Origin of the sequence: Snodgrassella sp. ESL0324 (assembly GCF_013344955.1) — a bacterium.
GTDB classification, from domain to species: domain Bacteria; phylum Pseudomonadota; class Gammaproteobacteria; order Burkholderiales; family Neisseriaceae; genus Snodgrassella; species Snodgrassella alvi.
Genome location: NZ_JAAEDS010000014.1, coordinates 173,015 through 288,357, shown reverse-complemented (window position 1 = coordinate 288,357; position 115,343 = coordinate 173,015). Strand labels below are relative to the sequence as shown.

The 115,343-nt window shown below is 40.7% G+C and carries 84 protein-coding genes (1 of these 84 cut by a window edge); 42 read left to right on the top strand and 42 right to left on the bottom strand.

Translation table 11 applies throughout. The features are described from left to right. The first annotated feature begins 10 nt into the window (after positions 1–10). Complete coding sequence (gene groL / locus GYY70_RS08280; RefSeq protein ID WP_078475142.1) at positions 11–1,657, top strand: chaperonin GroEL; 1,647 nt, start codon at positions 11–13, stop codon at positions 1,655–1,657. Between the two features lie 629 nt (positions 1,658–2,286). On the opposite strand, the gene GYY70_RS08275 is transcribed toward groL, so the two are convergent. Further along, positions 2,287–3,561, bottom strand: coding sequence for an MFS transporter (locus tag GYY70_RS08275; RefSeq protein WP_174832038.1), 1,275 nt, complete (start codon positions 3,559–3,561; stop codon positions 2,287–2,289). A gap of 138 nt (positions 3,562–3,699) precedes the next feature. Here GYY70_RS08275 and GYY70_RS08270 point away from each other — a divergent pair, with 138 nt between their 5' ends. Further along, a complete protein-coding gene (locus GYY70_RS08270) occupies positions 3,700–4,581 on the top strand; it encodes a LysR family transcriptional regulator (RefSeq protein WP_174832037.1) in 882 nt (293 codons plus the stop codon). Between the two features lie 50 nt (positions 4,582–4,631). On the opposite strand, the gene GYY70_RS08265 is transcribed toward GYY70_RS08270, so the two are convergent. The 6 genes from GYY70_RS08265 to GYY70_RS08240 form a co-directional block, all read right to left on the bottom strand. Further along, complete coding sequence (locus GYY70_RS08265) at positions 4,632–6,164, bottom strand: class I adenylate-forming enzyme family protein (protein WP_174832036.1); 1,533 nt, start codon at positions 6,162–6,164, stop codon at positions 4,632–4,634. Beyond that, a complete protein-coding gene (locus tag GYY70_RS08260; protein ID WP_202984461.1) occupies positions 6,161–6,988 on the bottom strand; it encodes an SDR family NAD(P)-dependent oxidoreductase in 828 nt (275 codons plus the stop codon). The genes GYY70_RS08265 and GYY70_RS08260 overlap by 4 nt, the downstream gene beginning before the upstream one ends. Before the next feature lie 310 nt (positions 6,989–7,298). Next, positions 7,299–7,772 (bottom strand): hypothetical protein, encoded by a 474-nt coding sequence (locus GYY70_RS08255; protein ID WP_174832035.1) that lies wholly within the window; start codon positions 7,770–7,772, stop codon positions 7,299–7,301. Between the two features lie 726 nt (positions 7,773–8,498). Further along, positions 8,499–9,161, bottom strand: coding sequence for an EcsC family protein (locus GYY70_RS08250; protein WP_174832034.1), 663 nt, complete (start codon positions 9,159–9,161; stop codon positions 8,499–8,501). A gap of 69 nt (positions 9,162–9,230) precedes the next feature. Continuing rightward, complete coding sequence (rnhA, locus tag GYY70_RS08245; RefSeq protein ID WP_025331141.1) at positions 9,231–9,668, bottom strand: ribonuclease HI; 438 nt, start codon at positions 9,666–9,668, stop codon at positions 9,231–9,233. Positions 9,669–9,699: 31 nt separating this feature from the next. After that, positions 9,700–11,106, bottom strand: a complete 1,407-nt coding sequence (locus GYY70_RS08240; RefSeq protein WP_174832033.1) for an FAD-binding oxidoreductase — start codon at positions 11,104–11,106, stop codon at positions 9,700–9,702. 129 nt (positions 11,107–11,235) lie between these two features. Between GYY70_RS08240 and GYY70_RS08235 the strand changes: the two genes are divergently transcribed. The 6 genes from GYY70_RS08235 (at position 11,236) to purF (ending at position 16,751) form a co-directional block, all read left to right on the top strand. Then, complete coding sequence (locus GYY70_RS08235; RefSeq protein ID WP_078475149.1) at positions 11,236–11,595, top strand: hypothetical protein; 360 nt, start codon at positions 11,236–11,238, stop codon at positions 11,593–11,595. 6 nt (positions 11,596–11,601) lie between these two features. Beyond that, on the top strand, positions 11,602–12,087 hold the full coding sequence (locus GYY70_RS08230; protein ID WP_174832032.1) for a protein YgfX: 486 nt from the start codon (positions 11,602–11,604) through the stop codon (positions 12,085–12,087). A 4-nt stretch (positions 12,088–12,091) separates the two neighbouring features. After that, complete coding sequence (gene folC, locus GYY70_RS08225) at positions 12,092–13,396, top strand: bifunctional tetrahydrofolate synthase/dihydrofolate synthase (protein ID WP_174832031.1); 1,305 nt, start codon at positions 12,092–12,094, stop codon at positions 13,394–13,396. A gap of 43 nt (positions 13,397–13,439) precedes the next feature. Continuing rightward, positions 13,440–14,618: an SPOR domain-containing protein gene (locus GYY70_RS08220; protein ID WP_174832030.1), complete on the top strand. Its 1,179-nt coding sequence runs from the start codon at positions 13,440–13,442 to the stop codon at positions 14,616–14,618. 14 nt (positions 14,619–14,632) lie between these two features. Next, on the top strand, positions 14,633–15,130 hold the full coding sequence (locus tag GYY70_RS08215; RefSeq protein ID WP_174832029.1) for a CvpA family protein: 498 nt from the start codon (positions 14,633–14,635) through the stop codon (positions 15,128–15,130). Positions 15,131–15,215: 85 nt separating this feature from the next. Continuing rightward, a complete protein-coding gene (gene purF / locus GYY70_RS08210) occupies positions 15,216–16,751 on the top strand; it encodes an amidophosphoribosyltransferase (RefSeq protein ID WP_174832028.1) in 1,536 nt (511 codons plus the stop codon). 180 nt (positions 16,752–16,931) lie between these two features. On the opposite strand, the gene GYY70_RS08205 is transcribed toward purF, so the two are convergent. Both GYY70_RS08205 and GYY70_RS08200 read right to left on the bottom strand, forming a co-directional pair. Then, positions 16,932–18,002, bottom strand: coding sequence for a zinc-dependent alcohol dehydrogenase family protein (locus tag GYY70_RS08205; RefSeq protein WP_084552987.1), 1,071 nt, complete (start codon positions 18,000–18,002; stop codon positions 16,932–16,934). Between the two features lie 305 nt (positions 18,003–18,307). Further along, positions 18,308–18,889 carry a bacterioferritin gene (locus GYY70_RS08200; RefSeq protein WP_174832027.1) on the bottom strand — a complete coding sequence of 194 codons (582 nt, stop codon included), beginning with the start codon at positions 18,887–18,889 and terminating at the stop codon, positions 18,308–18,310. A gap of 620 nt (positions 18,890–19,509) precedes the next feature. Here GYY70_RS08200 and GYY70_RS08195 point away from each other — a divergent pair. The 4 genes from GYY70_RS08195 (at position 19,510) to GYY70_RS08180 (ending at position 25,182) form a co-directional block, all read left to right on the top strand. Continuing rightward, the gene (locus GYY70_RS08195) at positions 19,510–22,617 is read left to right on the top strand and encodes a S8 family serine peptidase (RefSeq protein WP_174832026.1); all 3,108 of its coding nucleotides are present in this window, start codon (positions 19,510–19,512) and stop codon (positions 22,615–22,617) included. A gap of 244 nt (positions 22,618–22,861) precedes the next feature. Continuing rightward, positions 22,862–23,329 carry a YcxB family protein gene (locus tag GYY70_RS08190; protein WP_174832025.1) on the top strand — a complete coding sequence of 156 codons (468 nt, stop codon included), beginning with the start codon at positions 22,862–22,864 and terminating at the stop codon, positions 23,327–23,329. Positions 23,330–24,071: 742 nt separating this feature from the next. Further along, positions 24,072–24,773, top strand: coding sequence for a phosphoadenosine phosphosulfate reductase (locus GYY70_RS08185; protein ID WP_174832024.1), 702 nt, complete (start codon positions 24,072–24,074; stop codon positions 24,771–24,773). Then, positions 24,760–25,182 (top strand): hypothetical protein, encoded by a 423-nt coding sequence (locus GYY70_RS08180; RefSeq protein WP_084547945.1) that lies wholly within the window; start codon positions 24,760–24,762, stop codon positions 25,180–25,182. Before GYY70_RS08185 ends, GYY70_RS08180 begins: the two co-directional genes overlap by 14 nt. Before the next feature lie 80 nt (positions 25,183–25,262). Here the strand turns inward: GYY70_RS08180 and hrpA are convergent, their stop codons facing one another. The 9 genes from hrpA to GYY70_RS08135 form a co-directional block, all read right to left on the bottom strand. After that, the gene (gene hrpA, locus GYY70_RS08175; RefSeq protein WP_174832023.1) at positions 25,263–29,285 is read right to left on the bottom strand and encodes an ATP-dependent RNA helicase HrpA; all 4,023 of its coding nucleotides are present in this window, start codon (positions 29,283–29,285) and stop codon (positions 25,263–25,265) included. Positions 29,286–29,567: 282 nt separating this feature from the next. Beyond that, entirely contained in the window at positions 29,568–29,807 is a 240-nt protein-coding gene (locus GYY70_RS08170) for a hypothetical protein (protein WP_078475161.1), read from the bottom strand. A gap of 11 nt (positions 29,808–29,818) precedes the next feature. Next, complete coding sequence (locus GYY70_RS08165; protein WP_174832022.1) at positions 29,819–30,577, bottom strand: ABC transporter ATP-binding protein; 759 nt, start codon at positions 30,575–30,577, stop codon at positions 29,819–29,821. 60 nt (positions 30,578–30,637) lie between these two features. After that, positions 30,638–31,594, bottom strand: a complete 957-nt coding sequence (locus GYY70_RS08160; RefSeq protein ID WP_174832189.1) for an iron chelate uptake ABC transporter family permease subunit — start codon at positions 31,592–31,594, stop codon at positions 30,638–30,640. Positions 31,595–31,601: 7 nt separating this feature from the next. Continuing rightward, on the bottom strand, positions 31,602–32,570 hold the full coding sequence (locus tag GYY70_RS08155; RefSeq protein WP_174832021.1) for an ABC transporter permease: 969 nt from the start codon (positions 32,568–32,570) through the stop codon (positions 31,602–31,604). A 91-nt stretch (positions 32,571–32,661) separates the two neighbouring features. Further along, a complete protein-coding gene (locus tag GYY70_RS08150) occupies positions 32,662–33,630 on the bottom strand; it encodes a siderophore ABC transporter substrate-binding protein (protein WP_025331122.1) in 969 nt (322 codons plus the stop codon). A gap of 81 nt (positions 33,631–33,711) precedes the next feature. Continuing rightward, on the bottom strand, positions 33,712–34,518 hold the full coding sequence (locus GYY70_RS08145) for a siderophore-interacting protein (protein ID WP_174832020.1): 807 nt from the start codon (positions 34,516–34,518) through the stop codon (positions 33,712–33,714). A gap of 1 nt (position 34,519) precedes the next feature. Continuing rightward, positions 34,520–35,461 (bottom strand): alpha/beta hydrolase, encoded by a 942-nt coding sequence (locus GYY70_RS08140; RefSeq protein ID WP_174832019.1) that lies wholly within the window; start codon positions 35,459–35,461, stop codon positions 34,520–34,522. A gap of 315 nt (positions 35,462–35,776) precedes the next feature. Continuing rightward, on the bottom strand, positions 35,777–38,005 hold the full coding sequence (locus GYY70_RS08135) for a FepA family TonB-dependent siderophore receptor (RefSeq protein WP_174832018.1): 2,229 nt from the start codon (positions 38,003–38,005) through the stop codon (positions 35,777–35,779). A gap of 414 nt (positions 38,006–38,419) precedes the next feature. On the opposite strand from GYY70_RS08135, the gene GYY70_RS08130 reads away from it, so the two are divergent. The 5 genes from GYY70_RS08130 (at position 38,420) to GYY70_RS08110 (ending at position 42,657) form a co-directional block, all read left to right on the top strand. Next, entirely contained in the window at positions 38,420–39,181 is a 762-nt protein-coding gene (locus GYY70_RS08130; RefSeq protein ID WP_174832017.1) for a hypothetical protein, read from the top strand. Between the two features lie 290 nt (positions 39,182–39,471). Next, a complete protein-coding gene (locus GYY70_RS08125; RefSeq protein ID WP_174832016.1) occupies positions 39,472–39,921 on the top strand; it encodes a pilin in 450 nt (149 codons plus the stop codon). 152 nt (positions 39,922–40,073) lie between these two features. After that, complete coding sequence (locus GYY70_RS08120; protein ID WP_037391138.1) at positions 40,074–40,238, top strand: prepilin-type N-terminal cleavage/methylation domain-containing protein; 165 nt, start codon at positions 40,074–40,076, stop codon at positions 40,236–40,238. Between the two features lie 447 nt (positions 40,239–40,685). Beyond that, complete coding sequence (locus tag GYY70_RS08115) at positions 40,686–41,144, top strand: pilin (protein ID WP_174832015.1); 459 nt, start codon at positions 40,686–40,688, stop codon at positions 41,142–41,144. Between the two features lie 238 nt (positions 41,145–41,382). Beyond that, on the top strand, positions 41,383–42,657 hold the full coding sequence (locus GYY70_RS08110) for a sulfatase-like hydrolase/transferase (protein ID WP_174832014.1): 1,275 nt from the start codon (positions 41,383–41,385) through the stop codon (positions 42,655–42,657). A 184-nt stretch (positions 42,658–42,841) separates the two neighbouring features. On the opposite strand, the gene waaA is transcribed toward GYY70_RS08110, so the two are convergent. From waaA to GYY70_RS08095, 3 genes are all read right to left on the bottom strand, one after another. Further along, on the bottom strand, positions 42,842–44,131 hold the full coding sequence (gene waaA, locus GYY70_RS08105; RefSeq protein WP_174832013.1) for a lipid IV(A) 3-deoxy-D-manno-octulosonic acid transferase: 1,290 nt from the start codon (positions 44,129–44,131) through the stop codon (positions 42,842–42,844). A gap of 135 nt (positions 44,132–44,266) precedes the next feature. Further along, positions 44,267–47,746, bottom strand: a complete 3,480-nt coding sequence (gene smc, locus GYY70_RS08100; protein WP_174832012.1) for a chromosome segregation protein SMC — start codon at positions 47,744–47,746, stop codon at positions 44,267–44,269. Between the two features lie 125 nt (positions 47,747–47,871). After that, positions 47,872–48,279: a MerR family DNA-binding protein gene (locus GYY70_RS08095; RefSeq protein WP_025331111.1), complete on the bottom strand. Its 408-nt coding sequence runs from the start codon at positions 48,277–48,279 to the stop codon at positions 47,872–47,874. Positions 48,280–48,389: 110 nt separating this feature from the next. On the opposite strand from GYY70_RS08095, the gene GYY70_RS08090 reads away from it, so the two are divergent. The 4 genes from GYY70_RS08090 (at position 48,390) to GYY70_RS08075 (ending at position 54,487) form a co-directional block, all read left to right on the top strand. Then, complete coding sequence (locus GYY70_RS08090; protein WP_174832011.1) at positions 48,390–48,596, top strand: heavy-metal-associated domain-containing protein; 207 nt, start codon at positions 48,390–48,392, stop codon at positions 48,594–48,596. A 38-nt stretch (positions 48,597–48,634) separates the two neighbouring features. Beyond that, the gene (locus tag GYY70_RS08085; RefSeq protein ID WP_174832010.1) at positions 48,635–50,845 is read left to right on the top strand and encodes a cation-translocating P-type ATPase; all 2,211 of its coding nucleotides are present in this window, start codon (positions 48,635–48,637) and stop codon (positions 50,843–50,845) included. Positions 50,846–51,201: 356 nt separating this feature from the next. Continuing rightward, the gene (locus tag GYY70_RS08080; protein ID WP_174832009.1) at positions 51,202–52,263 is read left to right on the top strand and encodes an ATP-binding protein; all 1,062 of its coding nucleotides are present in this window, start codon (positions 51,202–51,204) and stop codon (positions 52,261–52,263) included. 7 nt (positions 52,264–52,270) lie between these two features. Continuing rightward, positions 52,271–54,487: a S8 family peptidase gene (locus GYY70_RS08075; RefSeq protein ID WP_174832008.1), complete on the top strand. Its 2,217-nt coding sequence runs from the start codon at positions 52,271–52,273 to the stop codon at positions 54,485–54,487. 91 nt (positions 54,488–54,578) lie between these two features. Here GYY70_RS08075 and GYY70_RS08070 read toward each other — a convergent pair whose 3' ends face one another. From GYY70_RS08070 to GYY70_RS08045, 6 genes are all read right to left on the bottom strand, one after another. Continuing rightward, positions 54,579–58,409 carry a DUF3683 domain-containing protein gene (locus GYY70_RS08070; RefSeq protein ID WP_174832007.1) on the bottom strand — a complete coding sequence of 1,277 codons (3,831 nt, stop codon included), beginning with the start codon at positions 58,407–58,409 and terminating at the stop codon, positions 54,579–54,581. Positions 58,410–58,704: 295 nt separating this feature from the next. Continuing rightward, a complete protein-coding gene (locus tag GYY70_RS08065) occupies positions 58,705–59,391 on the bottom strand; it encodes a GNA1162 family protein (protein WP_025331100.1) in 687 nt (228 codons plus the stop codon). Then, positions 59,391–59,747: a DUF4810 domain-containing protein gene (locus tag GYY70_RS08060; RefSeq protein ID WP_037390975.1), complete on the bottom strand. Its 357-nt coding sequence runs from the start codon at positions 59,745–59,747 to the stop codon at positions 59,391–59,393. The genes GYY70_RS08065 and GYY70_RS08060 overlap by 1 nt, the downstream gene beginning before the upstream one ends. 32 nt (positions 59,748–59,779) lie before the next feature. Then, complete coding sequence (locus GYY70_RS08055) at positions 59,780–60,442, bottom strand: CsgG/HfaB family protein (RefSeq protein ID WP_174832006.1); 663 nt, start codon at positions 60,440–60,442, stop codon at positions 59,780–59,782. A 113-nt stretch (positions 60,443–60,555) separates the two neighbouring features. Further along, positions 60,556–61,302 (bottom strand): pseudouridine synthase, encoded by a 747-nt coding sequence (locus tag GYY70_RS08050; RefSeq protein WP_174832005.1) that lies wholly within the window; start codon positions 61,300–61,302, stop codon positions 60,556–60,558. Continuing rightward, the gene (locus GYY70_RS08045; RefSeq protein ID WP_174832004.1) at positions 61,299–62,456 is read right to left on the bottom strand and encodes a class I SAM-dependent RNA methyltransferase; all 1,158 of its coding nucleotides are present in this window, start codon (positions 62,454–62,456) and stop codon (positions 61,299–61,301) included. The genes GYY70_RS08050 and GYY70_RS08045 overlap by 4 nt, the downstream gene beginning before the upstream one ends. Before the next feature lie 202 nt (positions 62,457–62,658). Between GYY70_RS08045 and GYY70_RS08040 the strand changes: the two genes are divergently transcribed. Then, complete coding sequence (locus GYY70_RS08040; RefSeq protein ID WP_037391720.1) at positions 62,659–62,943, top strand: YciI family protein; 285 nt, start codon at positions 62,659–62,661, stop codon at positions 62,941–62,943. A 121-nt stretch (positions 62,944–63,064) separates the two neighbouring features. Here the strand turns inward: GYY70_RS08040 and GYY70_RS08035 are convergent, their stop codons facing one another. Beyond that, a complete protein-coding gene (locus GYY70_RS08035; RefSeq protein WP_084562544.1) occupies positions 63,065–64,123 on the bottom strand; it encodes a bifunctional transcriptional activator/DNA repair enzyme AdaA in 1,059 nt (352 codons plus the stop codon). Between the two features lie 335 nt (positions 64,124–64,458). Between GYY70_RS08035 and GYY70_RS08030 the strand changes: the two genes are divergently transcribed. From GYY70_RS08030 to GYY70_RS08000, 7 genes are all read left to right on the top strand, one after another. Beyond that, entirely contained in the window at positions 64,459–67,524 is a 3,066-nt protein-coding gene (locus GYY70_RS08030) for a tetratricopeptide repeat protein (protein ID WP_174832003.1), read from the top strand. A 375-nt stretch (positions 67,525–67,899) separates the two neighbouring features. Continuing rightward, positions 67,900–69,963, top strand: a complete 2,064-nt coding sequence (locus GYY70_RS08025; protein WP_174832002.1) for a tetratricopeptide repeat protein — start codon at positions 67,900–67,902, stop codon at positions 69,961–69,963. A gap of 167 nt (positions 69,964–70,130) precedes the next feature. Further along, entirely contained in the window at positions 70,131–71,321 is a 1,191-nt protein-coding gene (locus GYY70_RS08020; protein ID WP_174832001.1) for an SEL1-like repeat protein, read from the top strand. 175 nt (positions 71,322–71,496) lie between these two features. Continuing rightward, positions 71,497–72,891, top strand: a complete 1,395-nt coding sequence (locus GYY70_RS08015; protein WP_174832000.1) for a tetratricopeptide repeat protein — start codon at positions 71,497–71,499, stop codon at positions 72,889–72,891. A 269-nt stretch (positions 72,892–73,160) separates the two neighbouring features. Beyond that, on the top strand, positions 73,161–74,234 hold the full coding sequence (mutY, locus tag GYY70_RS08010) for an A/G-specific adenine glycosylase (RefSeq protein ID WP_174831999.1): 1,074 nt from the start codon (positions 73,161–73,163) through the stop codon (positions 74,232–74,234). Positions 74,235–74,673: 439 nt separating this feature from the next. Further along, entirely contained in the window at positions 74,674–77,364 is a 2,691-nt protein-coding gene (gene mgtA / locus GYY70_RS08005) for a magnesium-translocating P-type ATPase (RefSeq protein WP_174831998.1), read from the top strand. A gap of 221 nt (positions 77,365–77,585) precedes the next feature. Next, positions 77,586–77,828, top strand: coding sequence for a helix-hairpin-helix domain-containing protein (locus GYY70_RS08000; RefSeq protein ID WP_025331087.1), 243 nt, complete (start codon positions 77,586–77,588; stop codon positions 77,826–77,828). Between the two features lie 101 nt (positions 77,829–77,929). Here the strand turns inward: GYY70_RS08000 and GYY70_RS07995 are convergent, their stop codons facing one another. From GYY70_RS07995 to GYY70_RS07965, 7 genes are all read right to left on the bottom strand, one after another. Continuing rightward, positions 77,930–79,198: a glycerate kinase gene (locus GYY70_RS07995; protein WP_174831997.1), complete on the bottom strand. Its 1,269-nt coding sequence runs from the start codon at positions 79,196–79,198 to the stop codon at positions 77,930–77,932. Between the two features lie 31 nt (positions 79,199–79,229). After that, on the bottom strand, positions 79,230–80,087 hold the full coding sequence (locus GYY70_RS07990) for a LysR family transcriptional regulator (RefSeq protein ID WP_174831996.1): 858 nt from the start codon (positions 80,085–80,087) through the stop codon (positions 79,230–79,232). A 571-nt stretch (positions 80,088–80,658) separates the two neighbouring features. Next, a complete protein-coding gene (locus tag GYY70_RS07985; RefSeq protein WP_041880304.1) occupies positions 80,659–81,111 on the bottom strand; it encodes a hypothetical protein in 453 nt (150 codons plus the stop codon). Between the two features lie 581 nt (positions 81,112–81,692). After that, the gene (locus GYY70_RS07980) at positions 81,693–82,160 is read right to left on the bottom strand and encodes a DUF3592 domain-containing protein (RefSeq protein WP_342351398.1); all 468 of its coding nucleotides are present in this window, start codon (positions 82,158–82,160) and stop codon (positions 81,693–81,695) included. Between the two features lie 181 nt (positions 82,161–82,341). Continuing rightward, positions 82,342–82,791, bottom strand: coding sequence for a DUF3592 domain-containing protein (locus GYY70_RS07975; protein WP_084551978.1), 450 nt, complete (start codon positions 82,789–82,791; stop codon positions 82,342–82,344). 149 nt (positions 82,792–82,940) lie between these two features. Beyond that, the gene (locus GYY70_RS07970) at positions 82,941–86,834 is read right to left on the bottom strand and encodes a translocation/assembly module TamB domain-containing protein (RefSeq protein ID WP_174831995.1); all 3,894 of its coding nucleotides are present in this window, start codon (positions 86,832–86,834) and stop codon (positions 82,941–82,943) included. Further along, on the bottom strand, positions 86,834–88,717 hold the full coding sequence (locus GYY70_RS07965; RefSeq protein ID WP_174831994.1) for an autotransporter assembly complex family protein: 1,884 nt from the start codon (positions 88,715–88,717) through the stop codon (positions 86,834–86,836). Before GYY70_RS07965 ends, GYY70_RS07970 begins: the two co-directional genes overlap by 1 nt. Before the next feature lie 293 nt (positions 88,718–89,010). Between GYY70_RS07965 and kdsA the strand changes: the two genes are divergently transcribed. Beyond that, positions 89,011–89,850, top strand: coding sequence for a 3-deoxy-8-phosphooctulonate synthase (kdsA, locus tag GYY70_RS07960; RefSeq protein WP_370521196.1), 840 nt, complete (start codon positions 89,011–89,013; stop codon positions 89,848–89,850). 81 nt (positions 89,851–89,931) lie between these two features. On the opposite strand, the gene GYY70_RS07955 is transcribed toward kdsA, so the two are convergent. Further along, positions 89,932–90,498: an adenine phosphoribosyltransferase gene (locus GYY70_RS07955; protein ID WP_025331077.1), complete on the bottom strand. Its 567-nt coding sequence runs from the start codon at positions 90,496–90,498 to the stop codon at positions 89,932–89,934. A 195-nt stretch (positions 90,499–90,693) separates the two neighbouring features. On the opposite strand from GYY70_RS07955, the gene GYY70_RS07950 reads away from it, so the two are divergent. Further along, a complete protein-coding gene (locus GYY70_RS07950; protein ID WP_084565406.1) occupies positions 90,694–92,904 on the top strand; it encodes a bifunctional (p)ppGpp synthetase/guanosine-3',5'-bis(diphosphate) 3'-pyrophosphohydrolase in 2,211 nt (736 codons plus the stop codon). A 126-nt stretch (positions 92,905–93,030) separates the two neighbouring features. Here GYY70_RS07950 and GYY70_RS07945 read toward each other — a convergent pair whose 3' ends face one another. Beyond that, complete coding sequence (locus GYY70_RS07945) at positions 93,031–93,807, bottom strand: N-acetylmuramoyl-L-alanine amidase (protein ID WP_174831993.1); 777 nt, start codon at positions 93,805–93,807, stop codon at positions 93,031–93,033. Between the two features lie 441 nt (positions 93,808–94,248). On the opposite strand from GYY70_RS07945, the gene GYY70_RS07940 reads away from it, so the two are divergent. Continuing rightward, positions 94,249–96,162 (top strand): sulfatase-like hydrolase/transferase, encoded by a 1,914-nt coding sequence (locus GYY70_RS07940; protein WP_174831992.1) that lies wholly within the window; start codon positions 94,249–94,251, stop codon positions 96,160–96,162. A gap of 1,697 nt (positions 96,163–97,859) precedes the next feature. Here GYY70_RS07940 and GYY70_RS12140 read toward each other — a convergent pair. The 3 genes from GYY70_RS12140 to GYY70_RS07930 all read right to left on the bottom strand — a co-directional run bounded on the left by GYY70_RS12140 (position 97,860) and on the right by GYY70_RS07930 (position 101,127). Further along, the gene (locus GYY70_RS12140) at positions 97,860–98,321 is read right to left on the bottom strand and encodes a hypothetical protein (RefSeq protein WP_238791887.1); all 462 of its coding nucleotides are present in this window, start codon (positions 98,319–98,321) and stop codon (positions 97,860–97,862) included. Between the two features lie 392 nt (positions 98,322–98,713). Next, positions 98,714–100,576, bottom strand: coding sequence for an excinuclease ABC subunit UvrC (gene uvrC, locus GYY70_RS07935; RefSeq protein ID WP_174831991.1), 1,863 nt, complete (start codon positions 100,574–100,576; stop codon positions 98,714–98,716). A 104-nt stretch (positions 100,577–100,680) separates the two neighbouring features. Further along, a complete protein-coding gene (locus GYY70_RS07930; RefSeq protein WP_143555238.1) occupies positions 100,681–101,127 on the bottom strand; it encodes a DUF4124 domain-containing protein in 447 nt (148 codons plus the stop codon). A 181-nt stretch (positions 101,128–101,308) separates the two neighbouring features. Here GYY70_RS07930 and guaB point away from each other — a divergent pair, with 181 nt between their 5' ends. The 4 genes from guaB to carB all read left to right on the top strand — a co-directional run bounded on the left by guaB (position 101,309) and on the right by carB (position 108,243). Then, positions 101,309–102,769, top strand: coding sequence for an IMP dehydrogenase (gene guaB / locus GYY70_RS07925; protein ID WP_174831990.1), 1,461 nt, complete (start codon positions 101,309–101,311; stop codon positions 102,767–102,769). A 307-nt stretch (positions 102,770–103,076) separates the two neighbouring features. Further along, a complete protein-coding gene (carA, locus tag GYY70_RS07920) occupies positions 103,077–104,210 on the top strand; it encodes a glutamine-hydrolyzing carbamoyl-phosphate synthase small subunit (RefSeq protein WP_174831989.1) in 1,134 nt (377 codons plus the stop codon). A gap of 57 nt (positions 104,211–104,267) precedes the next feature. Continuing rightward, positions 104,268–104,948 (top strand): leucine efflux protein LeuE, encoded by a 681-nt coding sequence (leuE, locus tag GYY70_RS07915; RefSeq protein ID WP_084586676.1) that lies wholly within the window; start codon positions 104,268–104,270, stop codon positions 104,946–104,948. Positions 104,949–105,021: 73 nt separating this feature from the next. Next, positions 105,022–108,243: a carbamoyl-phosphate synthase large subunit gene (carB, locus tag GYY70_RS07910; protein WP_174831988.1), complete on the top strand. Its 3,222-nt coding sequence runs from the start codon at positions 105,022–105,024 to the stop codon at positions 108,241–108,243. Positions 108,244–108,398: 155 nt separating this feature from the next. Here carB and GYY70_RS07905 read toward each other — a convergent pair whose 3' ends face one another. Then, entirely contained in the window at positions 108,399–109,235 is an 837-nt protein-coding gene (locus GYY70_RS07905; protein WP_174831987.1) for a hypothetical protein, read from the bottom strand. Positions 109,236–109,505: 270 nt separating this feature from the next. Between GYY70_RS07905 and GYY70_RS07900 the strand changes: the two genes are divergently transcribed. From GYY70_RS07900 to GYY70_RS07885, 4 genes are all read left to right on the top strand, one after another. Beyond that, positions 109,506–110,258 (top strand): Nif3-like dinuclear metal center hexameric protein, encoded by a 753-nt coding sequence (locus GYY70_RS07900; protein ID WP_174831986.1) that lies wholly within the window; start codon positions 109,506–109,508, stop codon positions 110,256–110,258. Positions 110,259–110,416: 158 nt separating this feature from the next. Beyond that, positions 110,417–111,022: a glutathione S-transferase N-terminal domain-containing protein gene (locus GYY70_RS07895; RefSeq protein ID WP_025331062.1), complete on the top strand. Its 606-nt coding sequence runs from the start codon at positions 110,417–110,419 to the stop codon at positions 111,020–111,022. 24 nt (positions 111,023–111,046) lie between these two features. Beyond that, positions 111,047–111,496, top strand: coding sequence for a ClpXP protease specificity-enhancing factor (locus GYY70_RS07890; protein ID WP_174831985.1), 450 nt, complete (start codon positions 111,047–111,049; stop codon positions 111,494–111,496). A 510-nt stretch (positions 111,497–112,006) separates the two neighbouring features. Next, complete coding sequence (locus tag GYY70_RS07885; RefSeq protein ID WP_025331060.1) at positions 112,007–112,294, top strand: hypothetical protein; 288 nt, start codon at positions 112,007–112,009, stop codon at positions 112,292–112,294. 122 nt (positions 112,295–112,416) lie between these two features. Here the strand turns inward: GYY70_RS07885 and GYY70_RS07880 are convergent, their stop codons facing one another. Then, positions 112,417–113,016, bottom strand: coding sequence for a DUF2238 domain-containing protein (locus tag GYY70_RS07880; protein ID WP_174831984.1), 600 nt, complete (start codon positions 113,014–113,016; stop codon positions 112,417–112,419). A gap of 431 nt (positions 113,017–113,447) precedes the next feature. Here GYY70_RS07880 and ahpC point away from each other — a divergent pair, with 431 nt between their 5' ends. Together ahpC and ahpF are read left to right on the top strand one after the other, a co-directional pair. Continuing rightward, a complete protein-coding gene (gene ahpC, locus GYY70_RS07875) occupies positions 113,448–114,014 on the top strand; it encodes an alkyl hydroperoxide reductase subunit C (RefSeq protein ID WP_084586686.1) in 567 nt (188 codons plus the stop codon). 158 nt (positions 114,015–114,172) lie between these two features. Then, positions 114,173–115,343, top strand: partial view of an alkyl hydroperoxide reductase subunit F gene (gene ahpF / locus GYY70_RS07870; RefSeq protein WP_174831983.1) — the 5' portion only. Its footprint extends 398 nt past the window's final position; 1,171 of the gene's 1,569 nt are visible here — the first part of the coding sequence; its start codon is at positions 114,173–114,175; its stop codon lies beyond the right edge, outside the window.

Genomic DNA, 115,343 nt, shown 5'->3' with positions numbered 1-115,343 from the left:
GGAGTTGCAAATGGCAGCAAAAGACGTGAAATTCTCTGACGAAGCCCGTCAGAAAATGGTTGCTGGTGTCAATGTATTGGCTGAAGCAGTAAAAGTAACTTTAGGCCCTAAAGGTCGTAACGTGCTGCTGGATCGTGCCTTTGGCGGACCGCACATCACTAAAGACGGTGTGTCTGTTGCTAAAGAAGTAGAATTGAAAGACAAATTCGAAAATATGGGCGCACAGCTGGTTAAAGAAGTTGCTTCTAAAACCAATGACGTGGCTGGTGACGGTACCACTACTGCAACTGTTCTGGCTCAGGCTATTGTTACTGAAGGCATGAAATACGTTACTGCCGGTATGAATCCGATGGATTTGAAACGCGGTATCGATAAAGCTGTTGAAGCTGTTATTGCTGAACTGAAAAATATTTCTAAACCGGTTCCGGAAAAATCTAAAGAAATTTCTCAGGTTGCTTCTATTTCTGCCAATGCAGATGAATCTATCGGTGAAATCATTGCCAAAGCCATGAATGAAGTGGGTAAAGAAGGCGTGATCACTGTTGAAGACGGCAAATCACTGGAAAATGAAGTAGAAGTTGTTAAAGGTATGCAGTTTGACCGCGGCTATCTGTCTCCTTACTTTGTTACTGATGTAGAAAAACAGATTGCCGGTCTGGACAGCCCGTATATTTTGCTGTTTGATAAAAAAATCTCTAACATCCGCGATTTGCTGCCTGTTCTGGAACAAGTGGCAAAAACCAGCCGTCCGTTGCTGATTATTGCTGAAGATGTTGAAGGTGAAGCTCTGGCTACTCTGGTAGTAAACAATATTCGCGGTATCCTGAAAACTGTTGCTGTTAAAGCTCCGGGCTTTGGTGACCGTCGTAAAGCCATGTTGCAGGATATTGCTATCCTGACCGGTGGTACTGTTATTGCTGAAGAAGTTGGTCTGTCTCTGGAAAAAGCCACTCTGGAAGACTTAGGTCAGGCTAAACGTGTAGAAGTTGGTAAAGAAAATACTACTGTGATTGACGGACTGGGTGACAAGGCTGCTGTTGAAGCACGTGTTGCTGAAATCCGCAAACAGATCGAAGTGGCTACCAGCGACTACGATAAAGAAAAATTGCAGGAACGCGTGGCTAAACTGGCCGGCGGTGTGGCAGTAATTAAAGTTGGTGCTGCTACTGAAGTTGAAATGAAAGAGAAAAAAGATCGCGTGGATGACGCCCTGCATGCTACCCGTGCTGCGGTAGAAGAAGGTGTGGTAGCCGGTGGTGGTGTTGCACTGCTGCGTGCCCGTGCTGCGATTAAAGACCTGAAAGGTGCTAATGCCGATCAGGAAGCCGGGGTGAAAATCGTACTGAAAGCAGTTGAAGCACCATTACGCCAGATTGTTGCCAATGCCGGTGATGAACCAAGCGTTGTAGTAAACAATGTGCTGAATGGTTCTGGTAACTACGGCTATAACGCAGGTACCGGTGAGTATGGTGATATGCTGGAAATGGGTGTACTGGATCCGGCTAAAGTTACCCGCACTGCTTTGCAGCATGCTGCTTCTATCGCTGGTCTGATGCTGACTACTGATTGCATGATTACCGAATTACCGGAAGATAAACCTGCTGCTCCTGATATGGGTGGCATGGGCGGTATGGGTGGCATGGGCGGCATGATGTAATAGTCATGTCTGGCTAACTAGTCAACATATAGCTAATAGTGAGCATAACTGGTGTTATGCTCACTATTTTTATATTGAATGATTTAACTATAATAATGGCCTGATGCTTCAGATTTTATCACCCACATATCATCAGACAAAGTAACCATTCTTTTGCTGTTAAACGGGTTCTTGATGATATTGTGTAAAAGTACAGTATTAACCACATTTCTTTTGTTAGTAATTGCTTATTATTAATTTTTCTATGTGTTAACTATGCTTTAGTTTAAAGCAGATTTATAAGCTTTATACCTTTTATTGTAGCTATTGGTTTTTTACGTCTGTGGAAAATATCTTTATTTCGATTTGATTTTTTTCAATAAATCTTAGTCAATAAGAACGTTATATAGCTGAAATATTGTTAAATGGAACTTTTATCAATATTTCAGCACATATCATAAAATTGACTAATTATCTTGATGTGAAAAATGAAATTTCAAATCTAAAAAACTGTTTAGCTATTTTCAAAATAATCTTCATAAATCAATTCAAAATTAGATAAATTAAATTTATCGGTAAAATTACCAACAAAAAATTCAGTCTGTTTTATACAGAGTAAAGCAGGGTGGTACATTTCTATGAATAAAAAATTATTTTTCAGATGATGAATTCTCAAATAAGAAATAGCTTATTGCGCAAATAACAGCCATGACTGCCCAAACGCCAACCCAGGAGAATTGATGTAATAGCCATGGAATTATGGCTGGAGTTGCAAACAGAATGAAATATACTACTGTATTAGCCATTGCTAATACGGTTGCAACACTCTTTTGTCCGGCAACGGTAGCCAGTTCGGTATATCCGATTCCATGCCAGGAAGAAATTGATATACCAGATATAAGAATAATGAAACTAAGAAAGCAGGCAAAATGATGTATATTGAATTTATATGAAAAATAAGTAAATACGGTAAGGGCTGCGAATAAAATGAATGAAAGGGCTGTAATCGCTTTCAGAAAAAATTTTCTATTTCCCTTTTTATCTGTATAAAAGCCACTACCGATACGTGTTGGTATTGAACTGATTTGTATGAAAAATAGCAGGATACTGATATAACCAATACTTAATCCGGCAAAATCGTGCAAGTAAAGCATTGAAAATGTCATCAATGCAAACTGTGGCGCACATAAAATACCCACAGCTAATACAATGCGCCATACTTTCAATGATTTCATTGGCTGAGTTGATTTATTTTTTAGTGATTGTGTTATATCCGGTGTTTTGCGTTCACTCTTACTATCCGGATCAATAATCCATAGATAGCTGAATAATGCAGCCAGAATACAAATAAATGCCGATATAAATAGTGTGGTCGAGAATCCATAATGAATTGATATATAAGGGTAGAATAATGCTCCTAATGCATAACCAAGTGGTACAGCTGCCTGCCTTACACTCATTGCTAAGCCGCGTTGCTGTGGTTTAAACCATTGTATGATCGCTTTGCCACTGGAACCATTTACACTGCTCCCAAAAAGACCGACGACTAGTAAACCGGCACATAAGATGATACTTATTGAATTGTGTGATGATATTCTTGCAAAATAAACAAGGATGAAAAGAGCTATGGCAGTCGTAGACAATCCTGCAATTAATATCGGCCGATCTCCGAAGCGATCGGTGGCAATTCCCCAGGGTAATTCACTTACAGCAATTCCAAAACCTACAATTCCCATTAAAAGCCCTAATACAGATGTTGGGATATGGTAATCATTACGTAGAATAATGGATGCAGCAGGTACGCCGCCGATAACAAAGGTAAAGCATGTATTAGCGAATGCACCTGTAAATAAAACTTTCCATTTATGGTTATCAGAAAAAAAATTTTTATTTTTATCCGGCAATTTGTTTGAATTTAAAGACATTGATGAACTCCTTTTTTCCGGAAAATAATAGCTAGAATTTTTTATATCTGTAAAACAGGTTTTTTTGATTTATTTATAACGGAAAATCCGATATATTAAAAAATCTAATGACACTAACCGATGAAGACTGATTACACTATGGAAAAACTTGATTTAGAAATTCTTCACACATTTGTTGTCATTGTAGAAATGGGCAGCTACACAAAAGCTTCGAATATTTTATTTAAATCTCAATCGGCTATCAGTGAGCAAATCCAAAAGCTTGAGGTATTTTGCGATGCACAACTTTTGCATCGTGGCAGATACGGTGCGAAACCGACAGCTATTGGTGAAAAAATGTATAAGCATGCAAAAAAGATATTATCTTTAAATGATAATATCATAAATGATATTAGAAGCCATGATTCGGTATATGAGCTGACACTTTCAATTACAGATTATTTTATGCCTACCACGATAGCATCTGTATTAAGAGGGCTACGTGACCAATGTCAGAATATTCAATTTAATGTTTCAATTCAGAGCAGTTCAAAAATGCTTCTTGAACATACTCTGGAACAATATGATATCGCTTTATTTATTCATTTAAACGGACAGCGATTACCCGATAATGATAATTTTATGGTTGTGGGGCATGAACCGCTCTGCTGGGCTGGCTCGAAAGATCTTAGTATAACCGGATCTGCTCCGTTGCCAATTATAACTTTGCCAAAAGGCTGCTTATTACAAAAATTAGCTATAGATAAATTAGAAAATAATAAAATATCTTATAATTTATCTCATTATGCTTCCAGTGTTATTGGTATGCAGTCTGCTATTGAGGCTCAATTAGGCATAGGCTGTCTGAACAGATCGTCAATGTCTAAGAAATTTATCGATTACACCGATATCCTGAAACTTCCGGCATTACCAGATATTGATTATATAATGTATTATAAATCGGAGAAAAATCCTTTTATAAATACGATAAAAGGATTAGTTGAGCGGGTAACAAGCAATGATAATGCTTTCGAAAAATAAAATTTTTAAAAAATACTATTATGCTTATCAGTACTGGTGTTTTCGCTAACTCAGATCTTAGATAATTCATAATATCGATTGATAAGTTGTTTTCTGTCAACTTTGCCAATATGAGTCATGGGCAATTCGTCAATGATATATATTTTTTTGGGCATCTGGTAACGTGCAATTTGTGGTTTTAACCAGTCTATTAAAGTATCTTCGGTTTGTTCAGTATGCGCTGCTAATACCACAAATGCCACTAATCTCTGTCCGAATTCCTCATCATTAACACTAATAACGGCTAAGTCGTTAATGTCAGGATGGTTAACTAAGCATTGTTCGAGTTCGAATGGGTAAACATTTTCACCACCTGAAACTATCATGTCATCAGCCCGGCCATTTAGATAATAATTATTTGTACTGTCTTTGTGAACTATATCACCAGTAGCTGTCCAGTTTTTGCCCTGAGTGGACCACGCACATTTGATATAAAGTTCACCTTTTATCGCATCCTCTTTGCCATTGTTCATTAATTTGGCTGATAATCCTTTAACAGGCTTACCTAGAGTTGATGGGTGAGTGATCAAATCATCCGGCGTTGCAATCAGGCATATTCCAGCTTCTGATGTGCCATATAAGTTAAATAACACTTTACCAAGTTGATTAATTGTTCGTTGAACCAGCGTGACAGCAATTGGTGCGCCGCCGGTGATGATGCATCTTAAACTGCGTAACTGCGTTACAGAATAATTCATCATTCGACTGAGCATTAAAGGAACGAGGGTGATAACTTCAATGTTATGTTTGTTAATAAGTTGACAAACTTTGGCGGCATCAAAGCGTTTATTGATAAATATAGTGGCACCTAATAGTACCGACATACACAATGTCGCAATACCAAAACCATGGTAAATCGGTGTTGCTATATAGATTCTGTTATATTTGCTCAGGTTTAATTTCATCAGCAATTGATAAAAAGGACTGATAAAATTTTGTGCTTTACTATTGCGTCCTGCCATTTTAAAACGTCCTGTTGTACCACTGGTTAACACAATAAGTTTATTAAAATTGGTAACTTTAAGATTGCCGGAATAGAGTGGCATTTTATCCTTTAAGAGCGAGTAAATGGAAATTTGCTCCGGATGATCTGTTGGTAATGATTTGACATCAATTAAGATAGGAATTTGAGGATCATGTATGATCCAATCAAATTTTACCGCATCTTGTATATTTTGTAATTGCTTGGCTGATAGTTCTGTATTGAGTAAGTAAATATCTGCACCTAGCCGGGCAATAGCAAAGAGAGTTTGAATCATAATAGTATGATTACTTGCCATTATGGCTATTTTTTGATGCGGTTTTATGTCACAATGCGCCGCTAATTTTTTGGCTAAATGCTGTGACTGCGTATAAAGTGTACGATAATTTATACAATTGTCATTTTCATTAATGGCGATTTGGTCTGGGCTCAGCTTCTGACGTACATAGAGTAACGCCATTAAATTCATTCCAACCGAACGAAAACTCATTAATAAATAAAAAATTCCTTTAAAAGTCAAAAGTTTAATGGTGTATAGCGCTTTGATTGTTTTTATCATCATTTTCTCTTAATGTAATAACAATTTAATTTAAACCAGATGCCATTAAACAGGACGCCGGCCAATTGCACTATCATCGCCCACCATGGTTTATATTGGCGTTTTTGTGTTTGTAATAAATAACTTATAATTGTAGCAGCTTGCTTTGGCTGTAATGCAGGTAAGTTCTGATAAGCTTTGGTCGGCTCGATCATCCTTGTTTTTACTAAAGGTAAATATGCTGTCGATACTTTGATTTGCCGGTTTTGTAATTCAGGCATTGCTGAACGCAGCCATTGATCGAATGCCGTTTTTGAGGCTTGATATGCTGACCAATTTACCGCTGGCGCAAACAACACATTGACAGCCGAAACGTTAATGATATGTCCTTTACTTTGCTGTAATTTGGGGATAAGTGCAAGGCATAATTGTACCGGAGTCAGGTAGTTTAATTTTATAGTTCGTTCAAAATCATGCTGGCGGTCTAACGATTGCATGACCGGGCGACAAATCGATTTACCGGCATTATTAATAAATATATCAACAGGTAAATTTTGTATATATTTTATGAATCCATCAAGTTGTAACTGATCACGCAAATCAGCTGCATAAATGTCAACTTTAGCTTTGCTCATAGTGAGCCGTTGCTTTAATTCGCGCAGTTTATCAATTGTGCGCGCAACCAATATTAAGTTGCAATCAATATCCGCTAAAAGATAACAAAGCGACTCTCCAATGCCATAACTGGCGCCTGTTATAATGATAGTTTTATGTTTTAACCGCTGCGTTAAACGGCGGATATTAGGTTTATGTACATAAAACAGCAAAAAGTTAAGCAGTTTAATCAAAGCAACGGATTTCAATTGTAAATAATATGAACAGCAGCATGAAGGTAGCAATTAATAAATCAATGGGTTATTTATTTTTGTTACTTCATCATTTTAATTTCATATGTTAAGTAATTAGTCTGGTTAAATCCTGTCCTAAGCATAGATCAATAAAGCAGGCAATCATCATGACGGAATAAATAGCGGGAATGTAAATCATCCTGGAATATCATATATTCCAAAAAGATAAGCAAACTTTGCCAAAGATAGGATAAAAAATTAATGCTACAAGTTTAATTGATAAACTTTATAGATTTAGTAAGTGAGAAAGTTATATGCCCATAATATAGAATGAACCACACTTTTGTATATTTACATCAATCCAGACTATAAAATCAATAATCATCTGAGAAAGCAAAGGTTTAGATTTGGAAAACTTGTGAGCCGTTTCTTTTAAATAATCGTCTTCCAGCATACAGACAAAACGAAAATCAAATAAATCACTTTTAAGTTCTTTTAAATTCTGGGCTTGATCAACCCTGGTCTTAAGCCTTAATAGTGCCGGTTTTATAAGTAGCCATTGTTCTGTATTAACTTCGGTAATTCCCCAATGCCCATATTCCCCGTATTTAGGAACATACTCGTATATAATGCCCTCAATAAAGCTGAACGCTCCTTCTGTCAGGTATTTAGATGTAGTACTGCGTGTAGTACTGCGGAGCGCTTTTTTATTAGGAGGTATGGCGAATTCAAAAATACGCCCGCCTATGTCCTTATAATATGATTGTAAATTAAAATTAATCATGCACACACCATTATATTTCTCAAATGAGATTAAAACTGTATTAAATATAGGTACACTGAATATATTTTTTAATTCAATTAATATATTATTTTAAATGGAAATTTGATTTATTTTTAAAAAATTCAACTAGATGCTGAGTTATATTTTAGGTGAAAAATTAGGTATTTTATACATGTATTTATAGCTTAATTATAAATAATCATTGCAGTTGTGTTATTGTCTTTTCAACAATATTAAAATATTTTAGCATGAAATAAAAAAAACGGTTTAATTAAATTAATCTGTTGTTTCATAAAATTTCTTCGAGCCCATATCTGCCGGCTTAGGATGAGTTTTAAATTCTTCTAAGCCGATACCAAAACTTTTCGAACAATATGTTTTCTATGCTCGATAGTACTATTAAGGTAGTTAAGAAGTGGGTGGGTGATAATAATTTATAAAGAAATTAAAGCTTTATTCAGCTGGTTCTACGCCACGCTTAGCCAGTTCATCAGCTTTTCTTTAGTATGCAGCTTTTATTACAGGTCTGATGATGAACTGATTGTTTGATTATCAAATTATCGGAAGATAAACCTGCTGCTCCTGATATGGTTGAAATGAATGGCAAAATGTAATGTTACCTTAAACATTTAAATACAAAAAAATCCAAATAATTATTATTTGGATTTTTTTGTTAATGGAAATAATTTTAACAAATAAGAAAATTGAAAAACTATTTAGTTTCTACTAAAGTGGATTTTTCTCTAAAAACAAATCTCTGGCAGTATTTCCAATAATATTTGTTGTAATGCCATCAAATGTTGCGCCTACTAATCCCCCTACAATAGGAACAGCTTTTGTCAAATTTAATATTCCTGTACTTCCTGCTTTAGTAATGAGTCTAAATCCGACAGCTTTATTTATATAAATAATAATATCTCGGGTTATGTATTTTTGTATCAACCCCGCAGTATATTTTTCCGCAATTTTTATGCCAGCTTGTTTTAGAATTTCTGCGGAATTATTTCCTGTGAGACATAAAATACAGAGTGTTTTTATTTTATCGTCGCCTAATTCTTTTCCGCTTATACTGGCTATAGCTGCAATCATTCTTAATTGAATATATATACTTGTAACTAAATTAGCTGGTATTGAAACAGGCAGTGTTATTAAACCACCTAAATTTGTAATAAATCCTCCTGTTGCTGCCCTAGTATTTTGCCATCTAATAAGACTATTAATAGCTTCTAGTTTATCATAGTTGTTTGAATGTAAGTATTCTTCAGCTAAATCCTCTGCACTTCCTATACCAACAACTCCATTAACTACCTGAGTATATGCCCACGTAAGTATTTCTGGCATATTTTTTTGTAAATCCTCATCCTTATTATTACTGTTAAAAGTATCCATAAAAATCTCCCTTATTGAAGTAGAAAATTTATTTTAAAATAATATTGTTTAAATTTACAAATAAAAAAATTATTTAAAAAAAATTTGTACACCTTTATTAGCCAGTTCATCAGCTTTTTCATTTCCCGGATGTCCGGCATGGCCTTTAACCCAGTGCCAGTGCACCTGATGCTTACTTACTTCGCTGTCCAGTGCCTGCCATAGTTCAGCATTTTTTACCGGCTGTTTTGAGGCAGTTTTCCAGCCGCGTGCTTTCCAGTTATGAATCCATTCCTGCATGCCGTTTTTAACATATTGTGAATCTGTGTAGATGTTAACAATACACGGGCGTTTTAATGCTGCAAGTCCTTGAATTACAGCTGTGAGCTCCATGCGGTTATTGGTAGTATTAGCCTCTCCGCCGAAAAGCTCTTTACTGTGGCTGCCGGATTGTAAAAATGCCCCCCAGCCACCCACGCCGGGATTGCCTTTGCAGGCACCGTCGGTATACAGAGTAACTTCACTCATATTCATAGTTGATTTAAAAATGCTTACTATATCACGTATGTACAGGTAAAACTTTTCCGGGATTCAGGATACCTTCAGGGTCGAGGCTGTGTTTTTGTGCCTGCATCCATTTGATTTCTGCATTACTGCGAACACGTGGCAGCCACTGATTTTTTAACTGACCGATGCCATGTTCGGCAGCTATACTGCCATGGTAGTTTAATACCTGTTCATATACGACTTTATTGATGTTTTCTTCATATTGATAAACATCATTATTCATTATATCAACAATAAAAACGTTGTAATGCAGACTGCCATCACCGAGATGGCCGAATAAAATGGTCTTGGTTTGCGGAAAGGTTTTAATCAGTTGTTGCTGGCAGTTTTCGACAAAGTCGGCAACATGTTGTATCGGAACGACAATATCATGCTTAATACTGGCCCCGAGACTGCGTTGTGCAGCAGATATGTTTTCACGCAAACTCCATAAATGCTGACGTTCGGTTTCAGACTGAGCAATAACTGTATTAAGCCAGTTACCTTGTTCCAGTACGCTGATTAAGGGATCGGTTAAATTTTGTGCCGGCAGGCTATCGCTCAGTTCTACCAGAATATGCCAGCTCGCATGAGTTGGTTCGCGTAACTGACTATAGCTGGCTGACAAACTCAGAGCCGCCTGACTGATCAGTTCAAAGCTGGACAGGCGCTCGGCAAAGTGATTTTTCAGTGCGGCTAACAGACTGGTGGCAGAGTGAATATTGTCTACGCCAATCCATGCTGTTAATACACTTTGCGGCTGAGCAAACAGTTTTAGTGTGGCTGCGGTAATAATCGCCAGTGTGCCTTCACTGCCAATGATTTGCTGACGCATTTCATAGCCACTGGTGTTTTTATGCAGTGGATACAGGTGACTGACCAGTTCGCCATCAGACAGGACATATTCCAGACCCAGTACCAGATCACGCATTGTGCCATAACGCACTACATTCAGACCGCCGGCATTACAGGCAATATTTCCGCCTATCTGACAGGAGCCTTCACTGGCCAGACTCAGGGGAAAATAGCGATTGGCAGTTTGAGCGATTTTCTGTACTTCAGCGAGTATCATGCCGGCTTCTACGGTAATGGTGTTGTCAGCCAGATTGAGTTTGCGCATGCGGTTAAGTTTACTTAAGGACAGAATAATCCCTTTACCGGCAACAGAAGCATGCGGTGTAGCACCGCCGCACAAGCCGGTATTTCCGCCTTGCGGAGTAACAGGAATATGCTGCTGATGGCAATAGCGCATAATCTCCTGTACAGCGCTGACATTATGCGGTTGTAATACTGCAAAAGCCTGTCCATGATAACGGCCGCGCTGGTCGGTACAAAACGGTTCGATAAGCTGATTGTCAGTGAGGATTTCATCAGGCGTAAGGATTTGCTGAAACCAGGCTAGATGAATGGTGTGAGGCATGGCAGTTAACTCTGTAGACACTATAAGCTGATTGTACGGTAATTAAAAATTGCGGGGCGGTAAATATACGCTATCGCTGAACGTTTACAGTACAATATGGTTATTCAGTAATATTAGTAAGGATAGGGCATGTATTTTGTTGATCGCAGTGCTGTTGTGCTGAAACCTGCTCAGGCTTTTCTCGACTGGCTGAAAAGTACCAGTGATGATTTGCCTGAGTTAACTTTGTCACAGCTCCAGAGTAATTGTACTACATTGCTGGTACCGGAATTTGAAACTCCGGAACAGGTCATTGGTTATATTGGTGAACGCTTTAATCTGATTTTTGAGGCAGAGCTGTCTGCATGGGAGGTTGAGCGTAAGCTGTGGCCGGTATTGGATATTGATCAGTTCTGGAATTTTTTTACAGTAGAAGTACATGATATGGTACTGGATCTGGTAGATACAGATATACATATATCTCCGGTATATGGTGAAGAACAGGTTTAGTATCTGATGATGGCGTGTGTTGTGCGGCTGAAGCCATCCCGATGTGCTTTATATCTGGCGGTGATTATGCATGTACTGACACTAGTGGCTATTGTGTTCTACAGCACAGGCTGGTTGTGTCTGGTATGGCTGCTGGCATGGTTATTATCTGCATTATGGGCAGGTTATGGCTTGCAGCAAAACAGAGTCAAAAAAATTGAAATCAGTCCACAGGGGCAGGCTTCACTGCTATTTACACAGGGCAAAGCTGCTGTACCGGCTAAACTGTGTTGCAGTGGTATTGTTATCAGAGCAAATATGATGGCTTTACACTGGCAGACTTCGCGCGGCCGCGTATACCAGCTTTTGCTACCGGATATGACCGATGCGCAGGCATGGCGAAGATTACAAGTATGGGTACGCTGGTGTCAGCCAAACAATACACAATCTGTTTTGAGGCAATCAATCTTGAATAAGGTAATCCGCAGGCTCAGGCTGAAGGATAAGAATTAAAATAATGGCAGAAAAATTTCATGTAACTGGTTTGTCTTCATGGCTGCAACATCTGGAAAATGGTGTGGCTGGCGGCGAAATTGAAATGGGGCTGGCCAGAGTAGATGCTGTTCGTGACCGGATGGGTTTAAAACCGGTATGTCCGCTGATTGTTGTTGGTGGAACCAATGGTAAGGGTTCGGTATGTGCCTATCTTACACAGATTTATCATGAAGCCGGTTATCGGGTTGGTACCTTAACCAGCCCGCATTTGTTACGTTTTAATGAACGTATTGCGATTAATGGTGAAGCTGTTGCTGATGATTTGATTGTCAGTGCGTTTGAGCACATAGAGACAGCACGGGCTGAGATACCGTTAACCTATTTTGAGTTTAATACGCTGGCTGCCGTAGATGTATTTATACGCCAGCAGGTAGACGTAATGATACTGGAAGTAGGGCTGGGCGGGCGGCTGGATGCTGTCAATATATTTGATGCCGATGTGGCGGTGATTACCAGTGTTGATTTAGATCATGAGGCATTTCTTGGTGATACAGTAGAAAAAGTGGCATTTGAAAAAGCAGGCATTATGCGTGCTGGAAAGCCTGTAATTTGTGCCCAGATTCCTGTACCGCACAGTCTGTCATCGCATGCGGCTGAGGTAGGAGCAGATTTACTTTTGTTTGGCCGAGATTTTGATTGCCATAAGATGGAAATGCAGCAGTGGTCGTATCGTTTTCATCCACAAGAAAGTAGTTTATATAAGGATGAACATGCCCGTCATGCTTTACCGATACCTGTATTGCGCGGTAATTTTCAGCTTAGTAACGCGGCTTGTGCATTAACTGTGCTGGAATGTTTGTCTGAACGTTTGCCTCTGGATATTGGTGCAATTAAACGCGGATTGTTGCGCGTACGCCATCCGGGAAGATTTCAGGTGTTACCCGGACGACCGGTTACGGTACTGGATGTGGGGCATAACCCTCATGCAGCAAGGGCATTGCGCAGCAGTTTGATTGCTTTACCCTATGCAGAAAAACGCATGGCTGTATTCAGTATGCTGGCTGATAAAGACATTGATGCGGTTCTGGAAATTATTAAAGATCAGTTTGAGTGCTGGCTGATAGCTCCGCTTGCTTTGCCGCGCGGTATGACTGTACAGGCTTTACAAGAAAAATTTATTCAGCATAATATTGCTGCTGTGACAGCTTATCATGATGTTAAGGAAGCTTATCAGGCTGCTTTATCAGAGGCCGGTGAGAATGATAGAATTGTTGTATTTGGTTCGTTTCATACAGTAGCAGAAATAATAGATTTATCTTCAAGGTAAATTCTGAAAATAGAAACGATAAGGTCAGAGGAGTTAGTGATTAATGAATGCACAGGAAAATTATGAACAGCTGAAACGGCGCAACAGGCGCCGTTTGGTAGGTGCATTAATTATGGTAGTCATTGCTGCTATATTGCTGGTTATTATGCTGAGCCGTCGCACGCCTCAGTCTGTACCGGCACCGCAGCTTGAAGTCAGAACTGCTTCGTCAGAAACAGCTTCCGGCACAGCAGGTATGGTGTCTCAGGCGAGTGTTGCGCAGGTACAGTCTGCTTCAGCTATAGTACTGGAACCGGTAACGGCGGCAAGATCATCTGCGGTAAATACAACTGTCGGTTCGGGTAATGCATCTGCGGCATCTGAACATAAACAGGAAAACAGTATATCCAGACCTGTGATGCGTGAAGAAACAACACAGCCTAAACCTGTCTTGCCGGCTAAAATAAATAATACACCGGTAAAAACTCCGGTACCGCCAGAGCGGCGGCCGAATGATACTGATTCAGCAGGTATCAAACCGTCTTCTGAAAGAAAGATTGTTGAAAAAAATAACAGACAACAAGTACATACTGAAGCGGCACCAGTTGTTAAACCAAAACCGGTTATTAACAGAACTCCGGTAGAAACAACAGAAAAAACTAAACAGGTTCCTGTTAATACGGTAAGCAGTAACCGCCCTAAAACTGAACCTGTAACAGTAAAGCCGGTGAATAAAACACCAGCCAGTACAGTTGATACTACATCTGTAGTAAAAAACAGAAGCGAAGTTGCTAATACAGAAAAAAAACCTGTGTCTGCAACACCTAAACCAATAAATAAAAATCCGGTACCCGTAAAACCGGCATCGACAGCAAAACCGGCAAATAATACGGCAGGCGGTAAGCTGACACCACAGCAGATATTGGAAAATAAAGCAGCCGGTACAGTGTCTAAAAATTCTGCTTCCGGTCAGAATCGAGGCAATGCTACCAGTAGCAATAATAAACCGTCTGTGGAACGGACTGTAATTCAGATTGGTGCCTATACCACTGAGGCGCAGGCCAATCTGGTACAGCAAAGACTGGCTGTTGCCGGTGTCACTACCAGTATCAGTAAAAGTCAGACTAGTAAAGGCACACTGTATCGGGTACGCAGCCAGGTTTATAATAATCGCAGTCAGGCTTTGCAAAATCTGGATAAAGTGCATGCTGCAGGGCTGGACGGACTGGTAATTGGTTTATAGGAAGTTGGTATTGCATGACCCTTTTTGATGTGCTGGCTCTCGGCCTGATATTGTTAACAACTTTGGTTGCTATGATGCGCGGGCTGGTGGGCGAAATAGCTTCACTGTTATGCTGGGTGGTCGCATTTGTCGGAGCCAGGCTGCTGGCCGCACCTGTGGCTGATATGGCTTTTACGACTATGCAGCCACGGGCACTGGCTGTTTCATTATCATATGTGATGGTATTCGGTGTTTTGTGGATTATTCAGCGCCTGATGCGCACAGTGATTACTTCAGCATTGAAATCAATCGGGCTTGGCGGAGTTAACCGTATGCTGGGCGCCTGTTTCGGTGCAATTAAAGGAATTATTATTGTCACTTTGGTGGTGCTGATATGTTCTTTTACTGATTTGCCGAAATCTCCTGTGTGGCGGGATTCATTTACAGCAGGTATGTTTGAAAGGCTGGCGATGGTGGCGGTGCCTTATCTGCCGTCTTTTCTTGCTGATAAGCTGAATTCACCATCGGTATAACAGCATGAACATAAGTAACCGAATACAACGCGCGTTTTTAATAACAAAAAACGCGCGTATTTATTTGTCTTGAATGGAGAAAGTAATGTGTGGTGTATTGGGTATTGTGGCAAATGAACCGGTAAATCAGCTTTTATATGATGGTTTACAGATGCTGCAACATCGCGGACAGGATGCTGCCGGAATTGTTACCGCTGAGGGTAATATGTTTCACATGCATAAAGGTCGCGGTATGGTACGTGATGTATTCCGTACCCGTAATATGCGTGAACTGATTGGTAATGTTGGTATTGCTCATGTCCGTTACCCGACAGCCGGAAATGCCAATTGCAGTGCTGAAGCGCAACCTTTTTATGTAAATTCCCCTTTCGGAATTGTGCTGGCACATAATGGTAATCTGACCAATACCGAGGAGTTATTTAAAAATGTCTGTTTTACTGAATTACGCCATGTAAATACCCGCTCTGATTCTGAAGTGCTACTTAATGTATTGGCACGAGAGCTGGAAAACCAGGTTGGTAATCGTACTGCACTGGCTTTATCGGATATTTTTGCTGCTGTGGCCGCACTGCATAAACGGGTACATGGTGCGTATGGTGTGGTGGCATTAATTGCCGGTTATGGTTTACTGGCTTTTCGTGATCCGCTCGGTATCCGGCCTCTGTGTCTGGGTAAAAGGGAAGAGAACGGTCATACAGATTATGTCGTTGCTTCTGAATCTGTGGTTTTCCCTAGTCTGGATTATGAGCTGGTAAGGGATGTGGCACCCGGTGAAGCTATTTTTATCAGTAATGAAGGCCAGTTATTTTCACAGCAGTGCGCAAGGGAACCTCATCTGATGCCCTGTCTGTTTGAATATGTATACTTTGCCCGCCCGGACTCTGTGATCGACGGAGTATCGGTATATCAGGCTCGCCTGAATATGGGGGTAACACTGGCAGAAAAGGTAAAACGGACACTGGATTTAGCAGATATTGATGTAATTATGCCTGTACCGGACACCAGCCGTCCCAGTGCTATGGAGCTGGCTTTGCATTTGAATAAGCCTTACCGGGAAGGACTATTTAAAAATCGTTATATCGGCCGGACATTTATTATGCCCGGGCAGGCTGTGCGTAAAAAATCTGTGCGGCAAAAGCTTAATCCGATGAATTATGAGTTTAGCGGTAAAAAAGTTCTGCTGGTAGATGATTCTATTGTACGTGGTACAACCAGTCGGGAAATTGTGGATATGGTGCGTGAAGCAGGAGCGATAAAAGTTTACTTTGCTTCTGCTGCGCCGGCTGTATTGTTTCCGAATGTTTATGGTATCGATATGCCAACCCGGGAAGAATTGATTTCATACCGGCGTAATGCAGAGCAGGTGGCTGCGGAAATTGGTGCCGATGGTGTTGTATTTCAGGATCTGGATGATTTAAAAGAGGTAGTTTTAAAGCTGAATCCGCAAATTGAAGGTTTTGACAGTTCCTGCTTTGACGGCCGTTATATTACGGGCGATGTTGATGAAGCTTATCTGCAACATCTTTCTGAGAATAAAAATGCATTAGCCACTTCTTTTGTGGTTCCCAGTTTGATTGAACACAGTGTCAGTGTGCAGGAAGATGAGGATGAAGAAGAATAAACTGATATTTTAAATTCTGCGGCGAATCGGATAAATAACAGAATTACTGAATGTTCGATTTTTCAATGGATTTAAAGAGATAATCATTTTGTAAACAGACAGTAATCAATAAAGCAGCCTTAATGGCTGCTTTATTTAGTAGGGCAGATTTAATTAAAGCTTTTATCTGCTCGGCAGTATTTAATAATCAATAATAACTTTCATAGCTTTTTCATCTGCTGCATGCTTAAAGACATCATAAGCTTTTTCCAGTTCATTAAAGTGGAAGTGGTGAGTAGCCAGCTTTTCCATCGGCAGTTTGCCTGAGCAACAGGTTTTCAGCAACATGCCGGTAGTGTTGGCATTAACCAGACCTGTGGTAATGGTAAGATTTTTAATCCAGAGTTTTTCCAGCTCAAAGTTGACTGATTGCCCATGTACACCTACGTTAGCCAAGTGTCCGCCTTCTTTTACCACGCGCTGACAGATATTCCATGTGGCTTCAAGCCCGACAGCTTCCATAGCGCAGTCTACTCCGCGGCCGCCGGTGTATTCCAGAACACGCGCCACCGCGTCTTCACTGGCAGAATTAATGATTTGCGTGGCACCCAGCTCTTTTGCCATATGCAGGCGGTTATCATCCATATCAATCATGATAATCTGGGAGGGAGAATATAGTTGTGCGGTCAATAAACAACTCATTCCTACCGGGCCGGCACCGACAATGGCTACTGTATCGCCGGGTTTAACATCACCATATTGCACACCGATTTCATGTGCAGTAGGTAAGGCATCTGACAACAAAACGGCCACATCTTCATTTAAATTTGCCGGTAATCGGTAAAGTGAATTATCTGCAAAGGGAGTACGTACGTATTCAGCCTGAGTACCATCAATCATGTAGCCCATAATCCAGCCGCCACCACTCTGGCAATGTGCATAAAGCTGTTTCTGACAGTTTTCACAAGTACCACAGCGGCTGACACAGGAAATAATGACTTTATCGCCTTTTTTAAAATTTTTAACTGCACTGCCTGTTTCTTCAATAATACCAATCCCTTCATGCCCGAGAATGCGACCGTTGAATTGACCGTCTTTTTGAATGGCGGTTTGTTCAATTTCCGGATTTTTTCCTTTCCAGATACCCAGATCGGTACCGCAAATAGTTGTCCGGGTTAAACGAATGATTGCATCAGTTGGTTCGATAATAACTGGTTTAGCACGTTCTTCAAAACGAATATCACCTGCTCCGTAGTACACCATTGCTTTCATGTTGTTTACTCCATAAACTATTGAAAAATAATCCAGATATCTTTCTGGAAACCTCTTAATATGATTGTAGTGCAAAGAGATTCACACCACAATTTACCTGAGTATTTTCTTTAAAAGGTTTGTCGGAATATTAATCTGCCTCAAGTTTGAGCGATTTATCGCTATAAAGATAAATAGAATTATGTCATAATAGATGGTTTGAAATAATAATAAATATAAAATTCAAACATACACTATTAGTCGGAAAAGCAGTTTGAAAAAATCCGCAGACTGACTACGGATTTTTATGTTAAATCACTAAATTATTAAATTATTTTTTTCGATACGTGTTTGCCATCCAAACCTTCCATCATGTCGGATAATTCGTCTGCATGATCTTCTTCTTCAGCAAGAATATGTTCGAGTATGCGTTTAGTAGTAGTGTCATAATCGCTGACATACATAATGGCCTGCCGGTAAAGATCAATCACAATACGTTCTGCAATCAAATCTGACTCTACCATATCCCGTAAAGTTTCTCCCTCAATATATTCTGTCGGTGAACGCTGAATAAACACATCCGGATTCAAATCCGGTTCACCGCCAAGCTGGGTGATACGTTCAGCCAGCATAGCTGCATGTTTTTGTTCCTGCTCTGCATGTTCCATAAATTCTTCTTTAACGGCATCCATAAACAGGCCGGTTGCCATGTAGTAATGTCGCAGATAACGCAGTACACACACCCATTCTGAAGCCAAAGCTATATTAAGAAGTTCAATTACCCGTTTTACATCCAGCTCATACGTAGAAGTAATTGGTCCGTCTTCATAATTTTTGCGTGCATTTTCCCTTAATTCTTCAGTTGTGCTGAATTTAATATCTCTTTTTAGCGGTTTGCGTTTGTTCATGCTTATCTCCTTATTTATCTAAACAAGTTACGGTTTGTTGCCTTGTGTTCCTTTTATAACGGTAACTGATTGTGTAAGTTGTTGTCTATGAAAGTATTTTTAATATAAGTAATAATTAGCTGAATTTAATCGCATATTGTTTATTTAAATGTTTTCTTCTAAATATTTAATATATCAAGTCAAATATAATTAATTTATAAAGCATATATTTATGTTTTATGAGTAAAAAATTTAAAAAAATATTATTCTTTATGCGTAAAAATTTTATTTTTTTTAATGAGATACTGCATTAATGCCTTTTAGAGCCTGTATTTCGCTGGTTTAAATCAATATTGTAAATAAAGCTATAAATTATTTATTTGGTATATTTATTTGTAATTTACCAATCTGAAATTAAATACATAATAGTACGGAATATTAAAATAGATAAAAAAAATCTTATTTGGTTAATAAATATATAGACAAGTAAATCAGTAATTTAGACCATGTATCATGCCTGAATGCTAAACCCGAACTGAATAAGCAAATCAATGTTCATTAAGGTTATCAAGAAATATTAATAAAAATGAAATTTAAATTTTTATATTTATTTTTCAAATTAAGATAAAGGAACAGCCAGTATGAAACATTCAGCTTTAATGCTTAAATCAATAGTGATTGCTGTTTCATTTGCTTTAACGGCATGTGGTGGCGGTGGCAGTGGTGTTCATTCTAATTCTACGGAAACTGGCGGTAAACCGGGCGGAACCGATCCCGGTACCGGAAACCAGACACCGGGAGACGGAGAAAACACACCGAATGTGCCTTCACCAGTTACTCCTCCTCCGGTTACTCCTCCTCCGGTTAATCCTCCTCCGGTTAATCCTCCTCCGGTTAATCCTCCTCCGGTTAATCCTTTACCAGTTAATCCTCTTCCGGTTAATCCAGATCCGGACAAACATGAGCCGGTTGATCCGACTCCGATAGATCCGGCTGATAATATTCCTGTTCCTTCATCCAATCCGTCGAGAATGGATAGTACCGAATCAGCAATAAAAGTTCCGTTGAGTAAAAACCAGTATCCCCGCAGTGTATACGGTGAGGATAATACACAGGCTAACCTACTAAATCTGAAAGATGCACGGGATCAGGGGCTGGATGGTAAGGGGGTGAAGGTCGGTATTGTTGATTTGCCAGTCGATGTTAATCATCCGGCTTTACCTGACAATGTTGTTGATCTGGGACAGTTCGGGACACCTTATAATGGTAAAGCTTACCCGCATGGTGATGCAGTAGCTTTAAATATTGCCGGTAAAGATGTCAGGGGTAAAAAAATTGGAATTGCTCCGGAGGTGCAAATTTATTCAGCCAGTGCAACAGATAGCCGTGGACCGGGATTAATCAATTTACTGGCTACCATAAATGCGTTTAACGCGCTTGATAAGGCTGGCGTGAAAATCGTCAATAACAGTTATGGCGCTAATTATTACAGTAATAAGCAATGGTATACTAATGTAGCTAAAGCTTATTTAAATGCAGATAATTCCGCTGATAAATCTGCATCCTATATCGGTCGTTTTGTTTCTCTGGTTCGGGATGATATGCTGTTTATCTGGGCAGCTGCCAATGACGGGCAAAGTCAGCCCAGTACTGAATCGTTATTTCCTTTAATTGAACCTGAATTGCAGAAAGGCTGGATCGTTGTTGCTGGTGTAAATAGCGATAATACAATTCAACAGTCTTCCAACAGATGCGGCGATACTAAAAATTGGTGTATGGTGGCTTATTATCAGTATGAGATTGCTAATTTATACGCAAAGCCCGGCGATGATATTAATGCATTGCCACTAACCTATATCACGGGCACTTCATTTTCTGCTCCGCAGGTTACTGCCGCTGCGGCACTGGTTAAACAAAAATATCCATGGATGACCAATAATAATTTACGAACCACATTACTGACGACGGCCACTGACCTGGGCGCTAAGGGTGTAGATTCGGTATATGGCTGGGGACTGCTGAATATTGGTAAGGCGGTTAACGGACCGGCACAATTTGCCTTCGGTGATTTCTCAGCAAATGTAACCGACGGCAGCTATGTATTCAGTAATGATATCAGCGGGCAAGGCGGGCTAATCAAAGATGGTACCGGAACACTGATATTGCAGGGTAATCATACTTATCAGGGTAAAACGCAGATTAATTCCGGTACGCTGGCCGTAAATGGCAGTAGCCAGTCTGCAACGCAAATTGGTAAAGATGCTGCTTATCTGGTTAAAGGCTTCACTGGTTCAGTAGATAATTCAGGTACATTTATTAGTCGGGATGCCACAGTTAATGGTAGTTTTAACCAGACGGCAGCGGGTACTTTTCAGACCAGTCTTGGTAGCCGGACTACTGTCAATGGTACTGCCAGTCTGGCCGGCAGATTATATTTCGATGCGCTTAAAGCCGGTTTTGTGCCACAGACAGGGATAAAAGTAGCTGTTATTAATGCACAAAAACGCTTGGGTGAATTTGACACAACTGAATTTTCCGGCGGAATTCTGCTAGATGGTAAAACGGTTTACGATGACAATAATGTAGATTTTGATATTACCCGCATTTCTGCACAAAAAGCTGTTATGAATAATGGTCTGTTAACCCGCAGTATTGCCGATCCGGCAATAGAGTCCGCTGCCAGAGCTGTGGATACGGCTTTCAGCCAGCTGGATGGTATACCCGCGGCGGATCAATATAGTGAACAGGATAAAGAATTATTCGATGGTGCGGCCAGAATTCAGAATGTACAGTCCGCTCAGAGTTTAAGGCGGTCGTTATATTCTTTATCCGGTGCGGTTTACAGTAACGCTAATATGGTCAGCACTCTGACATTAGGAAAGCTGAATAGTGACTTTATGTCTTCAATTCAGAATAACTCTGATGAGGTTAATGTGATTATGGAATTTAATCATTCGCAGAATCGCTGGAATCCCACTGTTGTCAGAGGAAAACAGAATACTAATAGCGGGATATTCGGTATCAGTAAAAAATTTGGTAACGGATTATCTGCAGCGCTGGCCTATACTTTTCAAAATACCGGCTGGAATGAACAATATGGCAATGCTGATATTAAAACCAATGGTTTAATTGCTGGTTCATTTTATGCGCCAAACCGATGGAACGGCGCCTACATATCCGGCAGCTTTGGATACAACCGTTTTTCCAATGATGTCAACCGGCGAATATGGCTGGGTGAGTCGTCAGAAGCCACGGGAGCAAAAGCCAAAGGTAACGTATGGCAACTGGCTTTTAAAGGAGGTAAAGCGTTTTATCTGAATCAATTGATTCTGACACCGCAGCTAGGTCTGAGATATGATTATTTGCAACAGAATCATTTTAGTGAAGACGGGGCAAACGGTTATGGTTTATATGCCCGAAAGCTTAATAAAGGTGTTGTAGCCGGTTCGGCCAGTATTCTTACTCAATATCGTTTTGGTATACGGGATACTGTGTTTGATATTTTCGGACTGCTGGGTATTGAGCATGATTTTCGCGACAGAGAATATGCAATGCGCGGAGGTTTTGCCGGAATACACGGAAATGAACGTTCCGGTAAATGGGCTTCAGCAAAAACACGCTGGAATGCTGCTGTAGGTGGAAATGTACAGATCAGCCATAATCTGAAAGCAGGTATTCAGTATCAGTATGAAAATGGCAGCCACTGGCACAGTAATTCAGGAATGGCAAACTTAAAAATCACTTTCTGATTATGATAAGTAGTAAAACGGATAATTAACCGGATTTCAGGTTAACTAAAATTCTTTTTTTGAGAAATTAAAATTTTAATTTAACAGAATTCTGTCTGAATTGAGGATTTATTGTCGATGTTAAGTTAACAAATAAATGTATAATGCAATGGCTAAAATGAAAAAATCAGACGTTAAAAAAAATTTATATACTGGTATGTAAAAACATCAGTAATTATAAATTTATTTTTACCGGATTAATCCTATGATTATTAAAATAAATACTAAAGCCTTTTATGCTTTTATTATGACACTTCCAATATTGATTATAGTAATTGGTATTGATGCTTATAATATTTATATAAATAGAATAACAATTTCTCTGATAATTCTGAATATTATAACTATTTTCTATCCGATATTTAAAATCAAGGATGAATTTGAAAAAATAGGAGGATTTGGCAATTATATTATTGAAATTACTTCTGAGTGCCTGACAAAAGAAAAAAAAGGAAATAAGACATGCTTTGAATGGCAGGATTTTTATTCAGTAATTAAATTTCACAATAGAATTTATTTGTATTTAAAGAGAAAAAACTCTATCAGATCATACAGACGTTTAATATATTTGGATAGAAAAGACTTTAGCAGTAAAGATGAATTTGATGCCTGTTTCGAAAATTGTAATACCTATATAAAAAAGCAAAAGTATAAAAAATTGATTAATTTGTAAAAAAACCACAAATAATCTGCTTTAAATTAACAGATATTTATGAGGAAATTTTTTTATTCTGTTTTTTAATGAAGTGAGAAGAATAGAATAGATAAAAAAGAATAAAATTTTAGTAATGTAAAATAGATTTCTGAATTTATATAAAAAAAGAACCCGTCATTAAAAATTTATAAGCCGGAGTGTAGGAGAAAAGCTTATAAACAAAATGACCGGGTCAGGGAAATAAATAGCTTAGATATTCAGGTATTAATGATATCAGTCACATTAATCTATGTCTACAAACATTTTCTTATTATTACTGAAATATACAAAATATTTTGAATATAGTTTTGATATTTATATAAATATTTTTAAAACTGAGTTATGAGTGATGTTAAATCAGGAATTAATGTAATGTTTAATATTGTAAATTACTGATTCTTATTTTAATTTTTTTATATAAGCTGACTTATCAATATTTGCCAGGAAATTGCTTTTAGTGTCAAGAAGCAGTTTGAAGCAGGAATCGAAAACTTTACCAGATATATCATTAGGTATTTATTTGCATAATAAGCTGAATGCCAGACATAAATTTATTTAAATAAGGTTGGCTATGCTTTTTTATTGCTGTTTTAATGAATATGTAGCTATTTTTTATATTTTTTAATAGTTTAGGGTAATTGCAGCATATTGAGCATCTAAATTTATTTTAGCTATACTAATTGAGCTATGCAGTGTTGGTTTATAAGGGAATTTTGCGAATATGGCTATTTTATCTGGCGCCAGAACAGTCCGGAAGATGGCCTGTGATTATCGTCAGAGTATTCTGGCATTTAGCACAGGTAAGAATGCTGTTGCTGCGTATATGGCAATCAGGGATAGTTTTACTGAGATTTATCCCTATTATTTGTATCTGGTGCCCGAGCTGGAATTTGTAGAAGAACAGCTTGATTTATATGAACGCCAGTTTAATTTCAAAATTACCCGTTTGCCGCATCCTGCACTGTATCAGATGCTCAGTGCACATGTTTTTCAGCCACCATCTAATATATCTGTGATTGATAAGGCAAATTTGGTGAATTTTGATTTTGCCGATATCCGCCGGATGATGTGCAGAAAATTTAATTTACCGCCCAATACACCGGTAGCAAACGGTACCAGAGTGGAACATAGTTCCAAACAGCGCCTGAGTATGCAGAGACACGGATCGATTGTGAAGAGTCAGTGTCAGTATTATCCAGTATGGGACTGGAAAAAAGGGGATTTGCTCCGCTGTTTTAAGCAGAATAACATCAGGCTGGGAAGTGATTACAGGGTGTTTGGCTGCTCATTTGATAGTCTGGATTTACGTTTTTTGTTACCTGTTAAAGAACTCTATCCGAAGGATTACCGAAAAATTCTGGAGTATTTTCCGCTGTGTGATTTAGAAATTTATCGCTGGGAATGTGCTAATGGAAAAAGATAACACAATGAAAATTAAAGTATCTGCACAATCTGTTTATAACAGAGGAAGGCAGAGAGGTAAATCCGGCCCGGTTTCATGTTCAAAGCATGCTGACAGGAATACAGATGCAGATGCATTAGAGCAGATGAGAGGGCTGAAAGAAGAGTTTCAACAGGTTAAAAAAATGCCTGCGCAGCTCAGACAAAGAGTGACTGACAGTGAATACTGGTGTGCTGTCTGTTTTCAGACCTATGAACAGTTGATGGTTTTTCTCGGTGAATTAACTGTACCGGTTTTTGAAAATAAGTATATTGACGGCCAGATACTGGCACAGAAAATGAGTATTGAGCTGCCCCCGGCCGAAGTGAGATTTCGTTTGCCCGGTTATATAGATAAAGATTTCCAGGAGTTGGCAGATGAAAAGAAATAGAAATCTGTGTCATAACTGCCGGTAAAACGGACGGGATAACAGCTCTGTTTTTCTGAACAGAGCTGTTTTATTGAATACATTTATAAAATAGCTGTGCGTTTATCCCATTCTTTGCTCAGACGTTTTGCTGAAACCGGATAGGGTGTTTTCAGCTCCTGAGCAAACAGGGAGACGCGCAGTTCTTCCAGCATCCACCGGAATTCGGCAATGGCAGCAGGTACCGGCTGATTTTGTTGCCGGTATTGCTGTACTTTTTTTTGCCAGGTATCAGTAAGTTCCTGAATGTCGTTTTCCCGTGCATTATCACGTGCCGGATTACTGCCGTATTTATCCATACGCCTGAGCATGGCTTGCAGATAAACCGGCAGACGCGGCCACTGCTGCCATGGTGTGGCACTGGCAAAACCCGGATAAACCAGACTGTTCAGATGCTCACGCAGAAGCGGGGTTAACGGGTGTTTACCCAGATGGCTGCTGACTTCAGTATAAGCCTGCGCTGTTTGCAGGGCATATTGATTAACAGCTTCTTTAACTGCCGGTAAACGGCTGCGGGCACGTTTTATCTGTTCTTTAAAAGCTTTTTCATCACGCGGCAGTTCATCTTCACCTATCAACGCCCGATCCAGAACGGCATGAGTCAGGTCTTCACGCAAAGTATCAGTACCCAGGTGTTTAAGCAGCATGGCGATTTGAGTGAAGTCGGGCAGACCTTTATTCAGGTCTTTAACCTGTTCTTTCAGTTGCAGACTCATCAGAGCAAGTACGCCGCTGCGGTGTGCCTGTTCGGCAGCCGCCGCTGTATCAAACAGCCTCAGGGAAATACTGCCGTTTTTTTGCAGTTGCAGGCCGAGATAGCCGGTAAGCTGTTGCTGAGCACGGGCAAATTTGATACTTTCCGGTAGTTTACCTATATCCCAGCTGGTAATGTTATCTCGCTCAAACTCATTACTGTTGTCACGGAAAGTAACTGCAGCTGCCTGTCCGAGCTGTTGTTGCAGGCTGATAAGATCACGACCGCTGGCCAGCTCTGTGCCGCTGTCATCAATCACCTGAATATTGAAATAACAATGTGCCGGCAGTTGCTGGGTTTGCCAGTGTTCGACGTCTATCTGGTTAAGCAGACGCATGTCTCCGGCCTGACGGGCAATGGCCTGTGCCAGCTGAGGCAGTAAAGGCGCATTGATATCAGGATGACTGCTGAGAAATGTAGTGATGAAATCAGGTACAGGCACGCAGATACGGCGAATTTGTTTGGGTAAGGCTTTTATCAGTAACTGCAGCTTTTCTCGAATCATGCCGGGAACCAGCCATTCCAGTCTGGATGCATTGATGCGGTTAAGCAGTGGCAGTGGCACAGCTATAGTGACACCGTCAAATGGATGATGGGGTTCGAAACGGTAGCTGAGCGCACAGCGACCATCTGTAGTATCAAGATATTCCGGAAACTGGCTTTCAGTAACATTACTGGCTGCATGTTGCATCAGGTCGTCACGGCTCAGATACAATAGTTTCGGATTTTCTGCCTCAGCTTGTTTACGCCACATTTCAAAGGTACGGATATCGGCCAGCGGTAGAATACGGCCTTTGTTTTCTACATTTGCCGGCAGACGCTGGTCGTAGAAACTGAACAGTGCTTCTTCATCTACCAGTACATCCTGCCGGCGTGATTTATGTTCCAGTTCGGTGATTTCTTCGATCAGTTGATGGTTATGCCGGAAAAAAGCTGCTTTAAGATCGCATTCCTGCGCTACCAGTGCACTGCGAATAAAGATTTCTCGTGCTTCTTTGGCATTGATGCGCCCATAGGCGACCGGGCGGCGGGGCAAAACAGTGAGACCATAAAGAGTAATGCGTTCACTGGCCACCACTTCACCGCGTTTCTGTTCCCAGTGGGGTTCAAAATAATGATAGCGCAGAAGATGAGGTACTTCGCTTTCAATCCATTCCGGTTCAATCTTGCCGACATCACGGGCATATAGTCGTGAGGTTTCGGTTAGCTCAGCAGCAATAATCCATTTAGGCTTACTTTTAAACAGAGCTGATGCCGGAAAAAGGTGAAAATGAATTCCTCGCGCACCGGTATAGTCGTGGCCTTCGGGGCTTTTCAGTCCGACATTGGCTATTAGTCCGGTCAGCAGAGCTCGGTGAATTTGTTCGTAGCTGGCTTCTTTTACCTGTTGCCGTTGATGACGCTGCTGCCGGCGGACGATTTGCTGCTGTTTGAGTTTTGCGGATAAATCCTGATCACTATTGTCAGTTATGGCTGGCTGGGGATGATTGTCCGGTAATTGCCGGTAAGCACCCGCCTTATCGGTAAGTTCCATATCTATGGCAATTTGTGTCAGCTGGTGATGTAGCTCGCGCCATTCGCGCATACGCAGATGAGAAAGGAAATATTGATGACACCACTGCACCATCTGACGATTGGATAACCCTTTGTCACGTTCGCGCTGATAAGAATCCCAGATATTCAGATAGGCGAGAAAATCCGACTGCTTATCGTTAAAACGTTCATGTGCTTTGGCAGCAGCTTCACGAGCTTCCATTGGTCGTTCACGCGGATCCTGAATCGACAGCGCAGCCACAATAACCAGCATTTCGGCAACGCATTGCAAGCGTTTCCCCGCCAGCAGCATGCGGCTGATACGCGGGTCTACTGGCAGACGTGCCATTTGCTCACCAAGTTTGCTTAGCTGATTATGTTCATTTACTGCGCCCAGTTCGAGCAATACCTGATAGCCGTCATTGATATAGCGCTGGTCAGGTGCTTCGAGAAAGGGGAATGCACTAACATCGCCAAGTTTCAGGCTGATCATGCGCAGGATTACAGCCGCCAGATTACTGCGGATAATTTCCGGATCTGTAAAGGCAGGGCGCTGATTAAAATCCTGCTCGCTGTAGAGGCGTATACAGATACCGGCGGCAACGCGACCGCAACGGCCGGCGCGCTGATGAGCCGCAGCCTGACTGATAGGTTCGATATGCAGTTGTTCGACTTTAGCCCGGGCTGAATAGCGCTTTACCCGTGCCAGTCCGGTATCGATAACATAGCGGATACCGGGTACGGTGAGTGAGGTTTCGGCAACATTGGTAGCCAGTACGATACGCCGCTGACGACCATTGGGATGAAAGATTTTATGCTGTTCGGCTGCTGACAGGCGTGCAAATAGAGGCAGAATCTCATCATTGCGACGCAAAGGTGATTGCTGTAATGCATGTGCTGCTTCGCGAATTTCTCTTTCACCCGGCAGAAAAATCAGGATATCACCTTCACCTTCTCGTGCCAGCTCATCTGCGGCATCGACGATGGCATCATTGATTTCTATTTCAGCTTCGTCTGCATCTGTGGTGTGCAGCGGACGGTAACGTACTTCTACCGGATAGGTACGTCCGGATACTTCAATCACCGGTGCTGCTACACCGTTTTGTGTGAAATGTTTACTAAAACGTTCGGCATCAATCGTAGCTGAGGTAATGATGACTTTCAGGTCCGGGCGCCGTGGCAGCAGTTGTTTGAGATAACCAAGCAGGAAATCAATGTTCAGGCTGCGTTCATGCGCTTCATCAATGATGATGGTATCGTAAGCACTGAGAAAGCGGTCGGTCTGGCTTTCTGCCAGCAAAATGCCGTCAGTCATCAGCTTGATGTAGCTTTCCGGCGCGGTTTTATCATTGAAACGCACTTTATAGCCGACATGCTGTCCGATCCGGCTATGCAGTTCTTCAGCAATTCGTTCAGCTACTGAGCGTGCGGCCAGCCGCCTTGGCTGAGTGTGACCGATCAGTCCGGCTACACCACGGCCAAGCTCAAGACAGATTTTCGGTAACTGGGTGGTTTTACCGGAACCGGTTTCACCACAAACGATAACGACCTGATGCTGACTGATTGCCTGCTTGATTTCTTCGCGTCTTTCATGCACGGGCAAAGTGTTATCATATTCGGGTACAGGCAGTCCGGCCAGACGTTGCAGATAAGCCTGATGAGAGCGCTGGTAACGGCTGTTTACTTTTTCCTCGCCACCGAAACGGGCAGGATTTTTACTGGCTCGATACAGGTAATAGCGGTCTTTACTCAGGATTTGGTTTAGTTCGTATACAGACATGGCACAGAGATTGCCGGAAAATTAGTAGTATGTGTATTATACCAAATCTGCCAAAACTGCTTTTTTACAGGCATTCCATGGCAGATTTATTTCTTAGAATCAGATCAAGATATAAATGAACAACAAGATAATAAGAATACAGATTTTTAATTGCTATGCGGAATAATTATTAAGTCTGGGCCGGAAAGCAGCAGAAAAATTATTTTAATAAATACGCTGGTACTAAGTTATGCGGATTAGCGTAACTTTCAGTTTGGCTTTTGGCCTTGAATCTATGCGTTTTTAGTGATGTGTGTGTTGCCGGCGCCAGATTTTCGCGCCAATCATAATAAATACGCCAAACAGAAAAGTACATACCAGCCCCATAAAAATGAGCATAATCCGTGCCATTGACATCCGTACGGCTGCATCATCTCCCAAAAACAGCCAGATAAACCATGCAGCCAGTACGACAAACAAAGCAATCATGGCAGTAATCAGCCCCGTCATTTTGCGTGAACCGGGGGTATTATTGTTTTGCATAATAAAGCCTGCTAGAAGTGATGGATAACAAGAGGTTTCCCTTTATGGCTGACAACTTCTGTATCCAGATTAAATATGGTTTGAATATGATCTGCAGTAATAATATCTTCTGGTGTACCTTGCATAACAATCTGCCCGTCTTTAAGAGCAACAATATGATCAGCATAGGCTGCTGCCATGTTGATGTCGTGAACCACCATAATGGTAGCCAGACCCTGTTCGCTGGTCAGCTGGTGTAATAAACGCATCAGCTCACGTGCATGATACATATCCAGATTGTTAAGCGGTTCATCAAGAATAACATGTTTGGTTTGCTGGCAGAAAGTCATGGCTACCAGTGCGCGCTGGCGCTGTCCGCCGGAAAGTGCACTAAGATAACGCTGTTGCAATGGTTCCAGCTCAAAGCGCTGTAAAGCCTGATCAACAATTTGCTGGTCTTCTGCTGTGACGCGTCCCTGATTATGCGGATAGCGGCCAAACAGTAATAAATCACGTACGGTAATACGGCTCTGTATGTTGTTCTCTTGCGACAATATAGCCAATTTTTTGGCTATGGCAGTTGATTTGCTGTGGCTGACTTCAAGGTCATCAATATGGATATTGCCTTCCTGTAAAGGTTGCAGGCGGGCAATCAGCGAGAATAGTGTAGATTTACCTGCACCATTGGGACCAATCAGCGCAGTAATACTTTTATCCGGAATATCAAGATTAATATCGCGGAGAATGGGTGTACCGTTGATGTGGTGGTTAACATTTTTTATGGTAATCATAATGCTGTCAGGTTAAATCGGTGCAAAAAATGGTGATGATAAAAAAGCTACTGTTGCAGCCTAGCGTTTGCGTTTTAATACCAGCCACAGAAACACAATGCCGCCGCAAAATTCAATAACCGCACTCAGTACGCCCTGCATACCAAGCAGCTGCTCAAATATCAGCTGGCCGCTGACCAATACCAGTGCCGCAACCAGAAATGCTGCCGGCAGCCGCAGTTGATGTTTCATATCGGGGGTGCAGGTATTAACCAGTGCACATATCAGTAAACCGAAAAAACTGACCGGACCGACCAATGCAGTGGAAACTGAAACCAGCAGAGCAATCCATAACAAAATGCTGTGGCTCAGCCGTACATAGTTAATACCCAGTGTTATAGAGGCATTACGTCCGAGCATAAGAACATCGAGCTGATAGCGCATCCGCCAGATCCAGACTGTACTGAACAGCATGATACTCATGCCGATAATCAGCATGGTGACATTCACGGAGGTAAACTGAGCAAAATAGCTGGTTTGAGCAACCGTAAACAGAGTAGGGTCAATCAGGCGTTGCAGCAGACTATTGAAACTACGAAACATGACTCCGAAAATCATACCAGTGAGTATCAGTCGGGCCAAATCACCGTTACTGTTCCGGGTTAAAGTACGAAACAGCAGGAGCGAGGCAACCATCATTATTGGTGCTTCGATAACAAATTTGCTCAGCACACTCATACTGGTGAATCCTACTGCACCGAATACAAACAAAGTAATGGTTTGCAGCAACAGATAAAGCGAATCGTAGCCAAGTAATCCCGGTGTAAGAATAGGGTTATGGGTCAGAGTCTGGAAAAGTAAAGTGGATACACCAACTGCGTAGGCAACAGTAAGCAGCATCAGCAGCTTTTTACCGCGCAGTTGCAACACAAAATCCCAGCTTCCTTTAACGCCATACGTCATAAACAGAATACTGGCAATAATTAACAGAATACCGAGCACACCGAAAAAACGTGCACCGGAGCGATGTGACGGCATGGTGGAATTAAACTGCATGTACAGAAGGCTTTCTAAACAGCAAATACAGGAAAATCACGGTTCCGACGATACCGAAAATCAGAGACACCGGTATTTCATAAGGCGGGTCGATAGTGCGGCCGATAATGTCACAGATCAGCAGAGCGTTGGCACCCAGGAGTGCAACTGCGGGCAGATTCTGACGTAAACGGTCACCTGCCAGCCGGGAAATAATATTAGGCACTACCAGTCCGATAAAAGGAATCTGTCCGACTGTTACCACAACAATAGCAGTAATCATGGCCACGGTAATCAGGGAAATCCACATCATTTGTGTATAGTTGATACCGAGACTGGTACTGATATTCTGTCCCAGTCCGGCAATGGTAAGCCGGTCAGCCAGAAAATAAATAACTAATGTCATCAGGCCGGTAATCCACAGCAATTCGTAGCGTCCGGCGAGTACTGCAGAAAAATCACCGGCAAACCACACCGCCAGCAATTGCAGAGTATTGGTTTCCACGCCGATAAAATTCACCAGTGCTTCAATAATACTGCCATAAATTATGCCGATTAGCGGAATCATCAGTTGCCGGTGTGCAGGTAGACGCCGAAATAAAAATAAAAACAGCGTCATCCCCAGCAAAGCAGCCAGACTGGCGCAGCTCATTTTGGTCAGCTGACTGGCCTGCGGCAACCAGATGGAGACCAGTAATACCCCAAGTGCTGCACTTTGGGTAGCACCAACCATACTCGGTTCCAGAAAACGATTGCGCAATACTATCTGTAACACCATACCCGCTACGGCCAGTGTGGCTCCGGTGAGAATAATCGCCAGAGAGCGGGGTAGACGGCTATACAAAAGCAAAGAACGGGTATCGCTGCTTATAAACAGATCACCCCAATGAAAAGAAGCTGCACCAATACTAATGCTGATAATCAGTAAAATAGGTAACAGCAAAAAATTGATTGCATTAATCTGAGAAGAACGAAGCATATGACAGAAAAATTACAGACAACAGGTTTGCGCTAATGCTGCATATTTATGCAGCATAGCGAAACCTGATTATCGTGAATAAAACTCCGGCTTAGTGTGACATTGCCGCTTTAATATTGGTCAGATCAGTTTTCATTTGCTGTACACCGCCTGCGGCCAGATAGGATGCGCTGCTCAGATAAATAACGTGACCTTCTTTCCATGCTTTAGACTGACGTACCAGATCATTATTCAGTACAGCCTGAGCGGTTTTACCTTCTTCGCCGATGGCAGCAGTACGGTCAATAACGAATAACCAGTCCGGATTGATTTTCTGCACGTATTCGAAAGAGACAGACTGACCATGCGGAGAAGCCGGAATGCTGGTATCTGCAGCCGGTACGCCAACCTGAGTATGAATCCAGCCAAAGCGAGAGGAAGAACCAAATGCTGAAAGTTTGCCGGCATTAACCATCAGAATCAGACCAGTGCCTTTGCCTTTGGCTGCCTGCTGGGTTTCATTAAGCAGATTCTGTATATCATCATGCAATTTTTTTGCTTCTGCTTCTTTCTTAAACAGCTTACCGTAGCTATCAAGCATTTTCATGCCATCGCCAATTAAATCCTGTCCGCTGTCAGACATATCGATAGTGGGAGCAAGGGCAGCGAGTTCATCATATTTCGGAGCAGTACGACCAGCGATAATAATAAGCTGTGGTTTCAGCGCATTAAGTGCTTCCATATCCGGTTCAAATAAAGTACCGGTATTGTTTACCGTTTCCAGAGTTTGCTGCAGATACGGTACCAGCACTTTTTTCGGGGCACCGATAACCGGCACTTTCAATGCCTGTAAATCATCCAGTGTAGCCATATCAAACACCACAACTTTAGACGGATTCTCCGGTACGGTTATTTCTCCGCGGGCAGTATTTATTGTCACTGTTGGTCCGTTAACAGCAGTTGCAGCAGCAGACGAAGCATTACTGGCAGTGTGATTCTCATTGGTTTTTTCGCCACAGGCAGAAAGCAGAGACAAAGTTAAAACAGACAAAGCAAGAGGTTTCCAGCAAGATTTAATCATTTTTTAGTATTTCCTATCATTATCGTTTGCATTAATTATACCGCCTGAACAAGGCTAAAGTTAATTTTCTTGAGCAGGTGTTTATTTATCAATAAATCTGTGCCGTGCTTCATGATAACTTTCTTCATTTTCTCCCTGACGCCAGTAGGGGACGGCATAATGGCGCTGAGGCGGTAATTGCCATTGTGTACGCAGCAATTCACGCAGTGGCTTAACCAGTGCTGCTTCACCGGCAACCCAGGCAAAGTCATCATCATTCAACGGGGCAGAATTACTTATATGCTCTACTACAGCAGGAATCTGGCTCAAATCACCGAAAAAGGTATGCAGATGCATTTTTTCTGGTAACGGGAGCGATGCTGGCAGATCTTCTGCCTGCGGTAATAACAGCACAACGTCACCGCTCGCATCAGCGGCAATATCTGTTAGCAGAGATTCAATTGCCGGAAGAGCTGTGATATCACCGGCAAATAAATAGCGTGACGCTGTTTTCAGCATCGGATTCGGCCCGCCGGGAGAAGAGATTCCAAGAATATCTCCAGCCTGAGCATGCTCGGCAAAAGATGAAGCAGGTCCGGTGTCTCCGTGTTTGACAAAATCGATACTTACCGTACACGACTGTGCATCATAATTGCGAATGGTATAGGTACGCACTATCGGTTTATTATCCGGCTCAGTCCAGTTAAAACCATGACCGGAAAACTGGGGTAATTGCGGTGTTATCTGACCATCCGGTGCCAGAAATATTTTGATATGCGCACCATTGTACTGATGCGGATAATCGGTCAGCTCCGGACTATGCAAAACCAGCCGGCGTAAATTCGGGCTCAGATCGATAATATCCTGAACGCGTGTCAGATAAGCCTGATGTGGAGAACGTTTATTCATTTTATTGCCTGATTACTGGGTAAAATAATGCCTGTTGCAGGCTTTTGCCAAACAGGCTGCCATGATTTTCCTGCGGATAATGCTCATATCTGATAGTTAAATCAGTTTTTTGCTGTAATTCGTTAATGAGTTTGTTAATCAGACCGGCATATCTGGCTGTATGCTCATTGCGTATACGGATACGTGCGGCCGCCTGAGGATTTTTTGGTAATTTACCGGCTTTGAGTTTACTACTGAAAACCCACAGACTGCTGCCGGAAAAAGCCACCTGACGTTTAAGCATGGTTTCAGCTTCCTGCTGTAACAGATCGCCGTGTAACCAGGCGGACGGATCGGCAGCAATATAGTGCTGAAAAAGATTAGGCTGAGTAAACAAAGTATGCATAACCATCAGCCCGCCGTAAGAGTGCCCCCACAGAGTTTGTGCATTGGGATTAATCCGAACCTGTTGATTTACTGCCGGCATAATTTCATTCTGAATTAAATCCAGAAATATATCAGCCCCGCCGTTTATTCTGGTTGAATCAAGAGGATCGGTATTGTCATTGTCCGGCGCAATGGTGTAATCGTAGGCCCGTGCCTGCGCATCAAAGCGTTTATCTGTGGCATAGCCAATCAGTACCAGCACCGGAGGCTGAGGCTGTGCGGACAGTGCCTGCATATTTTCAGGCGTAAGAAAATCCAGTGCAGCATTTCCGTCCAGAATATAGAAAGCAGGAAAACCCCCTGCAGGAACTTTACAGTCGGGAGCTGCTATATAAACCCGGTAATGACGCTGTCCGTCTGCAGAAGTAAACGCAAGCTTATTAAACAGATAGCCGCTGTCTGATTGCTTTAATGCAGAAAAATTAGCTGGTTCATTCAGATTAGGCTGAGCTTTGGCTGTGTTGTGCAAGATTAAGGCCGTAAAAAACAATAAAAGAAAAATAATAATCTGGCGCATATTTAATCTTTCCGTCAGTTGATTGGTGTTACAGAACATATGGAGACAACAGGACGGGTGTGTGGTAAGATTTTGTTTCTGCATGGTAAAATTAATCGAATACCAGTTAAAAATATTGCCGGATCAGGTGGTTTGGTTAAAGTACAGTCAGATTGAATAACCTTTGTTTGTTTACTTAATAAAGTTGCTCATTATGTGTAAACAATAATCATTACTATTTATGATGGTAACTGAAATTGATTGATAAGTCACGGTGAAAAATAATTTGCTTATAAAAAACAGGCTGCCCGAATGGCAGCCTGTTCGCAGAAAGCATCAGAAAGAAACTTTCATACTGCCCCATACTGCTCTGCCGCGTTCATTGTATGTATACGCAGTGCCGCGCAGTGTAGAGGCGTAGATACGTTTATTGAATATATTTGACATTCCGGCTCTGATATTAATATTTTTATTTACAGCGTAGCCGGCGGAAATACCCCAGATACCATAACTGCCGATTTCTTCTCCGCTCAAACCGGTAGTTCCTTTTCCTCCGTTACCGATACCTGCCTCAACAGGATTTACCGGTACTGTGCGCGGTTTCTGGCGACCATAATAAGTATAGGTAAGTAATGTGTCCCATTTTTCAGCAGGATTCCAGGCCAGAGACGAATTAATCGTATATTTAGGGATGATAGATAAAGGATTGCCGGTTTCCTTATTTTTGGAGTTAAACATATAAGTAAAATTGTTTACCCATTTCCATTTACTTGAAAACGGCAGGGTTAAATTGCCTTCCAGCCCTTCTACCAGCGCTTTGCGGGTATTGGTCCATTCAAAATAGTCATATCCGCCTGAGCGTGAATTGGTGCCTGTACTATCTGTGAATATAATCTGCCGGCCGGCTTCAATCTTATTTTTGTAATCATTGCGGAAATAAGCCAGAGAAGCCAGATAACCGTTTTTATTAAATTCAAAACCCAATTCTTTATTAATACTGGTTTCCGGTTTGAGATTACTGTTACCTATCAGATAGCAGCCACGGCCGCTTCCGGAAGAGGTGGCACAACCATTGCCTTTGCTGTACAGCATATAACTGTCTGTACTCTGGTACAGATTCGGAACTTTGTAGGCACGTGCTATTCCGCCTTTAATCAGCCAGTTCGGATGAAGCTGCCATGACAGATTAACTCCGGGGCTGACATTGCCGCCCGTTTTATTATTGTGATCATAGCGCAGCATTGGTACCAGTTTTAAATAGTCGGTCAGGCTGATATTGTCTTCCACATAGCCGGCCCAGCTGCTTAGTGACGGTGTGTGGTTGGCCGGAGCCGGATAAACTGCTCCGAGAAGAGGTATACGGCGCAGACCATCCGGATCATCCAGTTTATCGTGCTGATATTCTGCACCCATAGTCAGCACGTGGGACACACCTAATGTAAACGGAAAGTGTATTTCACCCGTCAGACGTTTTGTTGTCAGTGTACTGTCTTTATAAGTAATATCTTTGCTGCCCAAATCCTGACACAAGCCTTCAGGACCACCTGACAGCGCTTCAGAGCAGTGGCTGTTGGTAGTTTTATCGTATTGTGCTACCAGCTTGCTGTCGCCCCAGTCCCATACACCTTCATGAGTCAGTGCAAAACTCTGGCGGTATACTCGGCGGGTTTCCTTACCATATAAACTTTGGGTGTAATCAGTCTGTACATTATTGGGACCATCACCGTTATAACGATTGCCCTGCCGGCTGTAGGTAGTATCCAGTGTCAGAGTTTGTGCCGGAGACAGGCGCCATGCCAGCCGTCCGCCAATATCTTTATTAATCAGACCTTCCTGTCCGGCAGCCAGCGATTTGCTGCCTTTATCATTCGAACTCTGATTAATGAATGGTGAATCCGCATCAGTACTGTTCAGATTGCCATATATGCGGAAGCCGAGTACATCTTTAATAACCGGACCGGACAAATCAAAGCCGATACGATGTGTATCGCCTTCTTCTTTATCTGCCGGCAAATTCATAAACGCATTAATAGAACCGTGAAACTCATTACTGACTTTTTTTGTCACAATGTTCACTACACCGCCAGCTGCACCAGAACCATAGCGTGCGGCAGCCGGTCCGCGAATAACTTCAATTGATTGAATCTCTGCTGCCGGTACCCAATTGCTGTCGCCAATGGTGTCACGCTCACCGCGCCAGCTCATGCGTGCACTGTTGCGCGAAGTAACCGGCCGGCCGTCAATCAGTATTAAGGTATTTTCCGGACCCATTCCGCGAATATCAATCTGGCGTTTATTGCCATGCTGACCGGAAGCAGTATTACCGGTCAGATTGACACCGGGCATTGTACGCACCAGCTCAGAAATATCATTGATTGGTGTTTTGCGTTCAATATCCTGACTATCAAGTTTAGAAACACCGAGAGACTGTTTAACCTGCTGTTCGGCGGTGACGTAAATATCGTCCAGCTTTGCTGTATTATCCTGAGCATAAACAGTGCTGCCGGTAAAAAGAATGAACGGAATCAATGCCAGTTTAAAAGAAGGAAAAGGGTGATCAGACATACTATTGAGCTACGAAAAGAGAAAAATTGATAAATCTGCGAATAATAATGAATACTATTATTATTTTCAACTAAAACCATACTGATTAAACAAAAATACAAATTCATACTTAATCAGTATAATAACTATCGGTACTTACATAATTCAGTTTAATGTGACAAAATTTGACACATTTGGCAAATAATCTATTCAGTGAGATGATGAGAAATGTATATTGATAAATTAAGAAATTAATTTATTTGAAAGAAATTAACAGAGAATTTTGTTTTCAGGCTGGATATTCAGCAGAAAATGTAATTCTGACAGGCATATCTTTATCAAAATAAAAATACATACAAAGAATTGAGATTAAAACAGAAAATAATCAGCCAAATGAGAAAATCAACTTTTTATATTTTTCAGTATATTTTTTTATTGTTATTGATTACAGGTGTATTACCTGCGCAAGCAGAAGATTCTGTTTCAAATTCCTTTAATACAACCGGACAAGTAAAAATATTGCCGGTGACTCAGACTTGTACGGGTAAACCATGGCAACATATTGTTTGGGTGCATGTACATGATAATGAGGAAACAGCGCGTCAGACCGCATTGATGGTATTAAACCAGATTCAGCAGGGCTGTCTGCTGGATTTTCGCCATGGTGGCAGCCGGGAAATCAGGATACAAACAAATGATGTAAATTATCAATTTGATCCAAATAGAATTTTTACTGAAACCGGTCGGAAGAACGCATTAAAATGTCTGCGCGGTAATTGTGCTCAGGCAAGAGAAGAGTTAACTCAAGAGGTCGACAGTTTTCTGAATCAGTATATGATTCACGCTAAATTGATTGTTGCTTTGCATAACAATCATCCAAGTGGATTATCTATACGAAACTATGTGCCTGGTGGCTCAATGGCGCAAGGGATGAGTCAGGTAGCGGTCAGCCCCGATAAAGATCCTCATGATTTTTTCTATGTTACTAGTCAGCGAGCCTTTGAGTTTTTGTCCGGTCGGAGTTTCAATGTCGTTTTACAGAATAATCAAACTGTTCGTGATGATGGTTCATTATCAGTATGGGCAGCCCGGCAACAGATTGATTATATTAATTCTGAAGCCGGTACCGGAAATCTGGCCAGTCAGATGGTTATGCTTGCAGCAGTATGGGCGTATATGCAGGAATATTATCTGTAATTTTCCAGATTAAGTAAGTCTGGACAAAGTAATCTGATTTACAATTATATACGTCGGATATTTCGGATATTATTGTCTGACTATTAATAATAAAAAACTTAATTTAAAAATTTTGTCAAAAAATTTATTAAAAATATACAAATAAATCAATTTATTATGAAATGAAAGTATATATCTGATTTTTTAATCAAAATAAATAAATTTTTGTATTGAATAATCAAATATAATAATAAATATTACATTTGCAAGTTAGTCGGACAATCAATCAAATTTAAACACACAAAATCATCATGAGCTTAAATCACAAGGGTTTTACATTAATTGAAATAATGATTGCTATAGCAATAATAGGGATACTGACTGCCATTGCCGTGCCTACTTATATGGATTACAGTGCAAAAGCTCAGCTTGCTGAAGCAGCAGATCTGGCAGGAAGCCTGAAAGCGCAGGTTTTAGATAGTTTACAGAACCAAAAATGCCGGGCACAAAATCCATCAGAGTATAGTTATAAAGGAAAATACGGAATTGCAGAGATTACGACAGAATTTCCTGTCGTGAATGCTCAGCATTCGGCTACTGCCAGAACAGGCTGTTCTATTCGATATACGGTATATTCGCAGAATGCTTCATTTGTTCTGGTGAATAAATATCTGGAATTGGATGTACTGAGGAACGGAACATTAAAACTCAATAACGGTACTATAGAACAGAAATACCTGCCTAAAGCTTTGGTTATTTAATCAGCCGCAGCATCATTGTTGAATTTAAATGAGTCTGAATACAAAATTTTGGATAATTCAGATTTAATATTCTTTCAAAAAATACATTTCATTTTCAAAAAAATAGTATGTAAGTTGTTTTCATTTCCTTAAATATCTGATTTGGTCGGACAATGAAAATACTTTTATTGAGAAAAGGCTTTACTTTGATTAAATTTATGATTGTTATTGCTGTAATCGGGGTACTGGCGGCTATAGTGTTTCTTGCTTATAAAAATTATATAGCCAGAACGCAAGCTAGTGAGGCTTCGAGTATGGCTAGAGTTTTGAAATTATAAATTTTTGAGAATCTGCAAAATAATACATGCATTGATTCGGGAACCAATTCTTTTGAAAGTCAGAACGGTAAATATGGTACGGCTACTATTGATAGTAATGCTTCAATATCATCAGTGGCTTCGGCTAATTCAGTTACAGGATACACAATTACTTATAAAATAAAAAACACAGATATCTCTGCTGCTATTGCAAATAAAATACTGGCAGCGGATGTATTGAAAAACGGATCCTTACGTAAAAATAGTGCTTCAACCATAAATGATAAATATATTCCTAGAGCATTTTTGAATATTTAAAATTTAAAAATCAAAATATTATCTTACAAGATGCATTTTTGTGTTTTAAAAAATAATTAAATTTTAAAATCTGGCATGAAATTTGCTCCAGTATTTTATACAAAATGATGTGTTAGTGAATTTTCAACCGTTTTTAAAATGGAGAATAAAATGAAAGCTTTCCAAAAAGGTTTTACTTTAATTGAATTGATGATTGTTATTGCAATTATCGGTATTCTTGCTGCAATTGCTGTACCTGCTTACTCTGATTATATTGCCCGTTCTCAGGCTTCAGAAGCTTCCAGTCTGGCTGCTGGTCTGAAAACTCAGATTATTGATAATCTGCAGAATAGTAATTGTATGTCAGGTACTGGTAATACACTTGATGCTGCCATTGACAGACAAGCTGGTAAATACGGTGTAGCAGAAATCGGTGGTACTGCCAAAACCACCAGTCTTTCTGCTAACCAGGCAACAGGCTGTACAATTACATATACAGTAAACGGTACCAAAGTATCTTCTTCTATTGCTAATAAAACTTTGATATTGGATGTATTAAAAAATGGTTCACTGAAGAAAAATGGTGGTACTATGCCTGATAAATATGTACCTAAAGCATTCACAATCTAAATATTCAGGAAATGTATACATACAAAGCCGCGTAAGCGGCTTTTTCTTCATTAAGCATATATACATATGAAACGAATTAAGTATGAGTTTAGATAAGAATTTTCCAACAATTATTAAAATAGCAAATCTGTTAAGGTGTTATTTTTCATTAAGATTCTGGATTTTTTTATTACTTTATTTATTAATAACCAATGGTTTGTTCTGGCTGGCTCATATTTTTGTTTACTCTGAAAGATATATGATTGTTTTAGAGTATATATGGATTTTGCCATTATTATTCCTGCGCAGGCGCTGGTCACTGATATTGTTTGCTCTGGCATACATAGTAGTATATATATTTGATATTCTGTACTGGATTAAACAATTTTATCATTATGATAATATTGTCGAGTTTATTGAGATTTTACGTTTTATTCCTCATGCTCCGAAATTATACTGGTTATTTATAACGGTATTTGTTCTGTATTTAGCAATAAGTCTGTTTCTCATACTTAAATATATTGTTCGGCTATGTTCAGGCAGAATGATATGGTCATTGGGCTTACTGTATCTGATTTTTTCAGTTTTCTTCTTTGATTACCGCGGGGTCAATCTATCCAATCGTTATCAGACAACCGGCTGGTGGGGAAGTTATTATGAAACAATTAAAAATCTGAAATTCAATCATGAGTTTTTCTGGCGAGGTACGGTGAAACCGGAATTTTATGACTGGCCGCACGGCGGAGTATTGCAAAAGCAGATTGATATGCAGAATCCGCCCAAAAAAATACTGTTCATTCTGAATGAATCGTGGGGAATGTTTATACCTGAACACGGAGCTGTTAATCCGTCTGTTGATGCTCCGTTAATAAATATTCCGAATGTGCAGTTAATTGCACAGGGAGAAAATCCCGCACTGCACAGTACTATTATGGGAGAACTGCGTGAGTTATGTGATTTAAAAGCTAAAAGTTCTAATTTTATTCTGGGTCCGTTTGATAAATTCACACAATGTGTTCCTGTACACCTGCAAAAAGAAGGTTATCTGGTTCAGGCTTTTCATGGTTCATATTCTAAAATGTATGACCGTAAAGACTGGTATCCGCATATGGGTCTGCAAAATGCCCGTTTTTTCCCGCAATTCAGTAATATCAAACAATGCCATTCATTTCCCGGCGCTTGTGACTATAATATTGTGCATGATGTGTCTGCTGCAAATAAAGCTGCGCAGGGCAAATCATTTATCTATTGGCTGACACTCGACACTCATCATCCGTATTCTGAAAAGGATATACTTGGTAATTATACTTATGATTGTAAACAGCCGATATTTGACGGCCGGCAGGAGGCATGCCGGAATCTGAATTTACAGCATCAGTTTTTTACTGTGCTTGCCAATGAAATTAAGGCCGGAGGTTTTAAAGACACAGACATAGTGGTTGTCGGTGATCATAGTCCGCCAATTATGCTGGATAAATATAAGGACAGTTTTAAGGAAGATTCTGTACCATTTATTCATGTACGTGTACATTAATGTAGCTTAGCATTAAAAAAGCCGGACAAATTTCTATTGTCCGGCTTTTTTATCTGCTTAGAAAATTCAGTATGCAGTTTACCGGCCAAATATAAAAGTTGTTAATTAATATTAATAGAAATCAGTATTTATCTAAGATTTTTTATGATCTCAGTTTAATTTTAAATCTCTGATTTTTTAAAATTCAATCAGCTGATTGTTCATTGGTATGACTACTCAGACAATGATAAATGGTTTGTGCCATGCGCTCACTTGCTCCCTGATGCTGCCGGATAAAGGCTTGCGCACTGGCAGACATCTGCTTTCTTTGCTGTGAATCATCCAGCAAAGCCATGGTTGTTGCTGCCCAGTCTTCTGCAGACTGAATTTGCCTGGCTGCGCCGGCGGCAATTGCTTTGGGCGCGGCGTCGGCAAAATTATAGGTAGAAGGACCAAACAGAGTAGGGAGTTTGCACACAATCGGTTCGATAATATTATGGCAGCCGCTGTCGACCAGACTTCCGCCTACAAAGGCAATATCGGCACATTCATAGTAGGCAAACAGTTCGCCGATACTATCTCCTATCCAGACCTGAGTTTGTTCGGCGATATTCTGGTTATCACTGCGTTTTTGGGTAATAAAATTCAGTTTTTCGGCATATTCGTAAGTTGGCTGAAAGCGCTCAGTATGACGCGGAACGATAATCAGCAGGATATTACCGGTTTTTTGTTTTGCCCATGCATCAAGCAGTAACTGTGCTTCGTCTGTGCCATGATAAAAGCGGGTACTGCTGCACACAACTACCGGTCTGTTACCAATACGCTGTCTGAATGTTTGTGCCAGTTCAGCCGTTTCTGCTGGCGGAGTAATATCATATTTGGTATTACCACAGACCTGAATATTGGTAGCACCGATTTGTTTAAGACGCTGAGCATCCGCCTCAGTCTGGGCGTAACAGCCGGTTAACGTGCTCAGAGCCGGTGCAACCAGTGAGCGTACTCTCAGATAACCATGCAGAGACTTTTCGGATAAGCGCGCATTAGCCATAAACAGCGGAATCTGATTATCGGCGCAGACATTAATCAGATTCGGCCAGATTTCTGTTTCCATTAATACGCCGAATACAGGCTGGTGATCCCGGATAAATTGTTTAACCCAGGATTTTTTATCATAGGGCAGATAACGGCATTGTGCTTCAGGAAAAAAATGCTGTACCGTGGCACGACCGGTAGGTGTGGTCTGCGTCATCAATAACGGTTTATGTGGAAAATGCTTTTGCAGCGCACGGATAAATTGTAATGAAGCACGTGTTTCACCAACAGAAACCACATGAACCCAGATGCCGTGTTTTACCGGATCGGGATAAGGTTTGCCGAAACGTTCAGACCAGTTAAGCGCATATGCCGGTGCCAGCGCAGCACGCCGGCGTAAATACCTGCGTAAAAAAGGGGGTGCTATCTGCCATAAGATTTGGTATAAAAAATTCAGTAGCATAGGTATTGCTTGTAATGGTCTGTTGCAGAGAATTATAAATTAAAAAAAGCTGATTATCAGGAATGATTCAGCAAGCATGAGTTGAAAAAGCAGAAGCTGTATTGTGTGGTTAGTGCCATTCTGTTATCTGCGCACTTAAGCTTCAGCCATATCCAGTGCCTGGCGGATATTGACTTCAACAATACGCGAAACACCTTTTTCCTGCATGGTTACCCCTACCAGCTGCTCGGCCATTTCCATCGTCAGCCGGTTATGGGAGATATACACGAACTGAGTCTGTGCCGACATTTGCTGAACCAGATTGCAAAAACGGCTGGTATTGGCATCATCCAGCGGGGCATCTACTTCATCCAGCAGACAGAACGGAGCAGGGTTAAGGCTGAACAGGGCAAAGATCAGACTCATGGCAGTTAAGGCTTTTTCTCCGCCGGAAAGCAGATGAATAGTGCTGTTTTTCTTACCCGGCGGGCGCGCCATAATGGATACACCGGCGCTGAGTAAATCATCACCGACCATATCCAGTCTGGCCTCACCACCACCAAATAAGGTAGGAAAGTAGCTTTGTACTTTTTCGTTTACCGCATCAAAAGTAGTTTTAAAGCGGGTTTTGGTTTCTTCATCAATTGTACTGATGGCTTCTTCCAGTAACGCAATAGCCGCCTGTACATCCGCTGTTTGTGTCTGATAATACTCAGCGCGCTCATGTGCTTCTTCCAGCTCCTGTAATGCCGCCAGATTAACCGCACCCAGTGCATTGATTTTCTGTGCCAGTGCCGCAATTTCCTGATTTAATTCCGGTACAGCCTGCTGTGACTGATTAAACAATTCGGCTAATGCCTCCATATCAGCCTGATTCTGTTGCAGAGTTTCGTGAAAACGTCTGGCATTCAGTAAGGCTTCCTGTTGCTGTAGCAAAGCTGACTGAGTATCGGCCTGTAACTGCGGAAGCTGGCTGTTGAGATTGTGCTGCTGTTGCTGTATGTGCTGTAATTGCTGCTGGAGCTGCTCAAGCACTTGCTGTGCAGTTGTACACTGTTCAGTAGCTGCATCGATTTGGGTATTCAGTTCTTCAGTTTGCAGGGTTTGTTCGTCTTCCATTTCCTGCTCGGCAATCCCGAGTGCAAGCTCGCTCTGACGTTCCTGCCAGCGTTCCGTTTCGCGTGCAATACGCTGCTGTTCCTGTGTGGCAGTCTGAATCCGCTGTTGCAGGCGTACTATAGCCATTTCTACCAAACCCTGCTGCCGTCGCGCTTCCAGCAATGCCAGCTGGCTCTGTTTCAAAGTTTGCTGCTGGTTTTGCTGGCTGGCAGTATGATTTTGTAATTGCGGACGCAATTGTTCTACCGCGAGTGTAAGATTTTCAGTATCAGCCTGCGTTTGCTGCTGCACATGCTGCTGCTGTGCCAGTTCACTGATGATTTGTGCGCTTTCCTGCTGAATATGTTCCTGCCGTAGTTGCCCCTGGCTGGTGCGTGCCAGTAACTCAGTAGCCTGAGCAGAGGCTGTTTGCCAGCGCTGTTGCTGCTGTTTCAGCTGTTGCTGACACTGATTCAACCGTTCTTCCGTATTCTCAAGGTTGCGCTGCGCCAGCTGCATGGTTTCTGCAGCCTGCTGCAAAGGTTGTTCCAGTGCAAGCAGTGCCTGTTGCTGCTCGCGCAATTGCTGCTGCTGTTGCAGCAGACTGGTACCATCATCTTCAGCATACAATGTCACACTGACGGCATCTATGCAGTGCCCTTCAGGAGTAATAATAAGCTGTTGTGTCTGTAAATCAGCCTGTCCGAGCAAAGCCTCTTCCAGTGTTTCTGCACAAAATACCTGTCCGAGCCAGTATTGAATGGCGTCGAAAAATGGAGCCTGAACTTCTATATGCTGTAAAAGGGCATTTGTTGCCCATTTTTGCCGGTTGGTTTCAGCTGTCTGATTGACCCAGACGGTTGTGTGTTCTGGCAGAGTATCTCCAGGTTGCAGCTGTTCGGTATACTGTGCCTGTAGTCTGTGTCCGAGGACAACGGTTGTCGCATGCTGCCATTTTTTGGCAACCTGCAAATGTTGCCATAATAAGGGAATATTACTGTCGGTTTCGTTTTCTGTACTGCTGCGCTCAGCTTGTGGAAGCATGGCTGTTAACGCTTCTACCTGTGCGCTAAGGGTAAGCTGCTGCTTGTCCAGCTGCCGGTATTGTTGCTGAGCCAGAAGCAGTGCTTCCCGGGCGCTTTCACGCTGCTGTTCATATTGCAGCAGGTTCTCTTCCAGCGTAGTTACAATCTGTTCCATCTCTGCCGCTGTCTCACGGGCGGTTTCCAGCTCTCCGTTTTGCGGTAAGGCCAGTTGCGTCAGCTCTTCTTCCAGACGCTGCCGGCGCTGCTGCAATTGAGCAATGGCCGCTGTCGCATGCTGGTGCTGCTGCTGTCTGATGGCCAGTTCACGTTCCAGACGTGCCAGCTCATTTTGCTGGTTCTGACGGGTGCGCTCACCCTGATGAGCCAGTTCTTCCAGTTCCGGCATGCGCGCTTCATGTTCCGCGGCCTGTAAAGCCCATTCTTCACGCTGTAATTGCTGTTCTTCCAGCTCCGAACTGGCCGATTCCAGTTGCTGCTGTTGCTGAATATTTTCATTGTGCAGGCGTTGCAGCTCAGTTTGTGCCTGAGTCTGTTCACGGGCAATACGCTGCTGCCAGTCACGCCGGTGGCGAATCTGTTCTTCCAGCCGTGCCCATTGTTCGCGCAGGCCGGCACGCTGCATCTCAGCTTCGCGTACTCGCTGTTGCTGTTGCTGTTCTTGTTCGCGCAGCTGCTGTAATTGCTGTTCCAGTGTTTCCAGTTGCTGCTTCAGTGATTCCTGTGCATTGCCATGCTGCTGGTAAAGTGCTGTGGCACTGTCTGCCTGATGCAGAGCCTGCTGCCACTGGCTGTAATCAAATAAATTCTGTTTATCGGCTATCTGAGTTTTCAGTTCCTGATAGCGCTGTGCGGTATTTGCCTGTCGCCGGAGTTTTTCTACCTGACGATCCAGCTCGCTTTGTAAATCGGCCAGTCGCTGTAAATGTTCACGGGTATCGGCAAGACGATTTTCAGTTTCACGGCGGCGTTCTTTGTATTTAGACACGCCGGCGGCTTCTTCGATATGGGCACGCAGCTCTTCCGGCCGTGCTTCAATGATGCGGGAAATCATTCCCTGCTCAATAACGGCGTAACCGCGGGCACCGACGCCAGTACCGAGAAATAAATCGGTAATATCACGGCGGCGCACAACCTGATTATTAATGAAATAAGTAGAATCGCCCTGACGGGTCAGCTGGCGTTTTATCGCCACTTCGGCATATTGTCCCCATGCTCCCTGAAGCTGGCCGTCACTATTGTCAAATACCAGCTCCACACTGGCACGCGGTGCCGGCCGGCGGGTATTGGCACCGTTAAAAATCACGTCCTGCATACTTTCGCCGCGCAACTGCCGGGCGGAAGCCTCTCCCAGCACCCAGCGCACAGCATCAATCACATTGCTTTTGCCACAGCCGTTTGGCCCGATTACCGCTACCAGTCTGCCTGGTACTGCAATCGTGGTGGGATCAACAAAGGATTTAAAGCCGGAAAGCTTGATATGGGTTAGACGCATAGCAACAATAAAGCCCGGGAAAAGTGCCGAAAAGCGACTATTTTAGCCTGTTTTAAGTAAAAAGGCAGTTTTAGTTACCATGAATAACAGCCAGTCCTGAACGGATAACACAAACCGGAGCCGGCTTAACTGTGATTACCGGCATAACCATGCTTATCCAGCCCGTCGATAATCGCACAGTGTGGTGAAGCATCACCGCCACAGCGGTTGTACCAGTTTTCCAGTGTCTCTTTCATACTGGATAAATCATTAATTTTCTGGTTAAGACGCTGTATGTGCTCACCTGCCAGTGCTTTCACATCAGCACTGGTGCGCTGCGGATTGTTGCGTAATGCAAGCAGCTGGGCAATCTGCGCCAGCGAAAAATCCACTTCGCGGGCATGTCTGATAAAGCACAGTGTGGCAATATCGGCTTCACTGTAATCGCGGTAGCCGTTACTCTGGCGCACAGGCTGAATCAGTCCGGCAGCCTCATAATCACGGATGGTTTTACTGGATAAACCGGTTAATTTTTCTGCGGCACTGATATTCATAAGATTAAAATCTGAATTTGCATATGTAAAGCTTGACTCTATCACAGTGTTAAGGTTTAAGCTGTACTTTATCTACTTTTTATTAAACCCGAATCCATAAGGAGACAGAAATGCAAATGGTTCAGTTTAAAATTGACGGTATGACCTGCGAAGGTTGTGCCAAAAGTGTGACATCAGCACTACAGGGCAGCCCGGGTGTGGAAACTGTGGCAGTTAATTTTGCAACCGGTATTGCCGATATCGGCTTTGACGACAGCCTTACTAACGCAGATACCCTCAAAGCCGCGGTTGAAGCTGCCGGTTTTGATGTAGTTTAATCCTGAGATATGCGGCTGGAAAACAGAAGGACAGAACCATGGAACAAACTCAGCACACTAACGGCAAAACAGCCGAAACAGCGCGCTTTGCCATTGAGGGCATGGACTGTCAGGCCTGTGCCAACCGCATAGAAAAAGTATTGCGCCGGCAGCAGGGTATTATTGCTGCTGATGTAAACTTTGCCAGTGATGAATTACAAACCTGTTTTGACAGTAAGCTGCTGAGTACAGACGATATAGTTCAGATGGTGGCAAAAACCGGGTTTAAAGCCACAGCCGTAACCAGCGCCAGTATCGAAGCACTGGCTGAAATGCAGAATGAAGAGCATAAAACGACAGCGATACCGTGGCGTCTGGCAATTATCTGGATCATTGCTCTGCCTTTTGTTGTCGGTATGCTGGGCATGCTGCTGGGACAGCACTGGATGCTGCCGCCATGGTGGCAGTTTGTTCTCGCTTCGATTATCCAGCTTGGTCTGGCTTGGCCGTTTTACAATAGTGCGATTAAATCCCTGCAAGGCGGCGTAGCCAATATGGATGTACTCGTGTCTCTGGGTACGGTCGCTATCTGGCTCTATTCCAGTATCATGCTGTTTAATCATCAGCATGATGCGCATCACTATATCTATTTCGAAGCCAGCGTGATGGTAATTGCCTTTGTTTCGCTGGGCAAATATCTGGAACAGCGGACTAAAAAGCAAAGCCTCAACAGCATGAGCATGCTGCTGCAACTAACACCAAAAATGGTGCGCAGACAAACAGACAACGGCTGGCAGGAAGTACCGCTCAGCCAGATACAAAAAGGTGACATCCTGCAAACCAATGCCGGCAATCGCATCGCTGCCGATGGCATTGTGCACAGTGGTGAAGCATGGTGTGATGAAAGCTATCTCACCGGTGAATCTAAACCATTACTGAAACAGGCTGGTGATAAAGTACTTGCCGGTGCATTACTGAGCAACGGCAGTATCACCTATCAGGCACAGACCCTTGGCAGTCAGACTCTGCTGGGTGACATGATGCAGGCACTGGCGCAGGCGCAGGGCAGTAAAGCACCAATTGCACGGCTGGCTGATAAAGTATCTATGGTATTTGTGCCTGCCGTAGTTGCCATAGCCGTATTAACTTTTATTCTGAACTGGTGGTTTGGTGGTGATTTTAACGAAGCAGTGACCCGTGGCGTAGCCGTACTGGTAATTGCCTGTCCGTGTGCGCTGGGGCTGGCCACACCCGCCGCGATGATGGTGGGTATGGGGCGCTCGGCGCGGTACGGAGTATGGTTTAAAGATGCAGCCTCACTTGAGCGTACCAGTCAGGTCAATACGGTTGTACTGGATAAAACCGGTACTCTTACTCAGGGCAAACCCCAGATTGTTGCCCAGTGGCGAAATCCCGCTTGTCAATATGAGGCGCAAACTATTCTGCAACTGGCTGCTGCCGCTGAACAGCTCACCACTCATCCGCTGGCGCAGGCGGTGATTCAGGCTGCTGAACAGCAAAACCTGCCGGTGCTGACCGCCAGCAATAGCCACAGCGAAATCGGGCAGGGTACACAGGCGCAGGTAGACGGGTATGGCGCGGTAAAAGTCGGTAATCCTGCATGGTGCGGTTTCAGCATACCCGGGCAATTACAGCAGCAGGAAATCTGGCAGATTGCCAGTATTGTGGTTGTCGCTATTAATAATGAAATAGCAGGTGCATTTGCTATTGCTGATGCTTTAAAAGAAGACACTGCCAGTGCAATTAAACGCTTACAGCAGCAAAATATTGATATTCATATTATGAGCGGTGACCAGCACAGTGTAGTTGAATACATTGCCAGACAACTGGGTATCAGCTATTATCAGGCAGAAGTGAATCCGCGTGCCAAGGCCGAAGCGGTGAGAGCGCTGATGCAGCAAGGCAAGGTGGTAGCGATGGTCGGCGATGGTATCAATGATGCGCCGGCACTGGCCGCGGCGGATGTCAGCTTTGCCATGTATGGCGGGGCAGATGTGGCCACCAATACTGCTTCAGCTACGCTGATGCGCCATTCGGTGACTCAGGTAGCCGATGCGCTGGCTCTGGCTCACGCTACTGTACGTGTTGTTAAACAAAACCTGTTTTTTGCTTTTTTCTATAATATTCTCGGTATCCCGCTGGCTGCAATTGGCTGGCTCAGCCCGGTAATCGCCGGCGCGGCAATGGCGATGAGTTCGATTTCAGTATTGCTTAATGCTTTGCGACTGCGAAAAAGCAGGCTGGACTGAATAATAAATTTAACTTGTATTTGTATATATCTAATTGTTAATTGCCAAAATTTAAAAATAAAATATATTCTGATTTTAAAAATTAAATTTCTTAATAATATTTATCGTTAACGATAATATTATTTAGTAGGATAAAGAAATATTTATAAATAAAATATTTGAAGATTACAATTTTAATAATTTATATAGATATCAACGTAGAATTTAATATCAAAAATATAGTCATTAGTTGGTGGTTTCATTTTTTTAAAAAATGGTTCCAGAAGTGTGTGATAAATGTGTTTTAATTTTAAAAATTTGATATTTCGGTTATAATAATAAATATATTGGTATTTATATGCGGTGAAGGTGGTTAAGTGAATAATTTGATGAATAAAATGCTTGTAGATATTCTTGATGATGCTTTGTCTGGAAAAAGAGAAAGCCTTCTAATGCGCATACGTATTATGATCAAAAAGCTGCAAAAAGACTTCCCTGCACTAGCTGAAAAATTAGAAATTTTAGTTATAAATAATCAAGGAAAGGGAGGAGAAAGAGCTCAATACTTAAAGCCTAAGGTTGCACCAGTTGATGCAGATAGTCGTTCAAATTTACTTATTGAAACTTATCCAGTTCAAATTGATGTCGAGCCTGTATGGTCTGATGAAACCTTCCAACAATTGAATCGATTTGTTATGGAATGGAAAAAAAAAGAAATTTTATGTAAATTTGGATTAAATCCTTCAAGATCTCTTCTAATGGAAGGACCTCCTGGTGTAGGCAAAACATTAGCAGCTAAATGGCTTGCTTGCAAGCTAGATATGCCACTTTTAACTTTAGATTTAGCAAGTGTAATGAGTAGTTTTTTAGGTAAAACTGGCAACAATATTAAAGCAGTCCTTAATTACGCTTCGACTTTCCCGTGTGTTTTATTACTTGATGAATTTGATGCAATAGCAAAAAAGAGAGATGATGTTACAGATGTAGGAGAGCTTAAAAGATTAGTAACTGTACTTTTACAAGCAATAGATGATTGGCCTTCAACATCTATTTTAATCGCAGCCACTAATCATTCTGAGTTATTAGACCCTGCAGCATGGAGAAGATTTGATAAAGTTATTGAGTTTCAATATCCATCACAAAAGTTAGTTGAAAAATATTTAATTTCTAAAGAAATCGGTGAAAGTTTAGCAAATTATATTTCTGTTAGGCTTGGTAAGTCTTCATTTTCAATTTTGGAAAAGGCTATTATTCAAGCTAAAAGAAATAGCATTTTAGAAAAAATTCCTTTAGGCATGGCATTGACTGGAGAATTATTAAGAAGCGATTCACTTGAGAATGTTGTTAAGAAAATGACTAATGAAAAAATTTCTCAAAGAACAATTTCAAAAGAATTAGGTATTCCAAGGTCACGAATACGTTTAATTTTAAATGATTAGGATTAAGATGACTCAAAATACGAATATGCTTTTAGGCTATGGTGAAACTTTAACTAATCCTGTGGTTTTATCAGGGAGGGGAGGAGAGAAAAAAAAACCATATACATATGAAGAGAATAAATCTGTAATTTTGGAAAAATTACAAAATTTAATTTTAAGTATTGATAAAATTCCTTTGTATGCAAAGCCGGATGGGAAAGCAGTTGCTAAATTTATACTTCATCCGACCTTTTTAGCAAAAAGTTACTTTCCAATTACTCTTTTGAATCATTTTTCTTTAGAAAGTATTGGTAGTAAATCTATTAAAATTAAACCACGTAAAAATCATAAAACGAAAGGAAAACAAGAGAACTACATTACTATATGTATTTTTGTAGCAGGAAAGAGAGAAAATTTTGAGTCATTTATTAATGAATTAAATAATGATACTTTTATTAATAATAAAAATTTAAAAAATGATTTTATTACTCTTGAAGATATATCAATCTTAGAGATATCAGATAAAATTAAAAATATAGATGATAATAATGTCAAAAAGGTAGAAGTTACTCTGCATACACCTAAAAATTCAACTTCAATTGTAAAAGATTTTGAAAAATTTGCTAAAAGCGAAAGTATAAACATTAATAATAATAAATGTATTGGAGTAAAAGGCTTAACTTTTATGTCTTTTGAAGCCAAAAAAGAAGATATAACAAAATTAGCTGAATTTTCATTTTTGAGAACAATTAGAAAACTTCCAGAATTAAGATTTACTGATCCAATTCTTACTAGTTCTGTGGAAGATTCAGAATTATTATCTTTACCAACTGAACAAGCAATTAATCCTGATTTAAAAGTTGCTATTTTTGATAGTGGAGTTGGAATTCCAGAATATAATTTATGGGTCAAGGAAATAGATTTAATTAAGGAAAAAAATTCAATTAATGATGAAAATACTCAAATAAGCCAAGTTGCACATGGTTTGGACGTTACATCAACAGTTTTATTTGGTTTAGTTGATTCTAAAACAGAAAAGCTAAAAATACCTTATTGTAATATAGATCATTATCGTGTTTTGGAGACTAATAATCATACTGATATTGATTTATTTGATGTTTTAGTTCGAATCAAATCTGTTTTAGAAAATAATAAATATGATTATGTCAATATCAGTATAGGGCCGAGATTACCTATAGATGACGATGATGTTCATGTTTGGACTTCGACATTAGAAGCGCTCTTTGCTGAAAACGGAACGTTATGCACAATTGCTGCAGGCAATGATGGTGAGTTACCTGACAGATTGAATAGAATTCAGCCACCTGCTGATTTGATTAATGCATTAACTGTAGGCGCTGCAACATCACTTTCTGATAATTGGCAAAGATGTTCATATAGTTGTATTGGCCCAGGTCGAAGCCCAGGTTATGTTAAACCTGATGGATTGGCTTTTGGAGGAACTGAAGATGAACCATTTCAAATTTATAATCCGGTATCTAAAGGTATTGCTCAAGTAGCAGGAACAAGTTTTGCTGCACCACTAGTATTAAGGCAGGCAATTGCTTTAAGTACTTTATTAAAATTTGATATTACACCTTTAACTGCTAAAGCTCTTCTGATTCATCATGCTGAAAAAAAGAAACTTGAACGTCGAGAAATTGGTTGGGGACGGTTTCCTGTAGATATAAGTGATATTGTGTATTGTAGCGATAATCAAGTTAAAGTTATATACCAAGGGGTATTAGAACCATCTAAATATATGAGAGCATTTATACCATTTCCTGATGCAGAAATAAACGGAAATATAAATATTAAAGCTACATTTTGCTTCACTAGTAATATTGATATTGAACATCCTGTAAACTCAACTAGAAGCGGATTAGAAGTAATAATGAGAAAAAATACTTTGCCTAAAGCCAGGACTTTCTCATTATTTAATATCAAAAATATATATGGCGATGAAAATGAAAAACGGTATCAAGGACATAAATGGGAGACTACTTTAAGAGCTGAACATACATTTAAAGAAACATTCGATTTTACTGAACCCTGTTTTGATATTAAGTATCATACGCGTGATTGCGGTATGCCCACGCGTGATAAAAATTTAGAAAATTTAGAATATGTACTTATTGTAACTTTATCGATTGAAAATATGCCAGATTTATATAATTTAATTCGGCAAAAATATCAAACTCTACAACCTATTGAAATTCAACAACAAGTAATGATAATGAATTAAAAAATTTTATTGATATTAATTTAATAGAATTTATTTTTGAGCTATATTTAGGTTGCTACTTAGTAAAGTAGCAACCTTTTTTTAATCCTATTTACAGTAACACCCGCTCAATCCCTCCGTTACTGGCTTTCTGCACAAATTCATCCTGCCAGTTTTCGCCCAGTATATGTTTGGCCATTTCAATTACTACATAATCAGCCTTGATATTTGCATCATCAGTATAACGGCTCAGGCCTTGCAGACAGGCGGGGCAGCTGGTGAGGATTTTTACTGGTTCGCCCTGAGGCAGCCTGGCTTTGCCTTTTTCGATTTCTTCCTGTTTGCGGAAGCGTACCTGTGTGGCAATATCCGGCCGGCTGACGGCAAACATGCCGGATTCACCGCAGCAGCGGTCTGACAGAGGTACGTTCTGCCCCATCAGCTCATTCACAACTTTTATCGGCTGGGTGGTTTTAATCGGGGTATGGCAGGGGTCGTGATACAGGTATTGCCGGCCTTTTACGCCGTTCAGTTTCAGGCCTTTTTCCAGCAGGTATTCGTGAATATCGAGTATGCGGCAGCCGGGGAAAATTTTATCGAAGTGATAATCTTTGAGCTGGTCGTAACAGGTTCCGCAGCTTACAACTACGGTTTTGATATCCAGATAGTTCAGGGTATTGGCTACACGATGGAACAGTACGCGGTTGTCCATGGTGATTTTATCGCCTTTGTCTTTATTACCGCCGGCGGTTTGCGGATAGCCGCAGCACAGATAGCCCGGCGGTAAGACGGTTTGGACGCCTACATGCCAGAGCATGGCCTGAGTAGCGAGACCTATCTGGCTGAACAGTCGCTCGGAGCCGCAGCCGGGAAAGTAGAAAACGGCTTCGGCTTCATCGCTGATTTGCGGATTGCGGATAATCGGTACGGTGGTGCTGTCTTCGATATTCAGCAGGGCACGGGCTGTTTTAATCGGTACGTGGCGCGGTAAAGGGCGGTTGATAAAGTGTATTACCTGTTCGCGGATTTCCGGCTTGGCGGTGGTGGCACGTGGCGCGGTTTTCTGGCGCTTCAGCCAGCCAAGGCTAAAGTGCTTACCCATTTCATAGCCCCAGTTTTGCAGTCTGAAGCCGGCTTTAACGACACCTGTACGCAGGGCTTTGATGGTTCTGGGGTCGGTGGCGTTAAGAAAGGCCATGCCCATGTATACGGTGGGATTGAATTTCTTTTTACCGGCTTTGCGCAGGTAGTTGCGCATGGCTACGGTAACGTCGCCAAAGTCGATTTTTACCGGACAGGGTTTTATGCAGCGGTGGCACACGGTACAGTGATCGGCCACGCTGTTCAGTTCATCAAAATGTTTCAGGGAAACGCCGCGGCGGGTTTGCTCTTCGTACAGGAAGGCTTCGGTAAGCAGACCGACACCCAGAATTTTATTGCGCGGTGAGTACAGCAGGTTAGCGCGCGGTACATGGGTACTGCACACGGGTTTACATTTGCCGCAGCGCAGACAGTCTTTGATGGAGTGGGCAATTTTACCCAGCTCAGACTGTTCCATAATCAGGGATTCTACGCCCAGCAGCTCAAATGAGGGAGTATAGGCTTTGTCGAGGTTGGCACCGGGCATCAGTTTGCCGCGGTTAAAATGGCCGTGCGGGTCTACCTGCTGTTTGTAATCCCAGTAGGGCTGCATTTCTGCCTGTGTCAGGTAGTCGATTTTGGTAATGCCGATGCCGTGCTCACCGGAAATAACGCCGTTAAGGCTGCGCGCCAGTGCCATGATGCGGTCTACGGCATGATGAGCGGTTTGCAGCATGTCGTAGTCGTCGGAATTAACCGGGATGTTGGTATGGACATTGCCGTCACCGGCATGCATATGCAGGGCAACGAAGACACGGCCGCGGATGATATGGCGATGAATTTCGTCGAGCTTTTCAAGTATCAGGGTATCGGTTTTGCCGCTGAATATTTCGGCCAGTGGCTGCATGATGTCGCGTTTGATGGATACGCGCAGATGAAAATCACGCATGGCGATAAAGCAGCTCTGGTCGCCAGCCGGTTCGTTGTCTTCGAGTTTTTGCGGAAACTGCTGCAGATAGTCGGCCAGTGGTGTGTCGAGATGGTTGAGCAGCCATGTCCAGCGGGTCTGAATACCGGTGATGTAATCAAGGGCATGCTGTTTGCGGGAGCCGAGCAGCTCGGCGCTGGAAAGGTCGGTATCGAGTTTATCTACCGGCAGTTTGGTTTGCAGATATTCGATGATGGCCGCGCACAGAGCAAGTTTGTTCTGAATCGACAGCTCAATGTTGATGCGTTCGATACCGTCGGAATAGCTGCCAAGCTGTTCAAGAGGGATAACAACGTCTTCATTGATTTTAAACGCATTGGTATGGCGGGCGATGGCGGCCGTACGTGAGCGGTCGAGCCAGAAAGTTTTGCGTGCTTCAGGAGTAACGGCGATAAAGCCTTCGCCGCAGCGGGCGTTGGCCAGCCGCACGATATGAGCTGCTGCTGCCTGTACTTCATTTTCATCATCTGAAACGATGTCGGCCAGTAATACCATTTTCGGGCGGCCTTTGCCAGCTGCCTTAGTAGCGTAACCAACGGCGCGCACGTAGCGCCAGTCGAGATGCTCCAGCCCCGCCAGTTTGACGGTTTTATGGTTAAGCATGTAATTGCGCACTTCGACGATGGATGGGGTGGCATTGGCTACCGTGCCGAAAAACTCCATACAGATGGTACGGGTGTATTTAGGCATGCGGTGTAAAACGAAAGCAGCAGAGGTGATGATGCCATCCGTGCCTTCTTTCTGCACTCCCGGTACGCCGGCAAGGAATTTATCGGTAACGTCTTTACCCAGACCTACTTTGCGGAAACGCTGCCCGGGTACTTCGAGACGCTCGGTTTTAAGGATGCTGTAGCCGTCGTTATCAAGGGTATGTATGTCAAATATGGCGGTGGTTTCGTCGTGGATTTTGCCGAAATTATGGCGTACACGTTCTATTTTCAGCCATTGCCCCTGCGGGTTGACCATTTTCCACCACGCCAGATTATCCAGAGTGGTGCCCCACAATACGGCTTTTTTACCGCCGGCATTCATGGCTACGTTGCCGCCGATACAGCAGGCATCGGCAGATGTAGGGTCTACGGCAAAAACCCATCCGGCAGCACTGGCCGCTTCTTCTACACGGCGGGTAACTACTCCGGCACCGCAGGTAATTACCGGATAAGTGCCTTCCAGCCCGGGCAGTTGCTGTAAGGCAACCGGGCTGTACTGGTCGAGTTTTTCGGTATTGATTACGGCGCTCATGGCGTCCATCGGAATGGCACCACCGGTATAGCCGGTACCGCCGCCGCGCGGAATGATGGTGAGCTCCAGCTCAATTAAAGCGCGTACAAGCGGTGCAACTTCTTTTTCGTGATCCGGGTTGATAACTACAAAAGGGTATTCAACACGCCAGTCGGTAGCATCGGTAACGTGGCTGACGCGCGCCAGCCCGTCGAACATAATGTTGTCTTTGTGGGTGATTTTACGCAGGCGGTTGAATACCTGTTCGCGTTTGCTGCGGGTTTTGCCAAAGCTGCTGTCAAAATCGCTGATGGCCTGCTCTGTGCTTTTTATCAGCTGCTCGACCATCTGGTTGTTGTCGCGCCGTTTCTGAATTTCGCTGAGGCGGTGGCGCATTTCTTTAACCAGTGCCTGCTGGCGATGCTGGTGTTCGAGCAGGTCGTCAATCAGGTAAGGATTGCGGATAACTGCCCAGATATCTCCGAGTATTTCAAACAGCATTCGTGCTGAGCGGCCGGTTCGTCTTTGCTCGCGCAGCTGTTGCAATAAATCCCAAGAATGGCTGCCGAGCAGGCGAATGACTATTTCTCTGTCGGAATAAGAAGTGTAGTTATAGGGGATTTCGCGTATACGCTGACTGGCTTGTGTGCTCATTAAACGTGTTCCGTTCCGCTCTGCTGGCGTTAAATTGGTAAGGCTGTAAATTGGTTATTTTAACTGTTTACTTTACTTTTCGCAGTTTTGTCTGATAACAATTTAGGTGAAAACAGTGGTAATGGCAATGGAAAAATCTGCTGGTTTGATGGTATTTTGTTTCATGTACCCGTTTTTAAAGGTGCATTTTATTATTTGGCCGGATGCTTTCCGGCTTTTGGGTACTTACAGTTTAAGTGCAGAATAATTGATTGGCATGTAAGTCTGTAAAGATGCTTTTATTGAGAGAGGTAAGTTAATTTACGGATTCAACGGGGATAACCGGTTTTTTATATCCGGGGTTGTAAGGTCCGAAGAGTATGCCATTAGTTTCCTCAGCTGACAGTAAACCGGTATCTACTGCACCAGCAACGATATAAGCTTTATCGGAGACTTTATTTGAAATCTGTGTAATCACGGCATTGACCATCAGTGAAAAAATATCATTGTTGCTATTATTACTGGAATCTATGGTGATATTTTTTTCTCCGCTCCAGATAATCGAACCGTTTTTAGCATCTATCAGTTTGGCTTCTACGGTAACAGTGGTAACGCTACTGATTACTTTGTATTTTGTGCCATAGTCTTTTACGTTTAAGTACAGGATGGCATCAGGATTGTAAATCTGTCTGATTTTGTTTATGTCTATTGCCTGAATTTCAGCTCCATCATTCAGACCATTGTCTTTAAATGTTTCATTAACCAGAGCTACAGGAAAAACATAATAACCTGATTCAGCTAATGGTTGTGTTGTCTGAGCCAATACAGCATATGGTGCTTTTGTATCAACTGAGGAGCTGGTGGGCAGTAATACCAGAATAGAATGCGGATCACTTTGCCGGAATTTGCTGTAATCATGCGGCTGTGGCTGGTAATGAGAGGTGGAACAGGCGAAAAGTAAAGTAGTAACCGCCAGAGAAAGCAGTAATTTGAAAAAGCGCATTATGATTTATCTTTGTCAATATTTTTTAACAGGAAGTTCATATAAGTTGCTGATTCGGGAAAAGCGGCTTTTTCTTTTTCAAACTGAGCTTTAGCACCGGCGCGGTTGCCGGCCTGTGCATACAGCATCCCCAGATGTGCATGGGCTCCCGGTGCCGGCTTACTGTGATGATTGGCAGCATCAATAAAATATTTTTCCATACCGGCAATCTGTTCTTCCAGTGAGGTTTTACCGTCCAGTGCCTGATATTGCAGTTTGTGATAATCACCCCAGTAGTAAAGTGTGGCAGACTGACTCTGATGAGCGCATACAGCCAGTATCAGGGTCGCGATGGCGGTTGTTATTATTTTTTTCATTTCGGATTTGATGTGTGCAGAAAGGTTTTATGTTAAGGCTGAGGATTCCATTGTCCTGATTCAATGCCATTAACCAGATTGTTTACTGCTTCTCGAATGGCTAAATCAAGCACTTTTCCGTTAAGGGTTCCGTCATAGCTGGCATAGCCGCCGGTACCGAGTATTTCGCGTGTGGAAAGTTTGAATTCTCCGGCACCCTGACTTGAATAAACGATTTCTGCTGTTTGCACATCAATGATGTTAAGGGTAACTTTGGCATAGGCTACCTGAGTTTTTCCCTGACCAAGAATGCCGAATAATTGTTCATCACCTATAGTTTTACGTCCGAATTCTGAAATATCACCAGTTACAATGTAGCGCGCGCCCTTGAGCTTTTGTTGCATACCGTTGATATTGGCTTCATTACGGATTTCATCCAGATTAGTACGATCCAGAACAATAAAACGACCTGTTTGCTGTAAATCAGTCATCAGAATGGTTTTCGCCTGACTGGTAAGCTGATTATTGCTGTTGCTGAAAATACCGCTGCCCAGATTACCACGGCTGTCAAACTTCCCTACAGCCAGCTGAGTTTTTATGCCGTTGTATGCTTGCTGATAAGTGGCTACTTTGGGAGTGTTGATTACTTGTGATGTTTCTGTTGCACAAGCGGATAGCAGGCTGGCACTCAGCAGGGTAAGATAAATTTTTTTCATATTGAGCTGCATATATTATTTCTTCAGCCTGTATCTGGGAAAATATTGATGTTAAAAGATATTATTAGTATTTTCAATTAAATATAATTTATATCCGTTCAGGTTGCAGAGTATCAGAATTTTTCCTGCGGGCTTAAATAACGCCATTGCCCCGGTGGTAGGGCACCCAGTTTGATTTTACCCATGCGTACCCGTTTCAGACCGGTTACACGTAAGCCTACCAGTTCACACATGCGCCTGATTTGGCGTTTTTTACCTTGTTTAAGTATAAAGCGCAGCTGATCCTGATTTTGCCAGCTGACTTTAGCCGGCCGCAGTTTTTCACCGTCAAGACTTAATCCGTGGTTCAGCAGCGCCAGACCGCTTTCACTCAGTTTGCCGGTTACGCGTACGAGATATTCTTTTTCGATACCACTGTGTTCACCGATCAGCTGTTTGGCAATACGCCCGTCCTGAGTAAGTACCAGCAAGCCTACTGAATCGATATCCAGACGGCCGGCCGGCGCCAGATGGCGTGTATGCTCCGGCTGAAACTGAATCCGGCTTTTGTCTTCCTGCCAGTGGTTGGCTTCGGTAATCAGCTCTACGGCCGCACGATAACCTTTTTCTGGCTGCGCGCTGACAAAGCCTACTGGCTTATTCAGTATAATGGTAACGCGTTCGGCTTGCTGACGGTGCGCCTTCCGGTCGAGGTCGATGCGATCACTATTAAAAACTTTTTGTCCGAGTACGGCGGTTTTACCATTAACTTTTACCCAGCCTTTTTCAATATAGCTGTCTGCTTCACGGCGTGAGCATAAACCCAGTTGCGCCATGCGCTTTGACAGACGCTGAGCTTCGTTTTGTTCTGTAGTTGTCATGCTTTATGCTCTTTTTGTCGATTAGAACCGGCTACCATATCCAGCAGGAACAGGCGGCAATCCAGATTACCGTTAAACAATGGGATTTTACGTTTTGGCGACAGACGCATCAGTTTGGGCATATCACGGTCGGCGCTGAACATACCGATCAGCCAGCCGGCAAAATGTTGTTTCAGCCAGCTGCCTAATTGGGGATATAAAGCGTGTAAGAGCTGAATTTCAGAAAGGCGGACACCATAAGGCGGATTGCTTATCATGATGCCGTTATTCCCGTTCGGACGGGTATCCAGTACATCTGTTACCTGCCATTGAATATATTGCTCCATACCGGCATAGCGGGCGTTGTCCTGAGCCAGTCTGATTAGCCTGCTATCAATATCTGCTCCGAAAACCGGTGCAGATGGCTGGTGTATGGCTGCCTGAGCAGCGCGACGCAGCTGCTGCCATAAATTATCATTATAATTATTCAGTTTTTCAAAACCGAAAGCACGTTCCAGCCCGGGTGCTGTGCCGGTGGCAATCAGTGCGGCTTCAATGGCAAGAGTACCACTGCCGCAAAAAGGATCCATAAAGGGCTGGCTGCCGTTATAGCCAGCCAGTAACAGTAAACCGGCCGCCAGATTTTCACGTAATGGTGCTTCACCGGTGTCACTGCGGTAGCCACGTTTGAATAAGGCTTCACCACTGCTGTCCAGATAAACAGATATTTCGTTTTTCACAATAAAGACATGAATGCGGATATCCGGACGAAATTTTTCTATACTGGGGCGGCGGCCGGTTTTATCGCGAAATACATCGCAGATAGCATCTTTTACTTTGAGCGCAGCAAAATTAAGGCTGTTGATTTGTGCCTGTTTGCCTTCGATATGAATTTTGAAATTTTTATCTACGTCAAACCATTCAGGCCAGCAGATTTTCCGGGCCAGTTGATAAATTTCGTTTTCGTTGCGAAAGTGGCCGGTAGTCAGACGGATAAGTACCCGGCTGGCTACACGGCTGTGCAGATTAATTTTGTATACGCTGGCTAAATCACCTGTAAGTGCGATACCGCCGTCACGATTATGAATCTGCTCACAGCCCAGAGTAACCAGTTCCTGATTTAATATGGTTTCCAGCCCGCGCGGACAGCTTACGAAAAGAGAATATGAATTCATGCAGTACTTTATTTAAAGAAGATAGGACATGCTAAATTGGTTTGCGCATGTATAAATAGTATGATTGTAATATTGAAGTTTATGTGCTGACTATTGTTTATGTTTTCGGGCTTGCAAATTTGAGTGATTAAGCGTGAAGATAACCTTAAGATGAAAAGGGACAAGAAGTCTGTATATGTCTAATTAATCGGGGATAAATACCATGTTTATTTTTAAACTGCATTATTTGAAGTCGATAGAAGAAGTAGAAAAATATTTGCCTGCTCATCTGAATTATTTGCAGGAACACTATGATAGTGGTGATTTTATTGCTTCCGGCCGGCAGGTACCGCGCATCGGCGGAGTTATTCTGTGCCGGGCGGCCAGTAAAGAATCGGCGCAGTCTATTATGGTTAAAGATCCGTTTTACATTCATCAGATTGCCGAATATGAACTGATTGAATTTATACCGACAAAATATGCATCAGGTTTTGAAGCGTTTATTTAAAAAACATTTTCAGAATGATGTTTACTTGTTTTTTGTGTTACAGGCAGATAAACGGTAAATCATCATTATGCTGACGCTCAAATCGCATTACTGGTTTTATTAGCCTGATGTGTAAACAATTTTATGATTTAAGATTACTTTTTTCATGGTCAATCAGCCATTTTTTACGTTCCAGCCCTCCGCCGTAGCCGGTTAATTTACCATTGGAGCCGATTACTCTGTGACAGGGGATAATAATAGCAATACGATTGAAACCATTGGCATTGGCTACCGCCCGGACTGCCTGAGGATTATGCAGTTTTTCTGCCTGTTGTTTATAGGTAGTGAGTTCTCCGTAGGGGATCTGTTTGAGACAATTCCAGACTGCCTGTTGAAAATCAGTGCCGGGAGTATGTAGTGGAATAGAAAAATATTTTCGTTTTCCTTCAAAATATTCCTTAATTTGAATTCTGGTCTGAATTATATGTTCATTTTCACCAAAAATAATTGTGGCATTCAGTAATTGCTGTAATTGTTTAAACTCTGTTTCTAACATCCGCCGGTCGACGAATTCCAGCAAACAGACTCCCTGTTGCGTGGCGCAGACAAACATCGGACCTATAGGTGTGGTCAGCCGGTTAATAAGTATGATGTTGTTGTTTAAATGGCCGGATGGTGAGTTTTTAGCAATTTTTTTATAGATATAGCCAAAGCCGCTTAATGATCCATAACCATTATCGAAAGCGACATCTATTATTTTTTTACCGGTTTTCAATTCCTGATATGCCTGATTAATCCGGTACATTCTCTGATATGCCTGAAAAGTAATTCCATAATTTTTTTTAAACCAGCGGCGAACAATTTCCGGACTGATTTCATGTGCTCTTAATACGGAATCAGAAATTTTTATCTTCGGATTCTGAGTAATCATTTTTATGGCATTAATAATTTGTTTGGGTGCCTCATTGGCATTTTCAGTCGGTCGGCAAATTTTACATGGGCGGTAACCTGCATTCAGAGCTTCTTTGACTGTATAAAAAAATTCTGTGTTTTCTAATTTAGGCTTTTTTGCTCTGCATGTTGCGATACAAAATATTGAGGTGGTTTTCACACCTGCATAAAAAATACCAACATAATTTTGATCTTTGGTGAGTAAGGCCTGATAGTATTTTTTGATTTCATTTATCTCTGTAACTGGCATTTAAAATATACTTTCCTGTATTTTGTGAACACTGTAAACCAATTCATCTGCCTGCAATGGTGTAGTTAAATTACTTTTTTTGCATAATTTAATTAGGCTTATTTAAAGTTAAAAGATTATGTAATTAGGTTCTGGAATGAGCATAGCTAAATTTGCTCCAATGTAGTTTCTGTTGATGTAGCAGTAAATAAAAAGATATTAAAAATTAATGCTGACAATAACAACCGAAAAATGGATAACTATTTTTATAATTTGAATTATTAGATTGTATGATTTAATCTCTTTGTAATTTAAAATAAAAATATTGTGAAAATAATATAAATCGGTTTTGCAAAATGAGTAATGAAAAGATGGAAACAAAAAAATCAGATAAGTTTTTAAGTACTCTGGAAGCAGCTCAAAAAGGAGATGCGGATGCCCAATTTGCTCTGGGTGGTATGTGTGAAGATGGAGATGGAACGGAGCAGGATTATACAGAGGCATATAAATACTATAAGTTGGCTGCCGAACAGGGAAATATCGATGCACAAGTCAAATTGGGTTATCTGTATGAATACGGCTTAGGTGTAGAAAAGAATTATGAAAAGGCATTTGCATATTATTCAGCGGCAGCAGCTCAGGGAGATGCTACTGCACAGTATTTTTTAGGTAATTTGTATTGTTACGGTACAAAACAAAATTACACTAAAAGCTTTGAATATTATAAATTAGCCGCGCAACAAGGTATTAGTGAAGCACTATGCACTTTAGGATATATTTATGATGTTGGAAAGGTGGTTGCTCAGGATTATGCAGAGGCATATAAATACTATAAATTGGCTGCTGAACAGGGAAATATCGATGCACAAGTCAATTTAGGCACTATGTATTATGAGGGTAAAGGTGTAGAACAGGATTATGAAAAAGCGGCTGAGTATTATTCAGTTGCAGCTGAGCAAGGAGATGCTACATCTCAGTATTATCTGGGTAATATGTATTTTTACGGAAAAGGTATAAAGCGGAATTATATTAAAAGTATTGAATATTATCGCTTAGCTGCACAACAGGGTAATAGTTATGCGCAATTTGCTCTGGGTGTTATGTATGCTGAAAGTTATGCTGTAGAGCAGGATTATGAAAAAGCGGCTGAGTATTATTTAGCTGCGGCAGAACAGGGAAATGCAAATGCCCAGTGTAATTTAGGTAATTTATTTTACTTTGGAAAAGGTGTAGAACAAAATTACACTAAAAGTTTTGAATACTATAAATTAGCTGCGCAACAGGGGGATAGTAAGGCCCAATTTAATTTGGGTTTATGCTATGAAACGGGCGATGGTGTAGAGCAGAATTATGAAAAGGCAGCTGAATATTATTCAGCTGCAGCTGAACAGGAACATGCTGGTGCCCAGTATAAATTAGGTAGATTGTATGAAGATGGTTATGGTGTAGAGCAGAATTATGAAAAGGCGGTTGAGTATTATTTGGCTGCAGCTGCACAGGGAGATGCTGCTGCCCAATTTAATTTGGGTGTATGCTATGAAAAGGGCGAGGGTGTAGATCAGAGCTATGAAAAGGCAGTTGAATATTATTCAGCAGCAGCTGAACAGGGAGATGCTGCTGCCCAATTTAATTTGGGCGTATGCTATGAAACGGGCGATAGTGTAGAGCAGAATTATGAAAAGGCAGCAGAGTATTATTCAGCTGCAGCAGCACAGGGACATGCAAATGCTCAGTGTAATTTAGGTGTATTGTATGAAAATGGCGAGGGTGTAGATCAGAGCTGTGAAAAGGCATTTGAATATTATTCAGCTGCAGCTGAACAGGGACATGCTGCTGCCCAGTGTAATTTAGGTAGATTGTATGAAAATGGTGATGGTGTAGAGCAGAATTATGAAAAGGCAGCTGAATATTATTCAACTGCAGCTGAACAGGGATATGCTAATGCCCAGTGTAATTTAGGTATATTGTATGAAAATGGTGATGGTGTAGAGCAGAATTATGAAAAGGCATTTGAATATTATTCAGCTGCAGCTGAACAGGGACATGCAAATGCTCAGTGTAATTTAGGTGTATTGTATGAAACGGGCGATGGTGTAGATCAGAGCTGTGAAAAGGCGGTTGAATATTATTCGGCTGCAGCTGAACAGGGAGATGCTGTTGCCCAGTGTAATTTAGGTAGATTATATGAAAATGGTTATGGTGTAGAGCAGAACTATGAAAAAGCGGCTGAGTATTATAAATTAGCTGCGCAACAGGGGGATAGTAATGCCCAATTTAATTTGGGTTTATACTATGAAAAGGGCGATGGTGTAGATCAGAGCTATGAAAGGGCGGCAGAATATTATTCAGCTGCAGCAGCACAGGGACATGCTGCTGCCCAATGTAATTTAGGATTTTTATATCACAACGGCGATGGTGTAGAGCAGAATTATGAAAAGGCAGCAGAGTATTATTCGGCCTCAGCAGAACAGGGAGATGCTGCTGCCCAGTGTAATTTAGGTATATTGTATGAAGATGGTTATGGTGTAGAGCAGGATTATGAAAAGGCAGCAGAGTATTATTCAGCTTCAGCTGAACAGGGATGTGCTGCTGGTCAGAGTAATTTAGGTTTATTGTATGTCTGTGGCTATGGTGTAGAGCAGGATTATGAAAAGGCAGCAGAGTATTACTCAGCAGCGGTAGCACAGGGATATGCTGTTGCTAAGTATAATTTAGGTATATTGTATGAAAATGGTTATGGTGTAGAGCAGAATTATGAAAAGGCAGCAGAGTATTATTCAGCTGCAGCAGCACAGGGAAATGCAAATGCTCAGTGTAATTTAGGTGTATTGTATGAAAATGGCGATGGTGTAGAGCAGAATTATGAAAAGGCAGCAGAGTATTATTTAGCAGCAGCTACACAGGGACATGCTGTTGCCCAGAGTAATTTAGGTAATTTATATTGCTATGGTAGAGGTGTAGAAAAAAATTACAACAAAAGTTTTAAATATCATCAGTTAGCTGCGCAACAAGACTATAGTGAATCACAATATCAACTAGGTTTGATGTATTGTAAAGGTCTTGGAGTAAAACTGAGTAAGATTAATACTTATAAATATTATTTAAAAGCATCTACGCAAAAGCATGTTAATGCCGAGAATGAACTGGGATGCATGTATGCTGAAGGTAAGGGAATAAAACACAATTTTAAAATAGCAAGGGATTATTTTTATTCAGCCGCCAGAAAAGGACATAGTGGAGCACTAAATAAGTTAGGACTTATGTTTCTCTCAGGAAATGGTGTACGGCAGAATTATATGAAAGCAGTATATTACTTTTGTTTGGCAGCAAAACGAGGTGAAACAGAGGCATGGTACAATTTAGGAATAATGTATGCCGATGGTCAGGGTGTGAAAAAAATAAATGCTTTGCCCGGCAACTGATCAAAAGAAGCGCGGTATACAAAAAAACCGGGGACACGTAGATTTTATCAGCGATTAATCTAAAACTGATGGAAAAAATAAAGCGTAGTATTCAGGCTGAATAAACATTACTGTATTAAAGTATGATTGAAAAATTAAATAGAATTAATTCGATGATTAATGATATTTAAAAAAGTCTGAAATCCGATATTTTAAAAGCAGATTTTTTATATTCACTGTTTATACTCAATACAAATATTAAGAATGATTGCTAATGATATATAAAATGATGATTATTTTTGTTATTGGTATCAGCGTTTAGGTTTATCTGTATTTTATAAATACAATAAATTGAGAATATTTTAAAAGCAACCTTGTAAAAGGAATAATAAGTATATGGAAACAAAAAAATCAGATAAATTTTTACGTACTCTGGAAGCGGCTCAAAAAGGAGATGCGGATGCCCAATTTAACCTGGGTTTTATGTATGAGAACGGAGAAGAAACAGAACAAAATTATGCAGAGGCATATAAATACTATAGGCTGGCTGCCGAACAGGGAAACATTGGAGCACAAGTCAATTTAGGTTTATTTTATAGCGAGGGTTATGGAGTAGAGCAGAATTATGAAAAGGCAGCTGAATATTATGCAGCTGCAGCTGCACAGGGAGATGCTATTGCTCAGTATAATTTAGGTCTATTGTATGAAAATGGTGATGGTGTAGAACAGGATTATGCAAAAGCATTTGAATGTTATGCAGCTGCGGCTAAGCAGGGAGATGCTATTGCTCAGTATAACTTAGGTGATTTGTATTATTTCGGTAAAGGTACAGAACAGAATTACACTAAAAGCTTTGAGTATTGTCAGTTGGCTGCGCAACAGGGTAACAGTGATGCTCAATTTACTCTGGGTATCATGTATGAGAAGGGTAAGGGAACAGAGCAAAATTATGCAGAAGCATATAAATACTTTAAGCTGGCAGCCGAGCAGGGAAATAGTGATGCACAAATTAATTTAGGTATTTTATATGAAAACGGTGATGGTGTAGAACAGAATTATGCAAAAGCATTTGAGTGTTATCAGGCTGCCGCTGGGCAAGGAAATCCTATCGCTCAATATTATGCAGGTAGTATGTATTATTATGGTAAAGGTGTAGAACAAAGCTTCATTAAAAGTATTGAATATTATAAGCCAGCTGCGGAACAGGGAAATAGTGATGCCCAATTTACTCTGGGTATCATGTATGAGAAGGGTAAGGGAACAGAGCAAAATTATGCAGAAGCATATAAATACTTTAAGCTGGCTGCTGAACAAGGAAATATTAGGGCACAAATCAATTTAGGCACTTTGTATTATGAGGGTAAGGGTGTAGAACAGAATTATGCAAAAGCAATAAAGTATTATCGATTAGCTGTGCAACAAGGTGATAGTGATGTGCAATTTCATCTGGGTAATATGTACAGAGATGGAGAGGGGACAGCACAAGATTATACTGAAGCATATAAATACTATAGACTGGCTGCGGAACAGGGAAATATTGATGCACAAATTAATTTAGGTATTTTATATAAGTATGGTTTTGGTGTAGAACAGGATTATGCAAAAGCATTTGAGTATATTGCAGCAGCTGCTGAACATGGAAATGCCACTGGACAGTGTAATTTAGGTGATTTGTATTATTTCGGTAAAGGTGTAGAACAGAATTACATTAAAAGTATTAAATATTATAAATTAGCTGCGCAACAGGGTAATAGCGATGCCCAAAATAAACTGGGTGTTATATATGAATGTGGACGGGGAATAGAACAAAATTTTGCAGAAGCATACAAATATTATAAGTTTGCAGCAGAACAGGGAAATATTGATGCACAAGTTAATTTAGGTGATTTGTATTATTTCGGTAAAGGTAGAGAACAGAATTACGCTAAAAGCTTTGAATATTTTCAGTTAGCTGCGCAACAAGGCAATAGCGATGCACAATTTGCTCTGGGTCTTATGTATGCAAAAGGAGAAGGAAAGGAGCAAAATTATACAGAGGCATGTAAATATTATAAGCTGGCTGCGGAACAGGGAAATAGTGATGCACAAATTAATTTAGGTATTTTATATGAAAACGGTAATGGTGTAGAAAAGAATTATAAAAAAGCATTTAGGTATTATCTGGCTGCCGCTGAGCAAGGAAATCCTATCGCTCAATATTATGCAGGTAGTATGTACTATTATGGTAGAGGTGTAGAACAAAGCTATATTAAAAGTATTGAATATTATAAGCTAGCTGCGGAACAGGGAGATAGTTATGCACAATTTTCTCTTGGTCTTATGTATGAGGATGGAGAAGGAACGGAGCAAAATTATACAGAGGCATATAAATACTATAAGCTGGCGGCAGTACAAGGACACTCTGGAGCTCAGAATAATCTGGAGCTTATGCAAGAAAATGGTTTTGGAATAAAGAAATAAAAGTATTTTTAGAAAATTTATAAAAAAGTAGTACAAAAATCTTTGATGATGTCTGAATGCTATATAACTTTTTTATTATTGATCTCTATGATTGAGGTTATTTATATTTGCAGATAAAAATATTCAGAAAAAGTTTAAAAGCTTACTGTAAAAGGAATAATAAGAAGATGGAAATTAAAAAATCAGATAAATTTTTAAATACTCTGGAAGCGGCTCGAAAGGGGAATGCGGATGCACAATTTGCTCTGGGTGTTATGTATGAGGATGGAGAAGGAACAGAGCAAAATTATGCAGAAGCATATAAATACTATAAATTGGCTGCCGAACAGGGAAATATCGATGCACAATTCAATTTAGGTTTATTGTATAGCGAGGGCTATGGCGTAGAGCAGAATTATGAAAAGGCAGCTGAATATTATGCGGCTGCAGCTGCACAGGGGGATGCTTCCGCTCAATGTAATCTGGGTATATTGTATAGTGATGGTTATGGTGTAGAGCAGAATTATGAAAAGGCAGCTAAGTATTATTCAGCTGCAGCTGCACAGGGAAATGCAAATGCTCAGAGTAATTTAGGTAGATTGTATGAAGATGGTTATGGTGTAGAGCAGAATTATGAAAAGGCAGCTGAGTATTATTTGGCTGCAGCTGCACAGGGAGTTGATATTGCCCAAAGTAAATTAGGATTTTTATATTACAACGGCTATGGTGTAGAGCAAAATTATGAAAAGGCGGTTGAGTATTATTCAGCTGCAGCTGCGCAAGGAGATGTTACTGCCCAGTATAACTTAGCTAATTTATATTACTATGGAAAAGGCGTAGAACAAAATTATACTAAAAGTATTGAATACTATCAGTTAGCAGCGCAACAGGGTAATAGTAAGGCACAATTTACTTTAGGATATATTTATAAAACTGGTGAAGGTGTTGCTCAGGATTATGCGGAGGCATATAAATATTATAAGCTGGCTGCAGAACAGGGAAATAGTGATGCACAAATTAATTTAGGTATTTTATATGAAAACGGTGATGGTGTAGAACAGAATTATGCAAAAGCATTTGAGTATTATCTGGCTGCCGCTGAGCAAGGGAATCCTATTGCTCAATATTATGCAGGTAGTATGTATTATTATGGTAAAGGTGTAGAACAAAGCTTCATTAAAAGTCTTGAATATTATAAGCCAGCTGCGGAACAGGGAAATAGTGATGCACAATTTGCTCTGGGTTTTATGTATATAAATGGTGAAGGAGCAGAGCAAAATTATGCAGAGGCATATGAGTACTTTAATCTGGCGGCAGAACAAGGACACTCTGGAGCTCAGCATAATCTGGAGCTTATGAAGAAAATGGTTTTGGAATAAAGAAATAAAAGTATTTTCAGAAAATTTATAAAAAAGTAGTACAAAAATCTTTGATGATGTCTGAATGCTATATAACTTTTTTATTATTGATCTCTATGGTTGAGGTTGTTTATATTTGCAGATAAAAATATTCTGAAAAAGTTTAAAAGCTTACTGTAAAAGGAATAATAAGAAGATGGAAACAAAAAGTTCAGATAATTTTTTATGTGTTCTGGAAGCTGCAAAAAAAGGAGATGTTAATGCCCAATTTACTGTTGGATTAATGTATTACAAGGGTGCAGGCGTTGAGCAGAATTATATTAAAGCTTTTAACTATTTTAAGTTAGCATCTGAACAAGGTGATAGTGGTGCTCAATATAATTTAGGCGTGATGTATTACTATGGAGAAGGAGTAAAACAGGATTTTACAAAGGCATTTTATTATTGCCGGTTATCTGCTGAACAAGGGAATGAAGATGCTTTGCTCAGTCTGGCAAACATGTATGAAAAAGGTAATAGTCTTCAGCAGGATTATGATAAAGCTATATATTATTATCAGCTAGCCTCTGATAGAGGAAATATAAATGCACAGTTTCATTTAGGATATGTTTACTATAATGGTATAGGGGTAGAACAAAATTTTGCGCAGGCATTTAAGTATTATCAACTGGCTGCTAAACAAGGACATACCGATGCTCTGACTAATCTGGGTATGATGTATAGCGAAGGTTCAGGCGTCAAACAGAATCACAAACAAGCCTTAAAGTATTTTCATATTGCAGCTTTAAAGAACAGTCCGGAAGCACTATTTAATCTTGGTGCATATTACAGATATGGCTATGGTGGTATTGAACAAAATGATACCGAAGCTATTAAATATTATAAATTAGCGGCTGATCAGGGTAATGCAATTGCACAATATAATCTGGGTGTAATTTATGAGTTTGGTCAGATTGTCCCGGCTGATTATTCTAAATCAGTTAAATATTATAAACTGGCAGCCAAAAAAGGGTATTCTTACGCTATCTATAATTTAGGGCTGATGCTGTTTAATGGTAAGGGTATTGAACAAGATTATCAGAGAGCTGCTCAGTGTTATCGCCTTGCTGCTAAAAAGGGCTTGGCAGCTGCACAATATAATATGGGATTAATGTATTTCAAAGGTACAGAGATAGAACAGAATTATGAAGAGGCTGTCAAATATTTTCAATTAGCGGCAGATCAGGGAAAAATTGGTGCTCAGGCTCATTTGGGGTATTTGTATAGTGAGGGAGAGGGTGTTAAACAAGATTATATAAAATCATTAAAATACTACCAATTGGCTGCCGACCAGGGAGATTCGTTCTCACAAAATAGTTTAGCTAATATGTATGAGAATGGTGAAGGAGTGAAACAGGACTTTGCAAAAGCAGCCAGATATTATCAGCTGGCGGCTAAACAGGAAAATGCAGATGCTCAGTATAATCTGGCCTGTATGTTTTTGAATGGTACCGGTGTCAAACAAAATAAACGGATAGCTAAAGAATTATTCGGTAAGAGCTGTAAAAATGGTAATCAGGAAGCTTGTGAAATATACAATCAATTGAAATAAAACCATATTGGTTATCATGGATATTATTTTTTCATTTTAAAACTATGAATTCTGAAATTTTTTTACAGTAGATTTTAATAAGTAGTCACTGTTATTTAAATTTTATATCATGAAATTTAACACTATTGATAATATTTCTCTGTTTATGATTATGAAATAATTTTGCTTTTCTAAAGCAGATTCTTGTTTTATGTCTATAATCACCCATATTAGTTTATTACCTGAATTATTCAGGCTGATCATGATTTTTTATGTTAAATTAGGGTGTTATGAATAAACAAGCAGTGCAGGAGGCGGAGTTTGCTCCTCGCCTGGTAAGCTGGCAGCGTCAGCATGGCCGGCATGGTCTGCCATGGCAGTGTCGTGAACCATATAAGGTATGGTTATCGGAAATTATGTTGCAGCAAACGCAGGTGTCCACGGTACTTGATTATTATCCGCGCTTTCTGGCTGCATTTCCTGATGTCCGGGCACTGGCGGCGGCTGATGAAGATGAAGTGCTGGGTCTGTGGCAAGGGCTGGGCTACTACAGTCGTGCACGCAATTTGCATAAGGCTGCCAGACAAGTTATATCTGAATTTTCGGGAAATTTTCCATACAGTCGTGTGGAATTACAATCTTTATGTGGTGTAGGTCGCAGTACGGCAGCAGCGATTGCTGCATTTTGCTTTGATGCACGCGAAACCATTCTGGATGGTAATGTAAAGCGGGTATTGTGCCGGGTTTTTGCTCTGGACGGTGATATTGCGAATAAAGCTTTTGAAGATCAGCTCTGGCGCAAAGCAGAAGCCTTGCTGCCACTTAATGCAGCAGATATGCCGGCTTATATTCAGGGGCTGATGGATTTGGGAGCAACGGTATGTAAGCGCAGTAAGCCAATATGCTGTTCATGTCCGATGAACGATCTGTGTCAGGCATTTGCCCAGAACCGTATTGCTGAATTACCGCGTAAGAAAAAAGCTGTAAGTGTAAAAAATTTATCGCTATATTGGCTGGTTTTACGTAACTGTGATGGTGCGATATTTTTACATAAACGTCCTGCCAAAGGAATATGGGGTGGTTTATGGTGTGTACCATGTGCAGACAGTCTGGATGATTTGTATCAACTTGCTGCAATGTTTGGTTGTACAGCTGAAGATTTAACTGAAGGTATTGAATTCAGTCATCGTTTAACTCATCGTCAATTGCATATTCTGCCTTTTGCTGCTCAGATAAATACTGGGCAGGATGCTGTATCTTCTGCAATAACTGGTGAATGGGTATCATCTGATAATCTGAATACATATGGTATCCCTAAACCGTTATATGATTATCTGAACGTAAAACAGAGCAGTCTTTTTTAATTTGATTATTATGTTTTTGGCATAATTTTAACTGCTATTTTGCTGCGTATATTTATTTTTAAATTCGTCTGTTTTGTGTGCATATTATCGTTATTAATATTATATATTGTGAATAATATTGTTTTTTGATTTGTATAGCGTAAATATAATTGACGCTGACATCACAAATATGTATAAACGCTATCTTGCTGAAATATTGCTGTCTTTCAGATGTTTTAGTTATTCAGACAGAATAAAGAAGGGAAGGCTGTTATTTCAGTAAGGTGTGCTTAATTCTATGTATTAAGTATCTGATTATTTAACCGAGAATAAAACAATGGAAGAAGATTCGAGTCGACCGTTTATTTTATTAAAACAACAACTGCAACAAGGCCGTTGATGTTTCCGGGTTAACAGTATCTGCCGACCGGGAAACATCATGGTCGGTGAGGTACTGTTTATGAAAAAATTCAAAAAAATCATTTCTCAACCAGTAGTAATCAAGGCTGTGCTGGAGTCTCGCAACAGTCTTGACCGTACGCTATCTAATTTACAGACCAGTTTAAATGGTCTGACTGAGCAGGATGTTAAAGAAAGACTGATCAGTTTTGGCAATAATGATGTAGTGCACGATAAAGCACCATCAGTCTGGCTGCAATTATTACTAGCCTTTAAAAATCCGTTTATTTTTGTTTTACTGGCACTGGCTTTGGTAAGCTTTTTCACTGATTATCTGATTCCTTTGCATAATGGTGAAGAAACCAGTGTGAGCGGTATTACAATAATTCTGGTAATGGTTCTGCTCAGTGGTGTACTTAGTTTCTGGCAGGAATATCGTTCCAATAAGGCTGCACAGGCGCTGAAATCTATGATCAGCACCACTGCTACAGTAGTGCGCCGCAGCCATAGAGATATCAATGCAGAACAGCTTGAAGTACCGATTAAAGAGGTGGTACCGGGAGATATTATTTTGTTATCTGCCGGCGATATGGTACCGGCTGATGTGCGTCTGATTGAATCACGTGATTTGTTTATCAGTCAGGCCGTACTGACCGGTGAGTCTATTCCGGTAGAGAAATCTGATACTCTTGGTATGAATAGCTCGCTAGCTATTGAAGAGCAACCATTATCAGCTGATCCGCTGGATGCAGAAAATATCTGCTTTATGGGTACTAATATTGTCAGTGGTACAGCTAAAGCTGTGGTTGTGGCAACAGGAAATGATACCTATTTTGGTTCTCTGGCCAAATCCATTGTCGGTACACGCAGCCAGACTGCGTTTGATCGCGGTGTAAACAGTGTCAGCCATCTGCTGATTCGTTTTATGCTGATTCTGGTACCGGTGGTATTGCTGATTAATGGCTTTACTAAGGGAGACTGGGGTGATGCTGCTCTGTTTGCACTTGCTGTTGCTGTCGGGCTGACTCCTGAGATGCTGCCAATGATTGTCAGTGCCAATCTGGCTAAAGGTGCTATGGCCATGGCACGGCGTAAGGTAGTGGTAAAACGCCTGAGTGCTATTCAGAATTTTGGTTCAATGGATATTTTATGTACAGATAAAACCGGTACATTAACTCAGGATAAAATTATTCTTGAGCATTACACGAATATTCATGGCAATAATGACAGTGAAGTTTTGCAACTGGCCTGGTTAAACAGTTCCTATCAGAGCGGTATGAAGAATCTGATGGATAAAGCCATTGTGCGTTTTGCGCAGGAACCTGAAAACAGGGCAGTTATTAGCGATGGCGGCTATCATAAAATTGATGAATTACCGTTTGATTTTATTCGCCGGCGTTTATCTGTGGTTTTACAGGATGAAGAACAGCGCCATGTGCTGATTTGTAAGGGCGCAGTGGAAGAAATGCTGTCTATTTCCAGCTGTGTTTATGAGCATGGAGAATATTTACCATTAGATGCAGCGCGGCGGGAACAATTGCTGGCTTTAGCTGAAAGCTATAATAAGGAAGGCTTCCGGGTGCTGGCAATTGGTAAAAAATACATTACTGCTGAAGCCCAGAAAGCACAATATGCAGTTGCTGATGAAACTGAGCTTACTCTGTTCGGCTTTCTGACTTTTCTTGATCCGCCGAAAGACAGTGCTGCACAGGCTATTGCTGCTCTGAGTGAAAATGGTGTGGCCGTTAAGGTTTTAACTGGTGATAATGCGATTGTTACTCGTAAGATTTGTTATGAAGTAGGAATTGAAGCCGGACACCCTTTACTAGGTAGTGAAATTGAGGCTCTAAGTGATGAGGTGCTGAAACCTCTGCTGGAAAAACACACTGTATTCGCCAAACTTACACCATTACAGAAATCACGGATTATTCGTCTTCTTCAGGAAAACGGACATACAGTCGGTTTTCTTGGTGACGGTATCAATGATGCTCCGGCTCTGCGCGATGCCGATGTCGGTATTTCTGTGGATACGGCTACTGATATTGCCAAGGAATCGGCTGATATTATTCTGCTGGAAAAAAGTCTGATGGTATTGGAAGAGGGGGTAATCAAAGGACGTGAAACCTTTGGCAATATTATTAAATATCTGAATATGACTGCCAGCTCTAATTTTGGCAATGTGTTTTCAGTATTGTTTGCCAGTGCGTTCCTGCCATTTCTGCCTATGCTGGCTATTCAGTTACTGATTCAGAATCTTCTGTATGATTTTTCTCAGCTGTCATTGCCGTGGGATAAAATGGATGAGGAATTTTTGCGCAAACCGCGTAAATGGGATGTATCCAATATCAGCCGTTTTATGCTGTTTATCGGTCCTATTTCCTCTATATTTGATATCAGTACTTTTGCGCTGATGTGGTTTGTGTTCCATGCTAATGCGCCGGAAGTGCAGAATTTGTTTCATTCCGGCTGGTTTGTAGAAGGTTTATTGTCACAGACTCTGGTAGTACATATGCTGCGTACCCGCAGAATACCGTTTGTACAAAGTACCGCTGCTTTACCGGTATTGCTGATGACAGGGTTAATTATGGCTATTGGTATTTATATTCCGTTTTCGCCGATTAGCAGCTGGATCGGGCTGGTACCGCTGCCATGGCAATATTTCCCCTGGCTGGTACTGACACTGGGTTGTTACTGTGTTGTGACTCAGATAGTGAAACGCTGGTATATTCGCCGTTTCGGACAGTGGTTCTGAGTATTATGTAAAAAAAGCGAGTTGAGTACTCGCTTTTTTCAGGTCTGAATCAGATAGGGATAAGCTAAATGCTGATTTTATTGCCTGAATACTTTTATCAGGATGAGTATAAGAACTGGCAATTTTAAGATTGAATCTGATTATTTTCAGTTTGCTGTATATCTGATATTTATAGTATTTTAAATCATATTGAAATTATTATATTCAGAAAAGGGAAATAAATGGCATTTACTGAAACTGAAAAAGCGGCTTTGCTTACTGTAAAAGGGGTAGGAGAAAAGGTAATTATGCGTCTGGAGCAAATGGGTATTGACTCATTGGATAAGCTTGCTCTTGCAAACCCGCAGGATATCACTGAGCAGGCAGCCAGTCTGGTTGGCAGCAGCTGCTGGAAAAATAGTCCGCAAGCCAAAGCAGCTATCACTATGGCAGTAGATTTTGCGCGTGGGAAAATTCAGAAATAAGCAAATCTGTATAGTTTAGAGCAATTAACCGCTGTATGTCTGATAAAAATATACTATTTATTAACAACAATTTATCAGGTTAGTTTTTACTATTATTTAATTTACAGCACTAAGATTGCACGAAAGTCATTGATATTGGTTAATGTCGGGGTTGTCACCAGTAGTTGTCCGGTTGTGCTGAAAAAATCATATGCATTATGATTATTCAGCATGTCTTGTGCTGATATTCCGGCCTGTTCAGCACGGAGTAATGTATCAGGTGTTAGCCATGCTCCGGCATTATCTTCGCTGCCATCAATACCATCTGTATCGGCTGCCAGTGCATAAATATTATTTGCTCCATTCAGAGCAATAGCCAGTGCCAGTAAAAATTCAGTGTTACGACCGCCGCGTCCTTGTTGCCGGTTCAGGGTAACAGTGGTTTCTCCACCGCTGAGAATCAGCAAAGGTTTACTGCGCTGATGCCGGTTTTGCTGAAACAGAGCGATTCCGGCCATCACCTGAGCCACTTCCCGTGCTTCGCCACCTATACGGTCTCCCAGATACAGTACTTCAACTTCCTGATTGATTGCCCAATTTTGCACGGCAGTAAATACCTGATCAGGGTTAATAATTATGTGAGCACTGCTGTTTGGAAGATTTTTAGGTGTTTCTGCATCAGCTTTGTTTAAATAGGCGATAACACTTGAGGGAAGGTCGATTTGGTATTGATTTACGATATGTTTAATATCAGCCAGGGTGGTAGGGTCGGGCACACCTGCGCCAGAGCCTATGGTACTGATATCATCACCAACTACATCAGAAATAGCCAGAGTGGTGATATGTGCTGGTGCTGCTGCGGCAGCCAGTCGACCGCCTTTGATGCGGGAAAGATGTTTCCGCAGAGTATTCATGGCGTCTATGGGAACACCATTACTAAGTAACTGGCGGTTGATATATTGCTTATCAGCCAGTGTGATGCTGCTAACAGGCAGTGTGGTCAGAGCGGAAGCGCCGCCGGAAACGAGATAATAAACCTGATCGTGCGGATTTAGTCCGCTAACAGCATTAAGTAAGGCCTGAGCAGCAGCCTGTCCGGCAGTGTCCGGCAGGGGATGGCTGGCTTCGAGTACTTTGATGTGCTTTGTAGGGGTAGTGTGTCCGTAGCGGGTAACAACGACACCGGATAATGGCGGATAGTCTTGCGGCCAGATTCTTTCCCATTCAGCCGCCATGGCAGCAGCAGCTTTGCCTGCACCGACAACTATCACTCGTCCGCATGGATTAGTCTGTGGTAACCAGTTACTCATTTTATTCACCGGACTGGCTTCTTCGATAGTATAGCGAAATAATTGCTGTAAAAAGCTGATGGCATTATCGTGGCTGAGCATACTGTTCTCCCCTTAGATTTTTTATTGGATTTTAGCGGTTTTTAGCAGTTTCAAATTTTTCTGCCAGAAAATCAATAAAACTGCGCACTTTAGCGCTGAGAAATTCACGATTCATATAGGCTGCATACAGTGTATGGCTTTCTGGACAAGCGATGTGTTCAATGATTTTTAAACGTTTTTGTTGTATATCTTCTCTTACCATCCATTCAGGCAAGTATGCCAGTCCCATATGATTAAGCGCCATCTTGTGTATTAGCAGAGCACTGTTACTGGTACAGGCAGGAATAAGCGGTAAATCAAGATGAACGTATTGTGGTAACAGACCATAATGCTGTTTCAGGTCTGCTACAGTATGCGGCATGCCGTATTTTTGCAGATATTTCGGGCTGGCTACCCATAAAAAATCAATGCGGGTAATGGGTTTAACAATGAGATTGGGTTCAGGGTTATTGGTGACACGTAAAGCAAGATCGATACCCTCTGCAACCAGATCGGTACGCCGGCTGTCCAGGTTGATGGATAAACTTACTTCTGGAAATTGCTGCCGGTATTCTGATAGAATTTCACCAAACTGGCGTGAAGCACACCAGTTAGGAGCGGTAATTTTAAGTAAGCCCTGCGGTTTGACCGTACCGGCCTGTGCAACACGTTTGGCTTCGGTAAGTGTATCCAGTGCTTCTACACAGCGATGATAGTATTCCTGTCCGGCTTCGGTAAGGCTGATGCGACGGCTGGTACGGTTGAGTAGTTTAGCCTGAATGTTTTTTTCCAGATGATGCAGGTGTTTACTGGCCATCGCAGTAGAAATATCCATAAATTCAGCTGCTTTAGTGAAGCTGCCTAACTCTACTACGTAACGGAAAACCCACATGCTTTGTAATGTGTCCATTCTGTTTCTTTTAAGGAAATAATTATTTAATAAAAATGATATCGTTTCTTTTTAGTAAATTCAATACACTATTTTCATGTTTTTTATGAATGAATGGGAGAAATTACTATGTTTGAGATAGATAAGATTCATACTATGGAGGCTGAGTTTGCTTTGGGGTTACTACGTATAGTCGTAGCATTTTTATACATACAGCATGCCACGGCAAAATTTTTATAGCGGCGATTTTCAATGACTGACGGGAATGGATCAATAGTGTTATTTTTGATAATAAGTGTTGCTGGTATGCAGGAATGATTGGGAAGTTTTCTGTTGCCGGCGGTGGTCATTTTTAAGACGGAAAATCGGTTTCAATAATTGCAGATTGTTACTTAAATGGCATTTTAAGCAGATGCCGGTGCTAGCGATAATTTTATGTATCTGCTGAAATAATTATTATAAACCTGGATTTATGTCTGATAAGAGTTATAAAGGTTTAATTGGAATGGATTGGATTTTTTAGGAATATATGCCAATTTCATTAGAAAAAAATTATTTATTTTGTACTAAATTTTTTTATTTAAAACTGATGCTAATATCTTTTTTTAGATTTCCAATAATCCAGAGTTGATTTAGATTTTCGATAATAATAAATTGCAGTAATAATAATCATAAAAGATAAAAATAAATAACAATAAAACTCAAATTTACGGCTATGATTGCCTTTGATATCTGCTACTTTAGGAAAAAATTTACTATAGATAATTTTAATTGTATTACCAGGAGATAAGTGATAATCGCTACGAATATTTGTAATATAAGTTTTATTGTGTTTGTCGGTATATATAACTGTCAGTATATAGACTTCCCCAGTTTTTCTTGAGGAAAAGATAGATTCTTTGGAATCAATTACCGTAGCGAATGTTTCTTCACTGTATCTGGAAAGTATGAAAAGTAATTTTGCATCATATAAAGTTGTACCTATAATCTCAAAGCTAAAAAATATGGCAACCACTAACAAAAGTATTTTTTCTATTTTACTCATAATATAAAGAATAATAATAAATATTTACATATTAAATTAATTAAATAATATAATTTATTTATTTTTACAATTCAAGCAATATATAGAATGTTCAGAGTATTTCAAACCATGTGTCGGTTGTGTGCTCTGAACATCTTTATCAGTGATGACTTAATCAAAACGGCGGATATAACGAATTTTATTCCGGCTGATCCGGTACCTATGCGCACAATATTCTGATAATGGTGATTTTTATAACTGACGAGACTGGATCAATAGCATTTCGATAATTGGTGTTGCTGATATGCTGGAATGATTAGGAAGTTTTCTGTTGCTGACGGGTCTGTTTGTGCGGGCTGAGTGGTTTACTGTTGTTGGTCGTTTTAAGACAGAAAATAGGTTTAAATAATTGCAGATTGTTACTTAATTGGCATTTTCAGTAGACACAAGTGTCAGTAATAATTTTATGTATCTGCTGAAATAAATATTATAAACCTGGAATTATGTCTGATAAAAGTTAAATTGGAATAGATTGGATTTTTTCAAGAATATAAGCTAATATCTTTAGAAAAAAGATTATTTATTTTGTATTAAATTTTTACTTAAAGCTTATGCTTATATTTTCTTTTGGATCTCCAAAAATTTGGACTGGATTTGAATTCCTGATAACCTTGAATTGTAAGAATAATAAAAATAAAGCAAATATATAAATTTATATTAAATTCCTTTTTGCGCAAACTGTTGTCTTTGCGATCGGCAACTTGAGGAGAAAATTTATTATAAATAATTGTAATTTTATCGCCAGGCTTCAAGCTATTTTCGGTTTTGATAGTATTTGTAATATAAGTTTTATTATATTTATCAGTAAATTCGGCTGTTACTAAATAATATTCACGATTTCTATAGACATAGGATTCGCTAGTTACTATCGTAGCCAATGTTTCTTCCCCATGTCTGGCAAGTCCGAAAATAATTTTCGCATCGGAGAAAGTTACAGCCATATATAGTGCGGTAAGGACTATAAAGCTGATATAGCAGGATATTATTATTATTTTGTTTATTTTTTTCATAATAAGGAGCTAATAACAGATATTTATATATAAAATTCATTGTACTAATATAATTTATTTATTTTTACAATTCAAGTAGTATATAAAATTCTGTTTCTTTAAAGGAAATAATTATTCAGTAAAAAAGATATTGTTTCTCGTTAGTAAATTCAATACACTATTTTTTTATCTAAAACTGATACTAATATCTTTTTTTAAATTTCCAATAATTTGGATTGGATTTAAATTCCTGATAATAATAAATTGCAGCAATGATAATCATAAAAAGGGCGAATAGTTCTGCAGAAAAATTATTTTTACGTTTATGGCTGCCTTTGATATCGGCTACCTGAGGAGAAAATTTATTATAGATAATTGTAATTTTATCGCCGGGATTTAAGTTTTTATAGGTTTTAATATCATTTTTGATATAGGTTTTATTATATTTATCGGTATATTCGACTTTCAGTATATAGGCGACTCGCCCACGTCCTTCGTCATGGGATTTGGTATCTATTACCGTAGCTGATGTTTCTTCCCCGTGTCTGGCAAGCCCGAAAATAAATTTCGCATCGGATAGAGTTAAAACTATAATCGAAACGCTAAAAACTATGGCAGCCACTGACAAGAGTATTTTTTCTATTTTTTCCATAATAAAATTATTATAACAAATATTTACCTATAAAATTAATTAAATAATATAATTTATTTATTTTTATAATTAAAGCAATATATAAAATGTTCAGAGTATTTTAAACCATGTGCCGGTTGTATACTCTGAACATTTTTATCAGTGATGATTTAATCAAAACGGTGGGTATAGCGGATTTCACCTCCGGCCGATCCGGTACCTACGCGCACAATGCTTTGCAGTGCACGGCTAATCTGATAGGTAATGCTGACGGTCTGGGTCGCACTTTCAATTCCATACAGATAGCTGATATAAAGATTGTTAGACAGATGTTTGCCGATTGTGATGGCCTGTTCTGCAGGATTCATTTCGCCAGTCTGACTATTTCGGGTTTGCTGGCTGGTAAGGCCGATTTCGTCAAGTAAACCAAGCTTGTCATTCAGGCCTCCGGCAAGCCAGGCACTGGCCGCAGCTGCAATGGCGGCTTCGTCACCGGCGCTGCCGCTGCTGGGACGATTGAGTATCAGCCACGATAGTTTGTCTTTTTCACTCATGGCTTCATTGGCTATCAGATTAATACGCGGGCTATCCAGCCGTCCGAGTGCTTCAACACCCGCACCAACCTGTGAATAACGGCGTTTGGCACGTATTTTCAAATTGGGATTATCCATCGGACCTACGAAAGAAATGGTACTCCCTTGCTGAATAACCAGATCCTGTCCGTAAGCTTTATATTGTCCGCGGACAACGTTTACTGTACCTACAATTTGAACTGTGCTGCCCGGATTGGCAGTAGCAGTAAGCTGACCGCCAAGCAGAACGTCAATCCCTTCAGCACTGAAACGGAAAGCATCATTCATGTCTAAATCAAGATTGAGCCGGATCGGTGTAGGACGTTGCTGTTCTGCTGTCTTTTCGCGACCCAGTACGACAACATCGTCATCTAACTGTGGCATTCCTGATTTTTGCATACCAAAGAGACCTTTATCGACTTTTAGTTTGCCGTTCAGAACAATTCCGTGTGCAATAGTATACAGTAGCTGAGTATTTCCGCTTATGGTAAGGCGACGGTTTATCTGATCAAATATATTGTAATGGTCAAAGTGGGCAGTAACGTTAATATCTGGAGTGAGTTTGGTCATATCTACTACGCCACTGAGTTTAATAGTTCCGTCACGGCGCGCAAAACTAAGATTGTCAATTAACCAGCGCCGCCCCTGAAAGTGGCTTTTAAGGTTGCCGTTTTCAAGAATAGTACCGTTGGCCTGATCTCGGTAGTAAAGGTTATTACCGGTAAGCGTACCATTAAGCAGAGGTTCATTCAGATGTCCGCTGATGCCGGCTTCGGCATGCATATTGCCCTTAAGCTGCATACCAATGGGCAGAAGATTGCGAATAGTGCTCAGATCAGGGCTATCAAGTTTTATACGCCCGCTGATGGGGGCAGTACTGACTTTGCCGTTATTGTCAGGAGTAATAACCAGTGTGGCATCTGTAGTTCCATAACGGGTAATACCACTCAGATGATTATTGATATGACCGTTCTGGAATTGTGCATCCAGACGTACATTTTGTAAGCCAAGTTTCTGCTGATGCTGTGGCAGGGTAATGTCACCGCCCTGCTGGTATAGTTTCAGATAGCCCTGCATGTGGCGACTGTAACTGAAGTTCCAGTCGCCGCCAATGATCATGTTTTGCTCTACGGGTAATTCTATGACGTTGTGTAATTCGTGCAGAGCCAGATTGCTGGCTGAACCACGGGTAATCAGACCTTTATCTTTATCCCAGTTCAGATTATTCAGAGTTAAGTTACCGTTCAATGCAGCCCAGCGTGCATTTTGCATGCTGACATGCTCGGTTCCGGCCTCAAGCTGAATAGGATTGAGCAGTTTCAAATTAAGTGCGCCACTTATATCCAGAGCATTAACTCGCCCGCGCCACTGATAATGCTGGTCCAGACCACCATGCGCATTGAGATTAAAATGGTAAGCTTTGCCATCCAGAGTCAGATTACTGCTGCCCTGAAGCTGATGCTGGCTGCCGCGGCCATTGATTTTGATGTCGGTACTGTTAATGATCGTGGGTTTTTCGCTGGTGCTGCCAGCGATGCTGATATGATCTGCATTCAGGTTAACCAGTAATGGCTGATTAATATCAGGTGAACCAACAAGTTTAAAATCCAGCTGATTAATGTTAAGTAGTTGAGCAATTTGCAGATTGCGTGCCGCACCAGTAAGATTTGCTGTAATTTTTTTGGGTTCTCCGGCGATAAAGCCTTTGGTGCTGAGCAAACCTTTCATGCCTAATCCGAATAATCCCAGATTGGGTGCATTGATATCAAGATTGAGCTTGTCACCTTTTTTACCAAAACTGCCATTGGTAACTATCCGGTTAGGGCCGGCATTGAGGTTAATACTGGCCTGTTCCAGATGCTGATTGCGATAGCGGATGACGGCTTTGCCAGAAAGAGATGCACCGGAAAGAATGCTGTTATGCCAGAGCATGTCTGCCTGAATGGCAGGTTGTTGTGCCAATTGTCCGTTAACGTTGATATGTCCGTTGATACTGCCTGCCGGAAAATCTGAATTAACTTTGGCGGGATTAAAATTGTTGCTGTTGATGGCCAGCTGGATTGCTTTATTCTGATACAGTGCCAGACTGCCTTTGGCATTAAAGCTGCCGCCGCCATTGGGGGTGATGTTCAGTTTATCGAGTATCAGGGTTTGCTGATGTTTCTGTTCATCAGTAATAATCTGAATCGAACCTTCGCTGTTGCCTTTTTCACTGGACAGAAGCCATTGGGTAATCAGGCCGTTGAAACTACCGGATACACGAATATGACCATTAAGTGAACCGGGTAGTGGTGTAGCCAGAGCATCGCTGGCGTAAATACGTAATAATTGGCTGTTGATATCGAGTTGTCTGGATGCACTATCGATATTTCCGCGGGTGATGATTTGTCCTTGCTGAAGCAGACGTGTGGTTAATGCCGGTAAGATAAGTTTGCCGTTATTATCGATGTTAATGTCACCTTCAATACTGCGTACAGGTAAACCGCCATGTTTGGCATCGTTGTAGGCCAGTGGCTGTTCATTCCCTAGCTTAATATGTCCGGCAAGCTGACTTTTGCCGTTATTTACGGGTGCCAGATCTAAATTGAGATTCAGATCGGCAAATGGCAAGTTTGCATTAAAAGCAGCCGGATTAATATGGCGGCTTTGAAGATTCAGGCTGATGATTTTATGATTGAGTTGCAGTGCATACGGTCTGATGATGGCATGGGTACGGAAATGAATATTTCCGCCATCCAGACGGGCAAATATATCTGGCTGTTGCAGACTGCCTTTGATGAGTGCAGCACTTTCAACCGCAGTTTTATCAAGGGTGCCGCTTCCGTTCAGCTGTCCGCTCAGTATAAAGGGTGTCTGAGTGGTAATGGCTGCATTGCCGTGAATGTTCTGCCATGGTGTATTCAGCTCACTGAGAATAAGCTGATGTTTGTGATAGTCAAAAGTGTAGCTGGCCTGGCTGGCAAGCAAAACTGGCGTTTCTTTTTTACCCAGTGTGAATCCGCCAAGCTGAATGTTATCAATAATAACTTGTAATGGCAGACTGATGCTGTTGGGTAAGGTAGGAACGGGCTTGGGTTTGGGTACACTATGGTCTGTATAATTAATTTTACCAACATCGAGCAGCCGTACGTGGAAGCGACGTCGCCATAATTCACGATTATTCCAGTCAAGACGTACTTTATCTATGGATAAATCAAAATCGCGATGGCTGACATGAATATCTGTGCCGGAAAACCCGCGCCAGATAGTGCCGGTCAGATTTTTTGTCTGGATGTGCACCCCAAACCATTTCGGGACAGTATGTACACCAAAACGCAGACCGGAATCGGTACCAATCAGCCAGCATAATAGTGCCACAATAATGATAAACAAAGCCAGCAGAGAATACAGACTGGTTTTCAGCCATGATTTCCAGCGTGGTTTACGCGGGGGTACGGAAGGCGGCGTGGCGGGAACTGGTGTTTCGCCTGAGTTGATAGTGGTTTCAGCCATTAGAATTTAGTTCCCAAACTGATAGACCAGCGCCATTTTTCATCATGATGGCCATAGGCTATATCAAAGGCAAACGGGGCAACTGGATTAAACCAGCGTACTCCGAATCCGCTGCCATGACGCCATTGCATGTCGCTGAAGTTTTTCGATACTGAACCGGCATCATGAAAAAGTGCCAGAGAAAAATCCTTATACACTGGAATCTGGTATTCAACACTGGCTACAGCCAGCGTACGGTTAGGTAACACTGAATTATGTGAGCTTTTAATACCGATACTGTCTATTTCATAACCACGTACGCTATTGGCGCCACCGGCACGGAACATCAGCACAGAAGGTACGTTTACAGCATCACCGGTATGTACATAGCCAATCTGGCTGCGTAAAAACCATGTTCCGTATTTTTTATTTTCAGGGGTGAAATAGTAGCCGCCACTAGCTGTAACTCTTTGCATGGATGCTGATGATATCAGTTTCCCCAGAGTGGTACCTACCTTACCTTCCAGATAATAACCATTAGCCGGTCGCAGCTGGGTTTCTATGTTCTGTCGCTTCCATGAAGCTGTCACCATAGTGGCATAGCTGTGTCCGAGATCAGGTCCATTTTCAATTTTGCTGCTTTCAGTAACGTATTCAATCCCGATCCGTGAATCAATTCCGTCACGGTCTCGAACCTTCCACATCCCGCTGGATAAGGCGCGGCTTTCCAGATGCTGGACAGTAGAGTAGGTATAGTTAAGATTGCTGGTCCAGTAGTGACCGCGATTGTCACGCGGCTGGCTCAGACCTAAACCGAAAGTAGTTTCATAGCGGTCTGTATCCAGCAAGGTTGAGCCGACAAACCCTTTATGAAAAACATTATAGTGGTCATACCCACCGCGAAAACCCGGACCGTTTTTGGTGTCATAACGTAAACCAAAGGTCAGCTTCTGGCGTCGCATTTCACTGACTTTCACCAGAACCGGCACCTGATTATTTTCCATATGGTCAAAATCTGCACTGACTACGGCATTACCATAATGGCTGTCCTGTTCCAGTGCCTGCTGATAGTCCAGAAGTTTGTCCAGATCATAGGGAGAGCCGGAAGCAAAACTGGCCATACCAGTGACGATTGAAACAGGATATCGTTCATTTCCGCTAACGTGAATATCACCAAAGTATACAGGCTGCTTACTGTCAATTGTGAGGGACAGTTCAGCCTTATTTTTTTGCGGATCAATAGTCGCACGGCTGGCGTTAATGATTGCCAGCGGATATTTTTTGCGCACAATAGCGCTGAGAACAGAGGATTTACTTGCTGACCAGTTACTCTGAGTAAACGGGTCACCTACAGGCAGCACCCAGTTATCAATGGCAGTTTTGTAATAGTTGGTCAGATTATCATCACTGGTTACGTCACCAATCAGAGAAACGTCGACATTTTCAATATGGGTCAGCGGACCGGGCTTTATATGGATAATGTAATTATTACTTTGTTTCTCCAGATTAACTTCAGCATTGAAGTATCCCTGAGTTTCCAGCATGGTTTGCGTTTGCTGCGGTGCTTCTTCTGCCAGAAAACTGAGCTGCTCATCATCCAGATCTTCAATCAATTGCTGAGTAATCAGAGGCAGATGATCATTAATCAGTTTTTTTAAGGATGAATTGTTAATATCTATGGTAACAGGAACTCGCGGATTTTTTGGTGTCTGAGGCTGTTTTTTTTCCTCAGATTCCTGTCCGTGCAGTAATCTGTGCAGCAGGCCGGTTTTGGGTGGCGGAACATCATCATCAGTATCATCACTGTCTGCTGGCAGGCTCACAGCCCACACCATGGAGGTAATGGACGACAGTAACATACTTAAAAACAGCCATTGCAAGCGCTTCTGCGTGAAATATACCAAAATCAGTCCTGTTTCAGAAAGTTAAAACATATGTCAGTTTTTGCAGTCTGTTTATGTCTGCTATTGTAGCGTGAAACTGAAATTTCATCCTATGCCTTGAATGACACAGATATTCTATATTAATGTACAAACAAATTTAAAGTCATGATAACAGGTTTAGTGAAATGTTAAATCATCAAAGCTGTTTACTGACTTGGACGAATGTCTGACATTTTTGTAGAATAAATAATTTAGGTTAATATGGATTGTGTTATCCATTCACCCGAATTTACTGAGGATTAATTGTGGCCGGAATTATTCGTGTAGGCAATATTGAAGTAGCCAACCATTTACCGTTTGTACTGTTTGGTGGTCTGAATGTACTGGAAAATCTGGATTTAACAATGCGCACATGTGCACATTATGCAGAGGTTACCCGTAAACTGGGCATTCCGCTGGTTTTTAAGGCCTCATTCGATAAAGCCAACCGCTCTTCCATTCATTCCTATCGCGGAGTAGGGCTGGAAGAAGGAATGAAAATTTTTGCTGCGGTTAAACAGGAATTCGGTGTGCCGGTAATTACCGATGTTCATGAACCCTATCAGGCTGCGCCAGTAGGTGAGGTTGCCGATGTATTACAGTTGCCGGCGTTTTTAGCCCGTCAGACTGATTTAGTGGTGGCACTGGCACAAACCGGTAAAGTAATTAATATCAAAAAACCTCAGTTCCTAAGCCCGCACCAGATGAAGAATATTGTTGAAAAGTTTTATGAAGCCGGCAATCAGCAGCTTATTCTGTGTGAGCGTGGCAGCAGCTTTGGTTATGATAATCTGGTAGTTGATATGCTGGGTTTTGGGGTGATGAAAAAAGTTTGTGCTGATTTACCGGTTATTTTTGATGTAACCCATGCATTGCAGCAACGTCAGGCTGATGCTGCCGCTTCAGGCGGGCGTCGCAGTCAGGTACTGGATCTGGCATTAGCCGGTATGGCTACCCGGCTGGCCGGTTTATTCCTTGAATCACATCCTGATCCGGATAAGGCACGTTGCGATGGTCCCAGCGCTTTACCTTTGGATTTGCTCGAACCATTTCTTGCTCAGGTTAAAGCTGTGGATGAGCTGGTAAAAACCATGCCGGTACTGGATATTAACTAAATAAGTATATTTTTGCATAAAAAAGCAGAGCGTTTTGCTCTGCTTTTTTGTTGATCAGGTAAAAGTTCAACCAGAAGGATTTTACTGCTCAACAGAACCGGAATTCTGGTACAGCGTAAACAATGGTACTCCTTCATCTCGAATTTTTTTGCCGCCGGGCAGGTCTGTAAATTCGATAATGGCAGCTGCCTCTACTACTTCAGCACCCAGTTTACGAATCAGTTTTACACCGGCATTCATCGTACCTCCGGTGGCAACCAGATCATCTACCAGCAGCACACGAGTACCCGGTTTTACCGCATCAGTGTGCATTTCGATGGTTGCATGTCCGTATTCCAGTTCGTAACTTTCCGCAATAGTAGTAAAAGGAAGCTTGCCTTTTTTACGGATAGGAACAAAACCGACATTCAGCTGATAGGCAAGAGCAGCACCGATAATAAAACCGCGTGCATCCAGACCGGCCACAACATCAATTTTCTGATCCATATACCGGTAAACCATTAAATCTACCAGCAGACGGAAGTACTGCGGGCTTTGTAATACCGGCGTAATGTCGTGAAATAAAATTCCTTCCTGCGGCCAGTTCGGAATTTTGCGAATTTTTTCGGCCAGCGCGTCAACACCTATGACTTCGGGATGAGTCTGCATTATAAATCCTTTAAAAATAAAGACTATATGCGAAAGCTATAAACGCGGGACGAGCGAAGTTATTTGCATATAGTGTATGCGAAAGTTGCGCATAATAGCACTATTCCTGTTTTTCTACAGCCTAATATGAAGCATAAAATGGTCTGTTTTGGTAAAATGGTCGCCATAATTTACACAAATCAACAGGTTGATAACATGGTTAGCACGCCTGATCAAGCTCTTGTCACCAATCCATGCTTACCGTGTGTCTGGTTAGATGATTATATTGCCACCTTACCAGCGGCGATGGGAGTAATGCTCCGGCATGCCCAGACTTTGGTAAATAACAGCTATCCCAAAGACGCGGTAACCTTTGCCGGTGAAGATCTGTATATCAATTTAATGGCTGCTGCTAAATCAGTAGCAGATATGGATTTGATGGCCGATGCTGTTGCTGCCACAATGCTGAGCTGTCTGCCCAATTATGTCACTGACTGGAAAAATATTGTCAAAGAAGAATGTGGTGACAGTGTGATGCAGCTGGTTGCGGGTTTGTATCAGGTACAGAAGCTTACTTATTTTGTCAGCATCAGCCCGCTGGCTACACAGGAGGAACGGCAGCAGCAGGCTGAAGCAATGCGACAGATGTTACTGGCGATGGTATCGGATATCCGGGTCGTATTGATTAAACTTGCTATGCGCGCCCAGACCATGAGTTACCTGAGTAAAGTCACCGACGAAAAATTAAAAAAGGACGTAGCTAAAGAAACCATGACAGTTTTTGCCCCTCTGGCCAATCGTCTGGGTGTATGGCAGCTGAAATGGCAGCTTGAGGATTTAAGTTTTCGTTATCAGAATCCGGATGAATATAAGAAAATTGCCCGTCTGCTGGATGAAAAGCGTACTGAGCGTCTGGACTATATTGAACATTTTGTTGATACCCTCAGACAGCAACTGAGCCGCCTGAACATGCATTTTGAAGTGGCCGGACGACCAAAGCATATCTATTCCATTTACCGTAAAATGGTAAAAAAGAAACTGAGCTTTGATGGTTTGTATGATATACGGGCCGTACGCATTCTGGTAGATACAGTAGCAGACTGTTATGCCACTCTGGGAATCGTGCACAGCTTATGGCAGCCTATACCGGGTGAGTTTGATGATTATATTGCTCATCCTAAGCCCAATGATTATCAAAGTTTGCATACTGTTGTCGTCGGGCCTGAAGACAAAGGTGTGGAAATCCAGATTCGAACTTTTGATATGCATCGTTATGCAGAGTTTGGAGTGGCCGCTCACTGGCGCTATAAAGAGGGTGGCAAGGGTAATGAAGCCTATGAACATAAAATCGCATGGTTACGTCAGTTGCTCGACTGGCGCGAAAATATCGCCGAAAACGATAGTAGCCGTGAAGATCTGTCACGTGCTTTTCAGACAGAACTGTTTAACGACACTATTTATGTTCTGTCTCCGCATGGCAAGGTATTCTCTTTACCGGCTGGTGCCACACCGATTGATTTTGCCTACGCATTACATACAGATATTGGTAACCGTTGTCGTGGTGCCAAAGTAGACGGACAGATTGTCCCGTTATCCACACCATTGGAGAATGGTCAGCGGGTTGAAATTATTACTGCACGCGAAGGTAAACCATCGGTTAACTGGCTGCATGATGGCTGGGTGAAAAGTAATAAAGCCATTAGTAAGATTCGTGCGTTTATCCGGCAGCAGAACGGTGAATCCATACGGGAATCAGGACGTGCTGCGCTGGAAAAACAGTTAGTAAAAATGCAGGTACAGCCAAATATTCATAAGCTGGCTGAAGCTCTGGGATTTTCCAGTGCAGATGATTTTTATCTGTCTATGGGGCATGGTGAAGTTTCCGGCCGCATGATTCAGAAAGCAGTCGATACTTTACTGGAAAAACCGGAAGCACCGGTAACAGAAAATCATTTAGTCAAACGCAGTAAAATTAAGAAAAATTTTGGTGGTGTTCTCGTGGATGGTGAGGCTGGTTTATTTACAACACTGGCTAAATGCTGCAAACCGGCATTCGGAGACAAAATTATTGGTTTTGTAACACGGGAACGTGGTATCTCAATCCATCGTAGCAATTGTTCTTCGTTTCAATATCTGGCTCAGATTTCTCCGGATAAAGTATTACCTGCATCCTGGGCAAGTGATTCAGCCGGGCAGGTTTTTGCTATTGATATCGAAATTCGTGCCAGAGACCGCAGTGGATTATTACGCGATATTTCTGAAACACTGGCACGCAACCGGCTTAATGTTACTGCGGTACAGACGTTATCACGTGATATGGAAGCTCAGTTGCGATTTACTGTTGAAGTACAGCAGGTAAATGATTTACCCCGGGTACTTAGCCACCTGAGCGATGTTAAAGGTGTACTCTCAGTAACCCGTTTATAAGCAATTGCTATCCGCTGCGGATAAATTATCGGTTTATTTATCATTCATCTGAAAAAGCCACGGACTTAATGCTTATGTTCGTGGCTTTTTAAACAGCTTAACATCTGCTTTTTTTAAGTAAGAGTTTTATGCCTCCGGAAAATATTTATCAATTAAAGCGTATAAAATAGCAACCGTTTCGCAATCCACTCTTCCGCTATAGTCAGTTGGACGGAAATGCAGTTGAAAAGCACGTATCAGTTTGCTGAATTGTTCAGCATCAGCGTCAGCTCCGGTGATATCGTAACCATAACGATTTAATTGTTTCAAAATGGTTGCATTATCAGGTATCCCTTGTTTTATGAACTGGTTTAGATAATTTAATTTGGTTTGTGTATCAAACCAGGCGCCAATTCCTGCTTTATACAGTTCTTCCCAAGGAAAAGCCGCACCCGGATCACTTTTGCGTTGTGGTGCGATATCTGAATGCCCAATAACATGAGTTGGCGTGATATCCGGATAACGCTGGAGAATATTCAGTGCTAGTTGTTTGAGCGCTTCAATTTGATTTACCTTATAGGATGGAAAAGTAAATATACCGTTATTATCAGTAGCCAGATTAACAACTTCTATACCTATGGAAGTATCATTCAGATTACTACGTCCTTGCCAATTACTGACACCTGCATGCCAAGCGCGGTCTGTTTCTGCCACCAGATTAAAAATACGCAGCTCTTTAAAGCCGGCTGCCTGATAGCTTGCTTCTGTCTCATCCGGAATCAGATAATGAATGCTCGTATTTGAACCGGTAAGTGATTTGATCGAATCAGCAAAATTTTCAGCAGTATAATGCAATATTAAAAAGCGTACGCGCTGATTAAAAGTGTTTATAGAGCGATAGCTATTGTAGTCAATATGATACATATTATTTTCTCCTTTATGTTATATCGATAATTTATTTAATTTTATATAAATAAAATATTGGCGATGAAATTTTATTTCTTATTAATCTATCTAAGCTTGTAAGTAATTTTAATAAAATTTATTAAAATTAAATATCTATTAAATTTTGATGTATTGGTAATTATAATAACATTCATCTGGGAAGTAAATATTAATTTATTAATATATTGATTGTATCATGCATATGATTACATGCATATTGAATGATATGCTACCTTTAATATATATATTCATATATAATTATAACATTGTATTTTTCTTAGGAAAGAAGTAGTTTGATTTAGTATTTTAAAAATTTATGTCGATTGTTATTTCAATAGGTTTTTTTAAAAATAAAAAAATTTGGAATTCAAATAAAAGTAAAGATTAAATTTTCTTTGTTCAAAGGGTAAAATTTTTATTATGTTACGAAAGAACATATTATTATATTTTCTATATATTGTATCATCTATTATTTTATTATTCGGGCTTGGTTATACAAAAAATTGGGAAAATAAAGATATAATTGTTGGTTTGATATTTTTGGGTTGTTATATCTTTGGTACTAAATACAGATTTACATCAATAATTTTATTGGTTACTTTTTCTGTTTTATCTTTTTATTTTCCAACTGGAATTATTTATGGCAAGCCGACAGAAGCAATTTTAATATCCTTAATACAAACCAATAAATTAGAAGTTATTGGCTATTTTATGGCTATTAAATATGAAATATTTTTATCTGTTTTATTTATAATTATCCAATTTTTGATATATCAAATAACAAAAAAAGAAAAAAATAAATTTAAATACTTTACTATATTTGCATTTATATTTTTATATATAGTCAGCTTATTTGGTATCTCAGTTAATCATCATGGTATAAATAGAAATGCCTTTTTAAAAAATTCAATAGATTCATGGAAAGTTATTCGTAAACAAAAAGAAGAACAACGAATAAATTTAGGGGATAGTAGTGCAATTAAAATAGAAGGTAAAATAGACAACAATGATGATACAGAAATAAGGGTTGTTATTATTGGAGAGTCGGTACGTAGAGATTATATGTCAGTATATGGCTACCCTAACAACACAACTCCTTTTCTCAATTCAGCAAAAGGTATTTTTATTGATGGGTTGGTATCTGCTGGACCTAATACACAATTATCACTTACCAGAACACTATTTAAGGCTATCCCAACTGAAAACAGAATTCATTGGGGAATTAATGTTGTCTCATTAGCTAATAAAGCCGGATATGAAACATATTGGATTAGTAATCAAGGAGCAAATGGTTGGGGAGATGACGTTTTCTATAATTTATCTAAATTAGCAACACAAAATAAATTTTTAAAAACTGGTGATTTCAATTCGGGTAATAATGACGATGAAGAAATGCTTCCTATTTTAGAGAAAATAATAAATAGCAATGCTAAGGAAAAAGTAATTTTTATGCATATGATTGGTTCTCATGAACCTGTGTGTTCAAGAATTGGAAATTTTACACCAAATTTTAAATTACATAATGAAGCCGGTTGTTATGCAGCTACTATTGAAAAACTTGATTTATTTATAGAGAAAATTACTAAAATATTAAAAGGTAAAAAATATAAATTAATGTATTTTTCAGATCATGGATTATCAGTCGGAAAAACTGAAGTATTTCATAACAATAATATTGTTGAAGAATATGAGGTTCCTTTATTTTATTTAGATTCGGACATAAAAGAGCAAATACACATTAAGAAAAAAATAAGTGGATTAAATTTACTGGATATATTTTCATCATTTATTAATATCAAATCGAATGTTACTGATAGTAATTATAATTTTCATCATGCTTCAAAGTTAACTGATAATTCTGATCCTATAATTTATTGGGATGAATATAGACCTTTTTCAACTATTCAAAAAAAACAACCTCCTGTTAGAGATATTCAATCTAATATTATTGGTGATATTGTGAAATTAGAAAATAATTATAAATTTTCTAAAGAATGTGTTAGTTATGTTGATTCTGTGGATGTAGCTTTCCCTTTAAATAAAGAAGTTTATAAAATTTATGGTTGGGCTGCTGCTGACAAAGATAAAAAACCTTTAGATGAGGCAATCGGAGTGTTTATTATGAAAAATAATCAAGTCTATTTCATTCAAGGCGATAAACAGGCAAGAAATGGTGTACGTGATCATTTTAATATTTCTCCGGGTGAAAGAGATGATTATGGAATTGTAAGTTTTGTTGATAAAAAATATGTGGATTCTATAAAAAATACATATTTAGGTTATAAAGACCAGTATGGTCAATATCACATATGTATTAGAAATAATCAGTTTTAACTTAATAAAAGTATAAAACCCACAAAAGTGGGTTTTATACTTTTATATTTCGAAAAATAGATGATATATAGTTAAATAAAAGTATAGAAATATTTTTATTTTCTATTAATATTACTGTTATATATGTATTAGATTGCCAAAGAAAAGACAAAATTTTTCTATATACTTTCTTTTAAAATAGTAGAATTGATAGATATTTTAAATTAATTTTGCCATTGAAGAAAATATGTTTGCCAGTAGAATAGAAAATTATTTTCTGATAATTCGACTATTCTTATACTTAATATTTAGATTATTGACTTTAAAAATTATTTGCTAATTAATTTTATTATATTTGCGGAATAAAACAAAAGTAATTTGAATATTTTGGCAAGAAGTAAAATAAAAAGACGAATAAAGATACACAGGCAGAAAATTTCACCTGAAATGATAACAAGTTGTATAAGTTTTGAAAATTCTATAAAAAATAATATACCTTTAATAAAAAACAAAAAGAGGCAGCTTATCAGAGATAATCCGGATCCTATAAGTAAAGAATTAAATGAAAAGGATTCACTATTTTCAGTATTAAAAAAAATATATTTTACAGGTTTAATAGTAGAAACAAATATAATCAATATAAAAGTTAAAAAATTAATTCCGAGCAGAAGTAAGTTTAATTTTCCGATTCCTATCAAAAGCTTGAATTGGTAAGTATAATCACCAATAGAGTAGTAATATCCAATCATGCAGATTATAACTAATGAGTAACTAGTTAAAAACATAAATAAATCTTCGGATACAAGTCTATAAGTAGAAATCTGAACATTTTTTTCTGCCCGTAAAAAATATTTTATGATTTTTATATTTATTAGTATAAAAAAACTGACTGCCCAGCAATATAAAATGAAATATATCATTAAACCATAAATAGTGTACCTTAAATCTTCGTCGATACCTAATAAATAAACAACAAAGTGAAATAGCAAAATCAAACCAATGTTAAGTGCTAATTTAAAAAATAAAGATTTAAAAGAAGATGATTGATTTTTGCTGTTGCGAATGAAAATAGTTTTAGTCGTTTTGAACAAAAAAAAGAAGTATAAAAAGAGAATGAAAGTTATTTCCATCAGAGCCAAAACTGACTCTAGTGTAAAAAATTCATTTATATCTCTGAAACCCATAAGGAGTTCGAGTATCACGAAAAAGACTATTGTAAAAATTAAATAGTTAATTAAAAATCTGATCAATTTTCTGCGATTTAAGTAATGATGAATCATATTTAAATTTTATTGTAAATTAAAATTATTTTATTATAAATAAATCTTTTTAAATTAAATATATTTAAATGTTGTAGTTTGATTTAAATCATATATACAATAGATCATTATATTGATGAGTCAGTTATCATAATTGCCTTAAATTACAGCAACTGGAAAATAATATTATCTGCTGCTGATCTCATTAAAATGTTTAGATTTATCACTAGCCGATTGTATATATGAATGACTGCCTGAAACTTAATTCTGGCTCAGGCTATTACATTTCTAATTAAAATGCTGCATTTGGTGCTGATGTTATAAATAATTGAACACGGAATAAATAATTGATTTTTAATTAAATATATAGCGATACAAATCATCATATTTATTTTGCAGTAAGTATTGAGTGAAGTTCATCTGCTTTTTTCCGGAATTAATTAGTTAATATTTTTATCATTAAGCTGAACGTAAAAAAAGCCATTTGATTATTTTGGCGAAAAATAAAATTAAAAAACAGATAAAGATACAAAAAGAACAGCAGAGAATATTAATTAAAACAATATCTGTTTGATTATAATAGGTACTTAATAATCTATAACCCAAAATGCTGATAAAAAAGGTAATAAGAAATAGTGTAAAATTGATTAGTAAAAATTTAAATGAAAGTGATTGTTTATTTTCAGTCCGGGAAAAAATTGCTTTTAAAGCTTTAATAACTATAGAAAATAAAAAAACAAAAAAATTAATCAGTGCTATTAAACCTAAAAAGAAACTTGCGCCTGATCGTTCACATTCATCATAAAAATAAAATAAGAGTGCTCCAACTGAACACAGTATAAATATGAAATAACTGACAAATAATATTAAAAAATTTCTAGATAATTTTTTATGCAAAGAAATTTGAACTATTTCTGTCATTTTATTATATCCTTTAATAAATTCAAAGATAATTATATTTATGTATTCTTTTTAATGTAAAGAAAAACAAATATTTTAGCTGGATTCTGATTAAAGATTTTCTGTCTTCTGTACACTGCCTGTAAGCTGGTGCTATTACTGTAAATTATTAATAATATACGGTATTTCTGGTTCCATTCATCAGTATGTAGTCTGATGAAGAGATAAATATTGTTTTGACAAATTTCTGAAAATACACGGTATTATCTAAAGATGATATTTAACACAGGCAGCAATGTTTCAGGCATTCCATAATTGTATATTCTGTATTGTAAACAAAATTTCTGGATATTCCGGTATTGTTTATTGATAATATTAATAAATTTAATAATAATCAGATTGATATATTTGTGTTAATGTAAAGCATCATATATCTTTTCGGCCAGAGCAAGGCTAATACCTTCCGTCTGACTCAGATCATGCACACTGGCAGCAACCACGCCGCGCAAACCGCCAAAACGGGTTAATAGTGCCTGACGCCTTTTGCTGCCAATACCCGGTATGTTGTTGAGTGAAGAAGTGACTCTTGCTTTGGCACGTTTCTGCCGATGACCGGTAATAGCAAAACGGTGAGATTCATCCCGGACAGTTTGTAACAAATGCAGGGCAGGATTGTGCGGTTCTACCCTGATATTGCGCTGCTGATGCGGAATAATCAGCTCTTCCAGTCCGGCTTTACGTTCCGGACCTTTGGCAATGCCGACTATCGGAATATGAATACCCAGTTCCTGCCATACATTCAGAGCCATATGTACCTGACCTTTGCCTCCGTCTATTAGCACCAGATCCGGCCACGCACCGATACTGTCATCATTATCTGCCAGTCGTCCGTAGCGACGGGTTAATACTTCGCGCATAGCAGCATAATCATCACCGGCCTTTGCGGTTGTAATATTATAGCGGCGATATTTGGCAGGCTGCATGGCTTCATCTTCATATACTACACATGAAGCAATAGTTGCTTCGCCCTGAGTATGGCTGATATCAAAACATTCAATCCGGTTGAGATTTTCTGCATCCATATCCAGCAGTTGAGCCAGCGCTTCAATACGGTGTTGCTGGCTATGCTGCTGTAAACGATGCTGTTCAATAGCCATATGTGCATTGCGTTCCGCCATACTCAGCCACACACGCCGTTCACCTACAGTTTTATGGATAAACTGAATCTGTTTACCGTTTTCGTTATTCAGTGCTTCACACAGGCTTTTGGGCAGCTGAAAATTACTGATAATGATATCCGGCTTATTTTTACCCAGATAGTGTTGTGCAGCAAATGCCTCTCCATAGTGATTGAGTTTTTCGGCAACACGGTAGCGGGTATCCGGAAAAAAGTTTTTATCCCCGACATGCCGGCCGCCGCGAATGCTAACCCAGTGAATACATACAATATCATTTTCTTCAGCCAGCGCAAGGATATCAATGTCATTGTGACGGGCCTGTTTGCTGTCTATAAATTGCTGAGACTGCATTAGCCCCAGTGCCTGAATCTGATCTCGCACCTGTGCTGCCGTTTCAAAATCCAGCTGTTCAGCAGCATGTTGCATTTTGGTATGCAAAGAAGCAGTCAGCTCACTGGTTTTTCCCTGCAGAAAGCTGATCGCAGCTTTAACACTGCTCTGATAATCTTCAGCATTGATATGTCCTGTACATGGACCGGAACAACGCTTAATCTGGTAAAGCAGGCAGGCACGGTCGCGATGCTCAAATACACTATCTTCACACGTACGCAGTCTGAATACTTTCTGTAATGTCTGGATGCTGTTGCGTACCGCATAGCCATTAGGATAAGGACCGAAATACTGGTTATTTTTTTTCAGACTGCCGCGGTAATACGCCATTTGCGGGAACTTATGTCCGCTCAGCATCAGATAAGGATAGCTTTTATCATCCCGGAACAGAATATTGTATTTCGGCGATAATGCCTTGATAAAGTTATTTTCCAGAATTAATGCTTCTGATTCTGAATGAGTGGCTGTAATTTCAATTCGCGCCACTTGTTTCACCATAAGCTGAATCCGGGGCGATAAATCAGTTTTCTGAAAGTAGCTGCTGACACGGCGTTTCAGATTCACTGCTTTGCCCACATACAATACTTTATCATTTGCATCGAGCATGCGGTATACCCCCGGCACTAAAGGCAGGTTTTTAAGAAACAGGGCTATATCAAATTTATTACTGTCAGCATTGCTGGATGATGTGGCTGTGGTATTGGTCATAGTAATGGTATATCTGGTTAACAACTATGTATGCAGCCATAAAAAAGTCCATAAGCTGCGTAAACAACTTATGGATAAGGAGTAAAATAGTCAAGAGTAAAAGTTTATTTACAATTCAGTTGTACGTCTTCATCATAACGTTTAATCAGCGCATCGCGGTTATTGGTGCGCAGACTGTCAGCCATTTGGCGGTTCATTTTCGAAGTTTTGCAGGCGGCTTCACGGTTTTTCTTGTTTTGTTCTTCAATTTTTTTGTTCCGCTCATCTGTCTGTTTGTTATGTTCTTCAATTTTACGGTTAAGTTTCGCCTGCTGTTCTGTTATTGAATCAGAACTGGCTTCAGCATTAGGCTGAGGTGCCGCAGCAGGCGTGGCAACCTGTGTGCGCACATTAAAACGCTGAGCTTTAGCAGGTGAAAGATTAACCGGGGTGTCTGAGTATTCATTTACGCCTTTGTTATCACGCCATGTATATACCTCCACAGCACCTGCTATTAATGTGCTGCCCATCAGTACCATTGCCAGTGACATTTTCAGTATTTTGTGACGCATGTTTACTTTTCCTTGGGTTTGAAATATATGTTTTGACTATTATACGATAAAAAAAACCAATGTTTGCCAATTGACCGGTTTATGTAAAAGTATATTTTGCGAGTGTGTCGTATATTTGTTAAAATTGCCCGCCAATTCCCTTATCTGAATTTCTTCTCATCCTCTAAAAAGAAGCCCTAAAATGCGTATAGTCGAAAAAGCTTACACTTTTGACGACGTGCTGCTCGTACCTGCTCACTCTGAAGTACTGCCGCGCGACGTTATTCTGAAAACTCCGCTTACCCGCCGGATTAATCTGAATTTACCCCTGGTTTCAGCGGCGATGGATACGGTTACTGAGGCTAAGCTGGCTATTTCCATGGCTCAGGAAGGCGGTATTGGCATTATTCACAAAAACATGAGTGTTGAACGGCAGGCACGTGCCGTAGCCAATGTTAAACGATATGAAAGTGGTGTGGTCAAGGATCCGGTAACCATTACACCTGATACGCTGATTGGCGATTTAATCGGTCCCGGGCGTAAATACAAAGTTTCCAGCTTACCGGTACTGGAAAATGGTAAAGTTGTTGGTCTGGTTACTAACCGGGATTTACGTTTTGAACGTAATCTGCAGCAAAAAGTATCCAGTATTATGACCCAGCGTGAGCGTCTGGTTACTGTAAGTGAAACTACCAGTATCGATGATGCCCGTGAATTAATGCATACACATAAAATTGAGCGTGTGCTGGTAGTGAATGAAGACTGGGAGCTGAAAGGTCTGATTACAGTAAAAGACATATTAAAAAACACAGCTTTTCCTAATGCCAATAAAGACAGTGAAGGACGGCTGAGAGTAGGAGCTGCAGTAGGAGTCGGAAAAGACACAGACGAGCGGGTAGCTGCACTGGTTCAGGCTGGAGTAGATGTGCTGGTAGTGGATACAGCGCATGGACATAGTCAGGGTGTAATAGAACGTGTACGCTGGGTAAAACAGCATTATCCGGATGTAGATGTCATTGGCGGTAATATAGCAACAGCAGCTGCTGCGCGTGATCTGGTCGCAGCAGGAGCGGATGCAGTTAAAGTTGGCATCGGGCCGGGTTCTATCTGTACAACCCGTATAGTAGCCGGTGTAGGTGTGCCGCAGTTAACCGCTATTCATAATGTGGCTGCAGAACTTGCCGGTACCGGCGTGCCGCTGATTGCTGACGGTGGTATACGCTTTTCAGGTGATCTGGCTAAAGCACTGGCAGCCGGCGCCTCTGCGGTAATGCTGGGCGGCATGTTTGCCGGTACTGAAGAAGCACCGGGTGAAATTGAGCTTTATCAGGGACGCTCTTATAAATCCTATCGCGGTATGGGTTCAATGGGAGCCATGAGCCAGGGCTCTTCTGACCGTTATTTTCAGGATAATGTCTCCAGCGCTGATAAATATGTGCCGGAAGGCATCGAGGGACGGGTACCTTATAAAGGACCAATCAGCCAGATTATCCATCAGCTCGTAGGCGGATTACGCTCCAGTATGGGCTATCTGGGCTGTAAAACCATTCATGATATGCATGATAAGGCAGAATTTGTTGAAATTACCGCAGCGGGTATGAGTGAGTCGCATGTACACGATGTGCAAATCACCAAAGAAGCACCTAATTATCATGTACGCTAAAATAATGTTGTAAAATTTGCAGTCAGTCTAAAGGGCAGCCGGCGGGCTGCTCAGCAGATTAATAAAAATTTTCTTTTTTATTTAGTAATATCTGCATTGCCAAAGCAGAGAAGATTAGCTAAAATGCATTGCTTTCATGGCAGTGTCAGATATTATGTCTCTGCCATAATCAAGCACGTAGCTCACGCTTTTTGCGTGAAGTGGCGTGTTTTTTTTTGCCTGCAACTGGTAACTGGAAGCACGATTATTAATCCATAAAAAACAGATTGTCGTTATTGACGGTCTATTAAATACACAGGACTCATTCATGACTACAAGTGCAATTCTGGTGTTGGCTGACGGTTCCGTATTTCATGGTGTCAGCATTGGAGCAGCCGGGCAGGCAGTTGGTGAAGTAGTCTTCAATACCAGCATGACTGGCTATCAGGAAATCCTCACTGATCCGTCTTATACTCAGCAGATGGTGACTCTTACTTATCCGCATATCGGCAATACCGGTATCAACAGTGAAGACACTGAGAGTAAACAAATTTATGCTTCCGGGTTAATTATTCGCGACTTACCTTTATTGCACAGTAATTTTCGTGCGCAGGAAAACCTGTCCGATTATCTGCAACGTCAGCATACTGTGGCAATCGCAGATATTGATACCCGACGCCTTACCCGTTTGCTGCGGGATAAAGGTTCACAGGCCGGCTGTATTCTGACTGGCGCTGATGCAAATAAAGAACAGGCTCTGGAAATGGCACGTGCTTTTGGCAGCATGGCCGGAAAAGATTTGGCACGGGAAGTAAGCTGTTCTGCAAAATATGAATTTACTCAGGGTGAATGGCAGCTGGGGCAGGGTTATGTTCAGCCGCAACAAGCCGGATATCATGTGGTTGCCTACGATTTCGGGGTAAAAACCAATATTTTGCGTATGCTGAGTGAACGGGGCTGCCGTCTGACTGTGGTTCCTGCTACTACACCGGCAGCTGAAGTACTGGCATTGAATCCTGACGGCGTATTTCTGTCTAACGGGCCGGGTGATCCGGAACCCTGTGATTATGCCATTAAAGCTGTACAGGAAATTCTGGCACATAAACTGCCACTATTCGGTATTTGTCTGGGACATCAGCTGCTTGGTCTGGCTTTAGGGGCGAAAACCCGCAAAATGCCTTTTGGTCATCACGGAGCCAATCATCCGGTACAGGATATGGATACCGGCCGGGTTGTGATTACCAGTCAGAATCATGGTTTTGAAGTAGATGCAGATACTTTACCGGAAAATGTTCGTATTACTCATAAATCGCTGTTTGACGGTTCACTTCAAGGTATTAGCATGACTAGTCAGCCGGCTTTTTCATTTCAGGGACATCCGGAAGCCAGTCCGGGCCCGCATGACGTTGCCTACCTTTTTGACCGCTTTATCGAACATATGCAGGCGGCAGATAAAAATTAATTGCGTGATATTACGAACTAAATTTATTGAGAATAGTAAAAAAGTACAGGAATCCCCATGTTTGGTATTACTGATCTGGGAACGTATATTGTCGGTGCCATAGCAATTGTTCTGCTGCCGGGACCAAATTCAATGTATTGTCTGGCCATGGCCGGAAAATATGGAGCACGGGCTGCTTATTGTGCGGTTGCCGGAATATTTCTGGGTGACAGTATTTTGATGTTGCTTTCAGCCTCAGGTGCAACATCAATTATCAAAACCATACCTGCATTGTTTTTAATACTGAAACTGGTCGGTGGCTTGTATTTGTTTTATCTGGGCTGGCAGTTGCTGCGCTCAGCTCTTAAGCAATGGAACAGACGTCAGCAGGCTGCTGCAGATGTTTTCAGACAATCATTGTGTGAGCCGGCACAAGCCAGTAAACCGCTTCCGGCACGTCATTACTTTCAGCATGCTTTGCTGCTCAGTTTATTAAACCCGAAAGCAATTTTGTTTTTTCTGGCTTTTTTTGTTCAGTTTGTTGATCCGCATTACGCACATCCGGCATATAGTTTTCTACTGCTGGCTATTATTTTGCAAATTTTCAGCCTGACTTATCTAAGCGTACTGATATTCAGTGGTTTATCGCTGGTCAAGTGGTTTCGTCACTATCAGCGTCTGGCTGCCGGGGCAGTAGCCACAATCGGGCTGATGTTTATTGCGTTTGCACTGAAATTATGGACGGCAAGTATCGACTGACCGATTGACTGTCAGAAAATCAATCTTGCCGTACCGCTAAATTAACAGATAATTTTTTGATAAAGGTATCAGTATGCCTAAGCGCACAGACTTAAAATCTATCCTAATTATTGGTGCCGGTCCTATTGTAATTGGTCAGGCATGCGAGTTTGACTACTCCGGAGCTCAGGCATGCAAGGCATTGCGTGAAGAGGGCTATAAAGTCATTTTGGTTAATTCCAATCCGGCTACGATTATGACAGATCCGGATATGGCTGATGTTACTTACATTGAGCCGATTATGTGGCAGACAGTGGCAAAAATTATTGAAAAAGAACGTCCCGATGCCATTTTGCCAACGATGGGCGGACAAACGGCACTCAACTGTGCTCTTGATCTCGCGCATAACGGTATTCTGAAAAAATACCAGGTAGAGCTGATTGGTGCATCCGAAGATGCAATTGATAAAGCAGAAGACCGCGGCCGTTTTAAAGAAGCAATGAATAAAATCGGTCTGCATACCCCGAAATCCTTTATTTGCCATAGCATGGAGCAGGCTCTGGATGCACAGGCACAGGTTGGATTTCCTGCATTAATTCGCCCGTCTTTCACTATGGGCGGCAGTGGCGGCGGTATTGCCTACAATAAAGATGAATTTATTACTATTTGTGAACGTGGTTTTGATGCTTCACCTACTCATGAATTACTGGTCGAACAGTCTGTACTGGGTTGGAAAGAATATGAAATGGAAGTGGTGCGTGACCGTGCCGACAATTGCATTATTATCTGTTCGATAGAAAATTTTGATCCGTGCGGCGTACATACCGGTGATTCGATTACAGTAGCTCCGGCACAAACACTGACGGATAAAGAATATCAGCTGATGCGCGATGCCTCTCTGGCAGTGCTGCGTGAAATTGGTGTGGATACCGGTGGCTCTAATGTACAATTTGCCGTTAATCCGCAAAACGGCGAAATGATTGTGATTGAAATGAATCCGCGTGTCAGCCGTTCTTCTGCTCTGGCTTCTAAAGCTACTGGTTTTCCGATTGCCAAAATCGCAGCTAAGCTGGCAATAGGCTATACACTGAATGAATTGCAAAATGATATAACCGGCGGACGCACACCAGCTTCCTTTGAGCCTTCCATTGATTATGTGGTAACTAAAGTTCCCCGTTTTGCCTTTGAAAAATTTCCGTCCGCAGATGATCGCCTGACGACACAGATGAAATCAGTTGGGGAAGTAATGGCTATCGGCCGTACATTTCAGGAGTCTGTTCATAAAGCTCTGCGCGGTCTGGAGGTCGGTCTGAGCGGCTTTGATTGCCGTAGCAGTGACCGGGCAGCCATTCAGCGTGAACTGGCTAATCCCGGTCCGGAACGGATACTGTATGTCGCTGATGCATTTCGTGCCGGCTTTTCATTAGAGGAAATCTATACAATTTGTGCTATTGATCCGTGGTTCCTGGCACAGATTGCTGATCTGGTTAGCGAAGAACAGAAACTGACAGCGATCAGACTGGAAGATATCGATTACAGTTATCTGCGTAAACTCAAACGCAAAGGTTTTGCTGATAAACGGCTGGCGCAATTGCTTAATCAGGATGAAGCCAGTGTTAGACAACATCGTTATGCCATAAATCTACATCCGGTTTTTAAACGCGTAGATACCTGTGCAGCCGAATTTGCTACCGATACTGCCTATCTGTACTCAACTTATGAAGAAGAATGCGAAGCGGAACCGACACAGCGTAAAAAAATTATGATTCTTGGTGGCGGACCAAATCGTATCGGTCAGGGTATTGAGTTTGATTATTGCTGTGTACATGCTGCATTAGCATTGCGCGAATCCGGTTTTGAAACCATTATGGTGAACTGTAATCCTGAAACAGTTTCGACAGATTATGATACTTCTGACAGATTGTATTTCGAGCCGCTTACCCTTGAAGACGTACTGGAAATCTGTCATACCGAACAACCTGACGGTCTCATTGTGCATTATGGCGGCCAGACGCCTTTAAAACTGGCTAATGAACTGGTAGCTAATGGTGTCAATATTATCGGTACCTCAGCTGATGCCATTGATGCAGCAGAAGACCGTGAGCGTTTTCAGCAGATTCTGCATAAACTGGGATTGCGTCAGCCGGAAAATCGTACAGCACGTACTGAAGCAGAGGCACTGCAACTGGCTGAAGAAGTTGGTTATCCGCTGGTAGTACGGCCATCTTATGTACTTGGCGGACGAGCTATGCAGGTAGTGCATTCAGCCAATGAATTACAAACCTATATGCGCGAAGCTGTACAAGTATCCAATGATAGCCCGGTATTGCTTGATTACTTTCTCAGCCACGCTATTGAAGTAGATGTAGATTGTGTATGTGATGGCAAACAGGTAGTTATCGGCGGCATCATGCAGCATGTGGAACAGGCAGGTGTCCATAGTGGCGATTCAGCATGTTCCATTCCGCCTTATTCGCTAAGTGAAGATATTCAGAATGAAATTCGTCGTCAGACAGCAGCCATGGCAATGGCTTTAGATGTAATTGGTCTGATGAATGTGCAGTTTGCGGTACAGGATGATATCGTTTACGTACTTGAAGTCAATCCGCGTGCTTCACGTACTGTTCCATTTGTATCTAAAGCCACAAGTGTGTCTCTTGCTAAAATCGGAGCAAGGGTTATGGCCGGTATCTCATTGGCCGAACAGGGCTACACACAAGAAGTTATTCCTGAATTTTTTGCAGTTAAGGAAGCCGTATTTCCTTTTATTAAATTTCCCGGCGTAGATACCATTCTCGGACCCGAAATGCGCTCTACCGGTGAAGTAATGGGTGTCGGTGAAACATTTGCCGAAGCATATTTAAAAGCCCAGCTCGGAGCGGGTGAACGTATGCCGACTATTGGTAAAGTGTTTCTGGCTGTACGTAATGAAGACAAACCTGCTGTTGTTCAGGTGGCAACCAATTTTCAGTCGCTCGGATACGGACTATGTGCCACTCGCGGGACAGCAGCTTTTCTGGCTGAGCACGGAATCAATGTGCAAGTGGTGAATAAGGTAACTGAAGGGCGCCCGCATATTGTTGATGCCATTAAAAACGGTGAGATTGCTCTGGTCGTTAATACTGTCAGCAGTGATGTACAGTCTATTAAAGACAGCCATTCAATCCGCCGTAGTGCACTGAATATGCGTATCCCTTTATATACCACCATCGCAGGTGCTTTAGCGATGAGTGAAGGTGTAAGCCGTTTATCCCGTACTGATGTTTACAGTATTCAGAATTTACATCAGCGCATAAAGACAGCTCTGCAAAACTAATTATTTCAAGATAAAAAGCTGCTGGTTGCATCATTAGCATCCGGCAGCTTTTTATCTTAATAATATATTGAAAAATTAATTTTAAATGGTGAGGAATTATTAGTTTTAGTGTTTTCTATAATCAAATATCAGCAAGATTAACTATATGGCTATTCTTAATGATTCTGGTCTGTAACTACCTTACTGTGCTGATGGATATAATCCAGAATACGGTTATTATTCTGAATAAAACCCAGTTGAATTTCCGGATGATCAAGTAAGCTTTCATTGTGCTTATATATTTGAATTAATCCATCAGCAAAATAGTTCTGGCTTACTGGTGGTTTATACTTCCCATGTAGAAATCTCGAGGAATATACAGTGTAGGTAACACTAAACTCTTCATCTAAAACAGAATAAATATCAATTTGATGCGGAAAAGCATTGTATTCATCCTTAACATCAAATGGCCAGAAATCAATTCTTAAATCTTGTTGATTGGTTTCGGATTTATTAACAAACATAGTTTGTTTTCCTGAAATACCAATATAATACAATTCCTGATTATTTTTCTTTTCTTTTAATCGGAATCGGTAATTTTCCCGTTTGAACCAATGATTTCCATATTCCAGTTTTTCTGCTTTTATGTTGCGATATAACGGCGCAAAACTAAGACCTACAACAGGCTTAGAAAAATCAGGACATCGATGAATTGCTTCTTCATCATTGGGAAAACCTGATAAAGTAGGTAAGGCAAATATAATTGCTGCTGCCTTTTGCTCGACTATACCATCAATAATTTTATTTTTTATACTAAAACCAAACATGCAGCGCGGCAGGGCAATCTCCAGTTTTTTACCTGATACTTTTGATGGAATGCGCACAGTAATCTCTGTAGTGTCTGTGATTATCCGTTGTTCCTCCAAATTTTTAATTTTGTCCTGTTCGCTATCATTGTTGCTGTTAAGACATCCGCTTAAACTTAAAATTAATAGCAAAAGCAATATTTTCATTTTGATATTCCAAAAATCTGCGAGCTTTTAAATTTAATACTATATTATTTTAATAAATATTAACATAAAATAACATTTATTTAATCACAAAGCATATAAATATTTTTATTTAAAGATAATGATTTTTTATAATTTTATATTCACTCAGCTGTATTCAGACATTTTCAGCTTTCTCCCTGAGCTTGTTAGTATAATAACTTTATTGTAATAAGAATAAAGCTATGTATTAACAATGCAGACTGCTATATCTTGCACGATTAAAGGAAATTTATGGCTTTCAGAAAAGAAATTTTAGACTGGTGCGCTCAGGAGCTGGCGGTTGCTCAGTTTCGCGATTTCAGCCCGAATGGGTTACAGGTAGAGGGCAGGGATGAAGTTAGCACTATTGTTTGTGCTGTCACTGCCAGTCAGGCTGCTATTGATTTTGCCGTAAAGCAGCAGGCAGATATGCTGCTGGTTCATCATGGTATGTTCTGGAAAAATGAAGCGGCTGTGATTACAGGCTGGAAAAAACGCCGTATTCAGACATTATTAGCCAATAATATTAATCTGGCTGGCTATCATTTACCGCTGGATGCGCATCCGCGCTGGGGGAATAATGTGCAGCTGGCTCAGCGTTTAGGCTGGGAGATTACTGGCTGTGGCGGTGAACAGAATTTAATTCAGTACGGTGCTTTAACCTATGAGCAAACTGCAGAACAGCTGGCTCAGCAGATTGAGATAGGCCTGAATCACAAACCCGTATTGTTATGTGCTGACAAACAACAACCAGTACGCAGGCTGGCCTGGTGTACCGGCGGCGGTCAGAGTTTTTTTCAGCAGGCTATTGATGCTGGGGTTGATGCATTTATCACAGGTGAAATATCCGAACCTCAATACCATCTGGCGCAGGAATGCGGAGTGGTATTCATCGCGGCAGGGCATCATGCCACCGAAAGATATGGTATTCAGGCACTTGCCTGTGCATTAGCCAGTGAATTCGGGATTACTCAGCAGTTTTTTGATGAGCCTAATCCGGCTTAAATGAATTTTGTGTGATTGATGGTAATTTATATAATAAAAATTTTAATAAACATAAACTTAAGCTATTTTTCTGGTAAAAATAGAGTCATTTGTCTATAATTGAATAATTTTTAAACACCACACTGTATTGATTATACAGTAATTCTGGGAAACTAATTATGATGACATTATATGCGGGTATTACTTGCCCGTTTAGTCAGCGTTGCAGCTTTGTGCTGTATGAAAAAGGCATGGATTTTGAAATTAAAGATGTAGACGTTTTCAATAAGCCGGAAGATCTGGCTGTGATGAATCCGTATAATCAGGTTCCTGTTCTGGTTGAACGTGACCTGATTTTGTATGAATCCAATATTATTAATGAATATATTGATGAGCGTTTTCCGCATCCGCAGCTAATGCCGGCAGATCCGATTATGCGTGGTCGTGGTCGTCTTGTTTTATATCGTCTGGAAAAAGAACTGTTCAGTCATGTACTGGTGCTGGAAAATCCTGAATCAAGTAATAAGGAAATGAACAAAGCCCGCGAAGCCATTACTCAGGGCTTAACAATGCTGGCTCCTGCATTCACTAAAAACAAATATATTATCGGCGATGATTTCTCCATGATTGATGTGGCGCTGGCTCCGCTTCTGTGGCGTCTGGATCATTATGATATTAAGCTGCCAAAATCAGCTGCGCCATTGCTTAAATATGCGGAACGTATTTTTCAGCGTGAAGCGTTTATTGATGCCTTAACACCTGCCGAGAAAGCAATGCGTCGTTAAATTATCCTGACAAAGGGGAGGACAATGAGCAAGCTGAACACCAAACCGTATATTCTGCGCGCATTGTATGAATGGGCGCTGGATAGTGGTTATACACCGCATATTGCAGTATGGGTAAATGATAAAACTCAGGTACCGCTTCAGTATGTAAAAGACAATGAAATTGTGCTTAATATCGGGCCTGTAGCCGCACATAATCTGAATATAGATAATGAATGGGTTAGTTTTTCTGCCCGTTTTGGCGGCGTTTCCCATGATATATGGATTCCGGTTGGTCATGTAATCAGTCTTTTTGCCAGAGAAACTGGTGACGGCATGGGGTTTGATGTAGAACCTCTTACTGAAAACAGTGAACACCCGACAGCAGGCGGGGATAACCCCGTATCTGAAAGCCAGCCTTCTGTGCCAGAGAGTTTACCTGCAGATGACAGTAATAAATCTGGTGCGAAAAAAGGTTTGAAGATAGTTAAATAACGATTGTTATTAATAGAATATCTTCTTAGCAAATAAGAAGTAATTTGTTTATTGATAAACAAGGCTGAAACTAACTGATGGTTTCAGCCTTTTTAATTTTTTAAGATTCAGACTGATAACATTTTATTCTATTTATACCTAATAAAGTGTGGCAAATAAATCAGTTCTTATAGCTAATAAGTATATATAAATTTGATGAAAAATTAGCCGTAATCTGAACAGACAGTAAATAAAATTTTTGAAGCTATGCAGTTTTAAAACTATATATATATTTGAATATTAGTTATAAATTAAAAATATTTAGAATATGTCATATAAATAAATTAATAATTTTGCGGATGTATATCTGATTAAATATGCGTTAACAAAATTTTTTCAGAGTTATTCTCTTATATCAAATTGTTAAAATAGTACTTCATTACGAGTGTAATACCGGTTAAAATAGCCTTGTCTTGAAATTTGACATTACAATAATATTCATTAGCTTTACATTTACTGGAGTTTGAACACATGAACCAAACTGCTGAATTTGCAACAAACAGTAATGAACTAAGTGTACAGCTTGCACACAAAGAGCAAAAATTTAAAAGAGTAAAGTTCTATTTTAACGTCATATTTGCTTTGTGTTTTCTGGTATTTGCTGTGGGTCTGGTCTGGATGAATACCATGGCAATTGCCAGCTCATTCATTACGGCTATGATGTTTGGTATGGCCTATCTGGGCGTAATTATGATATTTGAAGAAGATATCAAAGAATTGAAAATCAAACTGGAAAAAACACAATCTGTTTCCGCCTGATTACCTGAGCTTTAAGAGATGGCAGCTTTAGTCAAAGCTGCCATGCAAGACTAATCAGATACTCTGCTGTTATAAGTTGGATCCGATCTGATTTTTACTTGTAATGGTAACTGCCTGCGTTTTTAACGTGATGGTTTCCGTAAGTGCTGTTTACTAAAATAAAGATAGATAAGCATGGTGCTGCAACCTATCAGACACCAGAGCATATCTTTCTGTGTATCCCATACATCGCCCTGTGTGCCAAGAAAAGTGACAGCTTCCTGATTACTCAATGTTGCTACCAGCCACTCAAACAATTCGTATATGGCACTGATGGTCATGCAGACACAACCACTCAAAAATATCACCCAGCCGCGGTAGCGTACAATTCGTAATCTCCATAGTAATTCACTGGCTATAATAGCTGGTGAAAAACCCTGAAAAAAATGTCCAAGCTTATCGTAATTATTACGTGACCAGCCAAATACACCGCGCAGATAATTAAATACCGGCTCTTCGGCATAAGTATAATGTCCGCCAATCAGTAATATAATTGCATGAACTAAAACTACCCAGTACATAAGCTGACTGAAACGAAAGCGGGAATAGGTGAATACAAGAAGTATCAATCCCAGCAATGCCGGAAAAACTTCAAGCCACCAAGTAGGGTAGTCATGCGGCTGATAAGCAGACCATATGAGTACCAGTGTAAATATTATCAATTGCAGAATATGCGTTTTCATACCATACATCACCTGCAAATATTAAGTAGCAGAATTAAACTGAAACTAAAAAGTGAAAAAATTTTTTGCCGGTATCAATCTTAATTTGGCTTTTTTTATAATAATCTGTATATTAATCTTGATAAATGCACAGGGCAAATATCAGTAATGTGCAGCATCCAGGCTGTGACCGGTTTAGTTACAGCAATTTTAGATTTTGGCAGAGTAACTCCCATACAGCTAATGGCTGTTTATAATAGTTTTTATATATGAATTTAGTGTATTTATCTGGTCTGTAAGTTATTTTTATAACCTTGAAAATATAATGCTTTGTTTTTTATGAAAAATAAAAACTATCGATTACATAAAATCATTTGATTATATTTATTGAGTAAATTTGTGTACTATACATCCATCGATTAATTCAACCTGTACATTCAAGGAGATATTTCATGGTTGCTAATGTTAACACTGAAATCAAACCGTTCAATACCACTGCCTTTCATAATGGTAAATTTGTAGACATCAGTGATGCTGACGTAAAAGGTAAATGGTCTGTATTCTTTTTCTATCCGGCAGATTTTACTTTTGTTTGTCCTACTGAATTAGGTGATCTGGCTGATCACTATGAAGAATTGCAGAAACTGGGCGTAGAAGTTTACTCTGTTTCTACCGATACTCATTTTACTCATAAAGCATGGCACGATGCTTCTGACACAATTGCCAAAATTAAATACTTTATGCTGGGTGACCGCAATGCTACCCTGACAACTAATTTTGGTGTACTGCGTGAAGGTCAGGGTTCTGCCGATCGTGCTACATTCCTGGTTGACCCGCAGGGTATTATCCAGTGTGTGGAAGTAACTGCAGAAGGTATCGGTCGTGAAGCTTCAGATCTGGTACGTAAAGTTAAAGCTGCACAATATGTTGCTTCTCATCCGGGTGAAGTTTGTCCTGCTAAATGGAAAGAAGGCGAAAAAACTCTGGCTCCTTCTCTGGAACTGGTTGGTAAAATCTAACACACTTAAATACACACATCAGAAACTTACTGTTAAATAAACAGTCATTCAGCCCGAATACCGGCTGCGGTATCCGGGCTTTTTACTAAAACAAAAATGCAGGCTATCAAAAACAGAATATCTATAGTTTATTTTTATTAATGTAATGGAGCAGTAAAATGTTAGACGACACTTTGAAAAACCAACTAAAAGCTTATCTTGAATATGTAACCAGACCGGTTGAAATTATTGCTACGCTGGACGAAAGTAAAGGTGCTCGCGACATGCTGGCACTGTTACAGGAAGTAGAGGCGTTAAGCGATAAAGTCAGTCTGCGTACCGATGGTCAGTCTGAACGTAAGCCATCTTTTGAAATCACTAATCCCGGTGTGCATACAGGACTGGTTTTTGCCGGTAATCCGATGGGGCATGAATTCAGTTCACTGGTACTGGCTTTATTGCAGGTGGGCGGTCATCCATCTAAAGAAGCAGAATCATTACAGCAACAAATTAAAAATTTGCAGGGCAGTTATCACTTCGAAACTTATTATTCTATTACCTGTCACAATTGTCCGGATGTTATACAGGCATTGAATCTGATGTCTATTCTCAATCCGAATATCAGCCATACAGCTATTGACGGAGCATTGTTTCAGGAAGAAATTGAAGCGAAACAGATTATGGGTGTGCCGGCAGTTTTTCTGAATGGTGAACCATTTGGTCAGGGCAGAATGGAACTGGCGGAAATTGTTGCTAAACTTGACAGCAATGCCGCAAGTGCGGCAGTTGATGAACTGAATGCAAAAGCACCGTTTGACGTGCTGATTGTGGGCGGGGGACCTGCCGGTGCTGCTGCCGCTGTATATGCAGCACGTAAAGGTATTCGTACCGGTATTGTGGCCGAACGTTTTGGTGGTCAGGTTCTCGACACGCTGGATATTGAAAATTATATATCAGTTTTACGTACCGACGGTCCGCGTTTTGCCCATGATCTGGAAAGCCACGTACGCAGTTATGATGTCGATATTATGAATTTGCAAAGAGTCAGTGCGCTGGTACCGGCTAAAACTACAGGCGGACTGATTGAGGTACATACAGAAAGTGGTGCTGTTTTAAAATCGCGTACCGTTATCCTGTCTACAGGTGCACACTGGCGCTCAATGAATGTGCCCGGTGAGCAGGAGTACCGTACGAAAGGTGTGACTTATTGTCCGCATTGTGATGGCCCGTTGTTCAAAGGCAAAGATGTAGCCGTAATTGGCGGTGGTAATTCCGGTGCAGAAGCTGCCATTGATCTGGCTGGCGTTGTTAAGCATGTTACTCTGCTGGAATTTTCCGGTAAAATGCGTG

What these genes read in the sequence shown, in the direction of transcription:
- groL (WP_078475142.1), top strand. Translation starts at nt 11, where the DNA reads ATGGCAGCAAAAGACGTGAAATTCTCTGACGAAGCCCGTCAGAAAATG.
- GYY70_RS08275 (WP_174832038.1), bottom strand. Translation starts at nt 3,561, where the DNA reads ATGTCTTTAAATTCAAACAAATTGCCGGATAAAAATAAAAATTTTTTT.
- GYY70_RS08270 (WP_174832037.1), top strand. Translation starts at nt 3,700, where the DNA reads ATGGAAAAACTTGATTTAGAAATTCTTCACACATTTGTTGTCATTGTA.
- GYY70_RS08265 (WP_174832036.1), bottom strand. Translation starts at nt 6,164, where the DNA reads ATGATGATAAAAACAATCAAAGCGCTATACACCATTAAACTTTTGACT.
- GYY70_RS08255 (WP_174832035.1), bottom strand. Translation starts at nt 7,772, where the DNA reads ATGATTAATTTTAATTTACAATCATATTATAAGGACATAGGCGGGCGT.
- GYY70_RS08250 (WP_174832034.1), bottom strand. Translation starts at nt 9,161, where the DNA reads ATGGATACTTTTAACAGTAATAATAAGGATGAGGATTTACAAAAAAAT.
- rnhA (WP_025331141.1), bottom strand. Translation starts at nt 9,668, where the DNA reads ATGAGTGAAGTTACTCTGTATACCGACGGTGCCTGCAAAGGCAATCCC.
- GYY70_RS08240 (WP_174832033.1), bottom strand. Translation starts at nt 11,106, where the DNA reads ATGCCTCACACCATTCATCTAGCCTGGTTTCAGCAAATCCTTACGCCT.
- GYY70_RS08235 (WP_078475149.1), top strand. Translation starts at nt 11,236, where the DNA reads ATGTATTTTGTTGATCGCAGTGCTGTTGTGCTGAAACCTGCTCAGGCT.
- GYY70_RS08230 (WP_174832032.1), top strand. Translation starts at nt 11,602, where the DNA reads ATGATGGCGTGTGTTGTGCGGCTGAAGCCATCCCGATGTGCTTTATAT.
- folC (WP_174832031.1), top strand. Translation starts at nt 12,092, where the DNA reads ATGGCAGAAAAATTTCATGTAACTGGTTTGTCTTCATGGCTGCAACAT.
- GYY70_RS08220 (WP_174832030.1), top strand. Translation starts at nt 13,440, where the DNA reads ATGAATGCACAGGAAAATTATGAACAGCTGAAACGGCGCAACAGGCGC.
- GYY70_RS08215 (WP_174832029.1), top strand. Translation starts at nt 14,633, where the DNA reads ATGACCCTTTTTGATGTGCTGGCTCTCGGCCTGATATTGTTAACAACT.
- purF (WP_174832028.1), top strand. Translation starts at nt 15,216, where the DNA reads ATGTGTGGTGTATTGGGTATTGTGGCAAATGAACCGGTAAATCAGCTT.
- GYY70_RS08205 (WP_084552987.1), bottom strand. Translation starts at nt 18,002, where the DNA reads ATGAAAGCAATGGTGTACTACGGAGCAGGTGATATTCGTTTTGAAGAA.
- GYY70_RS08200 (WP_174832027.1), bottom strand. Translation starts at nt 18,889, where the DNA reads ATGAACAAACGCAAACCGCTAAAAAGAGATATTAAATTCAGCACAACT.
- GYY70_RS08195 (WP_174832026.1), top strand. Translation starts at nt 19,510, where the DNA reads ATGAAACATTCAGCTTTAATGCTTAAATCAATAGTGATTGCTGTTTCA.
- GYY70_RS08190 (WP_174832025.1), top strand. Translation starts at nt 22,862, where the DNA reads ATGATTATTAAAATAAATACTAAAGCCTTTTATGCTTTTATTATGACA.
- GYY70_RS08185 (WP_174832024.1), top strand. Translation starts at nt 24,072, where the DNA reads ATGGCTATTTTATCTGGCGCCAGAACAGTCCGGAAGATGGCCTGTGAT.
- GYY70_RS08180 (WP_084547945.1), top strand. Translation starts at nt 24,760, where the DNA reads ATGGAAAAAGATAACACAATGAAAATTAAAGTATCTGCACAATCTGTT.
- hrpA (WP_174832023.1), bottom strand. Translation starts at nt 29,285, where the DNA reads ATGTCTGTATACGAACTAAACCAAATCCTGAGTAAAGACCGCTATTAC.
- GYY70_RS08170 (WP_078475161.1), bottom strand. Translation starts at nt 29,807, where the DNA reads ATGCAAAACAATAATACCCCCGGTTCACGCAAAATGACGGGGCTGATT.
- GYY70_RS08165 (WP_174832022.1), bottom strand. Translation starts at nt 30,577, where the DNA reads ATGATTACCATAAAAAATGTTAACCACCACATCAACGGTACACCCATT.
- GYY70_RS08160 (WP_174832189.1), bottom strand. Translation starts at nt 31,594, where the DNA reads ATGCCGTCACATCGCTCCGGTGCACGTTTTTTCGGTGTGCTCGGTATT.
- GYY70_RS08155 (WP_174832021.1), bottom strand. Translation starts at nt 32,570, where the DNA reads ATGCTTCGTTCTTCTCAGATTAATGCAATCAATTTTTTGCTGTTACCT.
- GYY70_RS08150 (WP_025331122.1), bottom strand. Translation starts at nt 33,630, where the DNA reads ATGATTAAATCTTGCTGGAAACCTCTTGCTTTGTCTGTTTTAACTTTG.
- GYY70_RS08145 (WP_174832020.1), bottom strand. Translation starts at nt 34,518, where the DNA reads ATGAATAAACGTTCTCCACATCAGGCTTATCTGACACGCGTTCAGGAT.
- GYY70_RS08140 (WP_174832019.1), bottom strand. Translation starts at nt 35,461, where the DNA reads ATGCGCCAGATTATTATTTTTCTTTTATTGTTTTTTACGGCCTTAATC.
- GYY70_RS08135 (WP_174832018.1), bottom strand. Translation starts at nt 38,005, where the DNA reads ATGTCTGATCACCCTTTTCCTTCTTTTAAACTGGCATTGATTCCGTTC.
- GYY70_RS08125 (WP_174832016.1), top strand. Translation starts at nt 39,472, where the DNA reads ATGAGCTTAAATCACAAGGGTTTTACATTAATTGAAATAATGATTGCT.
- GYY70_RS08120 (WP_037391138.1), top strand. Translation starts at nt 40,074, where the DNA reads ATGAAAATACTTTTATTGAGAAAAGGCTTTACTTTGATTAAATTTATG.
- GYY70_RS08115 (WP_174832015.1), top strand. Translation starts at nt 40,686, where the DNA reads ATGAAAGCTTTCCAAAAAGGTTTTACTTTAATTGAATTGATGATTGTT.
- GYY70_RS08110 (WP_174832014.1), top strand. Translation starts at nt 41,383, where the DNA reads ATGATTGTTTTAGAGTATATATGGATTTTGCCATTATTATTCCTGCGC.
- waaA (WP_174832013.1), bottom strand. Translation starts at nt 44,131, where the DNA reads ATGCTACTGAATTTTTTATACCAAATCTTATGGCAGATAGCACCCCCT.
- smc (WP_174832012.1), bottom strand. Translation starts at nt 47,746, where the DNA reads ATGCGTCTAACCCATATCAAGCTTTCCGGCTTTAAATCCTTTGTTGAT.
- GYY70_RS08095 (WP_025331111.1), bottom strand. Translation starts at nt 48,279, where the DNA reads ATGAATATCAGTGCCGCAGAAAAATTAACCGGTTTATCCAGTAAAACC.
- GYY70_RS08090 (WP_174832011.1), top strand. Translation starts at nt 48,390, where the DNA reads ATGCAAATGGTTCAGTTTAAAATTGACGGTATGACCTGCGAAGGTTGT.
- GYY70_RS08085 (WP_174832010.1), top strand. Translation starts at nt 48,635, where the DNA reads ATGGAACAAACTCAGCACACTAACGGCAAAACAGCCGAAACAGCGCGC.
- GYY70_RS08075 (WP_174832008.1), top strand. Translation starts at nt 52,271, where the DNA reads ATGACTCAAAATACGAATATGCTTTTAGGCTATGGTGAAACTTTAACT.
- GYY70_RS08070 (WP_174832007.1), bottom strand. Translation starts at nt 58,409, where the DNA reads ATGAGCACACAAGCCAGTCAGCGTATACGCGAAATCCCCTATAACTAC.
- GYY70_RS08065 (WP_025331100.1), bottom strand. Translation starts at nt 59,391, where the DNA reads ATGCGCTTTTTCAAATTACTGCTTTCTCTGGCGGTTACTACTTTACTT.
- GYY70_RS08060 (WP_037390975.1), bottom strand. Translation starts at nt 59,747, where the DNA reads ATGAAAAAAATAATAACAACCGCCATCGCGACCCTGATACTGGCTGTA.
- GYY70_RS08055 (WP_174832006.1), bottom strand. Translation starts at nt 60,442, where the DNA reads ATGAAAAAAATTTATCTTACCCTGCTGAGTGCCAGCCTGCTATCCGCT.
- GYY70_RS08050 (WP_174832005.1), bottom strand. Translation starts at nt 61,302, where the DNA reads ATGACAACTACAGAACAAAACGAAGCTCAGCGTCTGTCAAAGCGCATG.
- GYY70_RS08045 (WP_174832004.1), bottom strand. Translation starts at nt 62,456, where the DNA reads ATGAATTCATATTCTCTTTTCGTAAGCTGTCCGCGCGGGCTGGAAACC.
- GYY70_RS08040 (WP_037391720.1), top strand. Translation starts at nt 62,659, where the DNA reads ATGTTTATTTTTAAACTGCATTATTTGAAGTCGATAGAAGAAGTAGAA.
- GYY70_RS08035 (WP_084562544.1), bottom strand. Translation starts at nt 64,123, where the DNA reads ATGCCAGTTACAGAGATAAATGAAATCAAAAAATACTATCAGGCCTTA.
- GYY70_RS08030 (WP_174832003.1), top strand. Translation starts at nt 64,459, where the DNA reads ATGAGTAATGAAAAGATGGAAACAAAAAAATCAGATAAGTTTTTAAGT.
- GYY70_RS08025 (WP_174832002.1), top strand. Translation starts at nt 67,900, where the DNA reads ATGGAAACAAAAAAATCAGATAAATTTTTACGTACTCTGGAAGCGGCT.
- GYY70_RS08020 (WP_174832001.1), top strand. Translation starts at nt 70,131, where the DNA reads ATGGAAATTAAAAAATCAGATAAATTTTTAAATACTCTGGAAGCGGCT.
- GYY70_RS08015 (WP_174832000.1), top strand. Translation starts at nt 71,497, where the DNA reads ATGGAAACAAAAAGTTCAGATAATTTTTTATGTGTTCTGGAAGCTGCA.
- mutY (WP_174831999.1), top strand. Translation starts at nt 73,161, where the DNA reads ATGAATAAACAAGCAGTGCAGGAGGCGGAGTTTGCTCCTCGCCTGGTA.
- mgtA (WP_174831998.1), top strand. Translation starts at nt 74,674, where the DNA reads ATGAAAAAATTCAAAAAAATCATTTCTCAACCAGTAGTAATCAAGGCT.
- GYY70_RS08000 (WP_025331087.1), top strand. Translation starts at nt 77,586, where the DNA reads ATGGCATTTACTGAAACTGAAAAAGCGGCTTTGCTTACTGTAAAAGGG.
- GYY70_RS07995 (WP_174831997.1), bottom strand. Translation starts at nt 79,198, where the DNA reads ATGCTCAGCCACGATAATGCCATCAGCTTTTTACAGCAATTATTTCGC.
- GYY70_RS07990 (WP_174831996.1), bottom strand. Translation starts at nt 80,087, where the DNA reads ATGGACACATTACAAAGCATGTGGGTTTTCCGTTACGTAGTAGAGTTA.
- GYY70_RS07985 (WP_041880304.1), bottom strand. Translation starts at nt 81,111, where the DNA reads ATGAGTAAAATAGAAAAAATACTTTTGTTAGTGGTTGCCATATTTTTT.
- GYY70_RS07980 (WP_342351398.1), bottom strand. Translation starts at nt 82,160, where the DNA reads ATGAAAAAAATAAACAAAATAATAATAATATCCTGCTATATCAGCTTT.
- GYY70_RS07975 (WP_084551978.1), bottom strand. Translation starts at nt 82,791, where the DNA reads ATGGAAAAAATAGAAAAAATACTCTTGTCAGTGGCTGCCATAGTTTTT.
- GYY70_RS07970 (WP_174831995.1), bottom strand. Translation starts at nt 86,834, where the DNA reads ATGGCTGAAACCACTATCAACTCAGGCGAAACACCAGTTCCCGCCACG.
- GYY70_RS07955 (WP_025331077.1), bottom strand. Translation starts at nt 90,498, where the DNA reads ATGCAGACTCATCCCGAAGTCATAGGTGTTGACGCGCTGGCCGAAAAA.
- GYY70_RS07950 (WP_084565406.1), top strand. Translation starts at nt 90,694, where the DNA reads ATGGTTAGCACGCCTGATCAAGCTCTTGTCACCAATCCATGCTTACCG.
- GYY70_RS07945 (WP_174831993.1), bottom strand. Translation starts at nt 93,807, where the DNA reads ATGTATCATATTGACTACAATAGCTATCGCTCTATAAACACTTTTAAT.
- GYY70_RS07940 (WP_174831992.1), top strand. Translation starts at nt 94,249, where the DNA reads ATGTTACGAAAGAACATATTATTATATTTTCTATATATTGTATCATCT.
- GYY70_RS12140 (WP_238791887.1), bottom strand. Translation starts at nt 98,321, where the DNA reads ATGACAGAAATAGTTCAAATTTCTTTGCATAAAAAATTATCTAGAAAT.
- uvrC (WP_174831991.1), bottom strand. Translation starts at nt 100,576, where the DNA reads ATGACCAATACCACAGCCACATCATCCAGCAATGCTGACAGTAATAAA.
- GYY70_RS07930 (WP_143555238.1), bottom strand. Translation starts at nt 101,127, where the DNA reads ATGCGTCACAAAATACTGAAAATGTCACTGGCAATGGTACTGATGGGC.
- guaB (WP_174831990.1), top strand. Translation starts at nt 101,309, where the DNA reads ATGCGTATAGTCGAAAAAGCTTACACTTTTGACGACGTGCTGCTCGTA.
- carA (WP_174831989.1), top strand. Translation starts at nt 103,077, where the DNA reads ATGACTACAAGTGCAATTCTGGTGTTGGCTGACGGTTCCGTATTTCAT.
- leuE (WP_084586676.1), top strand. Translation starts at nt 104,268, where the DNA reads ATGTTTGGTATTACTGATCTGGGAACGTATATTGTCGGTGCCATAGCA.
- carB (WP_174831988.1), top strand. Translation starts at nt 105,022, where the DNA reads ATGCCTAAGCGCACAGACTTAAAATCTATCCTAATTATTGGTGCCGGT.
- GYY70_RS07905 (WP_174831987.1), bottom strand. Translation starts at nt 109,235, where the DNA reads ATGAAAATATTGCTTTTGCTATTAATTTTAAGTTTAAGCGGATGTCTT.
- GYY70_RS07900 (WP_174831986.1), top strand. Translation starts at nt 109,506, where the DNA reads ATGGCTTTCAGAAAAGAAATTTTAGACTGGTGCGCTCAGGAGCTGGCG.
- GYY70_RS07895 (WP_025331062.1), top strand. Translation starts at nt 110,417, where the DNA reads ATGATGACATTATATGCGGGTATTACTTGCCCGTTTAGTCAGCGTTGC.
- GYY70_RS07890 (WP_174831985.1), top strand. Translation starts at nt 111,047, where the DNA reads ATGAGCAAGCTGAACACCAAACCGTATATTCTGCGCGCATTGTATGAA.
- GYY70_RS07885 (WP_025331060.1), top strand. Translation starts at nt 112,007, where the DNA reads ATGAACCAAACTGCTGAATTTGCAACAAACAGTAATGAACTAAGTGTA.
- GYY70_RS07880 (WP_174831984.1), bottom strand. Translation starts at nt 113,016, where the DNA reads ATGAAAACGCATATTCTGCAATTGATAATATTTACACTGGTACTCATA.
- ahpC (WP_084586686.1), top strand. Translation starts at nt 113,448, where the DNA reads ATGGTTGCTAATGTTAACACTGAAATCAAACCGTTCAATACCACTGCC.